Here is a 115,343-nt window from a genome sequence, read left to right on the forward strand (position 1 = left end):
TCTACATAAAGAGCCATCTTTTCTCCGTTAGGTAAAACCTTATGAAGCCTTTCTAATTTATGACACTTTAAACAGGCATCGTTTGAACCACTACTACTTGCTATGGACAATTTATTAAAGGTTAGAGAAAGAAAAAAACTGATCCCCAACAGAACTCCAGATAAACACAACCCAAGAAAAAAATATCTAAAAACTTTTCCCATTATCAACCTCCATACAGAAAGATTTTAAAATAACCCTATTTTGTCTATTAGATATAGATATTATATAAGCTCAATCCTTAAGTCAAGCCTAACAAGTCCTAAAAAAGTGGGTTTTTAAGTCCTAATTTCTATTAAATAACAGATTTTTATAAAATTTTTTTTATTTTTTTCTTTTATCTATCACTCGCACGGCTTTTCCTGGAACCCTTTGAATGGTGCCTTCAGGAACGATCTGAATCTTACTTCTAAAACCTAAAAGGTCATAAAGTTCTAAGTTTAGTTTGTCCATTTCCTGATTAGTTAAACCTCCGTCGGTCTTTTCTACAATGATGGTCATTTCATCTTTACCTTTTATATTTTCTATTACCAATTGATAATACGGAGCAAGTCCTTTGTATTTCAAAAGTATAGCCTCTATCTGAGAAGGATAAAAATTTACTCCCTTTACCTTTAACATATCGTCTGTTCTACCTTTAATTCTGTCTATTCTAAGATGAGTCCTCCCACACTCGCATGGTTCGTAACTTACTATCTTAGATATATCCCTTGTTCTATACCTGATAAGAGGCAAGCCTTCTCTGGTAAGGGTAGTAACCACTATTTCCCCTTCTTCTCCTAAAGGCAATGTCTCACCTGTTTCAGGATGTACGATTTCTATGATATAATGGTCTTCCCAAACATGAATCCCTTTTCTTGCTTCACAATCTATGCCTAATCCTACCCCTCCGGTTTCTGTCATCCCTATGATATCAAAGGTCTTAACCCCCATCATGTCTTCTATCCTTTTTCTATATTCCTCTGACCAGGTTTCAGCACCTAAAATAGCTACCCGAAGGTTAGTTTTTCTAAAATCAAACCCATTTTCTTGAGCTACTTCGATAAGTCTTGCTGGATAAGAAGCTATAGCCCCTATGGCAGTAACCCCTAAATCTTTTATAAGTTTAAGTTGCATAAGACTTCTGCCAGCACCTGCTGGAACGATAAAACATCCTAAGGTTTCTGCTCCATAATGAAAACCAAAACCTCCGTTAAATAACCCAAAGGAAGGCATAATCTGTAACCTGTCTTTTGAGGTAAGCCCAGCACAAGCCAAGCATCGAGCCATTATTTCACCCCACTGAGTCACATCATTTTTAGTCATAAGGTTTAATACCGGTATCCCTGTAGTCCCTGAACTCATATGCATTCTTACACAGTCTGAAGGATCTACAGCTATATGTCCAAAAGGATAACCATCCCTTAAGTCATCTTTTGTCGTAAAAGGTAGGTATTTTAAATCATCTAAACTTTTTATATCTTCAGGATGGATGTCTTTAATCTTCTCCTTTAACATAGATTTAGAATTTTTAAGAAATGCGAGGGTTTTTCTTAACCTGCTAAGCTGAATTTTTTCAATCTCTTCTCTTGATAATGTTTCCATCTTAGGATTAAACATCTCTTCCTCCTAAAAGTTTTATATTATAAAAAATTTTTCCATACACAAATAAGTTTTCAAAAAACTTTCACATACAAAACAAAAAGATTTACTTTTTTTATCTACATCTGCTATAGTATTAGAAAAACTCATCACACAATTTGCATGAAAACAATGGGGTAGGTAAAAAAGATGACCGAGCTCATGGCTAACCTCTTTAATTAGCCTTTCTGTAAAAATTTTTTCGTCAAAAGCTAACCCATAAAACTCTGGATTAAGTCTGGCATGAGATACTACGGCTATTCCTCTTTTAGGATCAGCTTCTCCAAAAACAAAGTTTAGCCCATGAGTATAAAGGTCAACGTCTACTAAAACTACCCATTTCTCTTTTAAGTTTTTTTTATATTTTGAGAAAAGATCTATGATTTTAGAGGAGATGTATTGATTTCTTTTTGGGTTGTAGGCTAAAGAAAGATCAAAAACCAAACCGTAAAAATTAACCGAATATCCAAAAATGGTCTCTAAATGAGACTTTAAAGCTAAAAGAATATCGTCTTTTAAATCTGTATAAACTAAAAATAAAGAAATTTTTTTCATGTCATAGTTAAAATATCAATTCTAACCATGATGTCAAGTTCTTTAGAAAGATTTTTTTATAAGAGGTCCTGAAAGATTAACCAACCTTACAAGACCTCTTATAGTTAGATGTTATATGGATTTGACCATAGGTTTGACTTTAGTTTTAAACATGATATTCCTTAAAAACTTTTCTTCAGACCTGCTCATCAAAGAAATAGCCGTTCCTGTTTGACCAGCCCTTCCAGTTCTGCCTATACGATGGATATAAGATTCGGCATCCTTAGGCAGTCCATAGTTGATTACCAATCCAACATCTTTAATGTCTAAACCCCTTGAGGCTACGTCGGTTGCTACTAAAATTTTAAATTCTCCTGACTTGAACCCTTTCATCACCATTTCTCTTTTTTTCTGCGGATAATCTCCATGTATAGCTTTTACTGAATAGCCTTCTTCCCTTAAAGCTTTGGCTAACTCTTCTGCCTCTAACTTGGTTTGCACAAAAATAATAATCTTGGGTTCTTGCCAGATAGATAAAATTGCCGTTAGTTTTTCAAACTTCATATGAGAAGGCACTTTGTAAACCTCTTGACTTATCTGTTTTAAAGTAATCTCTTCGGGTTTAACCTTTATGGTTTTATAACTATCTCTGAGGTATTTTTCTGCTAAAACCAAAATTTCCTTAGGTAAAGTGGCAGAAAAAAGAAGGGTTTGTCTTTCCTTAGGGGTTTGAGAAATTATGTAATCGATATCGTCTATAAAACCCATGTCAAGCATCCTATCTGCCTCATCTAAAACTAACATCTTTATACCATCAAGCTTAAGATATCCTCTATTGATAAGGTCTTTAATCCTTCCAGGAGTGCCTACTAAAACCTTCCCTACCCTTTTTTGTAAAAGTTCTATCTGTTTTTGTAAAGGTTTACCTCCATAAAAGGTAAGTACAAAAATCTTCTTATTCTTCCCTATGTTTCTTATTTCTTCACTAACCTGAATGGCAAGCTCTCTGGTAGGGACAAGGATTAAGGCTTGAAGTTCCTTCTTTTTAAAATCTATTTTTTCTACAATAGGGATCCCAAAAGCGGCAGTTTTGCCTGTACCAGTTTGAGCCTGACCTACCAAATCCTCTCCTGCTAAGATAAAAGGTATAGCCTTTTTTTGAATGTCTGTAGGGTCTTTATAACCCATAATGTCTAACCCCTCAAGCGTTTTCTTAGAAAGGTTAAAACTCTGAAAAGTTAACATAAATCCTCCATGATTTGTTTAATTTGTTAGCAGAGAAAAGAAGTTATATGAAAATTAAACCGAGACCTTAAGGGAATTTTAAATAACCTCTTTTTACTGCTTTGTTAAAAGATAACACTACAACACAAAAAAACAAGAGACTAAACCATAATTTATTATTTTTAATTAGTATCTAAATTAATTTAAAAATCTAACCCCTAAAATCAACCTTGACTATTTACTCAAATTTTTTTATTTAATAATTTTAAGCAATTAAAAACAGGAGGGTTAGAATATGGGGGTACCTAAAGTATTAACCATCTTAGGACAAACCGACGCAGGTAAGGCGAGACTTTCTGAAGCACTATGTAAAGTTTGTGGAGAAACCATTAAAGGACAAAAAAAAGAGTCCAACTTTTATCTTAAAATCTACGGGTTTAATTATAAAGACACACCTTTCTATCTGTTAACCACCCCAGGGGATGATAACTTTTTAGGTGAAGTAAAGTGGGCCTTAAAAGTCTCTGATGCAGCTATTTTGGTGGTAGACTCTTCCAACCCTATTAAATATCAAACTATAAGAGTGTTTGAAATGGCAAAAGAAATGGGTGTTCCGCTTTTTATCTTTATAAATAAGATAGACGAAGAGAAGAGTAATTTTGGTCAAACCATCTGTGACCTTCAGGATAACTTAGAAATCTTACAGATACCTGTGGTTTATTCCTTTGAAGGTCAACCTAATAATATTTTAGTAGATTTGGTAGAAGATAAAGCCATCCTTGAAAAAGGCAATAAGATAGAATATATAGATTATCCAGAAAATCTGAAACATAGGGTCTCTACTTTAAGAGAAAACCTTATTGAAACCGCAGCTGAAGGTAAAGACGAATTAATAGAAAAATATCTGGATACAGGTAGTTTAACTAAGGAAGAAATATTAGAAGGTCTAAAATTAGGGTTAGCTAACAATAAAATTGCCTTAATCTTTGCTGGTGCTGCCAAACCAGGCATAGGAGTGTCTGTCTTTCTGGAATACTTATATCATTTTGTACCCTCCTATGAATTGGTAAGAACACGTACAGAAGCAGATGAAAAATCTTCTGGTTTTATTTTTAAAACTATAATCGATCCCTTTGCTGGTAAACTCTCTTATGGAAGGGTATTAGCTGGTTCTTTTCCCTCAGACAGCACAGTTTTTACGTCTAATGGAAAAGAAGAAAAATACACCCAAATTTTTGTCCCAAGAGGAGATGGATTACAGCAAGTAAAAGAGGTTAAAGAAGGGGAGGTTATCGTTTTTGCTAAGGTTGACGGTTTATATACAGGAATAACCTTTTCTAAAAATCCTAAGGTTAACCCTATTTCTTTACCAGAACTTCCTTCGCCTATGATCACCATGGCTATCCATCCAGAAACCAGAGCTGATGAAGATAAAATAAGCGGGGCTTTGGTAAAAATAAAAGAAGAGGACCCGTCTATAATGTTTACCAGAGACGAAGAAACCAAAGAACTTCTTATTTCCGGGTTAGGGGTAATACACATAGAAAAGACCATCGAAAAACTAAGAGAAAAATTTGGGGTAAAGGTAAAACTCACCATCCCTAAAATTCCCTATAGAGAAACCATCAAAAAGGCGGTACAGGGAGTTATTTACCGACATAAAAAACAAAGCGGAGGTAGAGGGCAGTTTGCTGAAGTACATTTTAATATTTTTCCCTTAGAAAGAGGTAAAGGTTTTGAATTTTTAGAAACTCTTACCGGTATGAACGTTCCGAGAAACTATGTCCCGGCAGTGGAAAAAGGGGTAAGAGAAGCCATGGAAAGAGGTCCTTTAGCAGGATTTCCTGTGGTTGACGTGAAGGTACAATTTTACGACGGAAAGTCTCATGAAGTAGACTCTTCTGACCTTGCTTTTAAGATAGCTGCTATACACTGTTTCAGAAAAGGTATGGAGCAAGCCAACCCTGTACTTTTAGAGCCTTATGTAGAAATGGAGATATATGTTCCAGATGAAACCGTGGGAGATGTAGTAGGAGATCTGAACTCAAGAAGAGGTAGGGTTTTAGGGATTGAAAAAGATAAAAAGATGACTAAAATATCTGCAGTGGTTCCTATGGCAGAGGTTCAAAATTATGTAGTATCTTTGCAAGGGTTTACAGGAGGGAGAGGGTATTTTATCTCCAGATTTTCTCATTACGAAGAAGCCCCATCTTTTGTGGCAGAAAAGGTGATTGCAGAAAGAAAATCTCAGATGGAGGCTGCTAAAGAAGAATGATAAAAGTAGGTATCCTTACCCTTAGTGATAAAGGATTTAAAGGGGAAAGAGAAGATAAAACCGGAGAACTTCTTAAAACCTTGGTAGAAAAAGAAGGCTGGCTGGTATCCAAATATTTAATCCTACCTGATGAAAAAGAAAAGATAGTAGAAGTGTTAACCTCTTGGGCAGACAAAGAAAAGTTAGACCTTATTGTTACCAACGGAGGAACAGGGGTTTATCCAAGAGATGTCACCCCTGAAGCTACTAAAGAAATAATAGAAAAAGAAATCCCGGGGATCCCAGAATTTATAAGGTATATAAGTTATCCCCTAACTCCGATGGCAGCCCTGACAAGGGGAATAGCTGGAGTTAGGGGAAAAACCCTTATCATCAACCTCCCTGGTAGCCCAAAAGCGATAAGCGAAATTTTTTCCAGTTTAATACCTATCATAAAACATGCTGTAGAGAAAATTAAAGGAGACCCAAGTGAGTGTGCCAGAAATTAAACTTTCTCAGATGGTCAAGGCTTCAGGCTGAGCAGCCAAGCTTCCACAAGAGTTTCTTGTGGAAATATTAGAAGGTTTAGAGCTACCCTCTCATCCTAACCTTATTCAAAGTTTTGAACATGGAGCAGATGCAGGTATATATAAATTAGATGAAGAAAAAGCCTTGGTTTTTACTGCAGACTTTTTTACCCCTGTGGTAGACGACCCTTATACCTTTGGTCAAATAGCAGCTGCCAACTCTTTAGCAGATGTGTATGTCTGTGGGGCAAAACCTCTTTTGGCTTTAAACCTTATAACCTTTCCTAAAAGAGGTATTCCTAAAGAAATCTTAAAAGAAATCTTAAAAGGTGGGTTGTCTAAGATTAAAGAAGCTGGTACTTTGCTGGTAGGTGGACATAGTGTAGACGACCCAGAACCTAAATACGGGCTTGCAGTGGTAGGTTTGGTTCATCCTAAAAAAATAATAACCAACAGTCAAGCCCAAACAGGTGACCTTCTCTACCTTTCTAAACCCATAGGCACAGGAATCTTAATAACCGCCTATAAAGGCAAACTGTTTGACGAGAAACATGAGGCTTATCAAAAAATGGTAACTACCATGACTGAACTTAACGACAAAATCTGTGCTATCATGACAGAGTTAGGTCTTAAAGCTGCTACTGACATCACAGGCTTTGGACTAATCGGACATGCCCTTGAGATGGCAACAGCCAGTAAAAAAGACCTTATTATTTATGCCAGCAAAGTTCCCTGTTTTGAAGAGGCTAAGGATTTAATTTCTATGGGGATAGTCCCTGAAGGAGACTATCATAACCTTAATTTTTGCAAAAAATTTATACAAATCCATCCTGAAGTTTCAGAAGACGAATTGATTTTACTATCTGATGCTCAAACCTCTGGAGGAGTCTTGGTAGCTGTTCCTAAAGAAAAAAAAGCAAGCTTTGAAACAAAAATAAAAAAGGCTGGTCTTGATAACGTAACTCTCATCGGAGAAGTTCAAGACCCACAAGGTCACTGCCCTACTGTGAGGATATACCCTTAAATTCATTGTTTTTTTTCAATATATCAACTTAATTTTTATTTATAATTTCTATTTGACTTCACATCTTTTTCATGAAAAATTGATTTTAACCTTCAAAAAACTTAAATATTTAAGTAGGAGGAGTTTATGGGAGAAGACTATATCAAAATGTGGGAAAACCTGGGAATAGATTTAGAAAACCATGATTGTTTACTTAAGGCATTAGCCGAATTTTATCAACAAATCTATCTTTCTCAAGAAAACCGTCCTGAAGGGATGAAATACTTTGACTTTGTAGTTTCTGAGGCCCATGGCTTAAGGATAAAAGAACTCCTTGAGGCCAAACAACAAGGGAAAAAAGTAGTGGGGGTCTTTTGTGTATATGTACCTGAAGAGATGATACGTGCGGTAGACGGAATATGTGTGGGGCTTTGTGCAGGGGCTCAGATAGGTTTTGAGGAGGCAGAAAAAGTTTTACCTAAAAACACCTGTGACCTTATCAAGGCTTTTATAGGTTTTAAACTTACTCAAGTTTGTCCTTACACAGAAAGCTGTGACCTTTTAATAGGAGAAACAACCTGTGATGGAAAGAAAAAAGCTTATGAAATCTTAAATAAACTTACTCAAAAAGTCTATGTTATGGAAGTTCCTCACATGAAAACAGAAAGGGGAAAAGAGCTGTTTTTAAAGGAACTTTTTGCCCTTAAAAACAAGTTAGAAGAGCTAAGTCAGCAAACTATGACTTTAGAGCGTTTTAAAGAGGAAGTCAAGGTTGTAAACGAAAAAAGAAAAGCCTTGATGAGACTTGAAAAGTTAAGAAGTTATGACCCAGCTCCTATCTCAGGTCTTGATGCTCTTTTGGTGAATCAGATTGCCTTTTACGACGACCCTGTAAGGTTTACCCAAAAAGTTAACGAACTTTGCGATGAACTTGAGGAAAGGGTTAAAAAAGGAATAGGTGTTAAACCTAAAGGAACACCAAGAATACTTATTACCGGATGTCCTTTTGCCTTACCTAACTGGAAACTTCATCACATGATAGAAACAAGCGGTGCAGTTGTGGTAGGTGAAGAGTCTTGTATAGGAAGAAGGTATTATCATAGTTTAGTGCCTGAAGATTTTAGTAGTATAGAAGAAGGCATCAAACTTTTAGCAGAAAGATACCTAAAAACGCCTTGTGCCTGTTTCACTCCCAATCCAGAAAGGATTGAAGAAATCCAAAACATGGCTAAAGAATTAAAAGCTCAGGGGATAGTCTATTATTCTATCCAGTTTTGTACCCCCTATCTTTTTGAAGCCTATCAGGTAGAAAGCGCTGTTGACCTTCCTTTTTTAAGGATAGATACCAATTACAGCACGGAAGATATAGGACAACTTAAAACAAGATGTGAAGCTTTTATAGAAACGTTATAACCCTTAAGTGTAAAGAGTCACATCACTAAGTTTAAAAACCTATGAGGATATTAGGACTTGATGTTGGGTCTACTTATATTAAAGTGGCCCTTTTTGAAAATGAAAGGTTAACCCTTTTAGAAAGAGACAAAACTTCTTACCAACCCTTAGAAAGGTGCCTTCAATACATACACAAATACAAACCAGATCAAGTGGTAGCTACTGGATACGGAAGGAACCTTATAAATAATAACTTTTCAAACTGTATCACCCTTTCTGAAATCAAAGCCTTTGCTATGGGAGCCCATTTTATCCATCCTAAGGTAAGAACTATCTTAGACATAGGAGGCCAAGATACTAAGGTTATAAGCCTTGATGAAAAAGGTAAGGTAGTTAAGTTTGAGATGAACGACCGTTGTTCAGCTGGCACAGGCAGGTTTTTAGAAATAATGTGTAAAGCTTTAGGATTCGAAATAGAGGAGTTAAACCAGTTAGATCTCGACGAGGAGGTCAAAGTAAAAATCAGCAGTCTTTGTACCGTCTTCGCTGAATCAGAAGTTATTTCACTTATAGCTCAGGGAGTGCCCAGAGAAGAGATTTTAAAAAGTATCTATTTTGCGATAGTCTACAAGGTGGTATCTATGCTAAAAAGAATTACCGTTACTGAAGATTTTATTTTTGCAGGGGGATGCTCTTCAAATAAAAATTTAAAAAAGTTTTTAGAAAACCAGCTAAAAATTAGGGTGATTACCCTTGAAGAATCCCCTTTTTTAGGGGCTATCGGAGCAGGAATTTTTGGAATCTCTCAGATTAAACGTTAGAAAAACTCTTGATAAAATCTAAAAATTTATGTTCTACTGGTAAAAATTTTGCCATTTTTGGATAAACTACATAAAATTTTCTTTTTATCGTAAAATTTTTAATTCTTACTACTTTTAAAAGTTTTAGAGAGGTTTCAAGTTCTACGGCTAAGGAAGAAACGAAACCAAAACCAAGGCCTGACTTTACCGCTTCTTTTATAGCCTCTGTAGACCCCATCTCTCCTATGATGTTAAGCTTTATCCAATCTATACCTTTTTTATCCAAAAACTCTAAAAAATTTTTCCAGGTGCCTGAACCCTCTTCACGTTTTAATAAAGGAATATGATACAACTCCTCTAACTCTATTTCGTCTTTAGTAAAATCTGGAGGACCAATAAGAACTATTTCATCTTCATAGCAAGGCAAGAAAACCAAATCTTTGTTAGCAAAAACAGCACCTACCATACCAAAATCGATTTCTCTTGCCAAAACCTTCTCTATCACTTCTTTGCTATCTCCTACCTTTAAGAAAACTGAAATGTTAGGATGATGTTCTTTAAAATTTTTTATAACCTTAGGGAGTATATACTGACCTGGTATGGTGCTACCACCTATTTCTATCAAACCTACCTTTTCATCTTTTAGAAGTTTTAACTCTTTTTCCATCTGTTTGAGTATGTTTAAAACCTCTTTCCCGTAACGATATACTATTTTCCCGGCTTTACTGGGAATTACTTTTCTGGTATTTCGGTCAAAAAGATTAACCTCTAACTCCTGTTCCAGGTCTTTGATATGAAGAGTAATGGTTGGTTGAGCAAGATGTAAGGCTGAAGAGGCTTTAGAAAAACTTTGGGTCTCATATACCTTAATAAAAACCTCTAACTTCCGTAAATCCAACATCTCTCCAATCGCCAAATATCTTTTAACCTTGAATATACAAAAAAACTTATTCAAAGACAAGGGTATCTTTTATAGAAAAAACTTATAAATCATCTTTAAATTGATAGATTTTTTCTATTTGACTTAAAACTGTATTTTTTCTATTTTTAATACTTAATCAAAAATACACTTATAAACCAAGGAGGGGTGGATGAACGGCATCAGTAACTTTTTAGCTACCAGATGGGGCATTATTTTAGTAGGTGGTATCATAGGTATCTTAGCTCCCATTCTTCAAAAACTTGGAAACCCACCTAACATGGGGATTTGTGTTGCCTGTATGGAAAGAGACATAGCAGGAGCCTTAGGTTTTCATAGGGCAGAGGTGGTCCAGTATATGAGACCAGAAATCATCGGATTTGTTTTAGGATCTTTTATAAGTGCTCTTTTATTTAAAGAATATCGTCCAAGGGGTGGCTCTGCTCCTTTTATCAGGTTTATTTTAGGGATGTTTGCGATGATCGGTGCTTTAACCTTCTTGGGTTGTCCCTGGAGAACCGTTCTAAGGCTTGCAGGAGGAGACTTCAACGCTATTTTTGGTTTGTTAGGCTTGGTTTTTGGTATCTTTATAGGAACTATTTTCTTCAGGATGGGATACTCTCTTGGAAGGTCTCAAGGGTTCCCTTATAAAGCTGCCGGGTTAGGCTTTCCTTTTTTGATGTTAGTTTGTTTAGTCTTACTTTTAATCGATAGTCCTTTACCTGGTACCAACAAAGGAGAATTTTTGTTTTTTAGTATCAAGGGTCCTGGATCTCAACATGCCCCTATTTTTATCTCCCTTTTAGCCGGCCTTTTTATAGGAATCCTTGCCCAAAGAAGTAGGTTTTGTACCATGGGTGCCTTTAGGGATGTAATCCTTTTTAGGCAATTTCATCTATTCTTAGGGGTTGCTTCTTTCTTTATTGCTGCATTAATAACCAACCTTATTTTAGGACAGTTCAATCCAGGGTTTGAAAATCAACCTATAGCTCATACCATGCAGTTATGGAACTTTTTAGGAATGGCTTTAGCAGGGCTTTGTTTTGCCTTAGCAGGTGGTTGTCCTGGAAGACAACTCTTTCTTTCTGGAGAAGGAGATGGAGATGCTGCTATCTTTGCTACTGGGATGATAGTAGGTGCTGCTGTAGCCCACAATTTTGGTTTAGCAGCCTCTCCTAAAGGAATAGGACCTCATACCCCTGAAGCTATCCTTTTGGGCTTTATCGTATGTATAGTCATAGGATTAACCATGAGAGTTAAAAAAGCTTAGACAATAAAAATTGCAGGAGGGAGAAATATGCCAGAAGTAGTAGATGCAAGAGGACTTTCTTGTCCAGAACCGGTATTACGTACCTTGGAAGCAATCAAAGCTTTAGGACAAGGAGAACTGGAGATATGGGTGGATAACCCTACCGCTAAAGAAAATGTCATTAGAGCAGCTAAAACCTCGGGGTGGGAGGTAGTTGAAATAAAAGAACTTCCTGATAGTATTAAGCTGGTGATTAAAAAATGATGGAATGGCTTAATAAACTTTTACCAACCAAAAGAAACAAAAAAGATAAAACAAACCAAAGTTCTCAAAAGGCTCTTCTTATATTTGAAAACACCTCTGAGGTGATCCAAGCTGAAAAAATTTTACAAACACAAGGTTATAAAGTAAAGGTAGTTGGGCCTCCTCCTGAAGTTAGAAAAGGATGTGACCTGGCTATAGAAGTCCCAGTAGTTGAAATCCCTGGTATTATAAACCTTTTAAAAACTAAAAAAGTAGAACCTTTAGACTTCATTTCCTTTTCTGAAGAAGAAATTTTAAAGCCTGTAGACCTTTTTCACGTAAAAGACTTTGGAGAGTATTTGATGGTAAGGGCTGCTAACATGAAAATAACGGTAGATAAAAGAACTCTCACCATCGTTAATGTTTCAGGAGGAGGATGTCCTGACGTCCCCTATTTGGCTTCGATTTTGATTGGATTAAACCTGAAAAATTCTTTCCCTCCTAAGGAAAAAGGACATACCCTCTGTGGATATGCCTTACATTTAGCTTATGAAAAAGCTAAAGAGCTTTTATGTTCGGAATAGCAGGCATTATACCCGATGAAACACTGCCTTTGGTTTATGGAGTTCCTGTTTTAAAAGATAATCGACTTATCATAGACCGCTGGCAAATTCCTATAGAACGTGGAACCGCTGCTCTAATCGCCTCTGCCATAAAAACCTTGGAGGTTTTTAGAAAGCCTAATCCGATGGTTTTTCTGGTTGGAGATATAGGTAAAGGCACAGGAAGTAAGGCTTTATATCAATTTTTAGCAGAAAACTTTCTTCAACATTCTTTTCAGGTGTTTACCTTTCATTATATCCTTCCTGAAGTAGACGGCTGTTTAAAAGTAATCTTCTCGATAGAAAAACTTTCTAAAAAACCCTTTTTAATAGCTGATGCAGGTTTTATGTATACGGTAAAAATGGCAGGATATGCTAACTTTTTTGACCTTTTTACCCCAGACTTAGGTGAATTAGCCTTTTTAGCTGATGAAAAAGCTCCTCATCCTTTTTATACCCGGGGTTTTCTTCTTTCAAACGAAAAAGACATAGAAAGCTTGATAAAACGGGCATATCAACATCACAACGCACCTCCCTATCTTTTAGTTAAAGGTGAAAAAGATTGGGTGGTTTACAACCAAGAAGTTTTAGCAACCATAGATGAACCCTTAGTTCCAGAGTTTGAAGCTATAGGTGGTACAGGAGATACTATAACAGGTATGGTTTCTGCTCTGATTTATGCAGGATATCCACCAGAAAAGGCATGTATTTTAGCAGCTAAAGCCAACAGGTTGGCTGGTGCCTTAGCCTCTCCTACCCCAGCCACTCAGATTTCAACCATCATCGATTTTATACCCAATGCCTTAAAAAAACTGTCTGGTTAATTATTCCACAGGAATAATCGTTATTTTTTCAGAATTTTTAAGTTCTTTTAACTTTTTTGGATCTTCTAAAAGCCTTCCTATAAGGTTTACTTTACTGGCAGGTACAGGTTCATCGTCAACAGAAATAGGGGTAGGGCCAAAAAAGATAGCTAAAGCCTTTCCTGGAGGCCAATAACCTATGTCTCCTGATTTTACCTTTAAGGTAGCTGTTTCTTCCAAAGGATAGTCTAAAGGTATAGAAAAATAAAATTCATCACCCCAGGTGTTTAAGTAGGATTCTATGGGTAAAATTTTGTAGACTTCTTGACCACAGGGAGTATCAAACAATTCTGCCAAAACTTCTTCTTTTCCGTCAAAGATCAACTTAACCTTCATCTTACCTCATCTCCCCGTTTAATATTAATTAAATTTTAATGTAAACCTATCTTTTTTAAAAAACAAGAATTTAAAACCGGTGGTCTTTTTAATCTCATAAAGCTTATAAACGTGCACTACAGGTAGCTATACAATCGTTTGTGAATAAGATTTGTTATGTAAACCTTATTTTAAATCTTTCCTTATTTTGTTTTTATGAATAAAATTTATAAAAGAAACTAAAAGACAGATAAATATAATCAGGAGGTGAACAAACATGAAATTCAAAGGTTATGTTAGACCTAATGGAGAAGTAGGAGTAAGAAATCATCTTTTGATAATTCCTACCGTAGTCTGTGCAAGTACTGTGGCAGAGAGGATAGCTTCTTGTGTAGAAGGAGCGATATCACTTGCCAATCAACATGGATGTTGTCAAATTGGAGCCGATCTTGTCTTGACTGAAAACGTCCTGATAGGATTAGGAAAAAATCCTAATGTAGGAGCTGTGGTTGTTGTGTCGTTAGAATGTGGAGGGGTTTCGGCTGAAAGAGTGGTCGATGAAATCGCAAAGACAGGAAAACCTGTTGAGTACGTAGGAATACAGAAGAGTGGCGGGACTTTAAAGGCCATAGAAATAGGAACAAGGCTGGCAAGTAAAATGGCACAAGATCTTGCTAAACTCGATAAAGAAGAAGTTGATATCTCAAATTTAATCTTATCTGTCGAATGTGGAGGTTCTGACACAACCTCAGGACTCGCTTCTAATCCGGTCGCTGGTTACGTAATGGACAAGATTATTGACCTTGGGGGGACAGGTATATTTTCTGAAACTGCCGAAGTGATCGGCGCAGAACATATCCTTGCAAAAAGAGCAGTAAGTAAAGAAATAGGAGAAAGGTTGATTTCGGTAGTTAGAAGAACAGAAGAGAAAGCCAAAACAATGGGGGTAGACATGCGTGGGGGTCAACCTACTCCAGGCAACATCGAAGGAGGTATTAGCACGATCGAAGAAAAATCTTTAGGTGCTATTTACAAAGGAGGAACCAAACCTTTGCAGGGAGTATTAGAGTATGGTGAAAAACCACAAGGAAAGGGATTGTACTTCATGGATACCCCTGGTCAAGACATTGAGTCCATAACCGGAATGACGGCAGGAGGATCACAAGTTGTTATCTTTACTACCGGTCGTGGTACTCCCACTGGTTCTCCAATAGCACCGGTTATCAAGATTACTGGAAATCCCGAAGCTTACATAAATATGGAGGACAATATAGATTTCAATTGTGGCACTATAATCGAAGGTACAGAAACAATAGAAGAAGCCGGAGAAAGACTGTTTAAACTTTTGATAGAAGTTATTAACGGATCATTAACAAAAGCTGAGGCTTTAAAACATAGAGAATTTGGCATGTTCAAATTAATTTCTACTTTTTAAAAAAAATGACAAGGGTTCTCATTTTTTACAAACATTTAAAAAAGTTTTAGGTAGTTTAATGAGAATATTTCTTAAGAAGGAGGTGCCAAAGTATGACTGAAAAAAGAAAATTTGCAGTCGTTATTAATAAAAAAGACAACGTTGCAACAGCAGTCAAAGATCTATCAGCAGGAGAAGAAGTGTATATAACTATAGATGGGCAAGAGGTAAAGATCACGCTGTTGTCAGATATTAAATTTGGCCATAAATTTGCGATATTTGATATAAAAAAAGGAGAAAACGTCATCAAATATGGAGAAGTTATCGGTAGAGCAACCTCTGACATTAAAAAGGGAGAACATGTACACGTTCATAATATCGAAAGTTTAAGAGGCCGTGGCGATTGGGAGGGAAGCTAAAAATATAATTTAAAGGTAATAATTATAGGGAATTGCGGTGTATTTAAATTACAAAATTTTTTAAATGTGAATAGTTTGTTTTTTATAACCAAAACCTAAAGTAAGATGGATATAGTCAGAATTTAAGGTTGAAAGTTTTGTAACGATGGCTATATTTTAAAATATGCCTGAGATGTCAGGTTTTGGAAAATTTTTAGTTTTATTAGGAATTTGCTTGATATTACTGGGAATTTTTATCTCTATACTTCCCAAGATACCTTATATAGGGAAACTTCCCGGTGATATTTATATCAAAAAAGATAACTTTACTTTCTATTTTCCCTTAGCAACTTCTATTTTAATTAGCCTTTTACTCACTATTATTCTTAATCTGCTTTTTCGTAAATAAGCTTTTAAACCTCTACGGGTTCACCCCCTATTTCTTGGATAAGCCTCTGGATCTCTTCTGTAGACAGATGTACGACTACATCTTTTTTCATAGATTGGCTTATTTTTTCTTCTATCACCGTACCATGAAAATGATCTGCTCCCCATAATAGGGCAATCTGAGCTAATTTTACCCCAAAAAAAACCCAGTAAGCCTTAATATGAGGAAAGTTAGACAAAACAATCCTTGAAATAGCTATGGTTTTTAAAATCTTTAAAGCCGAAGGCCCAGATAGATGGGAGAGTTCATTACCTTCAGGTATAAAGGCAAGAGGAATAAAGCAATAAAATCCTTTAGTTTCTTCTTGGGCTTCTCTAAGAGTTAATAGATGGTTTATTATCTCTTCGTCTGTTTCCAAATGTCCAAAAAGAAGGGTAGCATTGGTAGGTATTCCTAATCTATGGGCTGTCTTAGCTATCTCAAGCCATCTCTGATAACCAATCTTTTTAGGATAGAGCTCCTTATGAAGTCTTTCTGAAAAAACCTCAGCCCCTCCCCCTGGAAGAGAATTTAACCCTGCTTGTTTCAGCTCAGTTAAAACCTCTTCTACCGATTTTTTAGAAATTTTCGATAACCAGTCTATCTCTACACAGGTAAAAGCTCTAATTCTTAAGGAAGGAAAATTTTCTCTTACCTTACGTATCAGTTCTACATAGTACTCATAAGGCAACTCTGGGTTTACCCCACCTACTATATGAACTTCTTTTAATTCTGGTGTTGATTTTAACGTTTCTATAATCTCTTCTACTTGATAGGTATAACCTCCTTTTTCACCAGGCTTTTTGTGATATCCACAAAACTTACAGTTGGTAGTACAAATATTAGTATAGTTAATATGTCTGTTTATCGTATAATAATAACGTTTTTGATGCAAGTTTTCTTTTACGGCATTAGCCAGGGTGCCCAGAAAATAAAAATCTCCTTCTTGATACAACCTTAAAGCCTCTTCGAAGTTTAAAGTTTTTCCAGAAAATACTTTTTTTGTTATTTCTCTGTAAAAGCTGTGTTTTTCTACGTAATTTTTTAAAAACAAAGAGCTTTCCACCCTACCCCTCCTTTAAATCCTCCAAAAATCATATTAAATAACGATAATTTTTGCAAAGGGTTAAATACTCACAGTACTTACAGAAGTCTTCTTTTTCAGTAAAATAAAATTTTTCTGAGAATAACATATGATTAACCATCCATTCTAAAAAACTTTTGGCTTCTTTTTCAAAAAACTGATTTACCGCAGCGAGTTCTTTCTTTTTAAGGTTAAAAAGAAAATATTCGGGTTCCTTAAAGTTAGATGGTCTAATAAACCCTGCGTTTATGATATAACTATCTACCTTTGAAGAGATACATTTCTGTTTATTTTTATAAAAGATATAGCAATAAAAGAACAACTGAAAGTTTGCAAGGCTGTCTCCAAAGTTTTCAAGTATTGAACATAAGCTTTCGAAATCATATTTATCTGGCAGAGAATATTTATTTATAAACTCTTTCATTTTTTTAGGTTGAGGAGATATAGAAGGATTGCTTTTAAAATCCATAATTAAATATTTTTTTACCTCTTCTTCCCTTTCTATCAAAAAATCAAAAATGCCATAAAATGTAATGTTTAAGGTTCTACCATCACAAAGGAGTATCTCTTCTTTAGCTTCAAGACCTTCTTCTAAAGCGAGGAGTTTATGGGACTTTATCTTTTTTTCTTCCTCTTTTTTCTTTAAAAATTTAAAATATTTTAAAATACTTGCCAAAGTTATGGTTTTTGAAAGGTAATGACTCAAAGGGTCAAGTTTTCTTTCAAACTCAATTTTTTTCCATAAAATATCAAACTTATTTTTAATCTCATTTTCATCATAAATTTCTGAAATTAGAAAAGTCTTACCTTTGTAAGGTTTAAAAAATTCTTCAAAAAATCTGTGAATAAAGTTCCCTGGATCTTCTACCTTAAAACCCAACCTTTCAGGTTCTTTAAGTTTCATTATATATTTATAGAAAAACTTTGCCCCACATTTAAGATAGGTCTCAAAGTAATAACGACTAACCTTTTCTTTGGATAAGTGGTTAAACAAACTCTCTTTTATTTTTTCAGTTTTAGGTATCCCTTCTTCTCTTTTTGAAAAAACACAAAAGTTAGGTTGGATGAGTTCTTCTTCAGGTTCCTTTCCTTGTTGTTCTAACTCCCATTTTAACCTATGTATAAACCTTGAAGGTTCTTTAACTTCCTCGGTAGTTGACTTCTCAACAAGCAGATAAAAAATATGTACCTCTTCTGCAGAGTTTATGATCGTATCAAAATAATAGCTCCAAAGTTCGTTATGGTTAAAAACAGGTATTTTAAGCCAAGATTTAATCTCATCGGTAAGCAAGGGATTAAAATCTGGAGAAGGAGGAAAACTTCCTTCGTTTACGTCTAAAAGTATAAGCTTTTTAAACGAAAGAAGTCTTGTTTCCATAAGACCAAGAATCTGTAATCCCTTAAGAGGGTCTCCAAACAAAGGAACTTTTTGAGTTTTCAAAAGATACTCTAACAAGGTTAAGAGATTTTCCTTATTGTTTATAAATGAAGAAAGATAATCTTTGGTAAAAAAGGGAATAACCTCTGTTTCTATTACCTCAAGGTAGTTATGTAGGACTATGTCTTGAAAAGAACTTTGAGGCTCTAAATTAAAATCCTTGAGGTTTAAAAACTCTAAAATTTTTTCCAAGTTTTTACCTATATCCTTTGGAGATGTTAAGTTTTCCCAGTTTTTAAAGAAAACCTGATGAACCTCTTTGATAGTTTTTTCTATAGTATCTCGGGTGTATTTACCTTGATGGTAATCACCAAACTCTTTTTCTATTTCTCCTAAATCTATGGTTACATAGCCTTTCTTTCTGATGAAATTTTCTATAGCCTTTAAAGATTCCTCCCAGAAAGTATTGTCTGAAAAAGCACGATTAAGTATAGGATGTTTTATCACTTTTAAATAGGACTGAGTAGAATAAAGTCCCTGAAATTTATCTCTCTGGGCTTTTATAACCGCTATGAGAAGAGAATTTAGCGGAAAACTATCGAGGGGATAAAGAAGAGAAACATTCACCTCAAGGGGGATATCGTTTTGTTCCAGTTTATGAATTAAGGGTATTAACGTATTCGGGTCAGAAAGCACAAAAGCCACTTCGTCTGGCCTTTGAGGATTTTCATTAATCAAGTCTAATGCCTGTGTTATTTCCATATGTAAATCTGTAGAGCGATAAAATTTTATAGAAGGAGGTTTTACTTCTTTTGCGTAATAATCCTTAGGTAAAAATCTATACTTCTGGTTAATCCCAAAGAGTTGCAAAGTGTTTTTTACCACGTTTGGTAAAGAGGCAGGATCTTCTTTAGGAACTTGGAACACTAAAAAGGTTTTTTCAAAATTTTTCAAAAAGGCTTTAAACAACTTCTCTTCTATCTTTCTTAAACCAGCAAATCCTACCAGCCACACCTCTTCTATCATAGAACCTAAAAAAGTTTCTTTTAAATCAGTCTTTTCCAAAATCTCTACTACCCTCTTTAACCTAAAAGTAGGGCTAACCCACCCCTTTTGGCTTAAAAGTGCGTTGTATTCGAGATAAAGTTTCTTTAATTTTTCGAAAAGATCTTGAGCAATAGGAGGTAAGTTTTCAGGTGGATATACCAAATTTTGAGGCTCTGTATCCTCCTTTTCCAACTCTTCAAAAACCTCAAGAAATTTTATGCCCCAAAAAAAGGTTTTTTCAAAACTCTCGCTTACATTTTCTGATAGAACTTGAGGAAAAACCTCTAAAAGAGGTAAAAGCCTTAAAATCTTCGTTCCTGTTGGACAAGGTTTGTCCTCAAGCATGATATAAAAATATTCTACCAGGCTCTCTATAGAGAAAATCCGAGGTAAAAATCCAGCGTTGTTCTTCCTTCCCTTTTCTTTTAAATAATGTCTAAAAAACAGGGCAGAACGTTTATTAGGAAAAACTATCCAGGTTTTTAAGATACTTTCGTCTAAAGACCTTCCGTCAAGAAAAAAGTTAACAAAGGTTTTCAAAAAGTGAGAGCTGGCAGGAATTAATAGAGTTTGAGGCATCTTTTCTGTTTATCTCAACTATATTAAAAGGCTCTAACACTATGAGGTATGCTGATATATTAACATTAGGATAAAGTTTTTGCAACAAAGAAACATAGCCCTTGAGTTGATCTTCATCTCTAAGATCAGAAGCTTGATGAAGCTTAAACTCAAAAATTACCCAACCCGAAGAACACTTAATTATTAAATCTGGCCTTACCATCTTGATATCTTTTTTTTCCTCATCAAGCAAAAAACCTTCTACTTCAGAATATATGTTTTTAGCCTGTCTTAAAGCCTTGAAAATCAGCTTTTTAAACTCAATTTCTTCAAAAAGTTTAAGTAAGGTCTCTCTTGCTTTCTCCTCTATCTCTTCTTTCCTAAAAATAGGTTCTTGATACAGAGCTAAAGCCTTTTTTAGGTAAAAGGAAATTTTTTGAGTAAAAAACTCTTTATCGTGAAAAAGTAATTTGATATCTTTTTCACAAACCAATAAACTTTCTAAAGTAAAGTGTAAAATTTCTCCTATGAAACGGTTGATGTTTTCTTGGTTAAGCTGTCTTTTTGAGAGATTATTTTGTTGTAAGATTAACCCCATGTTTTTAAATTTTACCTCAAAAGCAGGTCTTGTCAAAAAGACAAAAAGAGATATTCTCTTAAAATATACAAATTAGACAGGAGGCCTAACCATGGAAATGGAAATTCATTTAGCTAAACCTGAGGATAGAAAGGCTCCTAATTTTGATAAACTTGTCTTTGGTAAAATTTTTACTCCTCATATGTTTGTGATGAAATATGAGGAAGGTAAAGGCTGGCATTCTCCAAAAATAATCCCGTTTTCGAACATAGAACTTCACCCTGCTGCTATAGTGTTGCATTATTCACAAACCATATTTGAGGGGATGAAGGCATATGCTGGAGTTGACGGAAAGATAAGGCTTTTTAGGCCTTTTGACCATATAAATAGATTAAACCGTTCTGCAGACAGGATGTGTATTCCTCAAGTAGACCCTAACTTTACGTTCGAGGCTATTAAAACTTTGGTTTTATTAGACAAAGACTGGATACCTAAGCAAAAAGGATCAGCTATTTACATAAGGCCCATCATCTTTGCTACAGAAAATACCCTTGGGGTTAAGGTAAGTCATGAATATCTTTTTATGATAATTCTTTCTCCCGTAGGTCCTTACTATGCCGAGGGATTTAACCCGGTTAAAATTTATGTAACCGAAGAATACGTAAGGGCTTGTCCAGGAGGAACAGGAGAGGTAAAAACCGGTGGAAACTATGCAGCAAGTCTTAAAGCCCAGGCTGTAGCTCAACAAAAAGGGTATACCCAAGTGCTCTGGTTAGACGGAAAAGAAAGAAAGTATGTAGAAGAAGTAGGTAGTATGAACATCTTTTTCTATTTTTCTGACGAATTAGCCACCCCTGCTCTTTCTGGATCGATCCTTCCAGGGATAACCAGAGACTCAGTGTTAAAACTTGCCTCTCATTTAGGAATTCCTGCTAAGGAAAGACAAATTTCTATAGATGAAGTAATCTCAGCGATAAAGGAAGGTAGGCTGAAAGAGTGCTTTGGAACAGGAACTGCTGCTGTGATTTCTCCGGTAGGAGAAATTTGCTACAAAGATAAACCCTATGTAATAGGACAAGGACAAACAGGAGAACTTACCAAAAAGTTTTTTGATTACATTACTGGTATACAATACGGAGAAAGAGAGGACGAGTTTAACTGGACGGTGGTGTTAGAATAAAAGGTATGTTGAACTAAAAATCTACCACCTTTCTTGCTTTAGCAAGTTCTCTCTGGACTTTTACGGCTTTGTCTAACTCTAAATCTGCTGCTTCTTCAAGCCCTTTTTCTCTCAATATTTGGCTTCTTGCCATATAGGCAGCAGGATAAACCGGTTCTAAGTCTATGGCTTGGGTAAAAAGCTCAAGGGCTTTATCTAAGTCTTTTTTCTTATAATAAATTTGCCCTAACCTAAAATATAATCTGGGATTTTCTGGTTCTAACGAAATAGCCCTTTCTAAATCTTTTTCTGCTAAGTCTAACTGATCTTTTTGCAAGTAGATCACAGCCCTTGCTTCTAAAGCCTTGATGTGGTTAGGGTCTAAGGCTAAGACCTTCTCAAAACATTCTAAAGCCTCATCAAACCTTTTAAGGGTTATCAGCTTAGCCCCTTCTAAAAAAAGGTCTTCTATATCTACCTGAGACATAACCTCACCTCTTCTTACAATTTTTTCTAACTAAATTTATACTCTTTTGTAAATAAATCAACTCTGTAAGAGGACTATTTCAACGGCAACCTTAACTCAGCTCTTATTGATTACTATCTCCTTAAATGATCTCTATCTCTTTACGGCTTAAATCATAAAGCTTGTAGACAAGCTCGTCAATCTGAAGATCGTATTCTTTGACCTTGGCTTGCTTTTGCGGGTTCTGTAAATAATCTTCGGACTGGGTGAGGGAGAGGATTTGGTCAACAAGGCTTTCTATCTGTCTGGCTATATGCTGGTTTTGGGGAATGATGGGAGGGATGGGTAATTTCTCTAAAAACGCCTTTTTATATCTATATCCTTTCTCTCCCAGTCCACCGCCTGCGTAGAATTGCCTGAAGAAAAAAGCACCAGGTTTGGAATTTAGAATAGCCAGAATGTATTTCAAATTTTTACCTGTCATTATAAAGCTGGTAGCTTCACAGTAAAACTTTTTATCATCATACGCAAAGCTTGGTTCATACACTATCTCCTGCCACACAATCTTTTCCTTTTCAAACTCGGGATAATAGACGCAATCCCTTAGTTCCCACCAGTAATCTCCTTGGTCATCCCTTGAAATTAACCCTTTTCTCTTGCCTTCAACAGGAACGTCAGCAAAACTTTTTAGATGGGAGTAAATTGCTGGGAAATATTCTTTAAAAAATTCCTCTGGGTCTTTACTTCCCCGGTTTTTATTAGTCCAGCCTGACTCAATTTTTATAAGCCATAACCCCGCCCACCTGTAGTAATATCTTCCTATATCCCTCCCTCTCAAAACAGGCTTTATTATCTCCTCGGTCCTCTTCCTCTCTTCTTCCGTCCTACAGTTTCTTAAAATCTCTTCTCTCTTTTCTGAAGTGATGATGAAAGCATCGTTGAAACCTGTCTTAATACCGAAATAGATTTTAACATCCCATTCTTTCAGAGGCTTTCCAATCCTTTCAATTTTTTCCTTTAGCCTTAAAACTTCCTCATCTGCAAGGGTCCAGCACCTGTCATCCAGTTTTTTCTGAGGAATAGTGCTCCCGCTGTTTTCGATGTATGAAATTAAATCTTTATCGGATATTGAGGAGTTTACGTTTACAAACTTTATATTACGCTCAGGGGTATTCTGCCCATCCGTTTTCTTGAAAAGAATTATGTTTGTGTCTACGGTCTGTTCAAATACCCTGTAGCCACTAAAATCAATGATCTGATAAATCTCCGCTTTTCTTTTCAAAAACCTTCTTAACTTTTCTCCATACTTTGCCCTCATCCACTTGTTGCTGGTTATAAAACAAACAAAACCGTTATTTCTGGCTATTTTCCAGGCTTTTTCGTAAAAATAGGTATAAAGGTCGGCGGTAGAGTGGTAAACTTCATAGCCTGCTTTCTGAAGGGGTGGTTTGAGGTGTTTTATTCTTTCTTGTCTTACATATGGTGGATTGCCGATCACGATATCAAACCCACCCTTTTCATAGAAAACCTGAGGGAAAAAGAGCCTGAAATCAAAGTTTATCTTGTATCCAAAGTTCCGTTCGGAATTTTCAAGTCTTCTGCTGATCAAATCATCAAGTTCTTTTTTAATTTGGTTTTTCTTGGTGGGGTTTGTCTCGTTAAAATACTGATTTTCAAGCTCTTCAATCTTTGTAGCTATGTCACTTCTCCAATTCTCAGGAAAGCCTAAGAGTGAATTTCCACACACGACTTTATAATCAAGGTTTGGAAGTGGCTTTATGTTGTAGAAATCATCTTCATCCACTATCATGGAAAGCCAAAACCTCAACTTACACGTTTCAATCGCCCCTAGGTCTATGTCAACCCCGTAAAGGGAGTTTTCAATGGTGTGGCGCTTGAGGTCATAAGTGCTCGTGTTTCTTCCAAGGTAGACGGAAAGAAGTTGTCTCAATTTTACTATCTCGTGCAATAGTCCTATGGGAAAAGCTCCCGAGCCAACCGCAGGGTCGCAGACCTTGATGTCCGCAAGAAGTTTGTCTATGACTTCTGCATTCTGCCTTATGCTATCGGGGATCTTATAACTATATCTATCCGTTTCTTTCCCCTTTTCCACCACTCTGACCTCGTTTTCCAAAACAAGGTCCGCGTGCTTTACAAAGGTCTCTATGTCCTCCCTGCTTACTTTTCCTGCCAGCTCTGTCTCCAGATAATAAATCAAACTCTGCTGGCACATGTAGTGAACTATTTCCCTTGGGGTGTAATAAACGCCGTATTCCTTGTTGAACTTCGTCTCTTCGACCTTTCTGCCAGAGTTTAGGACCTTAAGGTATTCTTCAAAGTTGTCTGGTCTTATGGCGTTTAGTTTTTCGTAAATCTTTCCAAGTAGCTCTGGGTCAAGGGCTACTTCTTTTTCAAGGGGTTCTTCCTCGTTGACCGTGAAGTTGTATTTATCAAGCACATCAAGTATTCCATCTCCAACGTCGCCCTCCTTTGTCCTGTTGGTGTTTGAAAAAAGCTCGTTGGGTAGCAAAATGTCTACGTTTACCCAATCGTATCCGTTTATTGGGTCAAAGAGCCCACCGTTAAGGAAGGGTATCTTGCAGTTAAACCTGCTGTAGTAGTGATCGTCTGAGCTTCTGTCCGTTCTAAGCGCCTCGTAGAAAAGAGGCTCAAGAATGTCGTTGAAAAAGTTCTTGTAGTCTCCAAACTCTTTATTAAAAAGCCTTCTTATAAAATCTTTAGGGCCTGTTCCCCATGGTTTTCCCCTTTCAACACCAAACCAGCCCTTCTTCTGCAGGAAATACAGAAATACGATCTGACCCAGTAGCTTTTTGGCAAAGTCAACGGTGTTTATGTTTTTGCTCGTAAATTCTCTTTTCACAAGAGGATCTTTTTGCAATACTTTATCAAGCTCAAGTTTGGTGCGAATAAAAAGGTCCCTGTATTTTTTAAAGAAATCCTCGGTGATGATTTCAATGTTGAAGGCATTTTCCAAGTCCTCTAAGGTGGGTTTGCGGTCATCATTTTCAAGTATTCGCAAAAACCTGCTCTGGGCGGTGTGGCTCTTTTCGTTCTTTCCTACAAGGAAAGACCATCTTCTGGCGGGGGTAAATTCTTCTTTAACCTTTTTCTCCTCAAAACGATAGTCCATCTTAACAAGTGAAAATCTCCAGTCTTCGCTGGTTGGGGAGACAAAGGCAACCAGCGCGGCATCCTTTAGCTTCCCTCCCCTGCTCCCCTTCAGATACCAGGCGATGAAATTCCTCTGCATCGTCCTTGCACGTTCAAGAGAGGTCTCGCTCTTGAGTTTGACGATAAGCAGGTCAACCTCTTTATGGTTATGATTATACTTTCCGATCCTTTCCAGGGAGCTTACATATTTTTCAAAGGCGTCCGGGATGTAGTTTCCCTGATAGACAAAGGTGTTTTCCTCAAAGGATTTAAGGAGGTTTCTCAGAAAATAAACAAAGCGGTCTTTAGCAAAGGGATTTTCAAAGGTGTTGATTATAAGCCTTTTGGCCTGCTCTCTGTCCATGAGTTTCTCCTTTAAATTGTTTGATAATCTTTTCTATTTCAATCTTTAATCCAGGTACCCTCCTCTCACATATAAACCAAATATTCCTATTTCTTTTACTTTATACTTACTTTGAAGTTCTGGTTTAAGTTTTTTTAGTATTTCCTTTATCTCTTCAAGGGTTTTCATTTCTTCCCCTCGCTTAAATACAAAGACAGAATAACTTCTCTTTTTCCATCCTTTAGGGCAGTAGTTTCAGCATAGTGGCTTTTAAGAAATACAGGTGAGATTTGCTTTTGCAGGACACTAAGAACTTTTGAAGGATCTTGTATATCCCTACCAAGCTTGTTCAGGTCGTCAAGCGTTTTCTTTACCGTTAGTTTTGGCAGAGCGCCTTCCTCACACCGGACTATCAATTTCCGGAGATAATCTTCCTGGTCTTCAGTTAACTGCTTGCTGTTTTTCAGTGTTGCCTTCAGGATTTTTAGAAGTCTGGTATAAATGTCAGACCCACTGCGTCTGCGAGTATCGATAATCTCTTCCACTGTTGCATGAGAGAAGGCACTTTTATTCTTATTAAGGAGTTCATAGTAATCTTCAAGAGGTAGTTTAGCCCTTCTCTCATCAGGTGAACTTTCAAGGATCTTTGCAGATGTCAAAAAGTCAAGCTCTATGGCTGAACTTTTATTCTTGTCGGAAACAAAAAACTTCATAAGTTTCCCTTTTCTAAAAAAAGTAAGCAGAGAGGCAGCCTCAGCCACGTCTTTTAAAGACTTTGATATAACCTTTGCAGAACGAGCTTTTTTCGGCAGTCGCTTTATCCTTTCAAAGAGTTCAGGATTTTTATCGCGGACATCCTCAATGATTTTTAGATACTTAAGTTCGCTTTCTTCTTCCTCATCCTGCAGGATGGTCTTCTTTGAAAGGAGTTTGTTAAATAACTCATGAGAAGATACAGGCTCACCTTCAGTCAGAATGGCGCTATCTCCACCAAGCAAGGTAAGGAAGGCTTCTATCTTTGAACGGGCGATGTTTGTAAGCTCTATCTCAGACTCAGACTGTTTTGTTGGAAAAAAGTTAAAGGTGTAAATTTTGTCAAAGGGGGTGTCTATACGGTTAACCCTCCCCACTCTTTGCATCAACTTCGTTGGGTTCCAAGGTATATCGTAGTTTATCACTATGTTTGACCTGTGAAGGTTGACACCTTCTGAGAGAACCTCTGTTGACACAAGAATTCTATAATCATCCTTTTTATTCTTGGCCCTTGCGTCAAAGTTTTCTATGACTTTGTCCCTGTCGGCTTCAGATGAATTTCCGTGGAAAAGGAGCGCGATTTCTTTTTTGAAATACTCGTTTATCTTTTCTGTTAAATACTCTGCAGTCTCTTTTGATTCCGTGAAAATAATTACCTTCTTGTCCTTAAGTATTGGGTTATTTTCAAGGTTTGAGAGTAGGACTTCAATTTTGGGGTCTCTTTTTATTTTGCCCCACATTGATTTTATTCTTTTTAAAATTTCAAGGTCTTCTTTCAAATCTCTTCCAAACTCAGGCCTGAAATCTTCTTTGTTATACTTCTCTGCCTTTCCTTCATCAATAATTTTCTGAATTTCTTTATCATCCCCCTTTTCTATGAGGTTAAATATTTTATTTATATAGTCCTTACTTACATACACATTCCCTTTTTCAAATTCTTTAATGAACATTTCATATGAACGAATAAACCTGTCAATGCTACTTTTGAAAGCGTGGAAGCTACTTTCAAGGCGCTTAACAAGAAGGACTTTCATAAAGCCAGCCATGTTCCTCTGCGATTGCTCTTCAAGAGGTTTTATTCCTTTTTTTAAATAAAGAAGTGGCGTGTAGCGAGCATATTTAAACTCTTGAGTTATGAGCCTTACTGTTTCTGTGAAAATTTCATCTTCTTCATCGTTGAGCTGATAGTAAAGGGGCTTAGGGTCTTCAACCTCTGGAAACTTGACGTTGTTTCGTCCTAAATCTTCGGCAAAGTATTTCTCAATCTCGCTTCTTGTTCTCCTGATCATGATATGTTTCAGCACTTTGTTGCGGATTTCTTTGGCGTTCTCTCTTGTTATTTCAAGGAATTTTTCGTAATCTCTCTGACGATTGACTTTGCTTAGCCTTCTTTCAAGCTCTTTGAAAAACTCTTCAAGATTGCTAACACCTGGTATGGTGCTTTTTCTAACATTCTGAAAGAGTTTGATTTGAGCAAGAATATCGCTTGGGTAGTTATTATAAGGAGTAGCAGATACCAAAATCACCCTTTTTCCACGGCATATCTCTGCAAGCTTCTCATATCTCTTGGTCTCCTCTGTTCTGAAGTAGTGTGCTTCGTCTATCACAACATTTTTATATTCTCTGTTTTCTATCATCTGAATGGCATCGTCAAGTTTGCCGATTGATACGAAATCAGCCTGCACGTTAAAATCGGAAAAAACATTAGGCCATGAACCGGGATTATTTTTGGTTAGGAGTGCAGGAGGGGCCACGACAAGCGTTCTTCCATCAAGCTGTTTTACGAGCATCGCGGTGATATAAGTTTTTCCGAGCCCAACCACATCGGAAATGAATACCCCACCATGTTCTTCTAAAATCTTTTTTGCGTTCAACACTGCTTGTTCCTGGTATTCAAACCGTTTAAACCCTTGCGGTAAGTAAACCAAAGAAAGTTTTTCCTTCAGAGAAAGGTCTTCTTTAAAGTATTCGTAGAGGAATTTCAGATATAATTCGTAAGGGGTTATGTTATCGTTGAGCCAGGTTTTTTCATTGATTGTTTGAACGTATTTCTCACTGACAGAAACAGCCTCAGACCACAACGCTTCAAATTTTTCTTTGGCAAAAAGATAGTCGGATGGATTTTTCAGTTCAACGTTGAATTCCAGATTGTCGTCAAGCCCAGAATAAGTAAGGTTGCTTGAACCTGTAATGACCCTTCCAATGTCTCTGTCCCCCTCTCTAAAGGTCATGATGTAGAGCTTTGCGTGAAGTTTCTTTGATGGATATGCTCTTATTTCAAGCTTTCTTTTTTTTATCCATTCGATGAATTTTTTAATCCCGATTTCAACCTTAAGGTCATCCTCAGAATCAGCCATTTCTTGCTCAATCAACTCAACCACCTTTTCTTTTGTTTCTGCATGGGAAAGAGGTGAAGGCGAATCCTGTGCGGACTTTATCAATTCAAGCGTTTGTCTATCGGTTCCTAAACCTATGAGGATCCTTATCTTTTCTGTTCGTTCTAAGGGTTCAACAATCTGATAAAAACCACTCAAATAAAAATACGCAACCAAACAATCAAAACTCTTACAGTCTTTTATAAGCTCACACAGTCTATCTGTTAATTTCTTCCCTGATTCGTTAGTTATGAAGGTTAAATCAAGAGGCACTTTTTCATTAACCATAGTATTTTTACCTCGATTTAAAAATTTTTGTCATTCAAAAATTACTAATAAAATTATTATAACAAAAAAACATCATATAAAAAAAAACATCATATAAACAAATCTGAGTCAATAATATGTAAATTTTCCCCTAATTTACCAATAGAAATTTATATTCTTGCATGTTTTCCCCATTTTCCAATATGTCTAAACGATTTATAATATCACCCATCGGGTTAAAAAATTTTCTAAATCTAAGAAGGTGCCATTATGCCGCAAAACTCTCTTAACTTCAAAATCCTGATAACTAACAAAAACCTAACAGCTAATTCAGGATTTTTTTGTTGGTGCCTTTACCTGATTCAAACAGATGTTATAGTGCCTGGCAATGTATCCAACCTATCCTTCTTATCCTTATAGGGGGGAGATCATATCTGGTAGGTTAAATTTTTTAGTCTAAAAATTACAGGAAATTTTTGATTTTATTTTCTATTAGTATTTTCATTATAAAAATCCTCTTGATTTATTGAAAGTTTTTTGCTAAATTAATTTCAATTTTTTAATAAAAAAATAAAAAACGAGGTAGGCTTATGTTTTTGAGTTTACTTCTAATTTTTTTAAGTTTTTTTCCGTTATTAGTAGTAAAGTCTTATGGAGCTGGAATTGCTATCTATGAACAAGGGGTTAGTGGGCTTGGCAATGCCTATGCAGGGGCTGCAGCCTCAGCTGAAGACGGAAGTACTATTTTTTACAACCCTGCAGGACTCACTAAACTTACCAAGCCTGAAATTTCCTTAGGTACTCATGTAATCATACCTACCGCTCATTTTAAAAACACAGGCTCGATTAAGGCTGATAAAACACCTCTTACTGGAAACAACGGCGGAGATGCAGGGGTAATAGGGATAGTTCCTAACCTTTATGTTTCAACCCCGATAAATGAAAAGTTTTTTTTAGGTATAGGGATAAACTCTCCTTTTGGATTGCAGACTGAGTATGACAAAAACTGGGTAGGTAGATATCATGCTATAAAGTCAAAGCTTATAACCATAAACTTAAACCCGGCTATGGCTTATAAACTCAATTCAAAGGTTAGTTTGGGTTTAGGGGCAAACTTTCAACGGGCAGAGGCAGAAATAACCAATGCAATAGATTTTACCAAATATGGAATTACTCAAGATGGTTTTGCCAGATTAAAAGGAGATGACTGGTCTTTTGGTTGGAATGCAGGCATTCTCTATGAACCCTCAGAAAATACCAGATTGGGTGTTGCTTACAGGTCTAAGATAACCCACCAACTAAAAGGAAAGGTTAAGTTTGAAAATATCTCTTTTCCTTTAAGCAGTATATTTCATAAAGATAATGTTAAAGCCCGTCTTGACCTTCCTCCAATGCTATCTTTTAGCGGTTTTCATAAGCTAAACTCAAAATGGACCGTTTTGGCAGACATCACCTGGACTAGTTGGAGCAGGTTTGAAGAATTAAGAATTAAGTATGATACTTTAACCATAGGAGACACAGTGATTACCACCAAGTGGAAAGATTGCTTCCGCTACTCTATAGGCGTATCTTATCAACCTACCTCTAAATGGGTTTTTCGCTCAGGTATAGCCTATGATGAAACCCCTATTGCTTATGATAAACATAGAACTCCAAGGATCCCAGACACAGACAGATTTTGGATAGCTTTAGGTTTAGGCTATACCTTATCTGAAAAACTGAAGTTTGATTTAGGATATGTACACATATTTTTTAAAAAATCTTACATAGATAAAGACCCTGTAGGAGAAGACGAACGAAGAGGTGGTTTAAAAGGTTATTATCGAGGTTATGTAGACATAATAAGCGCTCAGCTACGTTATAGTTTTTAATCTAAAAAAGAGGGAAAAGAACATGCAACTTCATGAAAAATTTCTTTATACAGCTAAAGCCTATCCTAATAAAATAGCCATCATTGATAGAACAGTAGATAAAAAGTTTAACTATCAACAAGCCTTGATTGCAAGTCTTATTTTTTCCCGAAAAATAAGAAAATTTAGGGATAGATTGATTGGGGTTATGCTTCCTAACTCCTCTGCAGCTGTCTTTACAGTAGTAGGTATTCTTATGGCTGGAAAAATCCCAGTGATGATTAATTATTCTACCGGTCCAGAGTATAACATAAGATATGCAAGGGAAAAATGTAGTTTTAGGACGGTAGTTACTTCTAAGAAACTGCTTGAAAGGGTAAACTGTCCAGTTTTGGAAGACATGGCTTTTGTAGAAGACTGGATAGAGGAGATAGACTTAAAAGAAAAGTTAATCTCGTCAGCCATCTTACGGCTTCCTTTAAAATTTCTTATGACTTATTGTAACATCGATGAAGATGCAGAAAAAACAGCGGTTATACTTTTTACCAGTGGAAGTGAAAAAGACCCTAAGGCTGTGGAATTAAGTCATAAAAACATTCTTAGCAACATAGAAGGTTTTAGTGAAATGGCTAAGCTTACAGAAAAAGACATTATCCTCTCAATTTTACCTTTTTTCCACGTTTTTGGGATAACCGTAAACCTCTGGACACCACTTTATCATGGTATGACGTTTATTACCTATCCAACCCCACTTGATTATCAAAAGATCTGTCAAATTATAAAGGAAGAAAGACCTACTGTGATGGCTGCTACTCCAAGTTTTTGGTGGGGATATCTTAAAAAGGCAGAACCAGGTACTTTTGACAGCTTAAGGCTTATGGTAAGTGGAGCGGATAAATGCCCTCAATCTCTTAGAGATGCCATGTGGGAAAAACATGGAAAAATTCTTTTGGAAGGCTATGGGACTACAGAGACCTCCCCTGCTATTTCAGCTAACATGCCTGATGCTAACAAGCCAGGAAGTGTAGGGAAACCACTCCCTAACGTGGAAGTTATGATAGAGAACTATGAAACAGGAGAAAGGTGTGGGCCTAATGAAATAGGAAGAATTTTAGTAAAAGGTCCTAACGTGATGAAAGGTTATTATAACGATTTAGAAGAAACCTCTATGAGGATAAGACATGGATGGTATGACACAGGAGATATGGGTTATTTAGATGAAGATGGTTATCTCTGGCATGTCGGAAGACTTAAAAGGTTTGTTAAGATAGGCGGAGAAATGATATCTTTGGTTAAAGTAGAAGAGGAGTTAGAAAAGGTTTTACCTAAGGAGATAGAATGTTGTGTGGTAGAAGTACCCGATGAAATTAAAGGGGCTAAAATCGTTGCAGTGGTAAGCCAAAAGATAGATGAAAAGTCAGTAGTAAAACAACTTGCTAAGGTGCTCCCTAATTTAGCCATCCCTAAACAATTTTTGATAATTGAAGAACTTCCTAAGATGGGGAGTGGCAAAATAGACTTTCGTAAAGTACAAGAAATGGTGATAGAAAGGCTGAGGCTTAAAGGTTAAGGTGTTTTCTTTTCATCTGGTTCTATATGGATGGTTACCTTGATGTCTCCGTGTTTTTCTGAGATGTTTTTTTCTATTTCATTACAGATATCGTGGGCAGATTTAATAGACATCGTTTCTGAAACGGTTAGATGAAACTCTACAAATCCTTTTCTTCCGGCTCTTCGTGTTTTGAACTCATGGATGTCATGAATTTGTTCTTTTTGTGGATGTTTTTCTATGGTTTCAGAGATGATGTTTTTGATAGAATCAACCTTTTCTTTGGGTAAGCTTGCATCAAGAAGAGAATTTATCGATTCTTTGGTAATTTTATAACCCATATAAAGTATATTGACCCCTAAAACCATAGCTATCAAAGGATCTAAAATCCATATATTAAAAAATTTAGCAACAAAAAGACCAATCATTACCCCTAAAGTAGTTAAAACATCGGTAAATATGTGATGGGCGTGTGCTATTAGTATCGGTGAGTTTTCTTTTTTTCCTTGTAAATAGGCTATAAAAGAAATAAACCCGTTAAGGACTAAAGTTATTCCTATTAAAACAAACCCCTGATTAAGATTAGGTGGTGGTTGAGGAGTTTGAAGGTTTTGAAAGGCCTTCCATAAAATAGAGATAGATGCAATAAAAATAAAGGTAGCTTCGACGATAGAAAAAAGGTATTCTATCTTAGTGTGGCCATAGGGATGTTCAGGGTCAGGCGGTTTAAGAGCTATCTTTAAGCCGATAAAGGCTGTTAAGGCAGAAAAGATGTTTATGGTTGATTCCATAGCATCCGAATAGATAGCCACAGACTTGGTAATAAGATAAGCAAAAATCTTTATTAAAAAGATTAAAACAGCCAGACCTAAGCTTATAAGAGAAACTTTTGTGCCTTGAAAACCTTTAAGTTCCATCGTTTTCTAATTTTATCACAGCGACAAAAGTTTGAAAAGAATTAGGGCTTGACAACCGAGGATATCGTTTAAAAATAAAGGGTATGTTTAAAGTTTTTTTATCTCCAGGCAGCGAGGGTTGTCAAAAGGCAAGAGATCTTAAGGCTATAGCAGTGGTAGTAGATGCTCTAAGAGCAAGTGCTACCATAGTAACTTTGTTAGAAAAAGGGATAGAAACTATCTTTGTGGTTTCAGAGGTAGAAGATGCCTGGGCATTAAAAAGAGAGTTACCCCAGGCTATGTTAGTAGGAGAAAGAAACAACCTCATAATAGAAGGTTTTGACTACAGTAACAGCCCTTCAGAGATATTTTCTGCTTCTGACTTAAAGGGTAGGTCAGTTATCTTTACCTCAACTTCTGGAGCAAGGAGAATCCTTGCTTGCAAAGGAGCTACCAAAGTTTTTGTAGGGACCACCTTAAACGCAGAAGCCTTATCTGCGGTTTTAAGAGAGGAAAGCCAAAAATACCAAAAAGATATTGTCATCATACCTGCAGGGGTATATGGAAAAGAAGAATTTTCAGAGGAAGATGTGGTAGCTTCTTGGGAAATAGCTAAAAGGATAGGATTTAAAGTGATAGATGAGACAGGTTTTTTAACAGAAGAGGTTAAAAATCGTACAGTAGAAGAAAATTTTTATTTATCTAAACATGGTAAAGAATTAATAGAACTTGGTTTAGAAAAAGATGTTAAATTTTGTGCTCAAGTAGGAGTATCTAAAACCATACCAGAGGTTTATCAGTTTATAGAAAAAGCAGCATTAGTCAAAAATCGTCTATCATAGAAAAGGCTTGATGATATCTCTTAGGGTTATGATACCTACAACTTCATCTCCTCTGGTTACAGGAAGTCTGATCAATCCTGTCATTTCCATAAGTTTCGCAGCATATTTGATGTCATAAAATTCAGGTACAGTTATACAGGGTTTGGTCATTATTTCTAAAACTTTGACCTTTTCTAAAGGTAACCCTTTAGCTATTACTTTGTAGACTATATCTTTAACTGTGATGATTCCATAAGCATCTTCTTCGTCTGTTTTTTCTACCACCAATCCTCTACAACCATTTTTTATCATAAAATCTGCCGCTTCTTTAACTGTGGCATTTCCGTTGATGGTAAACACAGGGGTACTCATAACATCTTTAACCCTGATTTTTTCAATCTCTATCATAGCCCTTCACCCTTTAATTTTTTGCCTCTATTATAATAAAAAATTAAAGCACAGTCAAGGTAACCTGCTTTTTTAAGTTTAATAATCTTCAAATTAAACCCATAGAGGCTGAATTAGGTTGTCAGATATTATATAAAAATTATTTTAGGATTTCGTTAGCCATAGCATTCCCAAGTTTCTCAGCTGCTTTTAAATAACACTCTTCAATAATAGATTTGTATATCTCAGGAGAAATATAATTGACAGATTTCACCGTGCCTTCACCAAGGATTAATTTTTCTTGCACTCCACCCTTTAAAACTCCTTCGATTTTACACTCTCATATAATTGTGTTTTTAGAAAAAGTAAGAAGTTCTCTCCAAAAAGATTGACCTATGGTCGGTTTTTTGGGTATAAACTCATATGTAATTTCCTTTCCTGCGGTTTGAGCCGCGTTGTTTACTACTAAATATCCAGGGACCCTTTTTTGAAGTTCTGGTACTATAAACTCACTGATTTCTCCTTTATAGATATATCTGCCTCGGCTGTGTTCTACAGGATGTTGATAAACAAGTATAACCTTTGTTGCCCGTTCTGGATTGACAATTTTTACCTGCTCCCCAAGGTAATTAAGCTTAAATTCCTTAGGGGTACAAGCAAATAAGAAAACTGAGAAAAGAAGAAGCCCTATTTTTACAGATTTTTTCATAATATCCCTCCAACCCAATTTTATACATAAAATTCAAGCTCTTTATCCATCAATACGTTTATTTTCAATAATTACCACTTCATAGTAATAAACAGGTTAAATGTTCCTCACTTGTTCAATGATATGTTTTTTAGAAAAAGTTAGCTATTAAAACAGAGGTTTTATCTACTACTTCTTTAGCAGCTATCTCTTTTTTAAGGTTGGTTTGGGTAGCTGTTACCGCTAACTTAGTTCTATAGGTTTGATAGTTGGTAGTGATAGCTTGTTCTGTCTTGATAGTGGTAGATGTTCCTTGTTTAAGGTTAGAGGTTATTACACCTACAACCGGGTTTTCTGTTTTTTCCATGATCTGTATTTTCACAACTCCAGCAAAGGTTTCTATTTTGAGAGCTGAACCTATTAAAGCACCGCCAACATATCCAACTCCTGCACCGATGGCTGCTAATATCAAAGCATCAACGTCTCTTCCACCTGCAATACCACCTGCCAATCCACCTGCTACGGCCCCGGTCAAAGCCCCATCTTTGCTGCTGTTTTTCTGTAATAATCAAAATAAACTACGTTTACCTGAAGTATGTAATCAGCAATGCTTGGATCCTGAACTACATTATACCCTTTGGCTTGAAGTTTCTGCTCTATCGCATTTTTATATAAACTTGTGTCTATTTCTTGAAGTTGAGAGGTATTTCTGACATCTACAAAAATATTTTTATATTTGGCTCTTTTGGTTACATCAAGAAAAATGGTATCTGTCATTTTATAGTTAGTGTAGAGTTCACGATATTCAATAGCTTCAGGCAAAGTAGCACAACCAAAAAGTTGAAGAGAAAGTGCACCAATTGTGGCAAAAGTTGCGACTTTTTTGGTAACTTTGCCTTTTAATATTGATATATACATCCTCCTCCTTTTTTATTTTTTAAAGAAATTTTTAAAATATTTTTTATAAATGCAAATATAATTTTTGAATTTAAACTTACTTATAGATGATAAATTTTAATTTTTTGTGAAATTTTTAGATAAAAATATATTTTTATTTTATTTTTATAATTTGTTTTTAAATATTTTATTAATTTTCAGTAACTTACCATAAACGAGTAAGGTTAAAATTGAAAGATTTTTGTGGTCTCATGGCATCCTTTTATGTTTTGAAGTTTTCTTCTGAGTGACATTATAAATTTTTGCAGATAATTTTGGGTAAGGTTGGGTCAATTGAAAAAATCGTAATCTGTTTTATAATTTATTTAAAGTTCTTTGAAAATATGGGGGCGAAAAGGGCTCGACGGGGATAGGTAGGGTTAAACAGCAGGCCGTGGTCGCACCCAACCACGTTAAATAGGGTGCAAAAACACAACTGCCGACGAATACTCCTACGCTTTGGCAGCCTAAGAGTTGCTGCCACGCACCTTTAGACCTTGCCTGTGGGTCTAAAGGTGTGTGACCTAACAGGCTCTGAGAGGCTTAATTGGTGGGGTTAAGCCTCTCGAGAAAACCTCCCACCTGGTAGGGTTGCTTGGTGCCTGTGACAAGCACCCTACGAGATTGCTTCACAGGCTAAGCCTGTAGCGGTTTAACCTGAACTATCTCCGGACGCGGGTTCAATTCCCGCCGCCTCCACCAAATTTTCTTTTTGATACCTTTTCTACCTACAACTTTTTCTTTTTCAAATTCCCCTGTTTTTAAAATCATTACCCTCATATCCTCTTTTAACCTACCAGATATGGGCTCTCCCTATAAGCATAACAAGGATAGGTTGAATAAATTGCCAAGAACTGTAACCTCTATTTGAACCAGGTAAGGGTATAAGCTGGTCCAGTAAGGTTTTTATTCTAAAGATTTTTGTCATTAACGAGGCCTAACAAGGGTTCAGGTTAGTTTTTAGGATTTTGAAGGTAAGAGAGTTTTACGGCATAATAGCATCCTCTTAGGTTTAGGGAATTTTCACTTAATGGGTGATATTATAAGAGTAGGTGGAAAAGGGAGAAAATCATGAATGATTGTAAGTTCCTGTCGGAAAATTTAGGGTTATAAAAAATTTAAAATAAGAAAAAAAAGGTATAAAAATCATAAGTTTTGAGAAAAACTTAAAACACTGGATAAATTCTATCTGCAACCATAGAAGTTTTGGTAACCTTAGGACCAAAAGGAGCTTGTTTCCTTTTAAACTCTGCTTTTTTAACCATAGATAAAACCTTTTCTACCACCGATTTCTCAAATCCTTTTTCTATGATAGAGTTAATAGAGGCTTTTTTTTCAAAATAGAGCTCTAAAATTTGGTCAAGTATTTCGTAAGGTGGTAAAACTTCATAGTCCGTTTGGCCAGGACGTAGTTCGGCAGAAGGAACTTTTAACAAAACCCTTTCTGGAATGTCAGGTTTCAAACTGTTTCTGTATTTAGCAAGTCTGTAAACCATCGTCTTATACACGTCTACTATAGGAGCAAACCCTCCGGCTATATCTCCATAAAGGGTCCCATACCCAACCGCTGCCTCGCTTTTGTTTGAGGTACAAAGAACTAAGTATCCTTTCTTGTTAGAAAGATAAAAAAGGATGTTAGCTCGCAAACGAGCCTGAAGATTTTCGTCTGCCACGTCAAACTCAGGATAACCAAAAGTTTTCCTAAAGGTTTCAAAGACCTCATCTATAGGATATTCTAAAAGCTCTATTCCTAAATTTTGAGCCAATTTCGTGGCATCTTCCCTACTTTCTTTAGAGGTAAAAGGAGAAGGCATAAAAACTCCAACCACCCTTTCTTTACCTAAGGCATCAACCGCTATACAAGCTACCAGAGAAGAATCCATACCTCCAGAAAGTCCTAAAACAACCTTTTTGAAACCTCTTTTTTCTACATAATCTCTTAGAGCTAAAACTAAAGCTTTATAAACTTCCTCTTCTTCAGAAAACTTATCCTCTATTTTCCCTGTAAAACTTAAAGGCCTTCTTCCGTCTTCTAAAAAAACCTCATCAAAAAAACAACACATACAAGGTTCTTTTTCCTTTTTAAGTTGAATATTAGATAGTTTTTTTCTCAGGATTGTTTCACAATCTATTGATAAAATGCAAAAATCTTCTTTAAATCCAGAAAGAAGGGTTACTGTTTCTTCGTAAGGGTCTATGACCAAACTTCTTCCGTCAAAAACCCAACGTTCATGTCCACCTATTAGATTTACACAAGCCACATAAGCGTTAAACCTTTGAGTTAAGGCTTGGAATACCTTTTCTCTTTCTTTAAAAGATCCTTGATAGTAAGGAAAAGCCCCTAAGTTTATCAAAAGGTCTACATCCATCTGGTTGTAGAAATGAAACCATCCGTTATCTTTCCAGCAATCCCAACCTATACTAACCCCTATTTTAAATGTATTAAAGTTTATGAGCAAAGGTTTAACCCCTGGATGAAAATACCTTCCTTCATTGAAGGCTTCCTCTAAACAGCGTTTATGATATCCTGCCAATATAGTCCCTTTTTTTATTACCAAAGCACTGTTAAACAGTCCTCGGTCAAAGTAAGGGGTACCTATAATAAGGGTAGAATTGAAGTTTTCTGAGGCCTTTACCAACCTTTGTATGGTTTGTTTTAAGTTTAGCAAAAAATCTGTTTCAAAAAAAAGGTCTGCTGGGAAAAAACCAGAAAGGGCAAGTTCTGGGAAAATTACTATGTGGGAATGGCCGTCAACTTGCCCCCAAAATTTTAAAACTTTATTTAAGTTGTAATCAAAATTACCTAAAACTGGGTCTATTTGGACCAAAGCTATGTTTAGCTTATCCATTTTAAGCTCTTCTCCTCTAAAGGATAGGTAAATACTTCTCTAACTCGTAGGGGAACACCTGTATTCTATATTCGTCCCATTCCTTCTTTTTGCTTTCTATAAGATTATAAAAAGTATGTTCTCCCAAGGTCTCCTTAAGAAGCTCGCTTTTTTCAGCATATTCTATAGCTTCTATTAAACTGCCTGGAAGGTTGTCTATCCCTAAAGACGCCCTTTCTTCTGGGTCTAAGTGATACACATCAACCTCTACCGGTTGAGGCAACTCATATTTTTCGTTAATCCCTTTTAGCCCAGCGTTTAACATACAAGCAAATGCCAGATAAGGATTACAAGCTGGGTCAGGAGACCTAAGCTCAATCCTGGTTGCCTTTTCTTTTCCGGGTTTGTAAAGTGGTATCCTTATAAGTGCTGAACGATTTCTTCTTGCCCAACAAATGTAGACCGGAGCCTCATAACCAGGCACAAGCCTTTTATAAGAATTTATCCACTGGTTAAGAACTAAGGTAATCTCTTTTATATGTTTTAAAAGGCCTGCGGTATAATGTTTGGCCACATCAGACAGATAAAAAGGATCTTTAGGGTCAAAAAAGGCGTTTTTATCTCCTACAAAAAGAGATTGGTGGGTATGCATTCCACTGCCACATTTTCCGAAAAGAGGTTTAGGCATAAAAGTAGCATAAACACCATATCTTTTAGCTATCTCTTTAACCACCACCCTATAGGTCATCACTATGTCTGCCATCGTCAAAGCTTCTGCATATCTTAAATCGATTTCATGCTGAGAAGGAGCTACTTCATGATGGGAATACTCAACCTTTATACCCATCTTTTCTAAGGTTAGGATAGTGTCTCTTCTGATGTTTTCTGCGGCATCTAAAGAATAGTCAAAATAGCCTGCCTCGTCTAAGGGCTCAGGATATTTATCTGACTTAAAATAAAAAAACTCAAGCTCAGGACCGATGTAAAAAGTATAACCAAGTTTTGCAGCTTTTTCAAGGTTTATTTTTAGGATATATCTTGGGTCACCTTTGTATGGGGTTCCACCTGGCTCATAGATATCACAAAACATTCTGGCGGTGGTTTTCTCAGCAGGTGTCCAAGGTAAAAGGGTAAAAGTTGAAAGGTCAGGTATAGCTATCATGTCTGATTCATCAATCCTTGCAAAGCCATGAATAGAAGAACCATCAAATCCCATACCCTCTTCAAAGGCTGCGTCTAACTCTTCTACTGCAACCGTAAAACTTTTTAGCTGACCTAAAATGTCTGTAAACCATAGACTAACAAACTTAACGTTGTGTTGTTTAATAAGCTCTTGTACATCCTTTTTATCCCTGGGCTTATCGAGTAACATCTTCAAGAGCCTCCTGAAGGTTAATGTTTTTTTAATAATTAAACCGCAAAATAAAAAAAAGTAAACCTTTAACAAAAAAAGGGAGGCAGACAAAAAGTTTGTCTACCTCCCTTACAAGATTTAAATCCTAAAGGATAGATAAGCTTTCAACCTATCCTAAAAGGATTTCATAAGCTTTTTCCATGTCTGCTTCCATCACATAAGGAATACCGGTAACTTCGGCAGCTTCTTTAGTAAGGGCTACCAAATCGTTTCTGTCAAGATATTCGATAGAGAATTTTCTCGCGCCAGCCATAAGCTGTTTCAATCCGATGGTAAGCCTTTCTACAAATGTATACATGGCTACAGCGCCCCAAGGTATTTTTTCAAAATCTTTTCCATATTTCTTTTTAAGCACCTCTGTGTTGATAAAAATCTGTTCTAAGGACTCACCATACTTTTTAATCTCAGGAGGAAGTTTTCCTTCTTTATACCAGTTAGCGATGTTTTTCCCTACAAAGGCTGGGATCATCAAAGCTCTTCCCATACAAACTGCCTTAAAGAAAGGAGCTCCAAGAGCCAAGGCTTTAAAAATGTGGTCTTCCAAAGAGAAACCACCTGCTATCGCTAAATCAGGCACATATTTTCCTCTGGCTGCAAGTTCTTTAGCAAAGTTGTAAGCTATAGATTGTAAGTAAATAGTAGGAATACCCCACTCGTTCATCATCCTCCAAGGGCTCATACCTGTACCACCACCAGCTCCGTCTATCGTAACAAGGTCGATCCCAGCATCAGAAGCAAACCTTAAGGCTCTGGCAAGGTCGGTAATCCTGTAGGCACCTGTTTTTAAAGAAACAAACTTAGCTCCAGCCTTTCTGTAATGTTCTACAGTCTTCATAAAATCGTCATAATCTACCATCCCAAGCCTTGAGTGTCTTTCAAACTCCTTGATTTCACCTTTTTTAAAAGCTTCTTGAATAACAGGGTTTTCTGGGTCAGGAACAACGATATAACCTCTTTTCTTAAGCTCTAAAGCTCTTTCCAAGGTTTTTAACTTAACCTCTCCTCCGATGTCTTTAGCTCCCTGTCCCCATTTTATTTCAATGCAGTTAACCCCTAACTTTTCTATGGCATATTCAGCAGAACCAAGCCTTGAGTCCTCTACGTTCTGTTGCAAAATAACCTCTCCATAACCATCATACCAGTTTTTGAAAGCCTTAACCCTTCTTTCAAGCTCTGGAGATTTGGTAACTTTTCCGTTTTTAAACTTAGCGTCTGGGTCCATACCTACCACGTTTTCTCCAATCACTACCATAATACCAGAAATAGCAGCACCGATAGCTAATTCGTCCCAGTTGTTTTTAGCTACATCAGTAGAACCTAACGCACCGGTAAAAATAGGAATACGGAGTTTGATTTTGTAATTTCTACCTATCTCTCTTTCTGTGTTGACCGCAGGGAAGGTAGCTTTATCTGGGTCTGGATCAACACCTACAGCTCCCACACAAGTACCTTGGATGTTAAGATGAGAGTAATCTACAGGATATTTTTTAGTAGCACCAGCGGTAACCTTTCCAAAAGGTTGAGGATAGAGGACCTCTCTTCCTCTAAAAGAGGACTTACCTACTTCACAAAAGCCCGGACATCCGTCTAAACAAACAGAACAAATACCAGAGTATGGTGCCGGGTCAGAAACCCTATTACGGGTACCTGTAGCAGAACTAGCATTAGGTTGACCTGGATAAATGCTCATAATTCCCCCTCCCTCCACAAAATTTATTTTACTTTTTTATTGCAAGAAGTATGCCATTAATCAACATCCAAAAATAGTGAAAAATTTTTAAGGAAAATGATGACAAAATTGTTCCAAAAGAACAAAATTGTATATTTAGAACCAAAAGATGAAAATAACTATTTTGTGAGTATGCCGTATTTTTTAATCCTATAACTTATTTGTCTTTTAGTAAGCCCTAACATCTTAGCAGCTTTTGTCTGATTATATCTACATGCTTTAAGTGCCTCTTCTATAGCCTTCTTTTCTATAAGCTCTATATGAGCAGGTAAAAGTTTTTCTTTAAAATCTCTTTCTTTTTTTATTTGCTCTTCTAAAAAAGCTTGTCTTATATAAAAAGGAATGTCTTCTAAAGTAATAAAATCTTTTTCTGCCAAAACTACCAACCTCTCCAACGTATTTTCAAGCTCCCTTACGTTTCCAGGCCAATGGTAAGCCATAAACTTTTCCATTATCTCTGAAGAAATCTGTACGTTCTTTTTATACTCTTGGTTAAACTTTTTAAGAAAATGGTCTACTAAAAGAGGGATGTCTTCTTTTCTTTCTCTTAGAGGAGGTAAATAAATAGGTATTACATTTAATCTAAAGTATAGGTCATCTCTAAAAGTCCCTTCTCTTACCATTTCTTCTAAATCTCTGTTGGTTGCGGCTATAATCCTTACGTCAACCTTTATTGACTTAGTATCTCCTATCCTTTCAAAGGTCTTTTCTTGTATAACCCTTAAAATTTTAGCCTGTAAAGATAAAGGCAAATCTCCTATTTCATCTAAAAAGATAGTTCCACCATTAGCAAGCTCAAATTTACCTGGTTTTGAGATAAGAGCACCGGTAAAGGCTCCTTTTTTATAACCAAAAAGTTCCGCTTCAAGAAGGGTTTCAGGGATGGCAGCACAGTTAATAGCTATAAAAGGTCCATTAGCCCGATCGCTTTCAAAATGAATAGCCTTAGCTATAAGTTCTTTCCCTGTTCCACTCTCTCCTATAATTAAAATATTAGCTTTACATTTAGCGGCTTTAATAGCAAGCTTAAACACCTGCTGCATCTTATCAGAAATACCGATAAGATTCCTAAATTGATACTTACCCTTAAGTTCTAAAGATAAGCTCTCTTTTTCTTCTTTTTCTTTTTTAAACATCTGATAGAGCTTTAAATACTGTGAAAAAAGAGTAGCTACTATGTTTAAAAACCTGATATCCTCTTTAAGGTCTATCTCTTCGTTAAATATTCTATCTACTGAAAAAACACCTAACACCTCTCCTTCTATCTTGAGAGGAACACATAAAAAAGAAATGTTTTCTTTGGTTAATCTCGCTCCGGTTTTATTTAAAAACATGGGTTCCCTTCCTATGTTAGGTATTACTATAGACTCTCCGGTATCAAAAACCTTCCCCACTATACCTTCACCTTTTTTATAAATCCCTTTTTTCATTTGCTCTGGGGTAAGTCCGTAAGCTACCGAAATATGTAAAGTATTGGTTTCACTATCATAAAGGGTAATGGTTGCTCGTTGCATGTCCAAAATGTCTGAAAGAACCTTCAAGCTTTGATAAAGATTATGTTGCATATTAAAAGAAGAACTTAAAATTTTACTGATCTCAAGTAAAGCTAAAAGTTCTTTATTTTTTCTTTCAAGCTGGTCTAATACCTCTTGATGAGGCATAATCATCTCCCCTGAATACCTCTATAATTTTAGACAAATCTTTTTGCCAAGTTTTTTTCTTTATAAAAAAAATTTCTACGTTTTCTGCCCTTGTCAAACCTATATCCCTGTAAATTTTTTTATAATGTTCTTCCCCCCATCCTTTATAACAAACCACCAAAAACAGGTATTTACACCTTATTTTTTTTAAAAAATATGTTACCGGAGGACAGTTAAAGGTCCATTTAGGAAAACAAACTATTATTTTTTCTTCTTTAGGTGGTTCAAACCAGCTTTTAACAGAAAAATATGGAATAAAAGACAGAAAAAGCCAAAAAAAATAAGGTAATCTATAAGTTTCTATTTTTTTAGGATTTACCCCTACAAAAGAAGAAACCTCCTTTGCTACAACTTCCGAAAACCCAGTGTAGGTAAAATAAAAAACTTCCACCTTTAATGCAAACTTTTTTGATTGATGTATTCTTCTATTAAACTATCAGGATTTTCTTCTAAGGTTTCAGCCACCAAAACTCTTATTCCCTGTTTGACTAAATCGTCGGCAAGCTCCTTAGGTGGGGCATAAAGTAAGATGTGAGTAGCTACCTGTTCTGCCAAAAATGAAAAAAGATCTTGATTTTGAGGCTTCTTTACTAAATCTTTGACTAAAATTTTATTGTTTTCTATGTCGTAAACTAAAAACATGTCAAAGTTTTCCAAAGAAGGTTCTATCTTATTAGGTGGTGTAGTCACCGGTACTGCAATCCTCATAAACCTTTCTTCTAACACATCTGCTCGCATCTCTTCGGTAGCAGCTATAATATTTCTAACCAGTTCTTCAAAGGCTTTGGCAGTAACACTTTCTGGATAAGCAGCAACAACCGGTCTTCCTGTATCTCCAGTGTCAACTACCCTTGGATCAACAGGTATTCTACCTAAAAACCTTAACCCTAATTCATCTGCTAATTTTTGCCCCCCTCCTCTTTTAAAAAGATCGATAGGTTTTCCACAGTGGGGACAGATAAACCCACTCATGTTTTCTACTATCCCTAAAATCCTCATCTTTATCTTCTGACAGAACCTTATAGACTTCTTAACATCTATCAACGAAACCTCCTGAGGGGTGGTCACGATTAAAGCATAGGCATCTGGGATGGTTTTTGCGACTGTTAATGGCTCGTCTCCAGTACCTGGAGGAGCGTCTATCACTAAATAATCGAGCTCTCCCCAGTCTATATCTCCTATAAATTGTTTGATAGCCGAATGTTTGATAGGACCTCTCCAGATAATAGCTGTATCTTCGGAAGGTAAAAGAGGTTCGATAGAAAGAAACTTTAAATTAGGAGAATATTTGATAGCTCCCATCCTTCCGTCTGGTTTTCGAGAGATTCTCAGATCTCTTGCACCTAACATTTTAGGGATACTTGGTCCGTGAAGGTCTACATCTAAAAGACCTACCATAAAATCTTGTAAGGATAATCCCACAGCTACGTTAACCGAAACGGTGCTTTTACCTACTCCACCTTTACCAGACATTACCATAATTTTATGTTTTATTTTAGCTAATTGTTCTTTTACTTTTTTGTCTTGTTGATCCATCAAAAAACCTTTCTCTTTCCCAATCATAAAATCCCCCTCTTAGAAAAATCTTATTAAATATTTAATTTTATATTTTATCCCGCCGTTCTATTTTAATCTTAACTCGTGTTTTGTCAAATTAAAAAATGAAGGTGCCTATGAATTCTGTGCTCTTTTGTAAAAAAGGTGAGATGTAACATGAAGTTTAAGCCAGAGGTGAACTTACCAAGAACGCCCCCGGCAGGATTCGAACCTGCGACACCGAGATTAGGAATCTCGTGCTCTATCCTCCTGAGCTACGGGGGCAAAACTGAATTTCTTAATTAAATATAATAGCCTTTAAACCAATTTTTGCAAGATAGCACCTATAAAATTTCTAACCTTTTATTCAGCCTGAAAAAATATAAAAAAATTTTTTTAATTTAGGCCTTAAGTTTTTTTAATTTTATCCGATAATATTATCTGAGAAAATAAAGGAGCGTGCCTATGAACATAAAAAAGATAGACAGCCAATCCTTTGATTTTTTCTTATCCTCGCAAGAAGTTACCATAAAACCTCGAGACCAAACCTCTTCTCCTGAAAAATCCTATGATACGACCTTTTCTTCTAAAGGCAGTTCTACCCAAGAATCCTTAACTATGAACCAAAAGCAACTCAAAGAAACGTTGAAAAATTTTAACAAATTTATCGAAGCTTTAAACAAAAGATTGGATCCATTAAGTAAAGAATTAAAGGTAGAGATAGACCATGAGTTAAATTTGCCTATTTTTAAAATTTTAGACAAAGAAACCAAGGAAGTTTTACGTCAAATTCCATGGGAAGAAACCTTAAAACTTCTTAAATACTTTCGAGAAATAAATTTTTCTGATAATATAAAATTAGAAAAATTAAAAGGTTTATTACTACAAAAAGAGGTATAAAACATGGCTGACACTCCTTTATATTTAAACAACGTAACAGGACTGCTTGACGTAGATTCGATGGTTCAAGGTATATTGCAACCTAAATTAAAAACCCTTAATAAACTTCAACAGGATAAAGCTACTCTTCAAATTAAAAATACTGCTATAGCCAATTTACTCGGAGCCATAAAGAGTGCTCAGTCTTCAATAGACAGCTTAAACGTAGAAAATTTGTTTAAAAATAAAAGTGTTGTGGTAGGTGATAGTTCAATCCTTTCGGCTTCAGCTACCAAGGATACCCCTAACGTTTCTTTAAATCTTACCGTTTCACAACTTTCCCAAACAGAAACAAGAATTTCCACCCAAGGGGTAGAAAGCTTATCCAGTTCCATAGACGCAACAACCTTTGATTTAAAATACTATACTTCTAACACCGATTATCAAACCTTTACCATTAACTTTGGTGGTGGAAACCTTCAAAATTTAGTTGACACCATAAATCAATCCCAAGACAAGGTCACAGCTTCGGTGTTTTATGACGGTAGTTCTTATAAACTTATGCTTGCTGAAAAAAGTGCAGAAGCCTCAACCAAAGAAACTCAAGATCAAGATACAGTCATCCAGATAGAGGGAAACTTCCCTGCTGTATTAGGTGGACTTACTACCTTACAAGAAGCTAAAAATACTAAAATTCAAATAGGCACAAACACCATAGAAAGTCCTGGGGCAACCGTAAATAATCTCCTACCTGGTTTAACCGTAAATGTAAAAAACACAGGTAGCACCTCTATAACCATAAAAGATGATTATTCAGCAGTTTCATCTGAATTGTCTAAGGTTTTAGATAACCTAAACTCTGTACTTAGCTTGGTGAAATCTAACACTGATAAAGGGCAACTTTTTCAAGGTAATGCCATGCTTACCCAGGTTAAAACCCAATTTTTAACTAACTTTCAACCACTTATAAAATTGGGGATTATCAACGTAGATAATGAGGGAAAATTTTCTATCAACACCTCAACCCTAAACAGCCTATTAGAAAAAAACCCTGATCAAGTAAAAGAAGCTATCTATGAATTCAAAGATAACTTTTCTAAAACTTTAACCAATCTTAACTCTGCTTTTAATATCTTCCAAAGCAGACAAAATCTTCAAATAGAACTTATAGATAAAAAAATTTCTTCTTTACAGGAAGCTATAGCTAAAGAAGAAAGCAAATTAAGACTAACTTTTAGTAAAATAGAAGCCCTTTTGTATAGAAATGATCAGCTAAAAGCTAAACTACAAAGTTTTGCCACACCTTTGTCTGAATCAAAATAAACTCTAATAATTAGGAGGATTTATGGTTAAGATGGTTTACAACTACCTAGAAAATCAGGTAAAAAATGCCGATCCTTTAGACTTAGTAATCATGCTTTATAGTAAAGCCATCTCTTGTCTAAAGATTTCTAAAAATGTTATAGAGTCTGGACTGAATAACCCTGAAGATATAAAAAAGAAGGCAGAAAACTTAGGTAAGGCTACCGATATCATAGCCTATCTACAAGGTTCTCTTAACCTTGAAAAAGGCGGAGATATTGCCAAAAATCTAAATGAGATATACCAAACCCTTTTAGACGAGTTGATTGTAGCAAACACTCAGAACGACGCCAAAAAAATCACAGACAGTATAGAGGTTTTAGAAAAACTTAAGAAAGCCTGGGAAGAAATTAAATGTCAATCTCCAAACTTAAAGAAAAATTAATCGAAATAGAACTTGCTATAAAGAATCAAGATTTAGATAAAGCTTTAACAATCTATGAAGAAATTGACCAAAACTTTGAAAAATACGTAAAAAACATAAAACAAGAAGAGTTAAAATCTGTTTTAAATTTGGTAGAATTTTTAGAAAAATTACTTAAAGAAAAACAGGCAGAGCTTATAGAGACTAAAAAATTACTTAACCTTAAGAAGGCCTATACAAGGTTTTAACTTTTTTCCATAAAGGCTTTTAGCCCTGCTAACCTTTGTTTTTCTGACTCTAAAGCTTTATAGGTTTGCCATAACTTCTTAAGTTTAGGGTTATCTTTAATCTGTAGCTCCTCTAACTCAGAAACTTTAACATTTAACTCTTTTTCTAAAGCTTCAAGCTTTTTTGTCAAACTCTTGATATTCTCTTCGCAAACTTTTATCTCCCGAGAAGTAGTAAACCAGACCTCGTCATAAACTATTCCCATTAGATCTCCCCTTTTATAAAATTTTTTATTTTCTCCTGTCTATAAAATAGTTACTTCCTGGCATCTTCTTTACCAAGGCTTTTACTTCAGCCGCTCTCTGTGAAATCTCACCTAAGTGTTTAAACTTATTAGGATAAATCGGTACTAAAGCTATAGAAACCGAAGGCAAAGAAATTTGTCCTAAGTGTCCTTGTCTGTCTTTGGTTAAAAAATATCCTCTTTTTAAATCTTCTTCTTTTAAAAATATAGGAAGGGTTGCTTCAAATTTTTTGATGATTTCTTTTGCAACTTCTTCTCCTTTTTCGATAGGAACCACAAAAACAAAATCATCTCCTCCTATGTGCCCCAGAAAATACCCTTGGCCTACCTTTTCATTTAAGGTTGTGGTTAAAATCCTTGCTAAATTTTTGATAAGCTCATCCCCTCTTGAAAAACCGTACACATCGTTATACACCTTGAAATTGTCTAAATCTACATACCCTATGGCTACCTTTTGTTTTTCTTTAAGAATCTTTTCTAAATATTTAGAAATCGAGGTATTCCCAGGAAGCCCGGTGAGAGGATTGGTGTCAGAAATCCTCTCTATTCGTTTAAAAGCATATTCTATTCTAAGGATAACTTCTTTTAAGTCCTCGTGAATGATTACAAAATCGTCTACCACCTCAGCTTTATTTATCAAAAACTCAAAGTCTAACTCATTAACCACTAGTATAACAGGAATACCGGTGAGATTAAAATTTTTCTTAAGGCTTATTATTTGCTCAAAGGCTAAAGGGTCCTTTTCGTAGTTAAAAAGAATCATATCTGGTGGTCTAAACAAAAAACTTTCTAACAAACTCTTGGAAGAATAAAAAAACTTAAGAAAATATCTCTCTTTAAGCTCAGAAAAAAGCTGTTCTTTCCATTTTTTAAAAACTTTATCTTTTTTCAAAAACAAATAGATGGTCTTAGGCATTAAACTTACGTGCCTTCTGTTTCTTTTTTAAGTTCTTCAGTAAAAAATTTAAGCTCATAAAGTTTAGGCTCAAGTTTAAAAAACAACTCTTTAATAAAAGAAAAATCAAGCTTTAGAATTTTAAAAGCTTTTTCATCAAGAGGAGGTACTTTCTTGTAAAGGCTTTCACCATAACCTCTTGCATGAATTAAAACGTCAGCAAGATGGACTACCGCCGCCTCTTTTTTAAATTCTTTAGCCTTAGAAAGGTCGTGATGAGCCTCTACTGCCTCTATCAATCTTTCTGGTAAATTCCATTGTCTCATCAAAAAAGCCCCAATCTCTGCATGGTTTATTCCTAAAACCTCTTCTTCTGCTTTCAAAGGATCTTTTTTTTCTTTTTTGATAAATTCTATTATCTGGTTGTATTCCTGTAAAAAGGCTACCTTTTCTATCACCCTTCCCAGGTCATGTAAAAGCCCTGCTGTAGCTATTTCTTGAGGTTCTTTTAGTTCTACCTTTTCTGCAAGAATTTTAGCACAGGCAGCCACCCCAACAGAATGTTCCCACAATCCTACATCTTCTTTATGTAAAATCTCAAAAATAGATGAGGTGGTGATCAAAATCTTGATCACGTTGATACCGAGTAACATCAGAGCATTTTGAACCGTACTCACTCTCCTTGGAAAACCATAGAAAGCTGAGTTAGCAAGCCTTAGGATTTTAGAGGTTATTACCTGGTCTTTTTCTATCAACTCTGCTATCTGTCCTATAGAAACCCTTTCGTCCTCTACCATGGTATTTAGTCTTTGCACGATAGGAGGTAGGGTAGGCAATCCTTCTAGTTTACGAAGCTTTCTCCTTACTTCTTTTCTCTTTTCATAGGGATCCATGAAATCTCCTAAGTTTCTTTATATTTTTCCAGCAAAAACTCCTTTAACACTTCTTTTATGTTAAGTAGAACAGGGTCAGAAATCCCTTCAAACCTCTTTTCTAAACCTTCTAACTCTTCTTCTAAAGTCTTTTCCCAAGGAAGCCTTACTTTAAGCCCTTCAACCGTAATAAACTGTACCCCAAACTCTTGAAACCTTTTTAAATGTTCTTCGGTAAGCTCTACCCCTTTGCCACAAAGGGTTCTTCCGTTTGCATCTACTACCTCTTCGTAAGTTTTCATACCAGGAATTATATAAGCTAAAGGAAGTCTCTGCATGTTGCACCTCTTTTTAAAATCACCTTTTGTTTAGATAACTTTGTTTAAGCTATATTCTATGATTCCTTCAGCCCCTAACTCTAAAAGTTTAGGTACAAGGTCTCTCACCTCTTTTTCTGACACAATTACTTCTATTGCATACCAGTCTTTGTTATAAAGTTGGGCAATGGTTGGAGAGGTAATACTTGGTAATATCGCAATAATCTTTTCAAGATTAGAAGCAGGCACGTTCATCTTTAGCCCTACCTTCTTATGAGAGTTAAGGGCACCTTTAAGTAAAACTGAAATTTGGTTTATCTTTTTTCTTTTCCATGGATCTTCCCAGGCTTTTTCGTTGGCTATTAACTGAGGATAGGTAATCAACAATTCATAAATAATCTTTAAACCATGAGCTCTTATGGTAGTACCTGTCTCTGTAACTTCAACTATGGCATCACAAAGACCTTGTACAACCTTAGCCTCTGTAGCACCCCAAGAATAGCTCACTTCAACGGGAATGCCTCTTTCTTCAAAAAACCTCTTTGTAAACTGGACAAGCTCTGTGCTGATCTTTTTTCCTGCTAAGTCTTCAAGCTTTTCTATTCCTGATCCTTCTTTTACTGCCAACACCCATCTCGCAGGTTTCTTGCTTACTTTAGAGTAAATCAGGTCTTCTACCACCACGACCTTTGAATTATTTTCTAAAATCCAGTCTTTTCCGGTAATTCCTGCATCAAGGATACCTAATTCTACATATCTACTCATCTCTTGAGGTCTACATATCACCATCTCTAACTCACAATCATCAACCTCGGGAAAATAATTTCTATGATGAACATCTATCGTCCACCCCGCCTTTTCAAAAAGATCGATGGTTGCCTTTTCTAAACTTCCTTTAGGAATGCCAAACTTAAGCTTTTTTTCCATAAACCTCCTCCGGATTAAATAGTTTCTCTTCTATAATTTCTAAACCCTTTTCTCCAAGTTTTCTATAAAAACAACTACCATATCCTTCATGGCATACAGGACCCTTAGGTTCTACCTTAAAAAGTAAGGTATCTTCGTCACAATCAACCAATACCTCTTTTACCACGAGATAATGTTTTGACGTTTCTCCTTTTAGCCAAATCTTATTTCTCGTTCTACTATAAAAGTGCATCAAACCTGTCTCTAAAGTTTTCCTCAAAGCTTCTTCGTTTAAAAAACCTACCATCAGAACTTTAGAAGTTTTAAAGTCCTGAATAACCGCTGGCAAAAGACCTCCCAATTTTTCAAAATTAAGTTTTAGCTCCATCTACTACCTGGTTACCTGAACTGTACAAAACTGCACAGCTCAGGGGCTGGGGTATTTGTAGTCCGCCTTTCAGACAGGCTCTGCCCCAGCTGGCGGTATTTGAGCCTGCCATAGCCCCTGTCCCAAGAAACAGGAACTTGCGTCCTTAACGGGTCCCCCCACTTACCCTGAAGAAGTAAGCTCTTCAGGGTAGAAAAGTCTCGAAAAGACTTCTCAGGGGAAAGTGGCGTTACCACCGCTACCCTGAGAACTCGCCAGAGATTAAAGCGATTGCCCTTGCTTGTTCCATCCAGAGGCAAAGACAACCTCCCCGGCTCATTCTCAGGGCTTTGGTAGATTTTTAAAATTCTGCTAATTTCGTTTAAATGTTTATTTTTCAAAGCTTTATTACGAACTCGCTTCTTAATAAACTCTTTTAAAACCTCTAAATCCTCTTTCTTCAAAGATTTCAAAAACTCAAGGTAATTTTTAGGTATCCTTTCTCTTTTACCTAAAGCCCTACGAGCTATTACAAAAGCCGCTACTTCATCTTTCGTAATCATATACTGAGGAGCATACTTCAAAGACCCGATAATAGATGTAAAAGCGGGATTTACTTCTATTACCTGAATACCATTTCTTCTTGCAAGAATCTTAATTTTATCAAGCATTGAGCGATAACTAAACTCATGCCTTATCCTTCTTGACTTTCTACCAGAAAAGTCTCCCCTCTTGCCTTTATTTGCTATTGAAAGCCTTTCAACCACAATAGCCTTTCCTTTCTCTTTTGCTGTGCTTACTATTTGATGAGCATAATACCACCTGTAATACTCTTTTTTGCTTCTTGAACCTGCTGATAACTCAGGCATAGAAATATTTCCATAACTTATCAAATTACCCTTCTCATCAACTTCAGCCCAGGCTATATTATGAGGATAGACATTTAAATCAACTCCAATTACTCCATAATCCTTTGTAATCAAAAGCTCAGGTAGATTTTCTTCAAAAGAAAAGAAAACATAGATGTTTTCGTTTTTAAGTTTAAGCTCAACTGAATAAAGAATTCCTGCCTCTGAAAGCTCTCTCAAAATCTCAGCCCTATCCTGTCCTTTTTTGTAGCCAGCACTGACAGGAACATAAACATAATCCCGATTACCAAGGTTTATTCTTAAACAAACTACGCCGTCCTTCTCTACAATTCTTGCATTAAGATTGCCCTTCTTAGCTTCTTCTCCAATCGACCAGAGATTTCCTTTTCTCTTCTCAACCCATTCCATCCTTAATTTTTCATAAACTTTTCCGTTTATATGTTTTTTCTGGAGCTTCCTAAATAAAGAACGACTGCCAAATATAATTTTTCTTGGGCTTTTACCTCTTGCTTTGGTAGACAAAAGCTCCTGAGCCTTTCTAATAGCGCTATCAACATATCTTGAATTGAGATTAAAAATTCCTTGAAGCTCTCGTTTTAAAGTATTTCTATCAGCCCCTTCTAAAAGCCGATTATAAGCAAACCGCATACATGCTGACCAACGACGCATAAGGTCTAAAACTTTTTCTTTATCCTCAACTGAATTAAACTTAAGTTTAGCTTGAAGGGTTAACATCCTTTCTCCCACCACGACGTCCATATATCCGTGCAGCAAAAGAAGTAACTATAGCTATTAAATCTTCAGCTAACTCTTTGTTTAAATCTTCTTCACATTCATTTCCATTTAAAATAATTAACTTAACCCCATAACTCTCCAGAAAAAATTTTATATACTCAAATTCAAATCTCGCTATCCTGTCAGGATACTCAATAACTACTTTCTCAACCTTTCCTCTCTTAACTTTATTCAAAAGCTTTAACAATCCACGTCTATTTTCATTAACTCCACTTGCTATTTCCGAAATAACCTCATAATCCCATCCTTGAGATTCAGCAAATTCTTTTAACCTTTTTATCTGTTTTTCTAAATACTTCTCTTGCTTTTTAGTAGACACTCTTGCATATAGAATGACCTTAGGTTTAGGCTTTTGTTTTAATAGTCCCAACAAACGCTCTTATATCCTCCTTCCGATAACGCCTCCGACCCTTAGGAGTTCTAACAGGCTGAATTAAACCCTCTTTTTCCCAATTAATCAGTGTTATCCGACTTATACTATAAAGCTCTTTAATTTTTTATAGTTAATAACATCTTATTTTACAGTTTTTATCAACTATTGCAAACCTCCTTAAAGGCTCTAAGTTTTTTCTCAGGATTTTTGGCCTTAACCAAAGAAGTCCCTATCAATACCCCTTTAAACCCTTTCTTTATCAAAGGCTTTAAATCTTCAGGCCTGTGATAACCACTTTCAGCTATTACTTGACATCTCGAAGGAATCTTTTCAAAAAGAGCTAAACTTTGGTTTTGGTCAACCTTCAGAGTCTTTAAGTTTCTGTTGTTAATCCCAATAAGAGTTGCCCCTACAGAAAGGGCCTTCTCTAAATCCTCTTCGTCATGAACCTCTACCAAAGGAGTTAACCCTAATTTTTTGGTATGTTTAAAAAGTTCCTTAAGGTTTTCCTTGGTTAAAATAGTACTTATCAAAAGAACAAGGTCTGCTCCAAAAGCTCTTGCCTCTTCTATCTGTATAGGGTCTAAGACAAAGTCTTTTCTTAAAAGCGGTAGGTCTGTTATAGTCCTTATGGCAGCAAGATATTCTAAAGAACCTCTGAAAAAAATCTCTTCGGTAATAACTGAGATGGCTTTAGCCCCTCCTTTAACATAACTTTTAGCAAGCTCTAAGGGGTCAAAATCCTCTCTAAAATTATCCTTTAACGGACTTGCCTTTTTAATTTCAGCGATGATAACAAATCCTTCCTTTTCCAAGTATTTTTCAAAATCAATAGGGGTTCTATCCTTAAAAGGTCTAAAATAAAGACCTCTTTCTTTTCGTTTTAAAACTTCGTAGTATTTTTCTAAAAGAATGCTGGATAAAACTGGGTTGATTTTATGTTTTTCCATATTATCTTTATAGGAAATTTTTCTTTTATTTTATCCTGTAGAAAAATTTTTAAAAGATGTTAATATCATAATTTTTAGAAATATGGAGGTAAGGAGATGAAGAGGACTTACCAACCAAGTCGTTTGAAGATGAAAAGAAGACATGGATTTAGAGCCAGGATGAAAACCCGTTCTGGCAGAAGGATCCTTAAAAACAGAAGAAGAAAAGGACGTTGGCGTTTAACTGTTTAAAATTTACTTAAGCTTAGAAAGTTTGAAAAAAGAAGGTCTTTCTAAAAAGGAACGTTTAACCAAAAACTTAGAGTTTCAGAAGGTTTTTAAGTATGGAAAAAAAGTATGGATCGATTCCTTACTGCTGATACTTTATGCACCTAACGAAGTAGGATTAAGAAGATTAGGGATAGTAGTTTCTAAAAAAATTGGAAAGGCTACTAAAAGAAACAAGGTAAAACGCTGGATTAGAGAAATTTTTAGAAAAAATAAAGAACTGTTTCCTGAAGGATGTGATTTTATAATTATACCTCATCCCAAAATAGGGGAGTTAAGTTTTTCTGAGGTTAGGGCTAAAGTTTTAGAAAAACTGGTTGAACTAAAAAAGTTAAGATGAAAGCTTTGATTGTTTTTTTGATAGACTTGTATAAAAAAATCATTTCACCTATATTTTCAGTGTATTTTAACATAAACTGCAGGTTTTATCCTTCCTGTAGTGATTATACCAAAGAAGCAATCTTAGAGTTTGGCCTTTTAAAAGGGACCTTTTTAGGGATTAAAAGAATCCTTAGATGTCATCCCTTCTGTAAAGGTGGATACGACCCAGTACCAAAAAACCCTGCAAGGAGGATTTAATTTCAATGGATAATAGGATTTTAATTGTTTTAGGCCTTTCTTTTTTGGTAATAGTTTTCTTTCATTACATCTATCTAAAACTTTTTCCTGCTCCTCCTATAGAACCAACAACCTTAAACTCAACTTTATCTAATTCAACGGTTAGTCAGAACAATACCTCAACACCTCAAGCCTTATCTTCAAAACCAACCCTACCTAATAATCCTACCTTTTCTGAAAAATCCAATCTACCTTCTTATGCCATTGTTTCTCCGAAATATAACGCTACCCTAACTGCCTCTGGGGTAAGGTTTAACGAGTTTTTTTTAAAAGATTTTTTTAAAAATAAGGTAAAAAAAGATCCGGTAAACCTAATAACCGCAGGATCCTACTCTTTACCCCTTGAGGTCTACTTAGAAACCAAACCAGAGCTTGCGGTTTTAGGTTACAATTCCAATTCTCCTTCTAAAGTGATTTTAGAAAAAGATGGAGAAAAAGAGTTATTTTTTTACACATCCTATCAAGGGATAGCTTTAGAAAAATTTCTAAAATTTAAACCTCAATCCTATTTTATCGACCTCAAAATCAAAATTACCAACCAAAGCAACCAAACCCTTACAGATAAACTTCTTCTCAGAGGTGCCTTTGCCCCCTTTGTAGATGGAACAAAGTATGTATTTACAGGTCCTTTTTATTACACCAATCATCTAAACGAGGTTAAACTCAAAAATTCTAAGGTTGAAGAATACGTAGGAAATTTAAAATACTTAGGATATGAAGACAACTATTTTATGGTAGCTGTTATTCCTGAGGGATTTAGCAACGCCTCTCTAAAAGCTACTTTTAGAAACCTGACTGACACAGTGCAGGAGTTTATACTCTGGGTTCCTGTTGAAAACCTTAAACCAGGTGAAGTGGCTTCTTATCAGTTTAAGCTGTATATGGGGCCTAAAAAGTTAGAAGAAATGCAAAAGGAGTTTCCTTTACTTACCAAAGCCTTATACTTTGGGATTTTTGATTTTATCGCTAAACCTTTACTTTATGTGTTAAAATTTACTCACCAGTTTACCCACAATTTTGGATGGGATATCATAATTATGACCTTGCTTTTAAGGGTCCTTTTCTTCCCCTTAAACCACATAAGCTATAAAAGTATGAAAAAAATGCAAGAACTACAGCCTGTTATCCAGAGGCTAAGAGAAAAATATAAAGATGACCCACAAGGTCTCAATCGTGAAGTTATGAATCTCTATAAAACTCAAAAGATAAACCCTTTTTCTGGATGTCTTCCTATCCTTATTCAGATACCTGTTTTTATCGCCTTTTATAAAGTGTTATTAATGGCGATAGAATTAAGACATGCACCTTTTATGCTTTGGATAACCGACCTTAGTGCTCCTGAAAGGCTTTACATAGGGAACTTGGTTATACCTTACTTAGGTGGTATACCTGTACTTACGATTTTGATGGGAATTTCGATGTATTTACAGCAAAAGTTGACGCCTTCCTCTCCTGATCCTATGCAAGCCAAAATTATGCTCTTTATGCCTATATTTTTTACTGTCCTTTTTATAAACTTCCCTTCAGGACTTGTTTTATACTGGTTTGTAAACAATCTCTTATCGATCGTTCAACAATATTTTACCCTAAAATTAACCAAAAAATAATCTGAGAGGTGGGAACTATGGTTTTAGAGAAGGAACTTGAGGGAAAAAGTTTAGACCAGCTTTTGGAGGTTGCTTGCCAAGAATTAGGGTGTATGCCAGAAGATTTGGAGTTGGAAATTTTAGAGGTAACCTCTTCTTCTTCCGGACTTTTAGGTATGCCCAGCAAAAAAATTAAAATCAAAGCTAAGCTTAAACCAGACAAAATGCTCTCTGAAAGAGCCAACAAAGCCTTAACTTTTCTAAAAGACCTTTTTTACTACACCGATTTTCAAATAGAAACCCAAACCAACCTTTTAAAAGACAAACTCCAGATCGAAATCTTGTTAAAAGGTGAAGACCTTAAGTATCTTGTGCAAAACGGAGGAGAGGTACTTTCTGCTTTAGAGTTTCTTACTAACAAAATCGTAGCCAAATCCTTAGGGGTGGGGCCTAAGATTGTCTTAAAACCTGAGGGAATTAACTTAGAGAGAGAAAAAAGACTTATCTCTGCGGTGAAAAGAGCCATAGAAAAGGTAAAAACCACCAAAGAGCCTCAGATAATTAAGGTTGGGTCTCAAAGGGAAGAAAGGATTGTCCTTAACTTAGTTAAACCTGAGAAGAGTATAGAGGCTGTGGTAGAAGGTGAAGGAAAACAAAAAAAGGTTATCTTACAATGGACTAACTCTTAAACGAGCCTTGAATAAGGGGGTAATCCCCCCTTTGATGTTTTATGCAACCTAAACTTTATCCAGAAGATACCATCGCTGCTATTTCTACACCCTTAGGACGTGGAGCTATAGGTGTCATCAAAATAAGCGGTGAGTCTGCTTTATCTATTTTAAAACAAATATTTAAAACTAAAAAACCTCAAACTTTATTTCAGTCTCATCGACTTTACTATGGTTTTATCGTGGACCCAGAAACAGAAAAAGTAATAGACGAGGTTATGGCAGTTTACATGCAAAAACCTAAGACGTATACAAGGGAAGATGTGGTAGAGATTTATGCCCATAGTGGGACTCTTATTTTAAGAAAAATCTTAGAACTTGTTTTAAAAGCAGGGGCAAGGCTTGCTCAACCAGGAGAGTTTACTTTAAGGGCTTACCTCAACGGAAGGATTGACCTTTCCCAAGCAGAAGCGATTCAAGAGCTGATCTCAGCCAAAACAGAAAAGGCTCTACAACTTTCCTTAAACACCCTCTTAGGCAGGTTTTCAGAAAAGATAAACCAAATAAGGCAGCATCTCTTAGACCTTTTAGCTCAAGTAGAAAGCGCCATAGACTTTCCAGAAGAAAACCTTGAGATACTGGAACCACCTCAACTTATTGAAAGAATCAACTCTCAAGTTATTCCTGAATTACAACAGCTTATCAAAAATTATCAAGAAGGAAAGGTATATAAAGAAGGTATCAGTTTAGTGATAGCCGGAAAACCTAACGTAGGAAAATCCTCTCTAATGAACGCCCTTTTAAAAGAAGAACGGGCTATTGTTACCCCTATCCCTGGAACTACCAGAGACTTTTTAGAGGAAGAGTCAACTATCGAGGGACTTCCGGTTAAACTCATAGACACTGCCGGTATAAGGGCTACAGAAGACCCTATAGAAAAAATAGGGGTAGAAAGGGCTAAACACAAATTTAAAGAGGCGGACCTTATCTTGTTTTTAGTAGATGTAAGTTCCCCCCCTTCTGAAGAGGAGAAAGATCTTTTTGAAGAGGTAAAAATCTACCCCCACTTGCTTTTAATCAACAAAATAGACTTAATACCAAACTATTTAGAAGCATGGGAGAAAGAACTCGAAAAATGGGGGGTCAAAGACTACTTACCTATTTCTGTAAAAGAAGGAAAAAACTTAGACCTTTTGGGTAAAAAAATCTTTGAAAAAATCACCGGAGGTAAAGAACCAGAGATACCTGAGTTAGTACCTAACTTAAGACAAAAAATCTCTTTAGAAAAGGCGATAAGGTATCTAGAAAACGCTTTAGAAGAGCTTAAAAAACCTAACCCCCTTCCTGAGATCATCTCTATAGAAATAAGAGAGGCGATCTCTGCTCTTTCTGAAATCATAGGAGAGGTTACCACCGAAGACCTTTTGACTCAAATCTTTTCGACTTTTTGTATAGGAAAATAAGGGCAGAGGATTAAATGTACGTCCTTTCTTTAGCAGGACTTGACCCTTCAGGAGGGGCAGGAGTTTTAGTAGATGTTAAGGTCTTCTCTCTGTTAGGTTTAAAAGGAGGTGGGATACCCACAGCCCTTACCCTGCAAAACACCTCTGTTTTTAAAGGCTGGGTCCCGATAGATTTAGATTATTTTAAAGAAGCTTTACAGATGGTGTTCTCTGACCTACCTGTAACCGGTGTAAAAATAGGTATGGTTGGGGCTTGCGAGGTGTTAGAAATACTTGTCTTTTACCTTAGAAAATATCGGCAGCAACTTTTAGCAGTAGTTTATGACCCTGTGCTTAAGGCTACCCTAAATCATCCTCTTTTTTCTTCTGAAGAATTTTTAGACTTAGTCAAAAGGGAACTACTCCCTCTTTTAGACTTTATTACCCCTAATCTTTATGAAGCTTCTTTGCTAACCGGTAAAGAGATAAAAACTGAAGAAGATTTAGAGAAGACAGCCAAAACCCTTTTGGAATATGGATGCAAGCAGGTGGTGATTACAGGTTATCAAAAAAAGAATAAGATTTACGACTATTTCTTTTCAAAAGAAGAAAAAATACCCTTAGGGAAAAAAAGGTTAAGCCTTGAATTTCATGGGACCGGGTGCGCTTTTTCTTCAAGTCTTCTGAGTTTTTTAGTGAAAGGTTTTCCTCCTTTTTCTGCCTTTAAAAAAGCCAAAAATTGGTTATACTTATACCTCAAAAAAGCAAGCGTTCAACCTTTAGGAGGTAAGATATGCCTATTTCTTTAGAAGAAGTACTTAAAATCGCCCATTTATGCAGGCTTGAATTTGATGAAGAAGAGGCTAAAAAATTTTCTGAAGAGCTTTCTAAAATTTTAGACTATTTTGAAACCTTACAAACTTTGGACACTCAAGATGTACCTCCTACCTTTCATGCCGTAAAACTGCCTACCCCTTATAGAGAAGACGAGGTTAAAACGTTCGATAACATAGAAGGTTTGCTGGCTAACTCTCCTAAGAGCAAGGATAACATGATAGTGGTGCCTAAGGTAGTGAAAGCTCCTTCATAAACTCAAGAGAGGTGAGAGATGAAAAGCACAACCCTAACAGAGTTTACCATAAAAAATGCTTTGGAGATGCTTGAAAAAGGAGAAATAAGCTCTGTTGAGCTTGTCGAAGAAACGTTTAACCAAATTAAAAGGTTTGATCCTGAGGTCAAAGCCTTTTTGCATCTGTTTGAAGAAGAAGCTCTTTCAAAAGCCAAAGAAGCTGATGAAAAAAGAAAAAAAGGCGAAAAAGGAAGCCTTTTAGGAATACCTCTTTCTATTAAAGACAACATTTGTATCAAGGGCTATCCTACGACCTGTGCTTCCAAAATTTTAGAAAACTTTATTGCCCCTTATGAAGCTACGGTGGTTGAAAAACTAAAGGTTGAAGGGGCTGTGTTGATAGGAAAGACAAACTTGGATGAGTTTGCCATGGGATCTTCTACAGAAAATTCTGCCTTTTTTACCACCAAAAATCCCTGGGATTTAGAGAGGGTGCCTGGAGGATCATCTGGTGGTTCTGCTGCAGCTGTAGCTGTAAGGATGGGGCTTGGGTCTTTGGGTTCTGATACAGGAGGGTCTATCAGACAACCTGCCGCTTTTTGTGGGGTGGTAGGATTAAAGCCTACCTATGGCCTGGTCTCCCGTTATGGTTTAGTAGCCTTTGCCTCTTCTTTAGATCAGATCGGACCTTTCGGATTAACCGTAGAAGATACTGCTATACTCTTAAAAGCCATCGCAGGAAAGGATGAAAAAGACTCTACCTCTGCCGCGGTTAGCATACCAGACTACCTACAAGTAATACATCAAAACGAAAAAACTAAATTTACCATAGGCCTTCCTAAGGAATATCTCCAAACAGAAATGGACCCAGAAATAAAACAAAAGATCGAAGAGGTGGTAAACCTGCTCAGGAAAACCCATGAAATTAAAGAAGTGTCTTTACCTCACACACCCTATGCAGTAGCTACTTATTACATTATCGCTCCTGCTGAAGCTTCATCAAACCTGGCACGTTACGACGGTGTTAAATATGGATTAAGAGTGGAAAGCACTAACTTGATTGACATGTATAAAAAAACCAGAGCCAAAGGGTTTGGAAAAGAGGTAAAAAGAAGGATCATGATAGGGACATACGCCCTTTCTGCCGGATACTATGATGCCTTTTATCTCAAAGCCTCTAAGGTGAGAACCCTGATTTTAAGGGACTTTTTAGAGGCTTTTAAACAGGTTGACCTTTTAATCACCCCTGTAACCCCTACTCCACCTTTTAGAATAGGAGAAAAGATTACCGACCCCTTGCAGATGTATCTTTCTGACATCTTCACCATCCCGGTTAATCTGGCAGGGCTTCCTGGGATTAGTATACCAATAGGCCTTAACTCAGAAGGCCTACCTATAGGACTGCAAATAATAGGACCTCATTTCAGAGAAGATTTACTCCTTAGCTTGGCCTATCAAATAGAAAAAATGATAGACCAAAGGTTTATACCTCCTCTGTTAAAAAGTTGAGCTTCAAGGATAAGAAACATGAAAAAAAAGGCACTTGGCAAAGGGCTTTCTGAACTAATACCTGACATAGACCAGGGGATCTCTTTACAAGAAAAAACTGACCATAAAGGTATAAGGTTTATTCCTGTAGATCACATACTTTTTTCTCCACTACAACCCAGATTGGTGTATAAAGAAGATGAAGAGTTTGAAGAGCTGGTTAAGTCCATAAAAGAGACAGGGGTTTTGCAACCTATTTTAGTACGAGAAAAAGGAGAAGGGTTGTTTGAGTGTATTGCAGGAGAACGCAGACTTAGAGCTTGTAAAAAAGCTGGACTCTCTGAAGTCCCTGCCATCATCAAAAATCTTTCTGATGAAGAGGTCTTAATAGTTGCGCTGATAGAAAACCTGCAAAGGAAAAATCTCAATCCCTTAGAAGAGGCGATAGCTTATAAAAACCTTGCAGAAAAGTTCGGTTATACCCAAGAAGAGATTGCAGCCAAAGTAGGTAAAGACCGTGCCACTGTAGCTAATCTGCTCAGGCTTTTAAACCTTCCTCAAGAAATCCAGCAAGACCTTATGGAGGGAAAGCTTACGGTAGGGCACGCTAAGGCCCTTCTATCTCTAAGTTCTAAAGAACAACAATTAGAGGTAAGAAACCTTATCCTACAAAAAGGTCTTTCAGTAAGAGAAACTGAAAGGCTGGTTAACAAGCTTTTAGCAGGAGAAAAAACCAAAAAACTAAAACAACCTGACCCTAATCTTCTATATCTATCTGAAGAAATAAGTAAGCTTGTTGGCACAAAGGTTAACGTAAAAGTACAAAACAAAAAAACCTATTTTATCTTCGAATTTGAAGAAACAGAGAGGGTAGAAGATTTTTTGGAAGGTCTTAAAAAAGCCTTTGGTATTTAGATCTTTTTTCTAACATTTAAGCCCTTACATAGGCATATCCTTCTTGTTGCAGCTCGACTAAAGCTTTAATACCTGCTGGGACAGTTTTACCTCCTTTAGGCACTGCCTCAAAAGGTATGTTAAATCCTTTTAAAGCGTTTTCACAAAAATAAACCTCTCCTCCTAAAGCAAGTAGCTCGTTAAAAAGGTCTGTATAAGGGGTAAAATCTTTTAAAACGGTTATTCCTTCAAAGTTCACGATTATTTTAACCAAAGGTTGTTCTTCAGAACTACAGGCATTAAGGAAATTTTTAGCCATCTTCAGGGCTGGTAAAAATCTTTCAGATTGAGGTACATGTAATAAAAGCTTTAACCCCATAATTACCCCTCCTCATCTATGATAATATATTCAAGTTCTCAAACTCTTTTTTAAGACTCCTTGAAAGGAGCCTTTTTAAACATTTTTGAGGTTTTTCCTTTCCAAAAAGGACATGGTAAACCTCTTCACAGATAGGCATCTCTATCTTAAAATGACGGGCTAAACTTCTTACTACCTTAGCAGTTTTAACTCCTTCAGCTACCTCTCTCAAGTTTTGCAGAATATCTTCTAATTTTTCTCCCTTCCCTATTCGGTATCCTACTTGATAATTCCGAGAAAGGGCACCTGTACAGGTTAAAACAAGGTCTCCAAGACCTGCTAGCCCATAAAAAGTAGAAGGCTGTCCCCCCATCTTGATACCTAAACGTATCATCTCTATAAGACCACGGGTTATCAAAGAAGCCCTGGCATTAAGTCCTAATTGAAGTCCGTCGCAAATCCCAGAAGCTATGGCTATCACGTTTTTTATAGCTCCAGCGATCTCAACCCCAAGAGGGTCATCGCTTCTGTAAACCCTAAAATAAGGCTGGGCAATTAGTTCTTGGATCTTTTTGGTTTCTTCTTCTTTTTTCCCAGCCAAAACCACCGCTGTAGGAAGCTCCTTAGCCACCTCTTTAGCAAAAGAAGGTCCCCCCAATACCATCACTTCACAACTTTCAGGCAACAATTCCGTTAATATATTATAAGGAGTCTTTCCTGTTTCCAAATCTATCCCCTTGATAGCGGAAACATGATATTTTATCCGTTCAGCCAAAGATTTTAACCCTTCTAACAAATGTCTTAAGGCATAAGAAGGCACCACCCAAAAAACAGCCTCAGAATTACCAAAAGCTTCTTCTGGGTCTAAGGTAGCTTTTAATTTTTTAGGTAGCTTAATTCCTGGGAGGTAAAAAGGATTTTCTTTTTCTTTATTGATACTATCACAAACGACCTCCCTTCTAACTAAAAGAGAAACCTCGATGTCTTTTGAGGCTAATACTTTACCTAAAGATGTTCCCCAACTTCCTCCTCCTACTACCGTTATCTTCTTCATATACTCATGCCTCTTTGTTATGGTATCAAATATTTTTGTCTTTCTTTAGGAACCCACCATTCTTCTAAGTTATACCCTATTCCTATGGCTGAGGTTTTCACCTCCTGAACCCTTGAACTTATAGCCTCTAAACTCATAGGTATATAAAGAAATGTATAGGGTTGGTCTTCAGCCAAGATCTCTTGTACTTTAAAATAGATTTTCCTTCGTTTTTTTACATCTAAGGTATATCTTCCTTGTTCTAAAAGACGATCAAGTTCAGGATTAGCGTATCCCACAAAATTTAACCCAGGAGAGACTGTTTTGGAAGAATGGAAAATGTCGTAAAGGTCTGGGTCTGGGCCAGTAGACCAACCCAAGATAACTGCTTCAAACCTTCTTTTGTCTATAAACTGATGGATAAGGGTGGTCCATTCTAAAGTTCGAATGTTTACCTTTATTCCTATTTTTGAAAGCTCTTGTTGAATAATCTGAGCGGCAAGAAGCCTTGGAAGGTTACCTTGATTAACCAATAGGGTAAACTCAAAGGGTTTACCTTCCCTTTCTAACAAACCTTTTTCGTTTCTCTTAAAACCTGCTTCTAAGAGTAAGGTTAAAGCCTTTTGAGGATCATAAGGACAACTTTTTTCTATCGCCGGGTTGTAAAACCATGTATCAGGTTTATAAGGACCATAAGCCGGTATCCCCTGACCTAAAAGCGCCCCCTTTACTATCTTTTGTTTATCTATCGCATAACACAAAGCCTTTCTTACCCTTTTGTCTCTAAAAATCGGATGAGCCAGGTTATACCCTATGTAAGTAAAAGAAAAAGCAGGATATTTATAGATATGAAAAGACTTTTCTATTTCTTTTTCCCTCTGAAGTTTTAAGTATTGAAGAGGGGTTAAGGAAACCCAATCTATACTCCCAGAACGAAGTTCCATAAAAAGGGTTGTAGGGTCAGGAATGATACGATAGATAAGATAGTTTAAATAAGGTCTACCTTTATAGTAAAGAGGATTAGCTTTTAAAACAATTTCCTGCTGAGTCTTCCATCGTACCAACATAAAAGGGCCATTACCGATGGGATTTCTTCCAAAAACATTTTTTAAATAATCAAGGTCCTTCCCCTCAAGCAGATGTTTCGGAAGAACCACCAAATTACCCCAAGAAGACAGAGCTAAAGCAAATGGCCTTTTATAGGTAACCCTAAAGGTATAAGGATCAAGTATCTCAAACTTTTCTACCTCAAGAAAATCGCTGGCATAGGGAGTAGGTATCTTAGGGTCAGTAATCAACCGGTAACCAAAAGCTACATCTTCTGCTGTAACCTCAACCCCATCACTCCATTTAACTCCTTTTCTTAAATAAAAAGTAAAAGTTTTTTGATCTTTTGATATTTCATACCTTTCAGCCAATTCCCCTACAAGATTAAGGTCAGGTCCGTATTTAACCACCCCCAAAAACAGATGCCCCCCTATCGTATGACTCATAACATCTGTGGCTATCATAGGCACCATCACGCTGGCATCAGCTATAGCTCCTATAACCAGGGCATCTCCATAATCTTTAGAAAGACACTGTTTTGAAGAATTTCCATATGATAAAATCACCACCCCAAAGCTCAAGGTTAAACATAAAACTAATAAAATTAAAACCTTTGGTTTCAACGACATGCTTATTCCTGTAAAGAGCTAATCCGAGGTTTTCTAAAAATTTTTATTCCCTTGTATATTATCAAAATAAACCTGCTCACTACCACCAAAACAATAGCAAAAGCCCACCAAAAAACCTCAAACCCTGTGACCCTTCCTTCAAAAAGATGTATCATAAACTCTCTTATCAAGAAGGCTATCAAAGCCTCTATCAGGATTTCCATACTCACTGCCTCGTGTTCAAAATAATCTACAAAAGCCCTTATCAATTCAAGTACCACTATCAAACTCAATACGTTGGTTACCAGATCTTTAAAACTTGCCCTAACTGTGGGTTCACTAAAAACAAAGGTAAGGTCTTTGACGGTTTTAAAAATTCCTATACCTAAACTTATGATCAAAATGATGATGGCTAAATTAAAAGCAAGCTTAATGATACCTTTATAAACACATAAAACAACATTTTGTAAAGCCTCTAACTGAGAAGGTGGGCTACAGGGAAGGTCTTTTTTCATACCTTTAGTCCTACCTCCTTAAAAATTTTATAGACAGGACCTTTAGGGGTTAGTTTGCTCTCAAAAAAATCAATCTTTCTTACAGGAAACTTTATACCTTCAAGTCTTTCAGCCTCTTTGTAAAGGTTCTTAAAGTAGTCTTCAAAGGCTGACTTGTCTTTTATTTCTTTTATCCTAAATAGGGTGATATGAGGGTGAAACCTCTGATCAAGGCTTAACTTAAATCTTTTGAAAGCTTTATGTAGATCTTCTACCAGTTTAAACAAAGTCCCTGTATCTTCTTTAATCCCTATCCAAACCACCCTGGGATTGCCTTTTTCAGGGAAAAACCCAAGTTTATCTACGGATAAAACAAAACTTTGATGTTGGGTAGCCACCTTTTCTACAGACTTAATCAATCTTTCCAAAAGGTTAGCCCCGATTTCTCCGAAAAAAACTAAGGTAAGATGAAAATTTTCCAGTTCTACCCATTTAGTCCTAAGACCTTCTGGTTGTTTAATTTTTTCTAAATCAGCAAGACCTTTCTTCAACTCCGAGGGTAAATCTATACCTAAGAAAACTCTCATCATATAGGATAAGCCTCCTTAACATGTCTAAAGTGGTATAACTACTCATCAACTGAACCTCTCTTCTTTCTAAACCATAAAATCCAAATTTGAAAGCCTTAACCTTGTTTTGATAAGCAAGTCCTATGTAGACTGTTCCCACCGGGTTTTCAGGAGTACCTCCTCCAGGGCCTGCATAACCTGTAATTCCGATAGCAAAGTCTACCTTTACCTGTCTTCTTACTCCCTCTGCCATATCTAAAGCCACCTGATAACTCACCACCCCAAACTGTTCTATATGCTCCTTTTTTACCCCAAGTAGTTCCATTTTGCTCTCAGGACTATAAGTCACCCAACCTCTTTCAAAATAGTTAGAACTTCCTCCAACTGAGGTTAAAAGAGAAGCCAACATCCCTCCTGTACAGGATTCGGCAACCGCTACCTTTTTTCCTCGTTCTATCAAAAGACTCCCAACCACTTCTACCAAAGAACGATCGTCTTCGCTTACCAAAAAAACACCAAACTCTTCTTTTAATTTATATATCACCTCTGATAAAAGGGTTTCATCTCTACTTCTAAGAAACAATTTAACCTCAGGCCAGAGGGGATAGTATCCTATCTTTAAGTCTTGAGTATTTAAAGTATAACTTTTTAAAAATAAATTAAGGTCTGTTTCATTTAGGTCAAAAAATCGCAAAGATTTAGATAACTCTAAACCTTCCGCCTTAAACCTCTGAGATAAAAGTGGTAGCACCTTGTGGGTTAAAAGATATTCAAACTGATGAGGTACTCCAGGCAAAACAAAAATAAGTTTTTCTTTAAAGTCTAAAAGATATCCTGCCATCGTTAAGTTATCTGCTAAGGGAACTGCACCCTCAGGAAGCAAAGACATCTTTTTGGCTACTTCTTGAGAACTGGCATATTCTTTAGAATCCGTTATAGCCTTAGAAATTTCCTGATTTTCTATTAAATTAAGCCCTAAAGCCTCAGCCACAGCCTGGTTAGTCAGGTCATCATCTGTAGGTCCAAGCCCACCAGACAAAATTAAAAAAGAATACTTAAAACATAAATCCTGTAAATAAAATTTCACCAGAGACAGATCATCAGGGATGGTCACTATCTCTCTAACCTGAAACCCATGTAAAGAAAGTTCCCTGGTAGCCACGATAACGTTGGTGTTTACCACCAACCCAGAAACCAGCTCATCTCCGATAAAAACTAAGGCACCTTTCATCTTAGAGATAAGTTTATATCAAACCAGAAAATTTGACAACATAGACTAACAAGGTTACGATGGCATTGGTAAGGAGCCCTGCCAACAGATCGTCTAACATAATCCCCCATCCTCCAGGAAAAGCCTCTAATCTGCCGATAAAAAATGGTTTTTTGATGTCTAAAACCCTAAAAACCACAAAGGCTAAAACAAACTCAAGCAAGGTATGTTTGCCAATTAAAGAAACCCACATCCCTGCTATCTCGTCTATCACCACAAACTCTGGGTCTTTCTGTCTAACGATTTTACTTGATAAATGGCTGGATAAAACCCCTAAGATTGCAAGGCTCAAAGTTAAAAAAATTTGAGTTAACAGGTCTGCCTGTTTGATAAACCAAAAATATATAAGCCCAGTTAAAGCTCCCAAAGTACCGGGGCAAACAGGTAAAAACCCTACAAAACCACCTGAAGCAATAAAAATCCATAAAAGATTCCTTAAAAAGTTAGGCTGTTTAGAAAGGGGCATGTTCTATCTCTTGGTTAAATTTTTCATAATCTTCTAAAGCCATCAAAGACCTTAGTTTCCACAAATATAGTTCTATCCTTAACCTTTCTTCTCCTTTTTTGTTTTTTAATATCTTTTTAGCCTTTTGTTCCACAGCTTGATATCGTTGCATCGCCTCTCTTTTCAAGGTTTCTCGGTAGGTTTCAAGCTTGTTTTTTAAGGTTTCTACCTTAGGTTTAAATCTTTTCAACTCCCTTTCGCACTTTCTATAATACTTCTTTTTGTAATACTCTTCTATACGTTCCCACTCCTTTAAAACAGCCTTATGTTCTTCCTTATAAAGGTCAGGCACTTTAGCTCCTTTTATCCATTCTAACATCCCTTTTATCTCTTGATAAAGCTCTTTGGGAGGAGGATAAAGAGAGACATATTTTCTTACCAAAGGAAGGTTTGAAAGAAGCACCTTAACACGTTCTACGTTGTCCTCCTTAAACTCCTGAAAACGTTCTTTCAGGGTACAAGAAGACAAAAAGAAGGTTAAAGTTAAAATCACAACCAAATTTTTAATCAACCCCTTTCTACCCATTAGTCATCTCTTTCTCAAATAATTCAAGTTTATCTGGAGGTCCTATAGCTAAAAGAATGTCTCCAGGCAGGATGTAGCTTTCTGCAGAAGGATTAAACTCTATCTTTCCTTCTCGTCTTTTTATTCCTACGATAATTACTCCGAAAATCTTGCCTATTTCTGCTTCCTTCAGTGTCTTACCTGCATAAGGAGATTTTTCTGATACATAAATTTCTTCTATGTCCACGTTTAGGTATTCTGAGCTGGTTATAAACTCCCAGAAATCAACCACGTTAGGCTTTAAGAGAGTGTGTGCCATCCTTAAACCGCCTATATGATAAGGACATACCACTTTGTTTGCCCCTACCATCTTTAGTTTTTTTCTGGCTGACTCTTCTGCAGCCCTGGCTATGATAAAAAGGCCAGGGTTTAAAGCCCTGGCACTTAACACCACGTAGAGATTATCGGCATCTGAAGAAAGAACTGATACAAGCCCTTTGGCTCTTTCAATACCTGCTTCTTTAAGAATCTCATCTTTGGTTGCATCTCCTATCACAAATAAGTATCCCTCTTCCTTAGGGTCAAAATGTTTTTCTATCACCACTACCTCCTTACCATTAGCCTTAAGTTCTTTTGCAATAATCCTTCCCATCCTACCATAACCACAGATGATGTAATGACCCTTAAGTTTTTCTAACATCTTTCTTCTTCTCCTTTCGTTAAAAACGTCTTTTAGCTCTCCTTCTATCAAAACTTGGGCAATGGTTGTGGCTGCATAGGTAAAAACCCCAAAACCCAGGACAATAAGAACTATGGTGAAAACTTTACCTACTTCACTAAGCTCTTTGACCTCTCTAAAACCCACGGTAGCTAAAGTTATAACCGTCATGTATAAAGCATCCAAAAAACATAATTCCTCGATTACCATATAACCAACAGTTCCTAAACCTACCACCACCAAAAGTAATGTTAAAATAAAAAAAAGACGTTTACTTATCGAATATGAATATTCTGTAGGCATTAACTTAACACCTTAATAACTCCTCTTCCTTCAAACTTGGCTTTGTAAAGTGCCTGATCTACTTTAAGCAACAACTCCTCTAACTCCCTATCTGGCTCTATCTTAATAATCCCTATACTGACAGAACCTACCACTTCTTTTCCGTTTGCTTTGATGCGGATTTTTTTAATCTCTTGTAAAATTCTTTCAGCTACCTTTTGAGCTCCTTCAAGGTCTGCTCTAAGAATTAAAAGAAATTCATCCCCTCCCCATCTGACAGGAATGTCCTCGGCCCGAGCATTTTTCTTTATTGCCTCAGCCACACCTCTTAAATACTCATCCCCTATCAAGTGACCAAACTGATCGTTTATCTCCTTTAGATAATCCACATCCATAAAAAGTAAACAGTAGTTTTGTCCTCTCTTTACCAACTCGAAAATCCGTTTGATAACATCCTTTAAATATACCCTGTTATAAAGTCCTGTAAGTTGATCTTTAGTTGTTATATCAAAAAGTTGTTCCACCCTTTCTTTAAAGTGAGAAACATCATATCCTATAACTAAGTAATACAAACTATATTCTTTTATAGGGATTATCTCAAAGCTGAAACATACTTCTTTTCCACTTTTTGTTTTTAAACAAAACTCAAAACTCTCCCCTTTTTCTAAATCTTTTGAATCCATTAAAGACAAAAAGGAAGATAAAGATTTATCGTCCATCAAGTTTTTCCATAAACTGTTTGCATATATCAAATTTTTTTCTTCATCAAATACCGCAACCACCAAGTTAGAACGTTCTGCTATCATCTGATAGATCTTCTTAGCTTGGTTGATTTCTTCAAGCTGGAGTTTTAAGAGTGAATAAACTTCGTTAAAATGTGCTACCAGTTCAACAAGCTCATCTTCTCCTTTTAAGGTGATCGTTTCCTTTTTACCCTGAGCAATCTGTTCTATTTCATCTTTTACAGAATGTATCCTTTTTAACACTTTCATCATATGAAAATAATATATTCCGAAAATAAGTGCTAAAAATAAGGCTTGTATCAGGATAAACTCCCAAAGATATTTTTCAAACATCAACTTTCTTGGAGCAGTAAAACTCAGAATCAAAGGATTACCAAAGAAATCTCTAAGTGTGGTGACAACCTCATAAACCCCTCTTTCATCAAATTTAATGCTATTCTCGACCTTTCTACCTTTATAATAAACAAAACTTACTTCACTAAGCCCAAAAATGTTTTTAATCAAATCTAACTTCTCTTCGTCTAAAGGAGAAACCATAACCAAAATCCCTACAGGTGGCTTTATGCCCTCTGAATCACTTACAGGATAAAAACTGACTATAGATGGAACGTTTTTATAAAAAGAAAGCGCGGTATAAACAGAAGTTAAGGTTATCTCTTTATAAAGAGAACGATAATAGCGATAGTGTTCCTCTAACCATAAAGGGTCTACAGGAAGGATCTGTTTAGTTTTCTTATCAAAAAAACCTCCTGCCTTTACCCTTCCGTCAGGATAAAGATAGATAATCACAGAAAGTTTGTTGTTTTTATAGGATTCCTTGTTTAAGTTTGACTTAGGAAAATTAGGATTTTTATCCTGTAAAAATTCATATGCCTCATCCCCAACCGCCCAATCTCTGGTTAAAAGTTCAACTCTCTTTTTCTCTGCTTCAAGGTATCTTATTACTTCTATACTTGTTGAAGCAATCCAATTTTTTTCTATTTCAAGTAAAACTTTTTTTAAAAAACCAGAATAAATCCCCCAACTTAAAACTAAAAACAGAAAAAGTTGGACAAAAAGCCAGATCAAAATCTTCTTTTTAAGTCTCATAAAAAAACCTTAGTTTTTTAATCTATACGCTAATTTTAATAAAAAAAGCAAATTTTACTACTCATTTTTAACCAAAAACTTTTTTAAAAACTTTATTTCATCTTCTTTAGTTTTAACCTTTCCTTCTAACCTTTTTAAACGAAGGATCTTTAAAATCTCTCCTATTTCTTTCCCTGATCTAAAACCCAATTTTTTTAAATCTTCACCGTTTAACTCAGGTCTAACCTTAGAATAAACCTTTAAATACCGAAAAATTTCTTCTTTAAGTTCAGGGAAAATAACTGCAAAGGCACAAAGATACTCCCTACGGACTTTATCAAACCACTCTAACTTTTCTTTCAAGCTTAATTGGTTTATTTTATGATAAAATCCTCTAAAGTTATTGAGAAGGTTCTCAATCCTTGTAATCTCTACCTCACTAAAACCTAATCTCTCTAAACCACTTAAGCTTTCAACCATCCCTAAAAAATAAACCTTTTCCCTTTCTTTGGGACTAAACTCTTCTTTTACCTCTTTTAACACCTCACAAAGTAACGGAAAATTTTCCCTGGCTACCTCAAGCCCTGCTTTTTCAAAAATCCCAAGCTGATAAGTAGTTTCAAGAAGCTCTAACAGAATCTCTTCCCCTTCTTTAAACAAATAAAGTCTCAGCTCATTTGCCAACCTTGCGGAAGAAAGCTTTTTTAAAGCTTCCTTTTGATAACAAGCCTCTAAAGCCTGATAAAACTCCTCAGAAAAATCAAATCCAAGCCTTACTTTGTACCTTATTCCCCTAAAAATACGGGTAGGATCTTCCACAAACGAGTTAAGGTGCAAGGGTCTAACAAGAGAAGCTTCAAGGTCTTTTAAACCGTCTAACGGGTCAAGCAAAAGCCCTTCATAAGGAAGAGAAAGACCTATGGCTAAAGCATTTATCGTAAAATCCCTTCTTAAAAGGTCATCCATAAAGTTAGAGGGAAAAACCTTAGGAAGCTGGGCAATTTCTTCATAAACCTCTCTTCTTGCTGTGATAAAGTCCACCTCCAGAGGTTCTCCGTCTAAAAAAAATCTTACTTTGTAGGTAAGAAATTGAGACTTAAAAAGGATTTCTTTGTTTAGATCTTCGTTTAGTTCCTGTAAAAACTCCTCTAAGTTTCCCTCTAAAACGATATCAAAATCTTTAGAACTTTGAGGGTTTAGTTTACCTTTTTTAGAAAGGAGGTAATCCCTTACCACCCCTCCTGCAAAATACAAAAATTCCCCTCTTTTTTTGGCTAATTCCCTGAGTCTATCCAAAAATTCTTTGGTTTCCCTTTCCTTAGCCACAAAATCTAAAAAATCTTCGAAATCAACAGGATAAACCTTAGGCCCTTGGGTGATGTTTGTCATAAACCTCTTTAAGCCTATTGTAGTCTAAGTGAGTATAAATCTGGGTGGTAGCTAAGCTACTATGTCCAAGCATAAGTTGAAGGGCTCTTAAATCTGCTCCTCCTTGCAGGAGATGAGAAGCAAAGGAATGTCTTAACACATGAGGAGAAACCTTTTCAGGGTCTATCCCGGCTTTTAAGGCATACTGTTTAATTAACTGCCAAAATCTTTGTCTGGTAAGAGGACCTCCCCTTCGGTTTAAGAACACATAGTCTTTACTTTTAGGGTTGGCAAACAAAGGCCTTATGTTATAAAGATAGCCCTTTAAAAACTCAAGGGCATAATCTCCCATCGGAACAAGCCTCTCTTTTCCACCCTTACCCATAACCCTTAAAAAACCTAACTCAAGGTTGAAATCCTTGATCTTTAGTTCTACCAATTCAGAAACTCTGAGGCCTGTCGCATACATTACCTCAAGCATCGTCCTATCTCTATATCCCAACGGATGGGTCAGGTCTGGTTGAGACAACAACCTTTCTGTCTCATCAATACTTAATACCTTAGGGAGTCTCATCGGAAGTTTAGGGTTTTCAAACCAATCCGAACCGATGGTAAGTCCCTTTTCTACCTGTAGAAATTTTAAAAAACTCCTAAGACTTGAAAGCTTTCTTGCCACGGTAAAAGGATTATAACCTTTGGTCTTCAAATACTCTAAGTATTCGTTGAAATTGCCTATGGTTTCTACATTTAACACGCCTTTTTTTTGTAAAAACTCTTCTAAATCTCTCAGGTCATACCCATAGGAAACAATCGTGTTGAAAGAAGCATTTTTTACTGCCAAAAGATAAGACAAAAATTCTTCGATATATTCCTTAATCAAAGGGAAAGTTCCTTTAGAAGGGTTTCTACCTTAAAACTTATGGTTTCATCCTTAGAAGTAAGCACCAACGTTTTTAGCTTAGAAAGCATACCCTGTTTTTCTGTGGTAGTCCTTTGAGGAAAAAGTTCCTTTATTTTTTCTAAGGTTTTGATTACCAAATTTTTGTCGTCCAGGTCTAAAAAAAGCATAAGGGTCCGCCAATCTTCAGGCAACCCATATCTTTCCACAAACTCTTTGGCTAATTTTTTGAAATTCTTATTTCCATATTGCTGGTGTAACCGCTCTAAAAAACTCTGCTTTTCCAGCTCTTCTTTATCTACAAAAAGTTTATCAAGCTCTTTAAGGTATTTTTGTTTGTTTTTGGTGTCTATCCCAGAGGAAGCCTTATCTTTTCTTTCAAGTTTTTTTCTGATTTTACTTAAACCACTTTGAGACTTTAGTTTGTCTATCTCTCGCCAGGAAAGTTTTCTGTCTCCATCGTCTTTCGACATGGCTACCTCCTACTTTTACATTTTACCTGAAAAAATTTTATATCTGGTAACATAACCGCCGTTAGAAAACCTCCATACACACAACCTGTGTCTATACCTATCCTATCAGGACCTAAAAATGGAGTTGGAAAAGGGGTATGACCAAAAACTACTGTTTTAGGTAGAACCTTTTTTGACTCATAAAAGAGCCCTCTTATCCATAAAAAATCTTCTTCTGTTTGATCTTTCAAACTCTTATAAGGATTTATCCCAGCATGCACAAACAAGTAATCTTTACACTCAAAAAACAACCTTAACTCCTGAAAAAAAATCTGATGCTCTAAAGGAAGCTCAACCATTCGTTTCTCTGAATTATAATACTGACTAATAGTGACCTCTCCTCCGTTATAGAGAAAAAGTTCCACGTTTTTCCCCTCTAAAAACCATTCAAACATCAACTCGTGGTTTCCTTTAAGGGTAATTACATGCTCTGGATACTTCTTTTTTAAGGTTATAATTTTTTCTACCACCCCTCTCGGATTTTCTCCCCGGTCTATGTAATCACCTAAGAAAATCAACAGATCCTTTCCCCAGTTAATCGGCAAGATTTCCAGCAAGGCTTCTAAACTTTCCAGACATCCATGAATGTCTCCAACAGCAAAGATCTTTAAACCCTCATACATATACAACCTTACAGATCCCAAAACCTTGCCCTGCGATCATCAAGACGCTTAAGCCCATACTTTTTTGCCCAACCTAAAGCTCTTTTCCATTCCTCTTGGGTAATCTTTCTATCAAGGGGAGGATATTTCCAGGCATCTCCACAAGGTCTGTACTGATCCATAAGGTTAAAGTAGGTATCCTTTGAAACCTCTTCAGCGATAAACTTAATCACCTCTTCTGTCTGAGAAAGGTCTTCAGGTAAAACTAAATGTCTTACAATCAAACCTCTTTTGGCTATACCCCCTTCTATCACCAAATCTCCCACCTGTCTATGCATCTCTTTTACAGCTTCCCTTACCACAGAAGAGTAGTTTTTTACTTTAGAAAGTTTTAAAGCAATTTTATCATCCATATATTTGATATCAGGCATGTAAATATCTACTATGTCTTCCAATAATCTTAAAGTTTCTAAAGATTCATAACCTCCGCAGTTATAAACAATCGGAAGCCTTAGCCCCATTTCTGCTGCTAACTTTATAGCCTTTACAATGAAAGGAACTTGATGGGTAGGAGTAACTAAGTTGATGTTATGACAGCCCCAGACCTGAAGGATAATCATGATCCTTGCTAAATCCTCTACTTCTAATAAGTCCCCTTCTCCTAAATGACTGATTTCCCAGTTCTGGCAATAAACACAAGCCATATTGCAGTAAGTAAAAAAGATAGCTCCAGAACCGTTTTCCCCTACCAGAGGTCTTTCTTCTCCAAAATGAGGGCCATAACTTGAAATCATAGGCTTATCTAAAACCTTGCAAAAACCTCTTTCCCCCTTGAGCCTGTTAACCCCACACCGATTGGGACAAAGGTCACAACTTTCAAGCTTGGCATAAAGAATTTCTATCCTTTTATTTATCTCTCCGGTTTCCATCAGTTTAAGATAAGATGGGTAGACACTCATAACAACTCTAACCAATGCTTTATCTGAGGAGGTGAGCTTAATACCATGTTAAAATTAAGAAAACAACCGGCACAAAATGTGGCAACAACCTTTACCTTTACTAAGTTTTGAATCCAAACCCGTTTATATTTCTCCGGAAAACCTTCCCAATAAAGAGAAATCTTTGGAGAACCACAACAAAACTCACTTACCTTTATTTTATTTTTTACCAAAGAAAACTCTTCTGTCAAGTGGCAAGGAAGATGAAAAAGAACAGAACTATCCTTTGATCTCTCAGCTAAAACCTTTAACTCCTCTTCTCCAAACAAAGAAAGGGCTTTATAGGCAGAAATTCCTCTTTTAACTAAGTCTAAAAAATCCTTTTCATAAGAGGTGCCTTCGAAAAACTTAGGATAAACCTTTTTAAACATCCAGAGACAGGTAGCACAGAAAAAAACCACAGGAGCCTCTACTTCTTGCAAAACCTTAAGGTTTTTTAATGCCCTTTGTTTTACCAAAGAGGGGAACCCTAAGCTTAAAAAATGCGCCCCGCAACATTCAGAGTCCTCAACTACCCAAACGTTTATTCCTTTCTTCTTTAGCAAACTTAAAAATTTTTCTAAAACCTGAGGATAAAGATGTTTTAAGTCACAAGAAAAATAAACCAACAAATCTGGTTTTCCCTGATTTTCTTTAAAAGAATAGATCTTTTTAGGGTTAACTTTACCTTTTTCTGGTAATATCTTGTCAAACCTGTCTAAAAACCGAAGTTTAGATAGGATTTGTAGGGGATGACCCCCTATAAGGTCAGAGGCTTCTTTCAAAATTATGGGTTCTTTTTTATCCTTTATAATTTCAAGGCCTGACTCTACAAACCCAACCCTGTTGGGGCACACCCTTTCACATTTTCCACAAAACAAACAAGCCTCAAGGGACTGATGATATATTCCTCTTTGAAAAAAAAATAACCTACCTCGTGGGGAATAAGTCTCAGACCTAAAAACCCTGTAGGTTGGGCAATAAGGAACACATTTGCCACAACGAGTGCAGAGGTTAGCGTTGATGTTTTTTACGGTAGAGGTCATTGTTTTTTATCAAAAAGTTATACCACCAGCTACACCAATCAGTTTCCAAAATAGTTTCAACCAGAGTTTTAGCCACCTCGGTGATTAACTTTGGTTTAGCATAATCGATCCATTTTTGAGCATAAGGGTTATTGAGGTCCTTTTGTTCTTTAAGCTGTATGATAAGGTCGATTACGTCTGCGTCATGAACCAGTCTTGCCTCTAAAGAGTTTAGGCTTCTATACTCCTTCCATAGCTCAAGAACTTCCTCACTTAAGGGTATACCCTGAAAGGCGTCTTCAAGAGCCTTTTTTTCGTCAGTTTGGTTGTAAAGCTTGTTTAAAGCATTAAAATCTCCAGTCCTTGTCTCTGGAAGGTCATGTATTAAGGCTATCTTGAAAAGCTTTTCTTTATCTACTTTTTCTTTTACAAGCTCTGAAAGTATCCAAGAAATAAAAGCAACTCCAAAGGAATGAGAGGCTACATTTTCATGCCCTGTACCAAGATAGGGATATCCTGTCCTTTCTACTCTCTTTAGAAAAGCTACCTCAAAAAGAAGATTAGCATATCGATTATAAAAGTCCTTCATTTTTAGCGGCCAGATATACAGCTACCTTAAAAATAAGTTTAGCTGCCAAGAACTCTGTAACAGGATTCACAGGGTCTGGCTTTACCTCAACCAAATCCATACCTATCAACCGATGCTTTACCAGGGTTTTAAGTATGTTTAACGCTTCCCACCAATCAATCCCTCCTGGTTCAGGAGTTCCAACCCCAGGGGCTACCGCAGGGTCAAACACATCCATATCAAAACTAAGAAAAATATAACCATCTTTGACAAAACTTTCTACCTTTTTAAGGCCTTCTTTAAAATCAACCTTTAAATCTTTAGCCCAGATGACAGGATAGTTTTCCTGTTTTATAAACTCATACTCTTCTTTACACAGGGTACGAATTCCTATGCTTAAAACAGGAACACCGAGCTCATAAATCCTTCTCATAACTGTAGCATGGGTAATTGAACTCTGGTTATAACGGTCTCTAAGGTCTAAATGAGCGTCAAGATGAACCACCTTTAAACCGGGAAAAATCTTTTTTAAAACCCTTATACTTCCTAAAGTAACCGTATGTTCTCCTCCGATAACAATAGGAAATCTGTTAAAGCTAAAGGTTTCTTCTACTTTTTGGGATATCTCTTTTAGCGCCTCTTCAGGGTCAAAGGATAACTCCTCTACCGGATAGGTAAAAAAACCCATCTTTTCTGAAGGGTCTAAGAAATATTCTTCGTCAAAAAACTCCATGTTAGGACTTACTTTAAGGATTTCTAAAGGAGCTTCTTTGGTACCCTTTTTCCAAGAGGTAGAATACTCGAGAGGAGCTGGGATAAGGGCTACCTTGGCCTGAGGATGGTCAGGTAGCCCTAAAAAAGAAATTTTCATAAACTTATATTATAAGGTCCTTTCTTTCCATCTTGATAAATTTTTCTACTGCCCTGATAGAACGAGGGAACTCAAGCCCTCTGTCAAAGAACTTTATCTCACTCTTTTGGATTTCAAAAATCTGGGAGACATCGGTTATAACCTTATCAGCGTTAAAAGGTTTACAGGAAAATACATCGATGCTGAGGTAAAGCTTCTCTGGGAAGGTATGGATGCTTATATGACTTTCCGCGATGATAACAAACCCAGAAATACCCCAGTCCTCAGGCACAGGAGCATAATATTTAAACACATAGGGAGGCATAATCTTGGTCATTTCTATCTCTTCAGGATATTTACTAAGAAAATTATATATAAAATCTAAATCCATAAGCTTTTCTCTGTTAGCACCATAACCATCTATCACCAAATGCTGACCAAAACCATACTCAAACTTTTCCATCTCTTTCATCTTTATATCCCCCCTAACCTAAGTTAGATTAAACCTCAAGTCGGCTTTTAAAATATATCAGAAAAAAAATTTGTCAAGATTTTTCCTGTAAAATTTTGAAAAATTTTTAATTATCTAATAATAACCTGATTAAAACCCTAAAAGCTTTAAATTTTTTTGTTTATTCTTTATTTTTTGGTAAAATTTGTCGTTGACTTATTAAACTTTAATTTTTATAATATGTTTATAAATAATTACCTTTTTGAGTTGTGCCTTGGTTCGAAATTTTTTGAGAGGTTTTAATTTTAAATCAATTTTTTATGATTAAAAGTACAAAAGACATTTTTTTAAAAAAATTTTTAACAACCATTTACCTGTTTTTGGTGCTTTTTGTTTCTGGTTGTGCCAACTCTAACGGACCTTTTTTAAACTTAATTCCTGAAGAAAAAGAGATAGAATTAGGGAACCTATATGTCTATCCTGCTATAGATGAATATGATGGGCTTTATCCTGAGAAAATGGTGCAAGAGTATGTATCAGGCTTAGGACAAAGGCTTGCCAGGTTTTCTGAAAGAAAGCTCCCTTATAAATTCTATGTAGTAAACTCTGACGTGGTAAATGCCTTTGCTCTACCAGGAGGTCCGGTGATAGTTACCAGAGGTCTACTTTTAACCTTAGACAAAGAAAGTCAGCTTGCTGGGGTTTTAGCCCACGAAATAGGACATATAACCGCTAAACATCATGTAAAAATGTTAGAAAAACAGCTGGCCCTAAACTTTCTTCTTCAAATAGGAAGCCTGTTAGTCCCACAAGACCTTACAGGAGAAATTTTGTTAAAATTAGGGGCTGTGTCTGCTTCACTACTCCAGCTTAAGTTTAGTAGAGATCAAGAAAAAGAGGCAGACTACTATGGTTTTCTCTTTGCCTATAAAGCAGGATATTCTCCGCAAGGCATGATAGAGGTCTTTGAAAAGTTTAAACAGATGGAAAAAGAACGACCTCCTGAATGGCTTTCTACCCACCCCTTACCTGAAACGAGAATTAAAGAAGCTCAAAACTATATCAACACCTTTAAACCCTCTGGTGCCTTTATCTCTGACACCGAAAAATTTCAAAAAATAAAAAACTTGTTGGTTACCACTAAACCTTCTTACCAACAAGTATCCAAAGGTAAGGCTGAGTATAAGAAAAAGAACTTCGATGCAGCAGAAGCTTATTTTAAAGAAGCCTTAAGTTTATATCCTCAAAACACTGTGGCCTTGGTTTACTTAGCTTCTATTAGGTTAGAAAAGAAAGATTTTGAGGGTGCAAAAACCTATGCCATAAAAGCTGTAGAAATAGACCCTAACTTTTTCTCAGCTCAGCTAATCGCAGGTATTTCCTGCTTCAAGATAGGAGAATTAAGTAATTCCCTTGTTTACTTAGAAAAGGCCTCACAGCTTATTCCTTTTAACGGGATTTCTTATTATTATAAAGGTAGAGTTTATGAAACTCAAAAACAATTCTCTTTAGCCTTAAAAAACTATCAAAAAGCCTTAGAATTAGGCCCAAAACAAGCCTCTTGGTATTCTGACTGTAAAGCACGATATGAACGATTGAGACTACATTAAGTATGAAAAAAATGGATAATCTCTTAGACCTTTTATTAACCTCTTTACCTTGGGTTGTAACCTTTAAGACTTCAGGGGTAACCACCTCTCTTCTACTACCTCCTTTAGTTGCTTTTGTCATCTCTTTTCTCTGTGCCTCTGGAGGAATAAGCGGTGCTTTTTTACTTTTACCTTTTCAGGTAAGTGTCCTTAGGTTTACCACTCCTGCGGTTAGTGCAACCAACCATCTTTTTAACGTGTTTGCCATTCCTTTTGGGGTCTATAGGTACTGGAAAGAAAAACGTTTTTTCTATCCGTTAACCTTAATAATTGCTGTAGGCACCTTACCTGGTGTGATTATAGGATATTTTTTAAGAATAGGCTATTTTCAGGAACTGGTAAGATTTAAGCTTTTGGTTGGTGCTGTACTTTTGGTAATAAGCTTAAAGCTTCTTTATGATATCATATTTCCTCCTAAAAAAGATGCATCTTTTTCTCCAGAGCCTCCAAAACTTCTCCAGTTTAACTGGAAAACCTTAGCATTCATCTATGACCATAAAACCTACCAAGTAAGTTCTTTAGCTATATCTTTGGTTGCCTTTTTTATAGGAATTATAGGTGGTATTTATGGGATAGGAGGAGGGGCTTTGATGGCCCCTATCTTGCTTGGTTTTTTTCACCTACCTCCTTATGTGTTTGCTGGAGCCACTCTTCTTGGAACTTGTTTAACCTCAGTCGTGGGAATACTGATTTTTACCTTTGGAGGAAATCCGCCAGACTGGGTGCTTGGAGCTCTTTTAGGTTTAGGGGGGGCAGCTGGACTATATTTAGGGGCTAAAGCCCAAAAAAGAATGCCTCAAAAGTTTATAAGGGTTATAATAACAGCGTTGGTGCTTTTTATAAGCTTAAGATATCTCTATTCTTACTTTATGCGGTAAAAACATCGTCATAAAAAAGTTTTAACCTAATCTTTTTTAATTCTTTTAGTGTAGTAAGCATAAGATATTCGGTGATATCTATCTTTTGAGCCAGTTCTTCTATCAACCTTTTTTCCTCTTCGTTCTTAAAATGACACATCGTATACAGGTTATAATCCCAAAAAGGATAGGTCTTTCTTTCATAACAATGGGTGATAAAAGCTTTTTTAATAACTTCCTTCACAAAAGGTTCTATTTTTTGGGGAGGGATCTTCCAGGCTACCATGACGTTAGTTTTATATCCTAAGCGGTCATGTTTTACCAAGGCCCCAAACCTTCTTAAACCGCCTTGCTTTTTCACTTCCATCAACCAAGAAAAAATCTCATCTTCTCTGACACCGAGTTTTTCAGCTATAGGTTTAAAAGGTTCTTTTATCAAAGGAAGAGGCTCTTGAAGATGTTTAACAAACCACACATCTTTTTCTGAAAACTTCTTACTTGTTTGCTTATAAAAACCAATTTCTTCGTCTTTTTCGTTTTCGTAATTTTCTACTTCTAAAACCGTAGATATCTTAAAAACCCTTAAAGCAGGTAAAAATAAAAAATCTTCTATTTGGCATCTCTTACAAAGATTGTCTGCCTCAGTCAAAAGGTCTTTTCCTGGGGGCACTACCAGAATAAACCAAAGGTTGTAATCATGAGATCTTAAGTAGTTATGACTTACCCCTTGATGGCTGTTTATGATCTCTATTGTCTGAATAAGGTTTTCTTCCTTAGCCCTTAAGGCAAAAAGCCCAGACCTATGACCAAAAAAAGAAGGATTAAAAACCGCAGAAACCTGTCTTATTATTCTTTTTTCTTGTAACTCTTTAACTTTTTCTATAAAAAAATCTTCTTCTAAACCAATCTTTTCAGCTAATCGCAAAAAGGGCCTATTTTCTAAGGGAAAATCTTTTTGGATAACAGAAAGAATTTTTTTCTCAAAATCCATACGTTAAGAACCATAAATAAGAAAATTCTTTAAAAGTTTTATCCTCTGAGGATGTTTCAGTTTACGCAGAGCGATGCTTTCTATCTGTCTGATTCTTTCTTTAGTAACCCCAAACTTGTTTCCTACCTCTTCTAAAGTATAGGATTCTCTTTCACCTATTCCAAATCGTAGTCTTATAATCTTTTCCTCCCTGGGGGACAAACCTTTTAGAAGTTCTCTTATTTTTTCTGATAGAGCTTGATTAAAGGTAATTTCATCAGGTTTTAAGGCTTTCTGGTCTTCTATGAAATCTCTTAGTGTAGAATCGTCTTCTTCTCCTATGTTAGTTTCCAGAGAAATAGGTTGTTTCATGATCTTAAATATGTAGTTAAGTTTTTCTATAGAAAGGCCTGTCTCTTTAGAAAGTTCCTCTAAAGTTGGGTCTCTGCCATATTCTTGATAAAACTTATTAGAAATGAGCTTGCTTATTTTGTATATAGTTTCTATTATATGGAGAGGGATCCTTATGGTCCTGGTATTTTCTGCCAGATACCTGGTGATAGACTGTCTTATCCACCAGGTAGCATAGGTGCTAAACTTAAATCCTTTTCGGTAATCAAATTTTTCTATGGCTTTAAGAAGACCTATGTTTCCTTCCTGTATTAAATCAGAAAGAAACATCCCTTTTGGAGAATACTTACGAGCTATAGAAATGATAAGCCTAAGATTAGATTTTACCAACTCCTCTTTGCAGGCCTTTATAACTTGAAAGGCCTTATAAATCTTCTCTCCACTTTGGTATACCTTCTCTAAGGGCTCTCCAAAGAATTCATCAAAATGTTTCATAAACTTACGATGTTCGTTTACTTCTTTTACCAGCTTGTCTAAATCTATCTTATCGATAGAGAATCTTTCTGCTAAACGAAGAAAATTAATCTGTCTTCCGTTAACTGAAAAAATTTTTTCTATCGTGATAGGCTTGATCTCGTATTTAGTTTGTAGTTTGTTTTTCAATCTATTTAGGTTGTTAACCCTGTGGTAGGTTTCTAAAATCTCACAACAAAGCTCATCTAACAGCAATTTACTTGGTCTTACCTGATAAACAAGTTCTATGCTATTTTCCAAAAGCTCAGGTTTAACACCATTGGAGTTAAAAGACTCTAAAATGTCACTTAAGTTTTGTTTTAAACTTTGTATCCAATGTTCAAAATTTTCTTTATGTTTTTGTAATTCATCACAATCCTTAAAAAGCAGTCCTAACTTACCATGTCTTTCTGATTGAACAACCAGATGAAAAAACTTGGCGGTAGTAGCATAATAGCTGAGAACCTCTTTCAATATTTCCCTTTCCTTTTCTTCTATAGTCCTTCCTATCCTTATTTCATCTTCTTTGGTAAGAAGTTTATGAGAAAAAACTTCCTTAAAATAGATCTTTATAGGGTCTTCGTCTTTAACTACAGACTTTTTTTCCTCTTCATCAGGTAGCCAGAATTTTTCTGAAGAAACCTCCTCTAAGAGCATTTCCTCTTCTTCAAAAAGACAAAAAGTTTTTTTGTTTCGGAGGCTCATTCAATCCTCCTTTATTTAAAAATTTTTATGTAAACTTTTATTTTAATTCTTTACTTTGTCTAAACCACAAACCTTATTAATCAAAGTGGCTTGCAAAAGACAAAGATATTGATTTTTTTCTTCTTTTGCCCCTACATTTTCTAAATTTTTTATGCTCTCTGCAAGTTTTTTTAACTCCAGCTTGATTAAAGACTTTTGAAGAAAGGATTTTATGTCTTCGAGAACCTCCTCTCGACTTTCAAAAGGAGGGCTAAAAAGAAGATCGCTTAGAATAGACTGAAATTCAGGATCAGAGACACAAGAAAGCTCTCCCAGCCCTTTTTTCAAACTCTCGATTAACTTTGTTAAAAAAACCGCATACTTAGAACCACAAGCTTCTAAATACTTAGAAAGTCCTGACTCCTCTAAAATTTCTAAATCTTCAGGATAACTTACTAAGTATTGAGCAATCATCCTTAAACAACTATCTTCCTTAGGCTCAACCAAACTCTTTTCAAAAGATGAAATAAATACAGCAGGTTTTTGAGATACTCCCTTTTTAGATAAACTTTTTAAAATCTCTGTTTCAGATAAATCCAGTTTAAAGCTCAGTTCCTTAGCTACTTTTTTCTTTAAAAACGGGTCTTCTATACCCTGAAAAACCTCAATCAATTCTTGATAAGCCTTAGAAGGATTTTGTTTAAATTTTTCTTGGTAAAAAGAAACTACAAAAGAAATTCCGTCCTGGGTTAAGTCCTTTATCTTTTCTTTAACCTCTGATCTGTCTACCTTATTTTTTTGGACGAAAGAATCTGGATCTTCTCCTTCAGGTAAAACGACACATTTAGGTAAAATCCCTTCTTTTACAAACAAAGACACAGCCTTTACCGTAGCCTTTTTCCCGGCTTCATCGCTATCATAACATACCAATATCTCTTCTGATAATCCTTTAAGAATCTTTACATGATTAGGGGTAAGGGCTGTACCACAGGTAGCAACCGTATTTCTTATCCCAGCCTCCCAGAAAGAAAGGAAATCAAAGTATCCCTCTACTAAAAAACAGGTTTTTTCTTTCTTGATATATTCTTTAGCCTGATAAAGACCATAAAGGATTTCTGATTTTTTATAAATTTTAGACTCAGGGGTATTTAAATACTTGGGCTCGTCTTCTTTAAGAAGAGCTCTTCCTCCAAAACCAACACACTCTCCCTTGTAATTAAAAACAGGAAAGATTACCCTAAACTTAAAAAGGTCTACAAAAGACCCGTCTTGTACTTGTTTGATCAAACCAAGCTCTTCTGCGTGTTTAAATTCTTCTTTTGAGGTTCTCAAATAACTGGTTAACACCCTACCTTCTTGAGGAGCAAAACCTAAAAGAAAATGCTTTATAGTCTCTTCAGAAAGGCCTCTTTCTAAGAGATATTCTCTTCCTTCTTTAGCCCCAGGATGAAAAAACAACAAATGATGGTAAAACTTGGCTACTTTATAAACCAGGCTAACAAGCTCGTCTTCTTTTCTTTTTTCTAAAAACACCTTTTCTTCTACATAAATTCCTGCTTTCTCTGCTAATTCTAAGATAGCCTCTTTAAAGGATAACCCCTTTATCTTCATATAAAAAGTCACCACATCCCCAGACTCTCCACATCCAAAACATTTAAAAATCTGTTTCTCAGGACTGACTACAAAAGAAGGGGTTTTCTCTGAATGAAAAGGACAAAGCCCTACAAAATTTTTGCCTACCCTCTTTAACCTTACATAGTTAGACACTACTTCTACAAGGTCATAGATTTCTTTTATCTTTTCAAAAAGTCCTTCCAAAGGTTACCTCTGTGAACTTTGTTTGGTCTTTAAAGTTAAAGTATTAAAGATAAAGATTGAAAGAAATTTTTTCATCAAAAATTTTATAATACACTTTTTTAAATATGCAATAGTGAAATAAAAAACCTCCTTAATAGTTTTTTTCCAGGAAAACTACAGTAACCCCTGTGCCTCCCTTACTTTGTTCTGCAAATCTAAACTCTTTTACCAGAGGATGGTCTTTTAGGTGTTTCTGAATAGCCTCTCTTAACCTTCCTGACCCATGCCCATGAACAAGATAAACCTCAACTACCCCCTCTAAAAAGCTCCTGTTAAGTTCTTTTTCTACCGCTTCCAAAGCCTCATCAACTGTTAACCCCAAAAGATTAACACTTCTCCTATTTTCTTTAGACGTTGGGGAAGTAGAAGGTCTTGAGAGAAATCCCTGAGAGTAGTCTGATTTTAGTTTGTGAGTTTCTAAGGAAACTTTCGATAACCTTTCTAACGGTATCTCTAACCTTAAAGCACCACATAGAACCTCTGCTAAATTATCTCTTATCTTTATAACTTTCCCTTTCTGGTTAAACCCTTTTATTAATACATAATCACCTTCCTGAATAGTTTCTTCTTGATGACTTTCTTTTAAAACCTTAGCCACAAACTTTTCAAACTCTTTCGCCCCACCTTTTTTACCTATACCCTTTTCACTCAATTTCCCTATCAGTTTCTTAAAATCTCTTTCCCATTCTTTAAACTTAAGTTCGAGTTGTTTGGCATAATGTTTTTCAAGTTCTTCTTTTTTATGGTTAAGTTGAAGCTCTCTTTGCTCTAATTCTTTTTCTTTGTATTCTAAAGACTCTCTAAGCTTTTTTACTCTATCAAACTCTTTTTCCCAAAGTTTATACCACTCCCAGTATTCTTTATTTTGCAAGTATTCAAAGGCTCTATCTAAAATTCGCTCAGGAATACCTATTTTTTTGGCCAGCTCAAAGGCTAAAGAATCCCCATAAACATCATAAACCAACCTGTAAGTAGGTTCTTTAGTCTGAAGATTATACTCCATCGTAGCAACCTTTAACCCTTCTATCTTAAGCCCTAAAGTTTTCAAAAACTGAGAATGGGTGGTAACCACTACTTTGACCCCTCTGTTTAAAAGCTCTTCCAACACCGCAGCAATGAGTGCCATACCTTTTTCAGGGTCTGTACCTCTTCCTGGTTCATCAAGAAGCACCAAGGTTTGACTATCTGCCTGATCTAAAATCTCTTTAAGACCTCTTAAATGAGAAGAAAAAGAAGACTCGCCCTGGAAGATATCCTGATCATCTCCAATGTCAGCAAACACTTTGTCAAAAACCGGGATTTCAGCCCTTTCTGCAGGTATTAAAAAACCTGTCTGAGCCATTAAACAAATCAAACCTATGGTTTTTAGAGAAACTGTCTTACCACCTAAGTTAGGTCCTGTAATAAGCAATCCTTTTTCTAAGAAAAAATCATTTCTAATTGCTTTAACCTGTTTTTCCTTAGCTTGATTAAGTAATAGAAAAGGATGAATCCCTTGCCAAACCTTAAGGCTCCCTTGAGGTTTTAAATCAGGGAAAATCCCTCGATAAGCCCTTCCTAAGTTTACCTTACCCCAGGCTACTTCGAACTCCAAATAAAGGTTTTCAAGCTCAAAAAAAAGATCTTTTTTTAGAAATAGCTCTTGAGAAACTTCTTTTAAAATCTTTAGTTCTTCTCTTTGCTCTTGATGACGAAGGGTTTCCAACTCGTTTGAAAGACCTATTATAGAAACTGGTTCTATAAAAGCAGTAGCCCCACTTGAAGAAAGTCCGTGGAAAATCCCTTTCACCTTATTTTTAAATTCAACCTTAACCGGAAGAACATACCTACCTTCTTTTTGGGTATAAAGATTTTCCTGCAAATAGCCTTTTTTAAAAAAATGTTCTCTAAGCTTATCAAGTTTCCCATACAGAAGGTCTAAAGCCTCTCTAATTTTCTTTCTTATCACATAAAGTTGATAGGAAGCTTTGTCTTTAATTTCCTTTCTTTCATAATCAAGTACACGGTCTAAAACTTGTTGCTCTAGCTCCATAACACCTTGATAGACCTCCACAAGCCGAGAAAAAGGAGAATTATTGAGAATTGAAGATAATCTTTTTAAAACTGTAAACCACTGCTTAATCTGTATAAGTTCTAAAGGAAGGAAAACAGAACGCTTTTGAGCCTTAAGAAAAAGAAATTTTAACGATTTAAGGGGGACAAGGTCTAACCTTTCCCCCTTTTCTATAAGATTCCAGAGATAACTTGTTTGCGCCTGAAGTATACAGGCTTTTTCAAAATCAAAATTAGGTAATAATTGTTTTACTTCTTGTTTAACAAAATCACTAACTACGTTTTCAGAAAGATAATCTAAAAGTTTAGACCATTCAAGTTTAACAAAAAATTTCAACACTACGTTCTAAAATTTTAGAGGAATACCCCTTATTTTTCTTTCATTTTTTGTTGCAACTTTTTAAGTTTTTTCATCAGTTTTTTACGGGCTGCTTGCATCTTTTTTCTACGTCTAACCCCAGGCTTTTCATAAAACTCTCTTTTTTTAACCTCAGACAGTATTTTTGTTTTTTCTACAAGCCTTTTAAACCTTTTTAAAGCTTGTTCTAAAGACTCTCCATCTTTAACGACTATCCCCGCCAAAAGATAACCCCTCCTTTTCTAAAAATTTTGGTTTAGTCTAACGGGTTTTCTGATTTTGTCAAGTTTTTAAAAGGCTTAATATGTATTTTATAATAAGGTTTATAAATACCCAAAAACTAAAACACAAAACTTTTAAAAGGGTTGTTTTTTAAAAATTATTAAATAAAATTATTGGATATGGAGAATACTGCAAAACAATTAAAAGATTTACTTACTGAAAATCTCAACAACTTTCTTGTTTTCAAAAAAATTCTAGAGGATTACGAACAAAAAATCCAACCTTATGAGCTTTTAGACATTTTAATAAGTCTTCTTCAAAAAAAAGAGGCATTAAGTAAAGAGGTAGAGATTTTCCTCTTGTCAAAGCTTGCCTATATTTGCGAAAATATCTATGAATTTAAAAAGGCCTTTAACATCTACAAACAGCTATTTATTTCTACTTCTGACCCTAAATACTTGGAAAAAACAGAAAAACTTCAAATATTAAAAAAGATCGAAAGATTAAAATATGTTTTCAAAAAACTTAATCTTAAGATAGAAGAACTTTTAAAACTTTATACCGAAAGTTTAGAAACTAACAAAAGCTTAGAACTTTTACTTATAGAACGTTATAAAGTGAAGAAGTCAGAAATACTTGAGTCTGTTAAAAACGTTTATCAAATCCCAGTTATTGACGCAAGAGATTTAACAAAGTATTCTAAAATGCCTCAAGTTTTAGGGGTAAAAAAACAGTTTTTTTTAGATGCTCTTTGTGTACCCCTAAAAGAAAAAGAAACCGGTAGGATTTATCTCGTCTGTTATGATCCTGAAGACCAAGAAAACATAGAAAAAGTTAAAAAAGTCCTTCAACTTTCTTCTGAAAACTTGGTGTTAAGTTTTGCGATCAAAGAAGATTTGATGGACATCGTAGATAATTATTTTTCTGAAGGGAGCTTGTCCATACCAGAAGAGGTTGGGATAGAAGAGGTACAGGAAGAGGAAGAAATAGAAGATGTATCTTTGATAGATAGTGCCATCGTTCAACTGGTTAATTTCATCATAGAAGAGGCTTATAAAAGGAGAGCCTCAGACATTCATTGGGAAAGTTTAACCGGGAAGAAGGGGTTGCAAGTAAGATTTAGGGTGGATGGAGAGTGCTTTCATTATTCTACCATTCCTGAACATCAGAAAAGACAGGTTATCTCTCGTATTAAAATCATGGCGAATCTTAACATTGCAGAAAAAAGACTTCCCCAAGACGGAAAGATAAAATTTAGAACCAAAGAAGGCAAAGAGTTTGAAATAAGGGTAGCTACCCTTCCTACGGTTGACAACAACGAAGACGTAGTGATGAGAATTTTAGGAGGGATAGAGTTTAAACAATTAGAAGAAATAGACCTGTTAGAAGAAAACTACCAAAACTTCAAAAAAATTTTAGACTATCCCTATGGGTTGATCTTAGTAGTAGGGCCTACTGGTTCAGGTAAAACCACCACCCTTCATGCTGCTTTAAAATATTTAAATAAGCCAAACAAGAAGATCTGGACAGCAGAAGACCCGGTAGAAATCGTACAAGAAGGGCTTCGTCAGGTGCAAGTTAACCCTAAGATCGGACTTACCTTTGCCAAAGTACTTCGGGCCTTTTTACGTGCAGACCCTGACATCATCATGATAGGAGAAACAAGAGATGAAGAAACAGCACATACTTTAATAGAAGCCTCTCTTACCGGGCATTTAGTTTTAAGCACCTTACATACTAACAGCGCCCCTGAAACCATCACCAGACTTTTAGGTATGGGTATAGATCCGTTTAACTTTGCAGACGCTTTACTGGGAGTGCTTGCCCAAAGATTGGCTAAAAGGCTCTGTAAAGAATGTAAGGAACCTTATACTCCTTCAGAAGAAGAGATAGAACGTCTTAAAAGAGAATACGGATTTCATCCTACTAAACCTCTGACCGATGAAATGATTGAAAAAGCTACTTTTTTCAGGCCTGTAGGGTGTCCTCAATGTAATGATACAGGTTTTAAAGGTAGGATGGCTATCCATGAACTTCTTACCCCTGATGAAGAGCTAAAAGACTATATTATCAAAAACAAACCTGCTAACGAGATCAGAAACCTGGCTATCACTAAAGGGTTTACGACCCTTAAACAAGACGGTATTTTAAAAGTTTTAAAAGGCGAAACTACCTTAAAACAAGTGCTTGCTGTAACCGTAAGGTAAATGCCTTTGTCTTCCTCGATCAAGTCTAAAAAAGTATGGAAAGTAAAAACCAACCAAGATATCTCTGAGTTTGAAGATTTACTGGCGATAGAAACCAAGATCAAGCTTTTGATAAACGAGCAAGAAATCCTCTCCCTTGCAGCCACCCCTATGCACCTTAAAGAACTAATCGTAAGCTTTGTCCTTACAGAAGGACTGATACAGAATGTCTGGTGTCCAGAAGAGCTTGAATTAATAGAGAAAAACGGAGAGATCATCGCTAAGATATATACCTATGAAAAAGTAGACCTTCCTTCAAAAACCCTTTCTTCAGGATGCTTTGCCTCATACAGTTTCCTCTCTGAGGTACAACCTTATAACTCTTTTAATTTTAAGGTTGGTAAAGACTCTATATTTAGCTTGTTTAAGGCTTTTGTTAAAAAAGCAGAACTATTTAAGCTTACAGGTTGTTTGCACTCAGCAGCCATTTGTAGCCAAGAAGACATAATTTTTTATGCAGAAGACATAGGAAGACATAATGCGGTTGACAAGGTATTAGGATATGCCCTTCTAAATGGTCTTTCCTTAGAAGACAAGCTTATCCTCGTAAGCGGTAGAATTTCTTCGGAAATGGTACTTAAGGTGGGGAGATGGAAAGTTCCCTTTTTAATAAGCCGCAGTGCACCTACCTCCTTAGCCGTGGAGCTTGCCGAAAAAATTGGAATTACCTTGATAGGGTTTTTGCGGGGAGAAAGGTTTAATGTTTACACCCATCCTCAAAGAATATTAGATTTCTCAAAACATGGAGGTTAAAATGGGATTTAAAATTGGTTTTTACGGAGGAGCAGGAGGAGTAACGGGAAGTTGTTTTCTTTTAGAAATAAGAAATACAAAGATCTTAGTTGATTGTGGGCTTTTTCAGGGGCTTGAAAGTTCAAAAAATCAAAACCATTTTCCTTTTAACCCTAAGGAAATCTCTTATCTTATTCTTACTCATGCCCATATCGACCATTGTGGAAGGATACCTCTTTTAGTAAAAGAAGGATTTAGGGGTAAGATCATCTGTACTAAACCTACTTCTCAAATAGCTAAGATTATGCTTCTTGACGCGGCAAAAGTAATGAGAGAGCATTATAAAACGCTATACAAAAAATCGATTAAGAGAGGATTAGACTTACCCCCTCCTCCTCTTTATGACGAATACGATGTATTAGAAAGTTTTAACTTTTTTAAAATAAACCTCAATTTTGATACACCTTTGATTTTAGAAAACAAAATAAAAGTCCTTTTTAAAGACGCAGGCCATATCCTTGGGTCCTGTTTTGTTCAGATAGAGGACTTAGAAACTAAACAAAAAATAACCTTTTCTGGAGATTTAGGAAATAAGAACAAACCTATCGTAAAAGACTTTGACTATCCCTTACCTACAGACTTTTTATGTATAGAAACCACTTATGCAGATAGAGATCATAAATCTTTTGAAGAATCAAAAAAAGAACTGTTAGAAGCAATTCTTGAAACCTTCGAAAGAGGAGGAAACGTCTTTATTCCCACTTTTGCTCTCGAGAGAGCTCAAGAAATTCTTTACACGTTGAGAGAATTTTATGAACAAAAACTTCTTCCCCCTTGCTATGTCTTTTTAGATAGTCCTCTTGCCATCAAGGCTACCAAAATATTTAAAGACAACCCTGAATTTTTTGATGAAGAGGCTTATAAAGTGTTTACTCAAAAAGACCCTTTTGAGTTCCCCTATCTAACCCTTACAGAAGACGTAGAAGAATCTAAACAGATAAATAACGTAAGATCACGGGCTATAATCATTGCAGGAAATGGCACTATTACTGGAGGAAGAATTCTTCATCACCTAAGAAACAACATATATCGCCCAGAATGTAGTTTGGTTTTTGTAGGTTTTCAGCCTAAGGGAACCTTAGGGAGGCTCATCGTAGATGGAGCTAAAAAAATACATATTTTTGGTGAAGAACTACCTGTTCGACTAAAGGTTTACACCATAAACGGTTTTTCCTCCCATGCAGGACAAAAGGAGTTGTTAGAATGGATTTCTCGTTTAGACCATGTTAAAAAATTGTTTTTAGTACATGGAGAACCTGAAAAGATGGAGGTCTTTAAAAAAATCCTTTTAGAAAAATATCCTGAAAAATTTGATGAAATCCATATTCCAGCATTATTTGAAGAGATGGTTTTAAACTAAGCAAAAAAATTGGAGTAAGACATGGAAAAAGAGAGATTAGTTCCAGATACAAGTATTTTTACCAATCCTGACGTTTATAAACAGTTTGGTTCAAACCCTTCAGAAGCCTTCACTAACTTTCTTTTAATGGTGGCAGAATTAGAAGGAGAGATAAACGTTTATTTACCAAGTTCTGTGTTCGAAGAGCTAAAAAGGATGCTTAAAAACCTTAAGCTTCCCCCTAAGGCAAGATCAGTGCTTAAGGTGAAATCTCCCAAAAAATACGAGCTCTATATTCCTGCTTTTTTGATGTATGAATTTATAGAAGAATTAAGAAATAGGATCAACAAAGGCCTTAGAGTAGCAGAAGAGGCGGTAAAAGCCTCTACTTATAAAAAACCTGAAGAGGTTCTTAAATTTTTAAGAAGAAGATATAGAGAAGTATTAAGGGAAGGGATAGTTGACTCTAAAGAGGACTTAGAGATTATCCTTTTAGCCCTTGAGCTCGATGCCCTTGTACTTTCTGCAGACAAAGGGGTTCTCAATATGGCTGATAAGTTAGGCCTAAGATACCTTGAACCTCAGGATATAAAAGAAACCTTAGAGGGATTTAAACTCTGGTAAGGGTTTTATAGTTTCAACTCGTTAAACATTATGTCTTGAAGTATAATTTCAGCTAAATCTTGAGAAAGAAGTTTTAAGGCCTCTTCTCTACCAGGGTCTAAAAAATTAACCACCTGTTGTTGAGCTACACGATAAACCTCATAACGGCTAATCGGTCGTTTTAAAATAACCTTTCCGGTTTTTCTTTCGATAAGCTGATATTCTCCCTCAAAAGATATCTTTCTTTCTTTGGTAACCAAAAAAGTTTCATAAGAAATAGGATCTAAATAAACCCTTTTTATTTCACCTTTTAAAACCAGATCTGCCCTGTCTTCATCATATACAGGAAGTAAAAACTGACCTTGTGCAAACTTATGTCTTAAGTAATAAGAAAGATATTCTCCTAAGGAGGTTTCTGAAGAATAGTTTTTCCAAGGGGGGATATAAATGGTCTTCCAGTCTTCTTTTAAATATAAAGGGCGCTGGTAAAAACTATAACCACAACCCAAAAGTATAAAACTAAACCACAAAATTAATAAGTTTCTTAGGGACAAAAACCACATTTTTGATTTGTTTTCCTTCTAAATATTTTTTTACCTTTGGTCTCTCTTTTATCATAGATTCTAACTCTTCCTTAGTAGCCTCAACCGAAACCTCCACCTGATCTCTCACCTTACCGTTAACCTGAACCACAAGCATATAGGTCTCATCTACCAACCAGGCTTCTTCGTACTCAGGGAAACGTTCACAGGAAATAAAAGTCTTCTTTCCAAGCTCTTGCCACAACTCTTCTGCCAAATGAGGACATACAGGAGATATAAGTAACACCACCTTTTCTAAACACTCTTTTATCAGTTTTTTGTGCATCATGTTATTTAAATCTATTTCTTTTAGATAATCCTGAAATAGGTTTAAAAACTCCATGATAGCCGCAATCCCTGTGTTAAACCTTAGTCTTTTTTCAAAATCTTCAGAAACTTTTTTAATAGTCTTATGAAGTTTTTTTCTAAGAGGCACTAACTTGGGATCAAGATTTTTAAACTCTTCAGAGGAATATTCTATTCCTCTTAAGTCCTCTGCATATTCTAACACTAAATGATAAAGTCTTTTTAAAAACCTGTATGCACCTTCTATACCATGGTCACTCCACTCAAGGTCTTTTTCAGGTGGAGCTGCAAAGGAGATAAAAAGTCTTACGGTGTCTGCTCCGTATCTTTTAATCATCACATCAGGGTCTACTACATTACATTTACTTTTTGACATCTTTTCAAACTTTCCTACGATGATTTCTTGACCACATCCTGGTTTTAAACATCTTCCTTCAGGAGAAACCTCTTCAGGATAGACCCATCCATGCACCGGACATTTATAGGTTTCTTTGATAACCATACCTTGGGTAAGTAAATTTTTAAAAGGTTCGTTTATCTTGAAATAACCAAGGTCTCTTAAAACCTTAGTAAAAAATCTGGCATAAAGAAGGTGTAAAATCGCATGTTCTATACCACCGATATACTGGTCTACAGGCAACCAGTAATGGATATCCTCTGGATTAAAGGGTTCAGGATAATCAGGACAGGCAAACCTTGCGAAATACCAGGAAGACTCCATAAAGGTATCAAAGGTATCGGTTTCTCTTTTAGCTGGACCTCCACACTTAGGACAGGTAGTATTAACAAAATCAGACAACAAAGGCAAAGGAGATCTCCCAGTAAAGTCTATCTGAACGTCTGTAGGTAAAACTACCGGGAGGTTTTCCAGTTTCTCAGGAACAATACCGCACTTATCACAATATACCATAGGTATAGGACAACCCCAGTATCTTTGCCTCGAAACCCCCCAGTCTCTAAGCCTGTAAGTTACCTTTTTTCGGCCCAAACCTTTTTCTTCGAGATAAGCAGTTATTTTACTTTTTCCTTCTATACTTGGGAGACCGTTAAAAGGCCCTGAATTTACCATAATCCCAGGTTTTTCATAAGCTTCTTCAAGGTCTTCAGGGTTTAAGTTCATACCTTCTGGCTGGATCACTATTTTTATAGGAAGATTATATTTTTTGGCAAACTCAAAGTCTCTCTGGTCGTGCGCAGGAACACACATAATAGCTCCAGTCCCATATTCCATAAGTACAAAATTAGCTGCATAAACAGGAAGTTTCTCCCCAGTCAATGGATGGATGGCATAACTTTCCAAGAATAAACCCTCTTTTTCTGCCATACCTGTTTCAATTTCTCTTCTTTCCTTTCTGACTTTATCTATAAACTCAGCTAAAGCTTGAGACAAACCCTTTTTTTCAGCTAATCTCTGAGCTAATGGATGTTCAGGGGAGAGAGAAATAAAGGTAGCACCATAAAGGGTATCAGGGCGGGTGGTGTAAACTATTAAGTCTTCTCCTATTTCTGGTAAAAAGAACTTTATCTCAGCCCCTTCACTTTTTCCTATCCAGTTTCTCTGCATTGTAATAACTCTTTCAGGCCAGTATTTCTCAAGCTCATCAAGCTCTTTTAAAAGTTCCTCTGCATAAGCTGTTATTCTTAAAAACCAACCTTCCATTTCTTTATAAGTGACCTCAGTTCCACAACGCCAACAACATTCATCCTCCACCTGTTCGTTAGCAAGTACCGTATGGCAAGAAGGGCACCAGTTAACCAACGAGGTTTTCCTATAGGCAAGTCCTCTTTCATACATCTCGATAAAAAACCTTTGTTCAAACTTATAATAACTTGGGTCACAGGTAGCTAACTCCCGTTTCCAGTCGTAACTAAAACCAAGTTTTTTTAACTGATTTTTCATGTAGGCTATGTTATCATAGGTCCATTTAGCAGGATGAACCCCATGTTTTAAAGCGGCATTTTCTGCAGGGAGGCCAAAGGCATCCCATCCCATAGGATGAAGTACATTATACCCTTTCATCCTTTTTACTCGGGCTAAAATATCACCTAAGGTATAGTTTCTTACATGCCCCATATGAATCCTTCCAGAAGGATAAGGAAACATTTCAAGCACATAATATTTAGGTTTAGAAGGGTCTGTTTTAGCTTCAAAAATCTGATGTTTTTCCCAAAGTTCTTGCCATTTTTTTTCTATAGTAGAAGAATCATACTTTTTCATAAGGCCCCCCTTCCGCAGAAATAGCTTTTACAGGACAGTTCTCTATGGCAGATATACAATCACAAGATTTGCACCCCTCAAAATTATAAACCAAAGCCTTTCTTTCAGGACCCCACGTAAAGACCTCAGGACATATCTCTATACAATATCCACAGCCTATACAACTTTCCTGGTCTACTTCTAAAGAAGTAACCATTATATTCCTTCCTTGTAAATGTTTTCTACTATAGCTTCTGCAAACTCAGAACATTTAACCTCTTTTGCACCTTCAAGCTGCCTTGCTAAATCATAAGTCACTATCTTTTGCTGGATGGTTTTGGTAAGACCTTTCCAAATAAGTTCAGCAGCCTCCTTCCATCCAAGATATTCAAGCATCATTTTTCCAGAAAGTATCAAAGAAGAAGGATTAACCTTGTCTAACCCTGCATACTTAGGGGCTGACCCGTGAGTAGCCTCAAAAACAGCATATCCATCTCCTATGTTAGCACCAGGGGCCATCCCAAGACCCCCTACCTGGGCAGCTAAAGCATCAGAAAGATAGTCTCCGTTTAAATTGGGAGTAGCAAGTACCCCATAGTCCTCTGGTCTAAGTAAAGCCCACTGAAACATAGCATCGGCTATTCTATCGTTAATGATAACCATACCCTGAGGAATACCCTCGGAAAATCTTTCTTTTAACTCTTCCTCTAAAACTACCTTGTCTGAAAATTCTGCCTTGGCTACTTCATAACCCCAAGCTCTAAAAGCACCTTCGGTATATTTCATGATGTTACCTTTATGCACCAAAGTAACTGTTTTATATCCATTATTTAAGGCATACTGAATGGCTTTTTTTACCAACCTTGCGGTTCCAAACTTACTGATAGGTTTTATCCCTATACCTGAACCTTCCCTTATTTCTTTTCCAAAATTTTCTTTGATAAACTCTATCAGTTTTTTAGCTTCAGGTGACTCTGCTGGAAACTCTATGCCTGCATAAACATCCTCCGTATTTTCTCTAAAAACTACCATGTTTACCTTTTCGGGATGTTTAACAGGTGAGGGAGTACCAGGGATCCACCTTACAGGCCTTACACATGCATAAAGATCAAGAACCTGCCTTAAAGTAACGTTTAAACTTCTAAAACCTCCTCCTACCGGGGTAGTCAACGGTCCTTTTAAAGCCACGACCGAACTTTTGATAATTTCTAATGTTTCTTCAGGAAGATAGGTACCTGTCTCTTTATAGGCCTTTTCTCCTGCTAAAACCTCTTTCCACAAAATCTTTTTCTTACCTCCATAAGCCTTGTCAACCGCTGCATTTAATACCTTTAAAGTGGCCTTCATTATGTCAGGCCCAATTCCGTCACCTTCGATATAAGGAATTTCTGGATCATCAGGTACGATAAGAGAGAAATTTTCACCAATTTTAATTTTAGCCATCCTGTCCCCCTTATAGAAAAATTGATTTTTTTTTCAAATCTACCACATCTTAGTTAAACTAACAACTTTTTATCAACCTGATTTTAAACAAATTTGTGTTGACACTTGAATAGAGAATTTTAATAACGAACTATGTAAAAACTATTTTTTGGACCTTTTTGTTTTAGAGGTTTTAGAGGTTTTTACCTTTTCTTTACTTAGCTCGTAAAGCCTTTTAAGACCTTTGCTAACCTCTTTATGAAAACTTTCAGGCTTTTTTCCGGTAAGAAGCTCTATCACATCGTCTATCGTTTCTACAGTATACACCTGAAAAACACCTTTCTTTATATCTTCCAAAACCTCGTCATCCAAAAGGAGATTATCAACATTTTGACGTGGTATAATAACCCCTTGATTTCCTGTAAAATTTTTTATTTTACAAACCCGATAAAAGCCTTCTATCTTTTCTTTAATACCTCCTACAGGTTGGATATTACCAAACTGATCGATAGATCCAGTGAGAGCAAGGTTTTGCTTGATAGGAATTTTTGATACTGCCGAAAGGATAGCCATAAGTTCTGCGGCTGAAGCACTATCTCCTTCTACCGGTTCATAAGCCTGTTCAAAAGTAAGGGTGCAAGAAAACTGAAGAGGAAAATTGGTACTATAACGATGGTAAAAATAGGAAGAAAGGATAAAAACACCCTTTAAGTGAATAGGTCCACTCATATCTATTTCTCTTTCTATGTTAACCACCCCTCGACTTCCAGGGAATACATTAGCGGTTATACGAGAAGGCCTACCAAAACTGTAGTCTCCAAGCATATAAACACTGAGCCCGTTTATCTGACCAACCTTTTCACCCTCTACATCTATGATGATTTTTCCTTCTCTTATAAGCTCCCTTATCTTTTCCTCTATGATGTTAACCCTGTAAATTCGATCTCTAACAGCCTGTTTTATCTCTTTTTCTGTTATATATTGATTCGAAGAAAGGGTGCTTGCTTCTCTTAAAAGGTCGATCAAATCTTGTATGATTAAACTTATTTTCTGTTTATGGCCTGACTGATAAACCGCATACTTAAAGAGCTCGCTAAGACCTGAGCTATCAAGGTCTTTTAGCCCTTCTTCTTCTATTACTTTTTTTACAACCTTGGGAAATATAGATACCAGCTCTTCCTCTATAGAAACCACAGGTTCAAACTCTGCTTTAAGTTTAAACAGCTGAGAAAACTCAGGGTCATAAAACATAAGAAGTTGGTAAAGGTAAGGATCTCCTATCAAAAAGACTTTAGCAGAAAAAGGCACTGGCTCTGGCAAGATACCTACATGAGGTACAGGAATTTCCTCTATCATACCTCCCATAAGATGAAGTTCTTTATGAAGAAGTGTCCTCTTTAAAAGAAACCATACATAGGGGTTTTTTAAAACCTCCCAAAGATCAAGGACTACATATCCTCCGTTAGCCTTATGAAGAATACCTGGAGCTAAGCTTAGATGATCAGCATAAAGTATTCCCATCTCTGCCTTATAATTTATCTGTCCAAAAAGCCCTTTCAAAGTAGGTATCCTTTCATAAACTACAGGTGCACCCTCGGTTTCAGAATTATCAACCAGCACGTTTACCCTAAACATGTTTAACGCACGGTTGATGTTATTTTGAACCATTATATTACCTTTTAATTTTTCCCAATCTATAAAGATTTGAATGTTTTTAACAATTTCTTGTTTAAAAGTTTTTAAGTATGTCTGAAATCCCTCAATCTTAGAAAATTCCTCTTCTAAAGTTTTACACGCTTTATCCACCAAATTTTCAGCGATCTTTTGTCTTAATTTTAAAAGGTTTTCTCCTAAAATATTATCAAGCTCTCTTAATTTTCTCAGATAATCCCTAAACTTAGGTTCAAAAGCCTCAAGGTTTCTATGATATTCTTCTCTAAGCTGAGGATTGCTTAAAAATTCTTCCTGAGGAAGAGAGGTTTGTACCTTAAAGAGAGGCATTAACCTTACTCCTTCAGGACCGAAAAGAACCATCAGGTTATAAGATTTTGCCTCCTCTACTAATTGATTTATTACTTTCTCTTTTTGCAGGTCGATTTCCTTAGTAATTGCGTTTAACTCTTCTTCATACTCTTTACCTTCAAAAACTTTAAAAGTTTCTTTTTTTAAAAACTCTAAGATATTTTCTATATGCTCAGCCAGTTTTTTTCCATAACCAGAGGGTAGAATCAAAACCTTAGGTTTATACGGCTCTTGAAAATTATTGACATAGCAGATGTCTTTAGGAGTAGGTTTAGAAGAGGCTATCTCTCTTAGTCTTTTTAAAGTGTACCTACTTCTTCCTATACCATTAGGACCACACACATAGACGTTATAATCTTCTTTGTCGATGCTTAAGGCAAGGTCGAAGGTCTTTTCAACCCGTTTTTGTTTGAAATAACATTCCTCAACCTGAATATTCTCAGTACCAAAAGAAAACTCTATCCCTACTTTTAGATCTTTTTTTTCAACCTTTTGCCAGCCCATAATAATAGAAATTTTAAAATAAAAAAAACAAAAGACAAGACTTTTAAGGCAGGTGTTTTACAAATATTATAAAATCTCGATTGGCCCCGCCCCATTAATCATTACCACCTTCTTTTCGTAAAAATTCGGAAAAAGGTGCTTTCTAAGGATTGACTTAAAAACTATAAAGTTTAAACTTTAATATTAAAGCAGCTTTATTATACTCTCATGAGGAGGGGATCATGAAAAACAAACTTATGCGTTGTTTGAGTTTTTTTATGGTTTTTTGTTTGATAGGGTATTTACTTACCGGATGTGTTCCTGAAACAAGTCAAAAAACTAAGGAAGGAGCTACGATAGGTGCTGTAGCTGGGGCAGTTTTAGGTGCCCTGATAGATAAAAACAATCGTTGGAGAGGAACAGTTATCGGTGGGGTTATTGGTGGTATCATCGGAGGGACGGCTGGAAGCATCATGAACAAAGCAGCGGCTGAGGCAGCTACTACAGGAAAACCGGTAGAATATGTTAGCGAAGACCAGGCTCAAAAGGTTTATGCTACTCCTATAGGGAAAAAAGACAACTGCGAACAAGTAAAAGTACAATACTATGAATATGGAAAATTAGTAAAGGAAGAAATAAAAACCGTCTGCAATTAAACCATTCTATCTAAGCTTTCTATCTCAGTTGAGATAGGGCCTGCTTTATCCTATGGCAGGCCTCTTTTAAACTTTCTTCAGAGTTTGCAAAGGAAAGCCTTATAAAACGATCATCTCCAAAGGCTATCCCAGGAACAACAGCAACTCTTGCTTCATCTAATAGATATTCAGCTAAATCTAAAGAAGTAACGATTTCTTTTCCTTCTTTGGTTTTCTTTCCATAATAAGCTGAAACGTCAGCAAAAAGATAAAAAGCACCTTTAGGTTCGATAAACTTTATACCAGGAATTTTTTTCAATTCTTCAGAAAGCACCTTTGCTCTTTTAGCAAAAACACGGCACATCTTTTCTACCTCTTCCTGAGAAGAGGTAAGAGCGGTTTCACAGGCTTTCTGGGCAAAGCTGGTAGCATGAGAAGTGCTCTGGCCCTGTATGTTAGCACAGATTTTTATTATCTCCTTTGGTCCAACAAGCCAACCTATCCTCCAACCGGTCATGGCATAGGTTTTAGAAACCCCGTTTACTATAAAAACCCTTTCTTTAAGATCTGGGGCCACAGATAATATGTTTTTAGGTGGCGCAAAGTCAAACCTTAGTTTATCATAAATGTCATCACTTAGTACCCAAATGTCTTTTCCTCTTAACAATTCTGCAAGGTCTTTTAAAAATCTATCAGAGTAAATACAGCCTGTAGGATTTGAAGGGCTGTTAAGAATAATACCTACGGTATTAGAATTAATAGCTACCTCGATATCACTGATAGATGGCTCAAAGTTATTGGCCATGTCAGAGGGGATAAACTTTGGAGTACCTCCAGCTAACTCAACCATCGCAGGATAAGAAACCCAGTAAGGAGAAAGAATTAAAACCTCGTCTCCTTTATCAACCAAGGCTAATAGCAAGTTAAAGATAGCTTGTTTTGCTCCTGTAGTTACCAATACCTCTTCTGGTGTGTATTCAAACCCATAGTCTGACTTTATCCTTTCACATATAGCCTTCCTTAAACTTAAAAGTCCAGGGGTTGGGATATACTTAGTTAAACCCTCATCCAAAGCTTTCTTACAACTCTCTTTAATGTAAGATGGGGTGTCAAAATCTGGCTCCCCTGCAGAAAGATTTATCACGTCAATCCCTTGGGCTTTTAGGGCTTTGGCCTTTGCATCTACCGCTAAAGTAGCAGAGGGTTTTAAATTTTTAGCTCTTTCAGAAAGTTTAAACATAACGCTACTCCATCAATCTTTTTATCTTATTAAGATTCTTATTCGAGCTTTCCAACTCCTGTAGCTTTAAATTCTACCACTACTTGAACTGGTCTGTCAACAGGTAAGGGAGAGGCGGTTTTCAAACATCTTTCCACGGCAGAATTAAACTCCCCAACCGAGGATTTTTTGACAAAAGTATAACTTAACACCCTTCCGTCAGACCCAATGTGTATCCTTACCATAGCTATTAAGTCCTTCTGAGTTCTTAAATAAATAGGAATTTCAAAATGGTTCTGCAACTTCCTTTTTATCAAAAGTAGATATTCTTGACTTAAAGCTTGACCACCTGCTTTAAAACCGTAGGTTCCCTGACCTAAAGAGTACCCTGTACTTCCTCCATGACTGCCTTGCTGTTCTATCCTATAGTTTGCACTCACTCCTTCTTTAGCTTTCTTTTTTAGACTCGCAATCTTTTTGTTTAAAAGACCTAATTCTTCTGTTGTAGTTTCTACCTCTTTTTGTTTTGACTTTGTAATCTTGCTTAATCTTTCTTCCAATAACTTCTCCTCTTCAATTTCCCTTATGCCAGATTTTTCTTCTCTTTTAGATAATGCCTCTTTAGATTGAGACTGACTTTGTTCAAACTTAGTTTCAACCAAAGGTCCAGAGGCTGGTTGAATGTTAAAATTTTCTGAGGTCATAACATTAGAAACTAATTTTACTTTTAAAGTCTCAGGTGTTTTAGAAAAAAACTGGAGGTTAGAAAAAAGTAAAAATAAAAAACAAAAGTTTAAAAATAAAGAAAGAACATAATAACCCAAGTTGTATCTTATAAACATGGTATTTATTGTTGTTCAGATTGCGTTAACAATCCTAATTCTGAAAACCCAGCTTTTTTTAATTCAGAAAGCACCTTAGCTACTATACCATAAGGACAATCTTTATCAGCTTCTATCTGAATTTCTTTGGCTAACTCTCTTTGCTTTGCTTCTTCAGCCCATTTGGATAAAACTTCTAAACTCACCTCTTGTCCATAAAGCTTGATCTTTCCTTCTTTGGTGATGGTAATCTTGATTGGCTGAACTTCCTTTTGGGTTATAGGGAAATTTTTGGTTTTAGGAAGTTCTACTTCAATCCCAGAGGTCATAAGAGGAGCGGTTATCATGAAGATGATAAGGATCACCAAAACTACATCAACCAAAGGGATGATGTTTATTTCTCCCTGAAGGTCTTTTCCTATTTTCATCAGCCTACAAAGTTATTACCATAAGTCTTCTTCCGAAAGAAGAACGTCTCGAATGTGAATTATTCCCTTTTCTAAAAGTTTTTCTTCAGGAAGTTCAAGGTCTGCCTTAGAAAAACCTGTTACCTCAGCTTTTTTTATCATCTCTTTTAATTCAGGTAAATTATAAGAAAACAAAAATATAAGTTCAAGTACATCGGCGTTTAAAGGAGTGTCTATAAATTTCTGTCTTTTTGACACCACTTCAGCCCAAAGGTCATTATAGTATAAATATTCTTCTAATCCTTGCTCTTTAATATATTCCACAACCTTGATAACCTTGGGTTCATAGTGACCTTTGCAATGGGTTTCTCTTATGATTTTAAAGATTTCCTGCTTTTCTCCTTTTTGGTCTTTGCTGATGTATCTTGCTAAAGGATAGAGCCTGCAAGAAGCAGGCCTATCCTGATAAACCTTACAACCTTCCTTTTCATCTAAAAAGGGACAGGCCATCGAATAGGGATCCATGTTAACAGAAATAACCGGAAGTTGGGTCACCTCACCGATGTAGGCCTCTCCAAACTTTTCTACAAACTCCTCAACTGAGAGGTTTAATGCTTTTCTTAATCTTAAGAAATCATAGGGGGTAAGTACAAGTTTTACGTCATAGCAACAGCGGTTAAAACATATAATCCCTTTATAACAAGCAAACTTTATCTGGTCTTCAAGGGTAAAATCCTTGGGGTCAAAAATAAACTGGTGCATTATTCTGCTATTTCTCCTTCAGAAGAAAATTTAGGTCTTTCTGTTTCTACCAGCTTAAACCTATCTTTTAGCTTTTCAAGCACCTTAGGAAGGGTGGTATATTCCATCTCTTCAGGAGGAAGTCTGTGAGGTTCAAAAATTCCTTGACGCCTTAGAATATCTGACATCTTGTTACATTCTTCTCTTGCGTGATCAAAGGCAGGGTCATCAAACAAGTCAGATGGTCCGATCAAATACCCATCTGCTATCTGATAACCCGCTGCTATCACACGAGGAGGCCCGTCAAACCTGGTGGGTTTAGCATTTTTAAAAGCAACTGGCATAAGAGGACCGGTATGAGACCCTCTCATCCATCCTTCTACCAGCCAAGGCCTTGCAAAAGGCTCTAAAATCTCACCTACGGCTGGAAAACCGCTCTGAGCTCTAACGATAAGCACTGGGTCGTCTTTTCCCACATACCTTCCTGCCATAAAAGAAAGTTTCTGAGTAGAAGCAGCGGCTGCTATCTCTCCGTCAGATTTTCTATAGACAGCCCTTACTACATACCTACTGGTAGCACCTATAAAAACCAAAAGGTCATAAAGCTCTTCAGGGGTTTTTAGTTGGATACCCATACCGGTATAGGCATCCATCACGTCGAAAATAAAACCTTCATGCATAGAAGGGTCTATCACCAGCCCTGCAGTGTTCATAGGGTCAGCAAACATCTCATAAAGTGGTAAGTTCCAGGCACTGGGAGAGGTTTTGTCTGCAAAAAACACAATAACAGGTTCGCTTTTCCTTTCTACAAACTCCATCTCTGCTATCCCTGGTCCCATTCCCTTAACATTACCTGAAAAAGCCTCAGCCAAAAGGTCTTGTCCTGCTCCATACATCTTTAATTTTTTAGCAACCTCTGTCCCTTCCTTAAAGGCATTCCATGCAAGCTCATGTACCTCTGAAGAATCAACCCCTTTAGTATGGGTCATAACTAAAGCTATATCATCTCCACAAACCAAAACAGAAAGGTCTCTTATTATCCCTTTATCTTTTCCCTCTTCAGCTACTTCCCTAACCTTGGCAAGCACATCTTTATGGACAGAAGAATGACCTACAAACCCACCGATATCAGCCTTTATAACCGATAATGTAAGCCTCATATCAACCTCCTTTACAAATTTTAATTTTTACCGAAAATAAATAAAATAAGACTTGAATGAATTATAGCACATACTTATAAAAATGTAAACCAAAATGGAAGACCAAAACAAAGAAAAAACAGCAGTAGCCATTAAATACGAGCCAGGAGATGAGGCTCCTAAGGTAATAGCCAAAGGAAAAGGATATCTTGCTGACCTTATACTCGAGATAGCTAAAAACCATAACATCCCAATTAAAAAAGACTCTAAACTGGTACAACAACTGTATAAGATCGAATTAGAAAAACCTATACCTCCAGAACTTTATCAAACAGTAGCTGCTGTATTAGCCTGGGCTTATAATTTAAATCAAAAATTAAAAGAAAAATTTATCAAAAATTTTTCAAAATAAACACTTGTCAATTTTAAAAAATTCGTTATAACACTCTTTTAATTACAATCTCACGGAGGTTTTTTATGTTTAAGGTCCCTGAAGATAGACTATATACCGAAGGGCATCTCTGGGTGAAAAAAAAGAAGAAAAAAATAGTAAGATCAGGTATAACCGAATATTTTATCTTAAAAAATATGGAGATAATCGATATTGACCTTCCTGAAGAGGAAGAAGAGTTTGAAAAAAATGAAATTTTTGGAAGTATCGAAACCATAGAGCAAGTTTTCGACCTTCTGATGCCTGTTTCTGGAAAAATCGTAAAGGTTAACGAAAAAGTTTTAGAAGACATAGAAATACTTAACGAGGACCCTCTTGATGAAGGATGGCTTATCGAAATAGAGATGACCAACCCGGCTGAACTTGAGGAACTTTTACCTCCAGAGGATTACGAGCTTCGGCTTGAAGATTTAGAAGATGTTGGACCAGAAAAATTTTTGGAGGAAGAAGAAGAATGATTGCCTGTGTTTTTCCCGGACAAGGATCTCAGTATATAGGAATGGGTAAAGAGTTTTACGAACATTTCGAATATGTCAAAGACCTCTTTATCAAAAGCGAAGAAGTCACCGGTCTTCCTGTAAGAAAATTATGTTTTGAAGGACCTATGGAAGAGCTTACCCAAACAGAAAACCTTCAAGTGTGTCTTACGGTGGTTAACATAGCTTGTTTTAATGTGCTTTTAAATGAGGTTTTAGATGGAAATAAAAGTCTGATTTCTTTTGTAGCCGGGCATAGTCTGGGTGAATACAGCGCACTTTTTGCAGCTGAAGTTTTATCCCTGGAAGAGGTTCTTTCAGCAGTCAAACTAAGAGGTAAGGTTATGCAAGAAGCCGCTGAGAAAAATCCTTCTGGGATGTATGCCATCATCGGAATTAGCAAAGACGAGTTAGAAAAAATCATTCAACAGGTCAACGGGTTGATAGTCATTGCCAATTTTAACTCTCCTAAGCAGTTGGTGGTAAGTGGAGAAGTTTCTGCTTTAGAAGAATTAGCGAAAAAAGTCAAAGAATTAGGGGCTAAGGCTGTTAAACTTAAGGTAAATGCTGGTTTTCATAGTCCTTTCATGAAAGAAGCCGAGGATAAACTTGCCTCTTATTTAGAATCTTTTTCCTGGAAAAATCCCAGAATACCTGTAGTAACTAATGTTTCTGGTAGAGCTGAAATCGAAGGGAAAAAACTTAAAGAACTTATGAAATCCCAGATTACTTCTTCTGTTAAATGGACAGACTGTGTTCAGTTTATGTTTCAGCAAGGAGTAAAAACTTTTATAGAAGTAGGTCCTAAAAAGGTTTTGTGTGGCCTTATAACTCAAACTTTAGAAAACCAGACTTTTAACTGTTTTAATCTGGAAAATTTAGAAACGTTACAAGCTTTAAAATTGGGTTTACAAAATACTTAATTGAATTATATTAAAACCCTTATATGAAGATAAGGGACGAGTACACAAGTAAATCTTAATTAGGAGGTACGGAAATTTTTAAGATAAAGATAGACGAAAACAGATGTAAAGCCTGTGGTTTGTGTATACATTTTTGTCCTAAACAAGTATTAGCCTTTTCTGAAAAAAGAAATCTTCAGGGTTATAAAATTGTTTATGCTAAAAACCCTGAAGCCTGTACTATGTGTGGTATTTGTTATCTTGTATGTCCAGATATAGTGTTTACAAAAGAGGATGAAAATGAAAAAGGATAAAAAAATCTTAGCTAAGGGTGTTGAAGCTATTGTATTTGGAGCTTTAGAAGCGGAATGTAAATGTTATTTTGGATATCCGATAACCCCTCAAAACGACATCCCAGAGCTTATGTCAAGAGAGCTACCTAAAAGAGGTGGGGTGTTTTTACAGGCTGAAAGTGAGCTTGCAGCCATCAACATGGTGCTTGGTGCCTGTGCTACTGGGGCTAGAGCAATGACCAGTTCTTCAAGCCCTGGTATTTCCCTTATGTGTGAATCTTTTTCTTATTTAGCGGCTCTTGAGCTTCCAGCGGTAGTTGTAAACGTAATGAGAGGTGGACCTGGTTTAGGAGGAATTGAAACCTCTCAGGGAGACTACTTTCAAGCAACTAAAGGTTCTGGGCATGGTGATTTTAGATTTTTGGTGTTAGCTCCTTCTAACGCTCAAGAAGCTTATGAACTTACTGCCAAAGCTTTTGAACTTGCAGAAAAATATAGAAACCCTGTGATGATTCTTTCAGATGCTATTTTAGGTCAGATGAAAGAACCTCTTGTTTTAAAAAAGTTAAAAATAAAAAAGTACCCACCAGAGACTTGGGCTTTGACCGGAGCTAAAGGCAGAAATAGCAGATTTTTTAGAAGTCTTTTTTTAGATGCTGAAGAACTTAGACAACATAACTTAAAGCTGATGAAAAAATACCAAACCATGCAAAAAGAAATAAGATATGAGGCAAAAGTTGAAGAAGATACTGAGGTCTTAGTCGTTGCCTTTGGTTCTATGGCAAGATTGGCTAATGAGGCTATCGAGGATCTTAGGAATAAAGGTTATCAGGTAGGATATTTTAGGCCTATTACTTTATATCCTTTCCCTTATAAAACTCTGAAAGAAATAGTAACTAAGGCCAAAAAACCTCTTAAAATTTTAGTGCCTGAACAAAACTGTGGGCAGATGTTTGAGGATGTGAAACTGGCGGTAGAAGGAAAAGCAGAGGTAATTTCTTTACCTTATCCTCCGAGCGTAGTTCCTTTTCCAGAAGACCTTAAAAAGGAGATTAAAAAATGTCTAAACCCTTCCAAGTCCCGAAAAGTTTAAAGAAAACACCTTTTCATTATTGTCCTGGTTGTCAACATGGCGTAGCTCATAGATTAGTATGTGAGGTAATAGACGAATTAGGTATCCAAGATAAAAGTCTTGCTATTTCTTCTATCGGATGTTCTGTTTTTCTTTATTTTTATATAGATGTAGACATGACAGAAGCCCCTCATGGAAGAGCCTGTGCCGCAGCTACAGGAGCCAAAAGAGCAAGGCCAGATTTAGTGGTGTTTACCTATCAGGGAGACGGAGATTTTGCTGCTATAGGTTTTAATGAAAGTTTTCAAGCAGCAGCAAGAGGAGAAAAAATCACCTCTATTATGATTAACAACACTATCTACGGAATGACCGGAGGTCAAGCCTCTCCTACCACCCTCCCTGGACAAAAGACAACCACCACGCCAGCAGGAAGGGATCCAGAAACCTTTGGGTACCCTCCTAAGATAGCTGAGATTTTGGCTACCCTTGAAGGAGTTGCCTATTCAGCCAGAGTAGCCCTAAACTCTCCTAAAAGGATTGTAGAAGCTAAAAGAGCGATCAAAAATGCCTTTTTAGCTCAAATAAACAATTTAGGATTTGGGTTTGTAGAAATTCTTTCTACTTGTCCTATCAACTGGAAGATGGACCCTGTATCTGCGGTTAAAGCTGTAGATAAAGTTATCGAATATTTTCCTTTAGGAATATTTAAAGATAAAGTAACTCCCTTTTTAAAAAATCAAAAATAAGGAGAGAAGACCTTGAGGTTAGAACTTATCATAGCAGGTTTTGGAGGACAAGGAGTTCTTTTTACAGGAAATTTAATCGCTCAAGCCTCTATGCTTGCCGATTATCACGTAACCTACTTACCGGTATATGGTCCTGAAATGAGGGGAGGCACATGTAATTGTACTGTAATTATCTCAGACAATCCTATTGCCTCTCCTTTAGTTCTTAATCCTTCATTTTTGATCATACTCAATCTTCCTTCTTTTCTTAAGTTTATCCCAAGACTCAAAAACAAAGGCAGAGCTATCATTAATTCAGACTTAGTAAAACCTGAAGAAATTGACAACATAGAAGCCTTACAAAAAAAATATAAACTCTACTTTGTGCCAGTAAACTCTTTGGCTGAAAGTTTAGGGAAACAGATGTTAGCTAACATCTGTGCTTTAGGGGCTTTTTATAAGGTTTCTAAAATCTTTTCAAGACAAAATTTTGAAGAAGCTCTAAAATACATGCTTGGAGAAAGTAAAGCTCATCTTATCGAACCCAACTTAAAAGCCTTTGAGCTTGGTTCAAAGTATATAGAGGAACACTACCAGGTTAGATGAAGGCTGTTATCCAACGGGTTAAAGAAGCTTCTGTTTCTGTAGACGGGAAAATTATCTCTCAAATCAACCAAGGGCTCTTGGTATTAGCCTGTGTAGAAAAAGGAGACGATGAAAAAACTGTTGAGTGGATGGCAGATAAAATCGTCAATCTAAGAATTTTCCCAAACCCTGAAGGTAAGTTTAACCTCAGTTTAAAAGACATAAACGGTGAGGTATTATTGGTTTCAAACTTTACGATATGCGGACAACTTAAAAAAGGTACACGACCTTCTTTTCACTTAGCAGAAGACCCAGCCCAAGCTGAAGCTATCCTGAAGAGTTTATCTGAAAAAATCAAACAAAAAGGAATAAACATAAAAGAAGGGGTATTTAAAGCCTACATGGACATTGCCTTAATCAACGATGGCCCTGTTACCATAATCTTAGAAAAATCTAACCTAAAATCTTAGCTTCTATCAACCACATCTAATCCACTTTAACTTTTGAAGTATAGTTTTAATTTTACACTTAAATTGATTAAAAATTTAATAAACATCTTGATATCATACAATCAAATGATAAAATGATAGCATAATCATAAAATCAACCTAAAAATAAAAGAAATGAAATTACCTAAAAATAAAAGAAATGAAATTTTATATAATTACCTCACATTTAAAAGACCAGATTGAAGTAAACCAAAAGATTGTTGACAGGTATTTTTGGTACATTTTACTTTCATTAACAGGTATCCCCATAGGAATATTTTTAGGTAATACTTTTTCTAACTTTACAATAACCTTTTTAATATGTTCTATTTCCATCTTATTAAGTCTTTTTTTCCTCTTAAAACGAAATATATTAGCAAACATAAAAAATATACATGAACATGGGTTTTTAGGAGAAAATCAATTAAAGGATTATCTTTTAAAAACCTTTAATGACGATTACACTGCATTTTTTGGAATTCCGTTAAACAATTTAGGAGATATCGATTGTTTTCTGGTAGGCCCCAAAGGGGCGTTTATCATAGAAGCTAAAAATCATAAAGGATTTATCAGATATACCGAAGGAGGCTGGGATCATATTAAAGTTGGAAGGAAAGGAACAACCTACCGAGGGAATATAGGTAACATTTCAGCTCAGATTTCCAAACAGCTCAATCACATAAAACACGAAGTCCCAACTTTGTCAAACGTATACGTTCATAAAATTATCTGTTTTACCAACCCTGAGGTAGAACTGATAGTTGAAAAAGAACCAAAAAATTTAACGGTATGCAAATTGGAAAATCTTAAGGACTGCATATTAAACAGTAAAAGTCATTTGAAAGAAAACGAGGTTAAAAGAATAGTTGACGAGATAAAAAATTACTGTGGAATAGAAAAGTAAAAACCGCGGGAGGGAGTGTTTATTTAATTATAATTTGGGTAAGAAGTCCCATCCTAAAATTAGCTATTTTTTTCTTTCAACCCTGAAAACCTCTATAAACCTCTCTATTTTTGTTTATTCGTAGCTAATTACATTTTTCTTCATATTGAGCGCAGACTTTATACAGCGCACATATTTGCCTGTCAGGAAAAACAGGATCTGGACGACAATCTCTTCTTTCTTCCCATTTAATACATACTTTTTCACACTTTTTGCCGTTAGAACCACTGGTTTTGTTGTACTGATTGTCCTCTGCCCAACCAAAGTTACTTACTAAAACAAAGGAAAGGATAAACAAAAAGTTTCTCATAGCTCACCTCCTGCAAATTTTTTAATCACATACTTCCTAAGTTTTTTTTTTACTCTAATCCACCGATTTCTATCTCCTCGGGTGCCTCTATAGAAAATTTAACCTTAAAGGTCTTCTTTTCTCCTGGATTTAATTTTAATTCCCACTGAATAATTCCATCTTCTCCTATCTTTGCCTCTCCTTCTTTTGGAAGCTCTCTAATAACTTTTATCTTTTCGTTCCTTGATACAGGAAACTGATCTTTGAGATTAATATTTATACCTGTCTTTTTGCCATTTGTTATGATTATTTCATACTCATAGTTTATTCTTTTTTCCTTAGAAAGTATGCCTGTGTATTCTGTAAATTTCTTCACAAGTTTTCTTTCGATTTTTATTGATTCATCTATTCCAAGGCTTAAATCCATATTCTCATCCGGAAGTATCTGTTTTCTTATATTTATTCTGTTCACAAATCTTCCATCTACAAATATATTTACAATTCCTGAAGTGATCGGATATGACAGAGGGTTTTTAAAACTTCCATTAAGATAGGCGTATGAAGAAAGTTTGGGTACTGCTGAGTAATTTAAAATGATATCACTTGTTGCTGTTGTTATTACTATAGAATGAGGTTTTCCGTCTGATGGAACAGTGAGCTTTTTTGGAAATATAAACGTGAAAGAGCTTACTTCTTCCCTTACCTCTGGCTCTGGCTCTTTTTCCTCAAGAAATTCTTCAGGGCTTATAGCTTTCGTTTTCAATTTTTTATAAACCACAGGAGGTCTTGGTGTATACACATCAATATACCATGGATAAAGCTCTGGCAAGGGTCCGTGGTGAGGTTTTGCCGTTGAGATTTCTAACTCGACATTCTTCCAGTCTTCTTGAGCGTTCTGGGCTATCTCTGCAAGGTTTACAACATCAACTTTCTTTGTTTTACTATCTATTCTCAATTCGTATTTTGGTTTCCAGCCTGCATTTTCAACCATGTATGAAAGCTCAAGAGTTAATTCTTTTGGACTGTTTGAAGTAAAAATAACAGTAACCACCTTGCTAAAATCACCAGATTTTCTTAACTGAGATAGTTCCTTTTCAATCATTGCCTTTTCTTCATTCAGTTTCTTTATTGTTTTTTCTAATTTTGATACCCTATCAAGTCTCTCTTTTAAACTTCTTTCAAGATATTTTGCAAAGCTTTCTACTTCTGCTTCATTAGTTTTTAAGTTTTGAGAAAAGGGTGTAGATTTTTTAATAAATTCAATAGATGTCTTTAAAATCTCAAGATCATCTTGATTTTTGGTTATTGTTTCTTCTAACTCTTCTATTTTTTTCTCCAGACTCTTTATCTTTCCCTGAATAACTTTCCTTAGATAAGTTTTTTCAATCTTTACATCAAGTATCTTTATGCCTTTCTCATCTTTCGTTGAAATATTAACTGATTCATCAACTAAGTCTCCTGGAAGATCATAAATATTTAAAACATTTTCTCCGACCTGAGCTTTAAATCTAAGTTCTTTTTTGACAATAGCACCCTGTGGGTAAATGATTACTTTTCTTATAGTTGCCTCAGGCGTAATCTCAGAAGAATTGGCTTTTACCATTGCTATTAACAAAATCAGCCATGTCAGAAGTATTAAATGGAAAAATCTATCACCCTTCATAACAAACCTCCTCCTTAATGTCTCTCTTTCATCCGAAGGACAATAGATTTAATCACCAAAAGCAGAATTAATGGTGGAGCAAACAATATATTTGATATTAAAAAGGGTATAAGCATTAAAGACGTGAGAGCATCTAAAGTGTGAGGAATTTCATAAATGCCAGATATCTTTTTTAAGACTATAAAGCTTAACTTTATACCCAATATTACACCTGGAATCGTAGCAGTAATAAACCACATCCATGCTAAAATCTTTATTGCTTTTGTTAGTTTATCTACTTTGCCAGATTCTTTAATGTTAATCTTTTTAAGTCTTTTTCTTTCTTTTTCTAAAGTTAGTGTTTTTAGTTCACGACCTTCTCCGTGTTGAAGTTTTAGATCAACGGTCAGGACTATCCAGATTATGAAAAAGGCAATCTGTTCTGGAATATCGTTTTTTATTTCAAGGGTCCATTGTCTTAAGCTGAAAAGTGCTTTTATCTTGTGTATAAATCCTTCAGGCCATTTTCGTGGTTCTTTTTTTATCTTTCCTATTAGCTCACCATTTTCAAATATAGAGTCATTATTTTTAACAAAACCAATTTCTAATTTTATTTCTCTACCATCAAACTCTATGAAATAATTGTATCCTATCTGAAATCCATCCGGTCTCTTTACCTCATACACTGTGCCATCGGGACATTCCATCCATAAATTAATGTTAATATCTCCTCCTACAAGATATTTTGCCCCTTCAGAGGTTACTATGGTGTCGTAGTCTGAGGCACTTTGAGTTATCTGAGCCAATTTTGAACCATCCGGAGAAAGAACCTCATAGGTGCGAGAAAAGAAACTTCTTTTTATGGGAATTATTCTGTAGAAACTTTTCATAACTAATCTTCAGGTTGTTCGTGATGAGGATTCACGGTATCAAAGGGTGGCACTGGAGGCTTAGGAAGTCTCTGTCTATCTCTATCTTCTTGCTTATCTGGCTTAGGTCTAGGACGTTCACGATCCTTTTTGTCATGTTTGTCATAGGATTGATCTCTTTCAGGATTTTCAGGCAGAATAGAACTTATAAAAATTTGACTATTGGTTGTAGTGTCTCGCACTTGACTGAAAGAAGCCTGTGACTGACCTCCTAAAAACAACCAGGCAATAATAAAAACACACAGTATTGAATATTTCATAACTCACCTCCTGGGTTTTTTAAATTATAATAACACTCTACTGACTAAACTTATTTAAGGTCTACACACCTCTACATACTTAACACATTCTCTATATATAGTGCAAATTTGTTCTCCAGGACAACATGGATTGGATTTACACTCTTTCTTTGGAGGTCCATATTCAACACACACCTTTACTATCTCTTCGCATTCCTTCTTAGACTCAGAAGTTTTGTTATCAGATTCCGAGGCAGACAAAATTCCATTACTAACAACTAAAATAAACGAGTTTACTAAAAGAAAAAATAAAAAAAGAAATTTTTTCATAACCTTCCCTCCTAAAGTATCAGACTTCATTCCAATTTTTATTCTGACTTTTTGTCTGATCCATTTTTATCGGACTTAAGCATCGGTTCCTTACATCTTTTTTCGTATCTTTTACATACAGTGCGAAGCTCACAAATCTTAGACTCACTATCAGGACCAACTATTTTACACTCTTCCTTTGTTTCCCACTCTACACATTCTGTTTTACAGTCTA

General features: G+C 36.1%; 117 protein-coding genes, 1 tRNA gene, 1 other RNA gene and 2 pseudogenes (1 of these 121 running past the window's edge). 48 read left to right on the plus strand and 73 right to left on the minus strand.

Annotation, left to right across the window (positions count from 1 at the left end; translation table 11 throughout):
- From H529_RS09740 to H529_RS09745, 4 genes are all read right to left on the minus strand, one after another.
- Positions 1-203 (minus strand): hypothetical protein (locus tag H529_RS09740; RefSeq protein ID WP_033396701.1); only part of this gene is annotated, 203 nt, incomplete at its 3' end.
- Positions 204-363: 160 nt separating this feature from the next.
- Positions 364-1,638 (minus strand): phenylacetate--CoA ligase, encoded by a 1,275-nt coding sequence (locus tag H529_RS0101675; protein ID WP_022854832.1) that lies wholly within the window; start codon positions 1,636-1,638, stop codon positions 364-366.
- Between the two features lie 18 nt (positions 1,639-1,656).
- The gene (locus H529_RS0101680) at positions 1,657-2,214 is read right to left on the minus strand and encodes an archaemetzincin family Zn-dependent metalloprotease (RefSeq protein ID WP_022854833.1); all 558 of its coding nucleotides are present in this window, start codon (positions 2,212-2,214) and stop codon (positions 1,657-1,659) included.
- 111 nt (positions 2,215-2,325) lie between these two features.
- Positions 2,326-3,438 (minus strand): DEAD/DEAH box helicase, encoded by a 1,113-nt coding sequence (locus tag H529_RS09745; protein WP_022854834.1) that lies wholly within the window; start codon positions 3,436-3,438, stop codon positions 2,326-2,328.
- Positions 3,439-3,712: 274 nt separating this feature from the next.
- On the opposite strand from H529_RS09745, the gene H529_RS0101690 reads away from it, so the two are divergent.
- From H529_RS0101690 to H529_RS0101710, 5 genes are all read left to right on the plus strand, one after another.
- The gene (locus H529_RS0101690) at positions 3,713-5,692 is read left to right on the plus strand and encodes an elongation factor G (protein WP_022854835.1); all 1,980 of its coding nucleotides are present in this window, start codon (positions 3,713-3,715) and stop codon (positions 5,690-5,692) included.
- Positions 5,689-6,180 carry a MogA/MoaB family molybdenum cofactor biosynthesis protein gene (locus tag H529_RS0101695; RefSeq protein ID WP_022854836.1) on the plus strand — a complete coding sequence of 164 codons (492 nt, stop codon included), beginning with the start codon at positions 5,689-5,691 and terminating at the stop codon, positions 6,178-6,180. The genes H529_RS0101690 and H529_RS0101695 overlap by 4 nt, the downstream gene beginning before the upstream one ends.
- Positions 6,167-7,222: a selenide, water dikinase SelD gene (gene selD / locus H529_RS10940; RefSeq protein WP_081642240.1), complete on the plus strand. Its 1,056-nt coding sequence runs from the start codon at positions 6,167-6,169 to the stop codon at positions 7,220-7,222. The genes H529_RS0101695 and selD overlap by 14 nt, the downstream gene beginning before the upstream one ends.
- A gap of 126 nt (positions 7,223-7,348) precedes the next feature.
- Positions 7,349-8,614: a double-cubane-cluster-containing anaerobic reductase gene (locus H529_RS0101705; protein WP_022854838.1), complete on the plus strand. Its 1,266-nt coding sequence runs from the start codon at positions 7,349-7,351 to the stop codon at positions 8,612-8,614.
- Positions 8,615-8,655: 41 nt separating this feature from the next.
- Positions 8,656-9,414, plus strand: coding sequence for an acyl-CoA dehydratase activase (locus H529_RS0101710; RefSeq protein ID WP_022854839.1), 759 nt, complete (start codon positions 8,656-8,658; stop codon positions 9,412-9,414).
- Here the strand turns inward: H529_RS0101710 and H529_RS09755 are convergent.
- Positions 9,404-10,294: a selenium metabolism-associated LysR family transcriptional regulator gene (locus tag H529_RS09755; RefSeq protein WP_155984457.1), complete on the minus strand. Its 891-nt coding sequence runs from the start codon at positions 10,292-10,294 to the stop codon at positions 9,404-9,406. The genes H529_RS0101710 and H529_RS09755 overlap by 11 nt on opposite strands.
- Before the next feature lie 190 nt (positions 10,295-10,484).
- On the opposite strand from H529_RS09755, the gene yedE reads away from it, so the two are divergent.
- The 4 genes from yedE to H529_RS0101735 are packed head-to-tail and all read left to right on the plus strand — an operon-like array spanning position 10,485 to position 13,230.
- Positions 10,485-11,582 carry a YedE family putative selenium transporter gene (yedE, locus tag H529_RS0101720; RefSeq protein WP_022854841.1) on the plus strand — a complete coding sequence of 366 codons (1,098 nt, stop codon included), beginning with the start codon at positions 10,485-10,487 and terminating at the stop codon, positions 11,580-11,582.
- Positions 11,583-11,609: 27 nt separating this feature from the next.
- Positions 11,610-11,825 (plus strand): sulfurtransferase TusA family protein, encoded by a 216-nt coding sequence (locus H529_RS0101725; RefSeq protein ID WP_022854842.1) that lies wholly within the window; start codon positions 11,610-11,612, stop codon positions 11,823-11,825.
- The gene (locus tag H529_RS0101730; RefSeq protein ID WP_022854843.1) at positions 11,825-12,388 is read left to right on the plus strand and encodes a putative Se/S carrier protein; all 564 of its coding nucleotides are present in this window, start codon (positions 11,825-11,827) and stop codon (positions 12,386-12,388) included. Before H529_RS0101725 ends, H529_RS0101730 begins: the two co-directional genes overlap by 1 nt.
- Positions 12,376-13,230, plus strand: coding sequence for an NAD(P)H-hydrate dehydratase (locus H529_RS0101735; protein ID WP_022854844.1), 855 nt, complete (start codon positions 12,376-12,378; stop codon positions 13,228-13,230). Before H529_RS0101730 ends, H529_RS0101735 begins: the two co-directional genes overlap by 13 nt.
- On the opposite strand, the gene H529_RS0101740 is transcribed toward H529_RS0101735, so the two are convergent.
- Positions 13,231-13,605 carry a cyclophilin-like fold protein gene (locus tag H529_RS0101740; RefSeq protein ID WP_022854845.1) on the minus strand — a complete coding sequence of 125 codons (375 nt, stop codon included), beginning with the start codon at positions 13,603-13,605 and terminating at the stop codon, positions 13,231-13,233. It lies immediately after the preceding gene.
- 256 nt (positions 13,606-13,861) lie between these two features.
- Between H529_RS0101740 and H529_RS0101745 the strand changes: the two genes are divergently transcribed.
- The 3 genes from H529_RS0101745 to H529_RS0101755 all read left to right on the plus strand — a co-directional run bounded on the left by H529_RS0101745 (position 13,862) and on the right by H529_RS0101755 (position 15,805).
- A complete protein-coding gene (locus tag H529_RS0101745; RefSeq protein ID WP_022854846.1) occupies positions 13,862-15,019 on the plus strand; it encodes a UxaA family hydrolase in 1,158 nt (385 codons plus the stop codon).
- 92 nt (positions 15,020-15,111) lie between these two features.
- Positions 15,112-15,417: a UxaA family hydrolase gene (locus tag H529_RS0101750; protein WP_022854847.1), complete on the plus strand. Its 306-nt coding sequence runs from the start codon at positions 15,112-15,114 to the stop codon at positions 15,415-15,417.
- A gap of 172 nt (positions 15,418-15,589) precedes the next feature.
- Positions 15,590-15,805 (plus strand): DUF2905 domain-containing protein, encoded by a 216-nt coding sequence (locus H529_RS0101755; RefSeq protein WP_028842983.1) that lies wholly within the window; start codon positions 15,590-15,592, stop codon positions 15,803-15,805.
- 4 nt (positions 15,806-15,809) lie between these two features.
- Here the strand turns inward: H529_RS0101755 and H529_RS0101760 are convergent, their stop codons facing one another.
- From H529_RS0101760 to H529_RS0101770, 3 genes are read right to left on the minus strand one after another with little or no spacing between them, the layout of a single operon-like run.
- The gene (locus H529_RS0101760) at positions 15,810-16,889 is read right to left on the minus strand and encodes a CofH family radical SAM protein (protein WP_022854849.1); all 1,080 of its coding nucleotides are present in this window, start codon (positions 16,887-16,889) and stop codon (positions 15,810-15,812) included.
- Positions 16,890-16,917: 28 nt separating this feature from the next.
- Entirely contained in the window at positions 16,918-19,911 is a 2,994-nt protein-coding gene (locus tag H529_RS0101765) for a PD-(D/E)XK nuclease family protein (RefSeq protein WP_022854850.1), read from the minus strand.
- Positions 19,856-20,488, minus strand: coding sequence for a hypothetical protein (locus H529_RS0101770; protein ID WP_028842984.1), 633 nt, complete (start codon positions 20,486-20,488; stop codon positions 19,856-19,858). The genes H529_RS0101765 and H529_RS0101770 overlap by 56 nt, the downstream gene beginning before the upstream one ends.
- 91 nt (positions 20,489-20,579) lie before the next feature.
- Here H529_RS0101770 and H529_RS0101775 point away from each other — a divergent pair, with 91 nt between their 5' ends.
- Positions 20,580-21,647, plus strand: coding sequence for a branched-chain amino acid aminotransferase (locus H529_RS0101775; protein WP_022854852.1), 1,068 nt, complete (start codon positions 20,580-20,582; stop codon positions 21,645-21,647).
- A 13-nt stretch (positions 21,648-21,660) separates the two neighbouring features.
- On the opposite strand, the gene H529_RS0101780 is transcribed toward H529_RS0101775, so the two are convergent.
- Together H529_RS0101780 and H529_RS0101785 are read right to left on the minus strand one after the other, a co-directional pair.
- Positions 21,661-22,113, minus strand: coding sequence for a tetratricopeptide repeat protein (locus H529_RS0101780; protein WP_022854853.1), 453 nt, complete (start codon positions 22,111-22,113; stop codon positions 21,661-21,663).
- Between the two features lie 121 nt (positions 22,114-22,234).
- Positions 22,235-25,363, minus strand: coding sequence for an Eco57I restriction-modification methylase domain-containing protein (locus H529_RS0101785; RefSeq protein ID WP_211209633.1), 3,129 nt, complete (start codon positions 25,361-25,363; stop codon positions 22,235-22,237).
- 63 nt (positions 25,364-25,426) lie between these two features.
- Between H529_RS0101785 and H529_RS11805 the strand changes: the two genes are divergently transcribed.
- Complete coding sequence (locus H529_RS11805) at positions 25,427-25,642, plus strand: DUF4179 domain-containing protein (RefSeq protein ID WP_211209634.1); 216 nt, start codon at positions 25,427-25,429, stop codon at positions 25,640-25,642.
- 30 nt (positions 25,643-25,672) lie between these two features.
- Here H529_RS11805 and H529_RS12055 read toward each other — a convergent pair whose 3' ends face one another.
- Both H529_RS12055 and H529_RS0101795 read right to left on the minus strand, forming a co-directional pair.
- Positions 25,673-25,795 carry a hypothetical protein gene (locus tag H529_RS12055; RefSeq protein ID WP_022854854.1) on the minus strand — a complete coding sequence of 41 codons (123 nt, stop codon included), beginning with the start codon at positions 25,793-25,795 and terminating at the stop codon, positions 25,673-25,675.
- On the minus strand, positions 25,792-29,022 hold the full coding sequence (locus H529_RS0101795; protein WP_022854855.1) for a helicase-related protein: 3,231 nt from the start codon (positions 29,020-29,022) through the stop codon (positions 25,792-25,794). The genes H529_RS12055 and H529_RS0101795 overlap by 4 nt, the downstream gene beginning before the upstream one ends.
- A gap of 569 nt (positions 29,023-29,591) precedes the next feature.
- On the opposite strand from H529_RS0101795, the gene H529_RS0101800 reads away from it, so the two are divergent.
- Together H529_RS0101800 and H529_RS09760 are read left to right on the plus strand one after the other, a co-directional pair.
- On the plus strand, positions 29,592-30,872 hold the full coding sequence (locus H529_RS0101800; RefSeq protein WP_022854856.1) for an OmpP1/FadL family transporter: 1,281 nt from the start codon (positions 29,592-29,594) through the stop codon (positions 30,870-30,872).
- A 22-nt stretch (positions 30,873-30,894) separates the two neighbouring features.
- A complete protein-coding gene (locus H529_RS09760; protein ID WP_022854857.1) occupies positions 30,895-32,421 on the plus strand; it encodes an AMP-binding protein in 1,527 nt (508 codons plus the stop codon).
- Here H529_RS09760 and H529_RS0101810 read toward each other — a convergent pair.
- The gene (locus tag H529_RS0101810; RefSeq protein ID WP_022854858.1) at positions 32,418-33,317 is read right to left on the minus strand and encodes a cation diffusion facilitator family transporter; all 900 of its coding nucleotides are present in this window, start codon (positions 33,315-33,317) and stop codon (positions 32,418-32,420) included. The two genes, H529_RS09760 and H529_RS0101810, sit on opposite strands and share 4 nt — an antisense overlap.
- 83 nt (positions 33,318-33,400) lie before the next feature.
- On the opposite strand from H529_RS0101810, the gene H529_RS0101815 reads away from it, so the two are divergent.
- Positions 33,401-34,138, plus strand: coding sequence for a 2-phosphosulfolactate phosphatase (locus H529_RS0101815; RefSeq protein ID WP_022854859.1), 738 nt, complete (start codon positions 33,401-33,403; stop codon positions 34,136-34,138).
- On the opposite strand, the gene H529_RS09765 is transcribed toward H529_RS0101815, so the two are convergent.
- From H529_RS09765 to traT, 3 genes and pseudogenes are all read right to left on the minus strand, one after another.
- Complete coding sequence (locus H529_RS09765) at positions 34,133-34,525, minus strand: CBS domain-containing protein (RefSeq protein ID WP_022854860.1); 393 nt, start codon at positions 34,523-34,525, stop codon at positions 34,133-34,135. The two genes, H529_RS0101815 and H529_RS09765, sit on opposite strands and share 6 nt — an antisense overlap.
- Before the next feature lie 319 nt (positions 34,526-34,844).
- Positions 34,845-35,213: a hypothetical protein gene (locus H529_RS0101835; protein ID WP_022854863.1), complete on the minus strand. Its 369-nt coding sequence runs from the start codon at positions 35,211-35,213 to the stop codon at positions 34,845-34,847.
- 130 nt (positions 35,214-35,343) lie between these two features.
- Positions 35,344-36,110 (minus strand): annotated as a pseudogene (traT, locus tag H529_RS11965) (complement resistance protein TraT).
- 364 nt (positions 36,111-36,474) lie between these two features.
- On the opposite strand from traT, the gene ssrA reads away from it, so the two are divergent.
- Positions 36,475-36,830, plus strand: a transfer-messenger RNA (tmRNA) gene (gene ssrA, locus H529_RS11415).
- Positions 36,831-37,294: 464 nt separating this feature from the next.
- Here ssrA and H529_RS0101860 read toward each other — a convergent pair.
- The 7 genes from H529_RS0101860 to H529_RS0101890 form a co-directional block, all read right to left on the minus strand.
- The gene (locus tag H529_RS0101860) at positions 37,295-38,977 is read right to left on the minus strand and encodes an NAD+ synthase (RefSeq protein WP_022854867.1); all 1,683 of its coding nucleotides are present in this window, start codon (positions 38,975-38,977) and stop codon (positions 37,295-37,297) included.
- 16 nt (positions 38,978-38,993) lie between these two features.
- Positions 38,994-40,328 (minus strand): glutamine synthetase family protein, encoded by a 1,335-nt coding sequence (locus H529_RS0101865; RefSeq protein WP_028842986.1) that lies wholly within the window; start codon positions 40,326-40,328, stop codon positions 38,994-38,996.
- Positions 40,329-40,479: 151 nt separating this feature from the next.
- Positions 40,480-42,060 (minus strand): FMN-binding glutamate synthase family protein, encoded by a 1,581-nt coding sequence (locus tag H529_RS0101870; protein WP_022854869.1) that lies wholly within the window; start codon positions 42,058-42,060, stop codon positions 40,480-40,482.
- Between the two features lie 158 nt (positions 42,061-42,218).
- Positions 42,219-43,760, minus strand: a complete 1,542-nt coding sequence (locus tag H529_RS0101875; RefSeq protein ID WP_022854870.1) for a sigma-54 interaction domain-containing protein — start codon at positions 43,758-43,760, stop codon at positions 42,219-42,221.
- Positions 43,729-44,190: a hypothetical protein gene (locus H529_RS0101880; protein ID WP_022854871.1), complete on the minus strand. Its 462-nt coding sequence runs from the start codon at positions 44,188-44,190 to the stop codon at positions 43,729-43,731. Before H529_RS0101880 ends, H529_RS0101875 begins: the two co-directional genes overlap by 32 nt.
- 2 nt (positions 44,191-44,192) lie before the next feature.
- Positions 44,193-45,362 carry a P-loop NTPase gene (locus tag H529_RS0101885; RefSeq protein WP_022854872.1) on the minus strand — a complete coding sequence of 390 codons (1,170 nt, stop codon included), beginning with the start codon at positions 45,360-45,362 and terminating at the stop codon, positions 44,193-44,195.
- A 184-nt stretch (positions 45,363-45,546) separates the two neighbouring features.
- Positions 45,547-45,620 (minus strand) — tRNA-Arg (locus tag H529_RS0101890).
- Between the two features lie 180 nt (positions 45,621-45,800).
- On the opposite strand from H529_RS0101890, the gene H529_RS11125 reads away from it, so the two are divergent.
- The 4 genes from H529_RS11125 to H529_RS0101910 are packed head-to-tail and all read left to right on the plus strand — an operon-like array spanning position 45,801 to position 48,188.
- On the plus strand, positions 45,801-46,235 hold the full coding sequence (locus H529_RS11125) for a flagellar protein FlaG (RefSeq protein WP_022854873.1): 435 nt from the start codon (positions 45,801-45,803) through the stop codon (positions 46,233-46,235).
- A gap of 3 nt (positions 46,236-46,238) precedes the next feature.
- Positions 46,239-47,537: a flagellar filament capping protein FliD gene (fliD, locus tag H529_RS0101900; protein ID WP_022854874.1), complete on the plus strand. Its 1,299-nt coding sequence runs from the start codon at positions 46,239-46,241 to the stop codon at positions 47,535-47,537.
- Between the two features lie 22 nt (positions 47,538-47,559).
- Complete coding sequence (fliS, locus tag H529_RS0101905) at positions 47,560-47,961, plus strand: flagellar export chaperone FliS (protein ID WP_022854875.1); 402 nt, start codon at positions 47,560-47,562, stop codon at positions 47,959-47,961.
- Positions 47,931-48,188 carry a hypothetical protein gene (locus tag H529_RS0101910; protein ID WP_022854876.1) on the plus strand — a complete coding sequence of 86 codons (258 nt, stop codon included), beginning with the start codon at positions 47,931-47,933 and terminating at the stop codon, positions 48,186-48,188. Before fliS ends, H529_RS0101910 begins: the two co-directional genes overlap by 31 nt.
- Here the strand turns inward: H529_RS0101910 and H529_RS0101915 are convergent.
- From H529_RS0101915 to trpC, 9 genes and pseudogenes are all read right to left on the minus strand, one after another.
- Positions 48,185-48,433 carry a hypothetical protein gene (locus tag H529_RS0101915; RefSeq protein ID WP_022854877.1) on the minus strand — a complete coding sequence of 83 codons (249 nt, stop codon included), beginning with the start codon at positions 48,431-48,433 and terminating at the stop codon, positions 48,185-48,187. The two genes, H529_RS0101910 and H529_RS0101915, sit on opposite strands and share 4 nt — an antisense overlap.
- A gap of 25 nt (positions 48,434-48,458) precedes the next feature.
- A complete protein-coding gene (locus tag H529_RS09780; RefSeq protein WP_022854878.1) occupies positions 48,459-49,388 on the minus strand; it encodes a GGDEF domain-containing protein in 930 nt (309 codons plus the stop codon).
- Positions 49,389-49,393: 5 nt separating this feature from the next.
- Entirely contained in the window at positions 49,394-50,260 is an 867-nt protein-coding gene (locus H529_RS0101925; RefSeq protein ID WP_022854879.1) for an HDOD domain-containing protein, read from the minus strand.
- Positions 50,261-50,268: 8 nt separating this feature from the next.
- Entirely contained in the window at positions 50,269-50,577 is a 309-nt protein-coding gene (locus tag H529_RS0101930) for a hypothetical protein (protein WP_022854880.1), read from the minus strand.
- 30 nt (positions 50,578-50,607) lie between these two features.
- Positions 50,608-51,483 (minus strand): ATP phosphoribosyltransferase, encoded by an 876-nt coding sequence (hisG, locus tag H529_RS0101935; protein ID WP_022854881.1) that lies wholly within the window; start codon positions 51,481-51,483, stop codon positions 50,608-50,610.
- On the minus strand, positions 51,467-51,850 hold the full coding sequence (hisI, locus tag H529_RS0101940; protein ID WP_022854882.1) for a phosphoribosyl-AMP cyclohydrolase: 384 nt from the start codon (positions 51,848-51,850) through the stop codon (positions 51,467-51,469). The genes hisG and hisI overlap by 17 nt, the downstream gene beginning before the upstream one ends.
- An 11-nt stretch (positions 51,851-51,861) precedes the next feature.
- Positions 51,862-53,433, minus strand: coding sequence for an IS200/IS605 family accessory protein TnpB-related protein (locus H529_RS09785; protein ID WP_022854883.1), 1,572 nt, complete (start codon positions 53,431-53,433; stop codon positions 51,862-51,864).
- Positions 53,414-53,987, minus strand: a pseudogene (locus H529_RS10945) (IS607 family transposase). Before H529_RS10945 ends, H529_RS09785 begins: the two are co-directional and overlap by 20 nt.
- Before the next feature lie 37 nt (positions 53,988-54,024).
- The gene (gene trpC / locus H529_RS0101955; protein WP_022854884.1) at positions 54,025-54,816 is read right to left on the minus strand and encodes an indole-3-glycerol phosphate synthase TrpC; all 792 of its coding nucleotides are present in this window, start codon (positions 54,814-54,816) and stop codon (positions 54,025-54,027) included.
- A 96-nt stretch (positions 54,817-54,912) separates the two neighbouring features.
- On the opposite strand from trpC, the gene rpmH reads away from it, so the two are divergent.
- Genes rpmH through H529_RS0102005 form a run of 10 tightly spaced genes read left to right on the plus strand, consistent with a single transcriptional unit; the run spans position 54,913 to position 62,869 of the window.
- A complete protein-coding gene (rpmH, locus tag H529_RS0101960; protein WP_022854885.1) occupies positions 54,913-55,047 on the plus strand; it encodes a 50S ribosomal protein L34 in 135 nt (44 codons plus the stop codon).
- Between the two features lie 22 nt (positions 55,048-55,069).
- Positions 55,070-55,423, plus strand: coding sequence for a ribonuclease P protein component (gene rnpA / locus H529_RS0101965; RefSeq protein WP_022854886.1), 354 nt, complete (start codon positions 55,070-55,072; stop codon positions 55,421-55,423).
- Positions 55,420-55,662, plus strand: a complete 243-nt coding sequence (gene yidD / locus H529_RS0101970) for a membrane protein insertion efficiency factor YidD (RefSeq protein WP_028841019.1) — start codon at positions 55,420-55,422, stop codon at positions 55,660-55,662. Before rnpA ends, yidD begins: the two co-directional genes overlap by 4 nt.
- A gap of 5 nt (positions 55,663-55,667) precedes the next feature.
- A complete protein-coding gene (gene yidC, locus H529_RS0101975; protein ID WP_022854887.1) occupies positions 55,668-57,308 on the plus strand; it encodes a membrane protein insertase YidC in 1,641 nt (546 codons plus the stop codon).
- A gap of 17 nt (positions 57,309-57,325) precedes the next feature.
- On the plus strand, positions 57,326-57,976 hold the full coding sequence (locus H529_RS0101980) for a Jag family protein (RefSeq protein WP_022854888.1): 651 nt from the start codon (positions 57,326-57,328) through the stop codon (positions 57,974-57,976).
- Between the two features lie 41 nt (positions 57,977-58,017).
- Positions 58,018-59,418 carry a tRNA uridine-5-carboxymethylaminomethyl(34) synthesis GTPase MnmE gene (gene mnmE, locus H529_RS0101985; protein WP_022854889.1) on the plus strand — a complete coding sequence of 467 codons (1,401 nt, stop codon included), beginning with the start codon at positions 58,018-58,020 and terminating at the stop codon, positions 59,416-59,418.
- A 14-nt stretch (positions 59,419-59,432) separates the two neighbouring features.
- Positions 59,433-60,206 (plus strand): bifunctional hydroxymethylpyrimidine kinase/phosphomethylpyrimidine kinase, encoded by a 774-nt coding sequence (gene thiD, locus H529_RS0101990; protein ID WP_022854890.1) that lies wholly within the window; start codon positions 59,433-59,435, stop codon positions 60,204-60,206.
- Positions 60,191-60,487 (plus strand): Asp-tRNA(Asn)/Glu-tRNA(Gln) amidotransferase subunit GatC, encoded by a 297-nt coding sequence (gatC, locus tag H529_RS0101995; RefSeq protein ID WP_022854891.1) that lies wholly within the window; start codon positions 60,191-60,193, stop codon positions 60,485-60,487. Before thiD ends, gatC begins: the two co-directional genes overlap by 16 nt.
- A gap of 18 nt (positions 60,488-60,505) precedes the next feature.
- Positions 60,506-61,975: an Asp-tRNA(Asn)/Glu-tRNA(Gln) amidotransferase subunit GatA gene (gene gatA / locus H529_RS0102000; protein ID WP_022854892.1), complete on the plus strand. Its 1,470-nt coding sequence runs from the start codon at positions 60,506-60,508 to the stop codon at positions 61,973-61,975.
- An 18-nt stretch (positions 61,976-61,993) separates the two neighbouring features.
- The gene (locus H529_RS0102005; RefSeq protein WP_022854893.1) at positions 61,994-62,869 is read left to right on the plus strand and encodes a ParB/RepB/Spo0J family partition protein; all 876 of its coding nucleotides are present in this window, start codon (positions 61,994-61,996) and stop codon (positions 62,867-62,869) included.
- A 16-nt stretch (positions 62,870-62,885) separates the two neighbouring features.
- On the opposite strand, the gene H529_RS0102010 is transcribed toward H529_RS0102005, so the two are convergent.
- From H529_RS0102010 to speD, 19 genes are read right to left on the minus strand one after another with little or no spacing between them, the layout of a single operon-like run.
- Positions 62,886-63,227 carry a DsrE family protein gene (locus tag H529_RS0102010; RefSeq protein ID WP_022854894.1) on the minus strand — a complete coding sequence of 114 codons (342 nt, stop codon included), beginning with the start codon at positions 63,225-63,227 and terminating at the stop codon, positions 62,886-62,888.
- 16 nt (positions 63,228-63,243) lie between these two features.
- Complete coding sequence (locus tag H529_RS0102015; RefSeq protein ID WP_022854895.1) at positions 63,244-64,260, minus strand: NAD(P)H-dependent glycerol-3-phosphate dehydrogenase; 1,017 nt, start codon at positions 64,258-64,260, stop codon at positions 63,244-63,246.
- Between the two features lie 17 nt (positions 64,261-64,277).
- Entirely contained in the window at positions 64,278-65,915 is a 1,638-nt protein-coding gene (locus H529_RS0102020; protein WP_022854896.1) for a peptide-binding protein, read from the minus strand.
- A gap of 2 nt (positions 65,916-65,917) precedes the next feature.
- Complete coding sequence (locus H529_RS09795; protein ID WP_022854897.1) at positions 65,918-66,409, minus strand: phosphate-starvation-inducible PsiE family protein; 492 nt, start codon at positions 66,407-66,409, stop codon at positions 65,918-65,920.
- Positions 66,406-66,975, minus strand: coding sequence for an RNA 2',3'-cyclic phosphodiesterase (gene thpR / locus H529_RS0102030; RefSeq protein WP_022854898.1), 570 nt, complete (start codon positions 66,973-66,975; stop codon positions 66,406-66,408). Before thpR ends, H529_RS09795 begins: the two co-directional genes overlap by 4 nt.
- Entirely contained in the window at positions 66,920-68,188 is a 1,269-nt protein-coding gene (locus tag H529_RS09800; protein ID WP_022854899.1) for a nicotinamide-nucleotide amidohydrolase family protein, read from the minus strand. The genes thpR and H529_RS09800 overlap by 56 nt, the downstream gene beginning before the upstream one ends.
- 13 nt (positions 68,189-68,201) lie before the next feature.
- Positions 68,202-68,693: a phosphatidylglycerophosphatase A family protein gene (locus H529_RS0102040; RefSeq protein WP_022854900.1), complete on the minus strand. Its 492-nt coding sequence runs from the start codon at positions 68,691-68,693 to the stop codon at positions 68,202-68,204.
- Entirely contained in the window at positions 68,680-69,258 is a 579-nt protein-coding gene (locus tag H529_RS0102045) for a hypothetical protein (RefSeq protein WP_022854901.1), read from the minus strand. Before H529_RS0102045 ends, H529_RS0102040 begins: the two co-directional genes overlap by 14 nt.
- Positions 69,251-70,258, minus strand: a complete 1,008-nt coding sequence (locus H529_RS0102050; protein ID WP_022854902.1) for a potassium channel family protein — start codon at positions 70,256-70,258, stop codon at positions 69,251-69,253. The genes H529_RS0102045 and H529_RS0102050 overlap by 8 nt, the downstream gene beginning before the upstream one ends.
- Positions 70,258-72,069: a sensor domain-containing diguanylate cyclase gene (locus H529_RS11130; RefSeq protein WP_022854903.1), complete on the minus strand. Its 1,812-nt coding sequence runs from the start codon at positions 72,067-72,069 to the stop codon at positions 70,258-70,260. Before H529_RS11130 ends, H529_RS0102050 begins: the two co-directional genes overlap by 1 nt.
- Before the next feature lie 57 nt (positions 72,070-72,126).
- Positions 72,127-73,437, minus strand: a complete 1,311-nt coding sequence (locus tag H529_RS0102060) for a tRNA nucleotidyltransferase/poly(A) polymerase family protein (protein WP_022854904.1) — start codon at positions 73,435-73,437, stop codon at positions 72,127-72,129.
- Entirely contained in the window at positions 73,412-74,296 is an 885-nt protein-coding gene (gene xerD / locus H529_RS0102065; RefSeq protein ID WP_022854905.1) for a site-specific tyrosine recombinase XerD, read from the minus strand. The genes H529_RS0102060 and xerD overlap by 26 nt, the downstream gene beginning before the upstream one ends.
- Positions 74,293-74,787, minus strand: a complete 495-nt coding sequence (locus H529_RS0102070) for a hypothetical protein (protein WP_022854906.1) — start codon at positions 74,785-74,787, stop codon at positions 74,293-74,295. Before H529_RS0102070 ends, xerD begins: the two co-directional genes overlap by 4 nt.
- Before the next feature lie 2 nt (positions 74,788-74,789).
- Entirely contained in the window at positions 74,790-75,449 is a 660-nt protein-coding gene (locus H529_RS0102075; RefSeq protein WP_022854907.1) for a metallophosphoesterase family protein, read from the minus strand.
- Between the two features lie 8 nt (positions 75,450-75,457).
- The gene (locus H529_RS0102080; protein WP_022854908.1) at positions 75,458-76,387 is read right to left on the minus strand and encodes a radical SAM protein; all 930 of its coding nucleotides are present in this window, start codon (positions 76,385-76,387) and stop codon (positions 75,458-75,460) included.
- Positions 76,384-77,451 (minus strand): (Fe-S)-binding protein, encoded by a 1,068-nt coding sequence (locus H529_RS0102085; protein WP_022854909.1) that lies wholly within the window; start codon positions 77,449-77,451, stop codon positions 76,384-76,386. The genes H529_RS0102080 and H529_RS0102085 overlap by 4 nt, the downstream gene beginning before the upstream one ends.
- Complete coding sequence (locus tag H529_RS0102090) at positions 77,420-78,019, minus strand: HD domain-containing protein (protein WP_022854910.1); 600 nt, start codon at positions 78,017-78,019, stop codon at positions 77,420-77,422. The genes H529_RS0102085 and H529_RS0102090 overlap by 32 nt, the downstream gene beginning before the upstream one ends.
- Positions 78,003-78,869 carry an agmatinase gene (gene speB, locus H529_RS0102095; RefSeq protein ID WP_022854911.1) on the minus strand — a complete coding sequence of 289 codons (867 nt, stop codon included), beginning with the start codon at positions 78,867-78,869 and terminating at the stop codon, positions 78,003-78,005. Before speB ends, H529_RS0102090 begins: the two co-directional genes overlap by 17 nt.
- Positions 78,870-78,873: 4 nt before the next feature.
- Entirely contained in the window at positions 78,874-79,311 is a 438-nt protein-coding gene (gene speD, locus H529_RS0102100; protein ID WP_033396727.1) for an adenosylmethionine decarboxylase, read from the minus strand.
- A 308-nt stretch (positions 79,312-79,619) separates the two neighbouring features.
- On the opposite strand from speD, the gene H529_RS0102105 reads away from it, so the two are divergent.
- Together H529_RS0102105 and H529_RS0102110 are read left to right on the plus strand one after the other, a co-directional pair.
- Positions 79,620-80,909, plus strand: coding sequence for a beta-barrel assembly-enhancing protease (locus H529_RS0102105; RefSeq protein WP_022854913.1), 1,290 nt, complete (start codon positions 79,620-79,622; stop codon positions 80,907-80,909).
- Positions 80,910-80,920: 11 nt separating this feature from the next.
- Positions 80,921-81,826: a sulfite exporter TauE/SafE family protein gene (locus H529_RS0102110; protein ID WP_022854914.1), complete on the plus strand. Its 906-nt coding sequence runs from the start codon at positions 80,921-80,923 to the stop codon at positions 81,824-81,826.
- Here the strand turns inward: H529_RS0102110 and ahbA are convergent.
- From ahbA to rpsU, 5 genes are all read right to left on the minus strand, one after another.
- The gene (ahbA, locus tag H529_RS0102115; protein WP_022854915.1) at positions 81,816-82,796 is read right to left on the minus strand and encodes a siroheme decarboxylase subunit alpha; all 981 of its coding nucleotides are present in this window, start codon (positions 82,794-82,796) and stop codon (positions 81,816-81,818) included. The genes H529_RS0102110 and ahbA overlap by 11 nt on opposite strands.
- Before the next feature lie 3 nt (positions 82,797-82,799).
- Positions 82,800-84,344 (minus strand): RNA polymerase sigma factor RpoD/SigA, encoded by a 1,545-nt coding sequence (locus tag H529_RS0102120; protein ID WP_022854916.1) that lies wholly within the window; start codon positions 84,342-84,344, stop codon positions 82,800-82,802.
- 42 nt (positions 84,345-84,386) lie between these two features.
- Complete coding sequence (gene dnaG, locus H529_RS11135; protein WP_022854917.1) at positions 84,387-86,141, minus strand: DNA primase; 1,755 nt, start codon at positions 86,139-86,141, stop codon at positions 84,387-84,389.
- A 130-nt stretch (positions 86,142-86,271) separates the two neighbouring features.
- Complete coding sequence (locus tag H529_RS0102130) at positions 86,272-88,569, minus strand: endonuclease MutS2 (protein WP_022854918.1); 2,298 nt, start codon at positions 88,567-88,569, stop codon at positions 86,272-86,274.
- Positions 88,570-88,601: 32 nt separating this feature from the next.
- Positions 88,602-88,814, minus strand: a complete 213-nt coding sequence (rpsU, locus tag H529_RS0102135; protein ID WP_022854919.1) for a 30S ribosomal protein S21 — start codon at positions 88,812-88,814, stop codon at positions 88,602-88,604.
- Positions 88,815-88,991: 177 nt separating this feature from the next.
- Between rpsU and H529_RS09810 the strand changes: the two genes are divergently transcribed.
- From H529_RS09810 to H529_RS0102155, 4 genes are read left to right on the plus strand one after another with little or no spacing between them, the layout of a single operon-like run.
- A complete protein-coding gene (locus tag H529_RS09810) occupies positions 88,992-91,019 on the plus strand; it encodes a GspE/PulE family protein (RefSeq protein ID WP_033396711.1) in 2,028 nt (675 codons plus the stop codon).
- Positions 91,020-91,811, plus strand: a complete 792-nt coding sequence (gene fdhD / locus H529_RS0102145) for a formate dehydrogenase accessory sulfurtransferase FdhD (RefSeq protein WP_022854921.1) — start codon at positions 91,020-91,022, stop codon at positions 91,809-91,811.
- 1 nt (position 91,812) lies between these two features.
- On the plus strand, positions 91,813-93,210 hold the full coding sequence (locus H529_RS0102150; protein WP_022854922.1) for an MBL fold metallo-hydrolase RNA specificity domain-containing protein: 1,398 nt from the start codon (positions 91,813-91,815) through the stop codon (positions 93,208-93,210).
- Between the two features lie 21 nt (positions 93,211-93,231).
- On the plus strand, positions 93,232-93,813 hold the full coding sequence (locus H529_RS0102155; RefSeq protein ID WP_022854923.1) for an RNA ligase partner protein: 582 nt from the start codon (positions 93,232-93,234) through the stop codon (positions 93,811-93,813).
- Between the two features lie 5 nt (positions 93,814-93,818).
- On the opposite strand, the gene lptE is transcribed toward H529_RS0102155, so the two are convergent.
- The 5 genes from lptE to H529_RS09815 form a co-directional block, all read right to left on the minus strand.
- Positions 93,819-94,355, minus strand: a complete 537-nt coding sequence (gene lptE / locus H529_RS0102160) for an LPS assembly lipoprotein LptE (RefSeq protein WP_022854924.1) — start codon at positions 94,353-94,355, stop codon at positions 93,819-93,821.
- A complete protein-coding gene (gene leuS, locus H529_RS0102165) occupies positions 94,312-96,897 on the minus strand; it encodes a leucine--tRNA ligase (RefSeq protein ID WP_022854925.1) in 2,586 nt (861 codons plus the stop codon). Before leuS ends, lptE begins: the two co-directional genes overlap by 44 nt.
- Positions 96,884-97,093 carry a ferredoxin gene (locus H529_RS0102170; protein ID WP_022854926.1) on the minus strand — a complete coding sequence of 70 codons (210 nt, stop codon included), beginning with the start codon at positions 97,091-97,093 and terminating at the stop codon, positions 96,884-96,886. The genes leuS and H529_RS0102170 overlap by 14 nt, the downstream gene beginning before the upstream one ends.
- Positions 97,093-98,319 (minus strand): isocitrate dehydrogenase (NADP(+)), encoded by a 1,227-nt coding sequence (gene icd / locus H529_RS0102175; RefSeq protein ID WP_022854927.1) that lies wholly within the window; start codon positions 98,317-98,319, stop codon positions 97,093-97,095. Before icd ends, H529_RS0102170 begins: the two co-directional genes overlap by 1 nt.
- A gap of 141 nt (positions 98,320-98,460) precedes the next feature.
- Positions 98,461-100,824, minus strand: coding sequence for a Lon protease family protein (locus H529_RS09815; RefSeq protein WP_022854928.1), 2,364 nt, complete (start codon positions 100,822-100,824; stop codon positions 98,461-98,463).
- Between the two features lie 221 nt (positions 100,825-101,045).
- On the opposite strand from H529_RS09815, the gene H529_RS0102185 reads away from it, so the two are divergent.
- Entirely contained in the window at positions 101,046-101,459 is a 414-nt protein-coding gene (locus H529_RS0102185) for a glycine zipper 2TM domain-containing protein (RefSeq protein ID WP_022854929.1), read from the plus strand.
- Positions 101,460-101,478: 19 nt separating this feature from the next.
- On the opposite strand, the gene H529_RS0102190 is transcribed toward H529_RS0102185, so the two are convergent.
- The 5 genes from H529_RS0102190 to fbp are packed head-to-tail and all read right to left on the minus strand — an operon-like array spanning position 101,479 to position 105,786.
- Positions 101,479-102,678 carry a pyridoxal phosphate-dependent aminotransferase gene (locus H529_RS0102190; protein WP_022854930.1) on the minus strand — a complete coding sequence of 400 codons (1,200 nt, stop codon included), beginning with the start codon at positions 102,676-102,678 and terminating at the stop codon, positions 101,479-101,481.
- Between the two features lie 38 nt (positions 102,679-102,716).
- Positions 102,717-103,481: a cell envelope integrity protein TolA gene (tolA, locus tag H529_RS0102195; RefSeq protein WP_211209636.1), complete on the minus strand. Its 765-nt coding sequence runs from the start codon at positions 103,479-103,481 to the stop codon at positions 102,717-102,719.
- A 23-nt stretch (positions 103,482-103,504) separates the two neighbouring features.
- Positions 103,505-103,906: an ExbD/TolR family protein gene (locus H529_RS0102205; RefSeq protein WP_022854933.1), complete on the minus strand. Its 402-nt coding sequence runs from the start codon at positions 103,904-103,906 to the stop codon at positions 103,505-103,507.
- A gap of 15 nt (positions 103,907-103,921) precedes the next feature.
- Positions 103,922-104,647, minus strand: a complete 726-nt coding sequence (locus H529_RS0102210) for a YkgJ family cysteine cluster protein (protein ID WP_022854934.1) — start codon at positions 104,645-104,647, stop codon at positions 103,922-103,924.
- The gene (fbp, locus tag H529_RS0102215) at positions 104,647-105,786 is read right to left on the minus strand and encodes a fructose-1,6-bisphosphate aldolase/phosphatase (RefSeq protein ID WP_022854935.1); all 1,140 of its coding nucleotides are present in this window, start codon (positions 105,784-105,786) and stop codon (positions 104,647-104,649) included. Before fbp ends, H529_RS0102210 begins: the two co-directional genes overlap by 1 nt.
- Positions 105,787-105,880: 94 nt before the next feature.
- Here fbp and H529_RS0102220 point away from each other — a divergent pair, with 94 nt between their 5' ends.
- From H529_RS0102220 to H529_RS0102260, 9 genes are all read left to right on the plus strand, one after another.
- Positions 105,881-106,177: an EscU/YscU/HrcU family type III secretion system export apparatus switch protein gene (locus tag H529_RS0102220; RefSeq protein ID WP_022854936.1), complete on the plus strand. Its 297-nt coding sequence runs from the start codon at positions 105,881-105,883 to the stop codon at positions 106,175-106,177.
- A gap of 65 nt (positions 106,178-106,242) precedes the next feature.
- On the plus strand, positions 106,243-106,674 hold the full coding sequence (locus H529_RS0102225) for a glycine cleavage system protein H (RefSeq protein ID WP_022854937.1): 432 nt from the start codon (positions 106,243-106,245) through the stop codon (positions 106,672-106,674).
- Positions 106,671-107,615: an ACP S-malonyltransferase gene (gene fabD, locus H529_RS09820; protein ID WP_022854938.1), complete on the plus strand. Its 945-nt coding sequence runs from the start codon at positions 106,671-106,673 to the stop codon at positions 107,613-107,615. The genes H529_RS0102225 and fabD overlap by 4 nt, the downstream gene beginning before the upstream one ends.
- Before the next feature lie 89 nt (positions 107,616-107,704).
- Positions 107,705-107,908, plus strand: coding sequence for a 4Fe-4S binding protein (locus tag H529_RS0102235; protein WP_235181322.1), 204 nt, complete (start codon positions 107,705-107,707; stop codon positions 107,906-107,908).
- Entirely contained in the window at positions 107,895-108,980 is a 1,086-nt protein-coding gene (gene vorB / locus H529_RS09825; protein ID WP_022854940.1) for a 3-methyl-2-oxobutanoate dehydrogenase subunit VorB, read from the plus strand. The genes H529_RS0102235 and vorB overlap by 14 nt, the downstream gene beginning before the upstream one ends.
- A complete protein-coding gene (locus tag H529_RS0102245; RefSeq protein ID WP_022854941.1) occupies positions 108,947-109,705 on the plus strand; it encodes a thiamine pyrophosphate-dependent enzyme in 759 nt (252 codons plus the stop codon). The genes vorB and H529_RS0102245 overlap by 34 nt, the downstream gene beginning before the upstream one ends.
- A gap of 12 nt (positions 109,706-109,717) precedes the next feature.
- Entirely contained in the window at positions 109,718-110,290 is a 573-nt protein-coding gene (locus H529_RS0102250; RefSeq protein ID WP_022854942.1) for a 2-oxoacid:acceptor oxidoreductase family protein, read from the plus strand.
- Complete coding sequence (gene dtd, locus H529_RS0102255) at positions 110,287-110,739, plus strand: D-aminoacyl-tRNA deacylase (protein WP_022854943.1); 453 nt, start codon at positions 110,287-110,289, stop codon at positions 110,737-110,739. The genes H529_RS0102250 and dtd overlap by 4 nt, the downstream gene beginning before the upstream one ends.
- A gap of 178 nt (positions 110,740-110,917) precedes the next feature.
- On the plus strand, positions 110,918-111,661 hold the full coding sequence (locus tag H529_RS0102260; protein WP_022854944.1) for a nuclease-related domain-containing protein: 744 nt from the start codon (positions 110,918-110,920) through the stop codon (positions 111,659-111,661).
- Between the two features lie 124 nt (positions 111,662-111,785).
- On the opposite strand, the gene H529_RS0102265 is transcribed toward H529_RS0102260, so the two are convergent.
- The 6 genes in view from H529_RS0102265 to H529_RS0102290 are tightly spaced (at most 54 nt apart) and all read right to left on the minus strand, a layout consistent with a single transcriptional unit that may run on beyond the window.
- Positions 111,786-112,010: a hypothetical protein gene (locus H529_RS0102265; RefSeq protein ID WP_022854945.1), complete on the minus strand. Its 225-nt coding sequence runs from the start codon at positions 112,008-112,010 to the stop codon at positions 111,786-111,788.
- Positions 112,011-112,059: 49 nt separating this feature from the next.
- Positions 112,060-113,652 (minus strand): mucoidy inhibitor MuiA family protein, encoded by a 1,593-nt coding sequence (locus tag H529_RS0102270; RefSeq protein WP_022854946.1) that lies wholly within the window; start codon positions 113,650-113,652, stop codon positions 112,060-112,062.
- A 14-nt stretch (positions 113,653-113,666) separates the two neighbouring features.
- A complete protein-coding gene (locus H529_RS0102275) occupies positions 113,667-114,521 on the minus strand; it encodes a hypothetical protein (protein WP_022854947.1) in 855 nt (284 codons plus the stop codon).
- A gap of 2 nt (positions 114,522-114,523) precedes the next feature.
- Positions 114,524-114,820, minus strand: a complete 297-nt coding sequence (locus tag H529_RS0102280) for a hypothetical protein (protein ID WP_022854948.1) — start codon at positions 114,818-114,820, stop codon at positions 114,524-114,526.
- Between the two features lie 54 nt (positions 114,821-114,874).
- On the minus strand, positions 114,875-115,129 hold the full coding sequence (locus H529_RS0102285) for a hypothetical protein (protein ID WP_022854949.1): 255 nt from the start codon (positions 115,127-115,129) through the stop codon (positions 114,875-114,877).
- A gap of 38 nt (positions 115,130-115,167) precedes the next feature.
- Positions 115,168-115,343: the 3' portion of a hypothetical protein gene (locus tag H529_RS0102290; protein WP_211209637.1), read on the minus strand. It continues 79 nt past the right edge of the window; only the last 176 of its 255 coding nucleotides appear in the window; its start codon lies beyond the right edge, outside the window; the stop codon is at positions 115,168-115,170.

This window comes from Thermodesulfobacterium thermophilum DSM 1276 (assembly GCF_000421605.1).
GTDB lineage: Bacteria > Desulfobacterota > Thermodesulfobacteria > Thermodesulfobacteriales > Thermodesulfobacteriaceae > Thermodesulfobacterium > Thermodesulfobacterium thermophilum.

Coding starts and splice junctions, on each gene's coding strand:
- H529_RS0101675 (WP_022854832.1), bottom strand. CDS start 1,638: ATGTTTAATCCTAAGATGGAAACATTATCAAGAGAAGAGATTGAAAAA.
- H529_RS0101680 (WP_022854833.1), bottom strand. CDS start 2,214: ATGAAAAAAATTTCTTTATTTTTAGTTTATACAGATTTAAAAGACGAT.
- H529_RS09745 (WP_022854834.1), bottom strand. CDS start 3,438: ATGTTAACTTTTCAGAGTTTTAACCTTTCTAAGAAAACGCTTGAGGGG.
- H529_RS0101690 (WP_022854835.1), top strand. CDS start 3,713: ATGGGGGTACCTAAAGTATTAACCATCTTAGGACAAACCGACGCAGGT.
- H529_RS0101695 (WP_022854836.1), top strand. CDS start 5,689: ATGATAAAAGTAGGTATCCTTACCCTTAGTGATAAAGGATTTAAAGGG.
- H529_RS0101705 (WP_022854838.1), top strand. CDS start 7,349: ATGGGAGAAGACTATATCAAAATGTGGGAAAACCTGGGAATAGATTTA.
- H529_RS0101710 (WP_022854839.1), top strand. CDS start 8,656: ATGAGGATATTAGGACTTGATGTTGGGTCTACTTATATTAAAGTGGCC.
- H529_RS09755 (WP_155984457.1), bottom strand. CDS start 10,294: ATGTTGGATTTACGGAAGTTAGAGGTTTTTATTAAGGTATATGAGACC.
- yedE (WP_022854841.1), top strand. CDS start 10,485: ATGAACGGCATCAGTAACTTTTTAGCTACCAGATGGGGCATTATTTTA.
- H529_RS0101725 (WP_022854842.1), top strand. CDS start 11,610: ATGCCAGAAGTAGTAGATGCAAGAGGACTTTCTTGTCCAGAACCGGTA.
- H529_RS0101730 (WP_022854843.1), top strand. CDS start 11,825: ATGGAATGGCTTAATAAACTTTTACCAACCAAAAGAAACAAAAAAGAT.
- H529_RS0101735 (WP_022854844.1), top strand. CDS start 12,376: ATGTTCGGAATAGCAGGCATTATACCCGATGAAACACTGCCTTTGGTT.
- H529_RS0101740 (WP_022854845.1), bottom strand. CDS start 13,605: ATGAAGGTTAAGTTGATCTTTGACGGAAAAGAAGAAGTTTTGGCAGAA.
- H529_RS0101745 (WP_022854846.1), top strand. CDS start 13,862: ATGAAATTCAAAGGTTATGTTAGACCTAATGGAGAAGTAGGAGTAAGA.
- H529_RS0101750 (WP_022854847.1), top strand. CDS start 15,112: ATGACTGAAAAAAGAAAATTTGCAGTCGTTATTAATAAAAAAGACAAC.
- H529_RS0101755 (WP_028842983.1), top strand. CDS start 15,590: ATGTCAGGTTTTGGAAAATTTTTAGTTTTATTAGGAATTTGCTTGATA.
- H529_RS0101765 (WP_022854850.1), bottom strand. CDS start 19,911: ATGCCTCAAACTCTATTAATTCCTGCCAGCTCTCACTTTTTGAAAACC.
- H529_RS0101770 (WP_028842984.1), bottom strand. CDS start 20,488: ATGGGGTTAATCTTACAACAAAATAATCTCTCAAAAAGACAGCTTAAC.
- H529_RS0101775 (WP_022854852.1), top strand. CDS start 20,580: ATGGAAATGGAAATTCATTTAGCTAAACCTGAGGATAGAAAGGCTCCT.
- H529_RS0101780 (WP_022854853.1), bottom strand. CDS start 22,113: ATGTCTCAGGTAGATATAGAAGACCTTTTTTTAGAAGGGGCTAAGCTG.
- H529_RS0101785 (WP_211209633.1), bottom strand. CDS start 25,363: ATGCAGAGGAATTTCATCGCCTGGTATCTGAAGGGGAGCAGGGGAGGG.
- H529_RS11805 (WP_211209634.1), top strand. CDS start 25,427: ATGGTTATGATTATACTTTCCGATCCTTTCCAGGGAGCTTACATATTT.
- H529_RS12055 (WP_022854854.1), bottom strand. CDS start 25,795: ATGAAAACCCTTGAAGAGATAAAGGAAATACTAAAAAAACTTAAACCA.
- H529_RS0101795 (WP_022854855.1), bottom strand. CDS start 29,022: ATGGTTAATGAAAAAGTGCCTCTTGATTTAACCTTCATAACTAACGAA.
- H529_RS0101800 (WP_022854856.1), top strand. CDS start 29,592: ATGTTTTTGAGTTTACTTCTAATTTTTTTAAGTTTTTTTCCGTTATTA.
- H529_RS09760 (WP_022854857.1), top strand. CDS start 30,895: ATGCAACTTCATGAAAAATTTCTTTATACAGCTAAAGCCTATCCTAAT.
- H529_RS0101810 (WP_022854858.1), bottom strand. CDS start 33,317: ATGGAACTTAAAGGTTTTCAAGGCACAAAAGTTTCTCTTATAAGCTTA.
- H529_RS0101815 (WP_022854859.1), top strand. CDS start 33,401: ATGTTTAAAGTTTTTTTATCTCCAGGCAGCGAGGGTTGTCAAAAGGCA.
- H529_RS09765 (WP_022854860.1), bottom strand. CDS start 34,525: ATGATAGAGATTGAAAAAATCAGGGTTAAAGATGTTATGAGTACCCCT.
- H529_RS0101835 (WP_022854863.1), bottom strand. CDS start 35,213: ATGAAAAAATCTGTAAAAATAGGGCTTCTTCTTTTCTCAGTTTTCTTA.
- H529_RS0101860 (WP_022854867.1), bottom strand. CDS start 38,977: ATGGATAAGCTAAACATAGCTTTGGTCCAAATAGACCCAGTTTTAGGT.
- H529_RS0101865 (WP_028842986.1), bottom strand. CDS start 40,328: ATGTTACTCGATAAGCCCAGGGATAAAAAGGATGTACAAGAGCTTATT.
- H529_RS0101870 (WP_022854869.1), bottom strand. CDS start 42,060: ATGAGCATTTATCCAGGTCAACCTAATGCTAGTTCTGCTACAGGTACC.
- H529_RS0101875 (WP_022854870.1), bottom strand. CDS start 43,760: ATGCCTCATCAAGAGGTATTAGACCAGCTTGAAAGAAAAAATAAAGAA.
- H529_RS0101885 (WP_022854872.1), bottom strand. CDS start 45,362: ATGATTGGGAAAGAGAAAGGTTTTTTGATGGATCAACAAGACAAAAAA.
- H529_RS11125 (WP_022854873.1), top strand. CDS start 45,801: ATGAACATAAAAAAGATAGACAGCCAATCCTTTGATTTTTTCTTATCC.
- fliD (WP_022854874.1), top strand. CDS start 46,239: ATGGCTGACACTCCTTTATATTTAAACAACGTAACAGGACTGCTTGAC.
- fliS (WP_022854875.1), top strand. CDS start 47,560: ATGGTTAAGATGGTTTACAACTACCTAGAAAATCAGGTAAAAAATGCC.
- H529_RS0101910 (WP_022854876.1), top strand. CDS start 47,931: ATGTCAATCTCCAAACTTAAAGAAAAATTAATCGAAATAGAACTTGCT.
- H529_RS0101915 (WP_022854877.1), bottom strand. CDS start 48,433: ATGGGAATAGTTTATGACGAGGTCTGGTTTACTACTTCTCGGGAGATA.
- H529_RS09780 (WP_022854878.1), bottom strand. CDS start 49,388: ATGCCTAAGACCATCTATTTGTTTTTGAAAAAAGATAAAGTTTTTAAA.
- H529_RS0101925 (WP_022854879.1), bottom strand. CDS start 50,260: ATGGATCCCTATGAAAAGAGAAAAGAAGTAAGGAGAAAGCTTCGTAAA.
- H529_RS0101930 (WP_022854880.1), bottom strand. CDS start 50,577: ATGCAGAGACTTCCTTTAGCTTATATAATTCCTGGTATGAAAACTTAC.
- hisG (WP_022854881.1), bottom strand. CDS start 51,483: ATGGAAAAAAAGCTTAAGTTTGGCATTCCTAAAGGAAGTTTAGAAAAG.
- hisI (WP_022854882.1), bottom strand. CDS start 51,850: ATGGAGCTAAAACTTAATTTTGAAAAATTGGGAGGTCTTTTGCCAGCG.
- H529_RS09785 (WP_022854883.1), bottom strand. CDS start 53,433: ATGTTAACCCTTCAAGCTAAACTTAAGTTTAATTCAGTTGAGGATAAA.
- trpC (WP_022854884.1), bottom strand. CDS start 54,816: ATGGAAAAACATAAAATCAACCCAGTTTTATCCAGCATTCTTTTAGAA.
- rpmH (WP_022854885.1), top strand. CDS start 54,913: ATGAAGAGGACTTACCAACCAAGTCGTTTGAAGATGAAAAGAAGACAT.
- yidD (WP_028841019.1), top strand. CDS start 55,420: ATGAAAGCTTTGATTGTTTTTTTGATAGACTTGTATAAAAAAATCATT.
- yidC (WP_022854887.1), top strand. CDS start 55,668: ATGGATAATAGGATTTTAATTGTTTTAGGCCTTTCTTTTTTGGTAATA.
- H529_RS0101980 (WP_022854888.1), top strand. CDS start 57,326: ATGGTTTTAGAGAAGGAACTTGAGGGAAAAAGTTTAGACCAGCTTTTG.
- mnmE (WP_022854889.1), top strand. CDS start 58,018: ATGCAACCTAAACTTTATCCAGAAGATACCATCGCTGCTATTTCTACA.
- thiD (WP_022854890.1), top strand. CDS start 59,433: ATGTACGTCCTTTCTTTAGCAGGACTTGACCCTTCAGGAGGGGCAGGA.
- gatC (WP_022854891.1), top strand. CDS start 60,191: ATGCCTATTTCTTTAGAAGAAGTACTTAAAATCGCCCATTTATGCAGG.
- gatA (WP_022854892.1), top strand. CDS start 60,506: ATGAAAAGCACAACCCTAACAGAGTTTACCATAAAAAATGCTTTGGAG.
- H529_RS0102005 (WP_022854893.1), top strand. CDS start 61,994: ATGAAAAAAAAGGCACTTGGCAAAGGGCTTTCTGAACTAATACCTGAC.
- H529_RS0102010 (WP_022854894.1), bottom strand. CDS start 63,227: ATGGGGTTAAAGCTTTTATTACATGTACCTCAATCTGAAAGATTTTTA.
- H529_RS0102015 (WP_022854895.1), bottom strand. CDS start 64,260: ATGAAGAAGATAACGGTAGTAGGAGGAGGAAGTTGGGGAACATCTTTA.
- H529_RS0102020 (WP_022854896.1), bottom strand. CDS start 65,915: ATGTCGTTGAAACCAAAGGTTTTAATTTTATTAGTTTTATGTTTAACC.
- H529_RS09795 (WP_022854897.1), bottom strand. CDS start 66,409: ATGAAAAAAGACCTTCCCTGTAGCCCACCTTCTCAGTTAGAGGCTTTA.
- thpR (WP_022854898.1), bottom strand. CDS start 66,975: ATGAGAGTTTTCTTAGGTATAGATTTACCCTCGGAGTTGAAGAAAGGT.
- H529_RS09800 (WP_022854899.1), bottom strand. CDS start 68,188: ATGAAAGGTGCCTTAGTTTTTATCGGAGATGAGCTGGTTTCTGGGTTG.
- H529_RS0102040 (WP_022854900.1), bottom strand. CDS start 68,693: ATGCCCCTTTCTAAACAGCCTAACTTTTTAAGGAATCTTTTATGGATT.
- H529_RS0102045 (WP_022854901.1), bottom strand. CDS start 69,258: ATGGGTAGAAAGGGGTTGATTAAAAATTTGGTTGTGATTTTAACTTTA.
- H529_RS0102050 (WP_022854902.1), bottom strand. CDS start 70,258: ATGCCTACAGAATATTCATATTCGATAAGTAAACGTCTTTTTTTTATT.
- H529_RS11130 (WP_022854903.1), bottom strand. CDS start 72,069: ATGAGACTTAAAAAGAAGATTTTGATCTGGCTTTTTGTCCAACTTTTT.
- H529_RS0102060 (WP_022854904.1), bottom strand. CDS start 73,437: ATGACAAACATCACCCAAGGGCCTAAGGTTTATCCTGTTGATTTCGAA.
- H529_RS0102070 (WP_022854906.1), bottom strand. CDS start 74,787: ATGTCGAAAGACGATGGAGACAGAAAACTTTCCTGGCGAGAGATAGAC.
- H529_RS0102075 (WP_022854907.1), bottom strand. CDS start 75,449: ATGTATGAGGGTTTAAAGATCTTTGCTGTTGGAGACATTCATGGATGT.
- H529_RS0102080 (WP_022854908.1), bottom strand. CDS start 76,387: ATGAGTGTCTACCCATCTTATCTTAAACTGATGGAAACCGGAGAGATA.
- H529_RS0102085 (WP_022854909.1), bottom strand. CDS start 77,451: ATGACCTCTACCGTAAAAAACATCAACGCTAACCTCTGCACTCGTTGT.
- H529_RS0102090 (WP_022854910.1), bottom strand. CDS start 78,019: ATGAAGGACTTTTATAATCGATATGCTAATCTTCTTTTTGAGGTAGCT.
- speB (WP_022854911.1), bottom strand. CDS start 78,869: ATGAAAATTTCTTTTTTAGGGCTACCTGACCATCCTCAGGCCAAGGTA.
- speD (WP_033396727.1), bottom strand. CDS start 79,311: ATGGAAAAGTTTGAGTATGGTTTTGGTCAGCATTTGGTGATAGATGGT.
- H529_RS0102105 (WP_022854913.1), top strand. CDS start 79,620: ATGATTAAAAGTACAAAAGACATTTTTTTAAAAAAATTTTTAACAACC.
- H529_RS0102110 (WP_022854914.1), top strand. CDS start 80,921: ATGGATAATCTCTTAGACCTTTTATTAACCTCTTTACCTTGGGTTGTA.
- ahbA (WP_022854915.1), bottom strand. CDS start 82,796: ATGGATTTTGAGAAAAAAATTCTTTCTGTTATCCAAAAAGATTTTCCC.
- H529_RS0102120 (WP_022854916.1), bottom strand. CDS start 84,344: ATGAGCCTCCGAAACAAAAAAACTTTTTGTCTTTTTGAAGAAGAGGAA.
- H529_RS09810 (WP_033396711.1), top strand. CDS start 88,992: ATGGAGAATACTGCAAAACAATTAAAAGATTTACTTACTGAAAATCTC.
- fdhD (WP_022854921.1), top strand. CDS start 91,020: ATGCCTTTGTCTTCCTCGATCAAGTCTAAAAAAGTATGGAAAGTAAAA.
- H529_RS0102150 (WP_022854922.1), top strand. CDS start 91,813: ATGGGATTTAAAATTGGTTTTTACGGAGGAGCAGGAGGAGTAACGGGA.
- H529_RS0102155 (WP_022854923.1), top strand. CDS start 93,232: ATGGAAAAAGAGAGATTAGTTCCAGATACAAGTATTTTTACCAATCCT.
- lptE (WP_022854924.1), bottom strand. CDS start 94,355: ATGTGGTTTTTGTCCCTAAGAAACTTATTAATTTTGTGGTTTAGTTTT.
- leuS (WP_022854925.1), bottom strand. CDS start 96,897: ATGAAAAAGTATGATTCTTCTACTATAGAAAAAAAATGGCAAGAACTT.
- H529_RS0102170 (WP_022854926.1), bottom strand. CDS start 97,093: ATGGTTACTTCTTTAGAAGTAGACCAGGAAAGTTGTATAGGCTGTGGA.
- icd (WP_022854927.1), bottom strand. CDS start 98,319: ATGGCTAAAATTAAAATTGGTGAAAATTTCTCTCTTATCGTACCTGAT.
- H529_RS09815 (WP_022854928.1), bottom strand. CDS start 100,824: ATGGGCTGGCAAAAGGTTGAAAAAAAAGATCTAAAAGTAGGGATAGAG.
- H529_RS0102185 (WP_022854929.1), top strand. CDS start 101,046: ATGAAAAACAAACTTATGCGTTGTTTGAGTTTTTTTATGGTTTTTTGT.
- H529_RS0102190 (WP_022854930.1), bottom strand. CDS start 102,678: ATGTTTAAACTTTCTGAAAGAGCTAAAAATTTAAAACCCTCTGCTACT.
- H529_RS0102205 (WP_022854933.1), bottom strand. CDS start 103,906: ATGAAAATAGGAAAAGACCTTCAGGGAGAAATAAACATCATCCCTTTG.
- H529_RS0102210 (WP_022854934.1), bottom strand. CDS start 104,647: ATGCACCAGTTTATTTTTGACCCCAAGGATTTTACCCTTGAAGACCAG.
- fbp (WP_022854935.1), bottom strand. CDS start 105,786: ATGAGGCTTACATTATCGGTTATAAAGGCTGATATCGGTGGGTTTGTA.
- H529_RS0102220 (WP_022854936.1), top strand. CDS start 105,881: ATGGAAGACCAAAACAAAGAAAAAACAGCAGTAGCCATTAAATACGAG.
- H529_RS0102225 (WP_022854937.1), top strand. CDS start 106,243: ATGTTTAAGGTCCCTGAAGATAGACTATATACCGAAGGGCATCTCTGG.
- fabD (WP_022854938.1), top strand. CDS start 106,671: ATGATTGCCTGTGTTTTTCCCGGACAAGGATCTCAGTATATAGGAATG.
- vorB (WP_022854940.1), top strand. CDS start 107,895: ATGAAAAAGGATAAAAAAATCTTAGCTAAGGGTGTTGAAGCTATTGTA.
- H529_RS0102245 (WP_022854941.1), top strand. CDS start 108,947: ATGTCTAAACCCTTCCAAGTCCCGAAAAGTTTAAAGAAAACACCTTTT.
- dtd (WP_022854943.1), top strand. CDS start 110,287: ATGAAGGCTGTTATCCAACGGGTTAAAGAAGCTTCTGTTTCTGTAGAC.
- H529_RS0102260 (WP_022854944.1), top strand. CDS start 110,918: ATGAAATTTTATATAATTACCTCACATTTAAAAGACCAGATTGAAGTA.
- H529_RS0102265 (WP_022854945.1), bottom strand. CDS start 112,010: ATGAGAAACTTTTTGTTTATCCTTTCCTTTGTTTTAGTAAGTAACTTT.
- H529_RS0102270 (WP_022854946.1), bottom strand. CDS start 113,652: ATGAAGGGTGATAGATTTTTCCATTTAATACTTCTGACATGGCTGATT.
- H529_RS0102275 (WP_022854947.1), bottom strand. CDS start 114,521: ATGAAAAGTTTCTACAGAATAATTCCCATAAAAAGAAGTTTCTTTTCT.
- H529_RS0102280 (WP_022854948.1), bottom strand. CDS start 114,820: ATGAAATATTCAATACTGTGTGTTTTTATTATTGCCTGGTTGTTTTTA.
- H529_RS0102285 (WP_022854949.1), bottom strand. CDS start 115,129: ATGAAAAAATTTCTTTTTTTATTTTTTCTTTTAGTAAACTCGTTTATT.